Below are 106279 nucleotides of genomic sequence, written 5' to 3' on the forward strand. Positions count from 1 at the left end.
CGGCTGCTAATCCGCCTGTTCGAACCTACCTGTTTTGCCGACATTCCAGTCAGCATACAGATCGCGGCAACAACGAGCGTGGCGACGCCAAACCCGATCCATACAGGATCGAATCGGCCACGGAGCGTACCATTTGCGAAAGAATCAGAGACAGCACCGGACAGGACGAACGCAACGGGAAAAATCGAAATCAGGCCGAAGAACAGGATGTACGTGATTACCGACCGGATTTTCATTTCCTATTTCTCCAAGGATCGTAAGCGTCGCAGAGTAGCGCCGGCGCCGATGCGGACGGATTGAAAATCATCTAGCGGACCTCCTGCCGCCGCCCTGCCGGGCGACGGGGTTAAAGTGAGTTTGCCAAAACCGCTTTAACCGGAAGGAGGTCATCATGAACTATAGCGGCATTGACCTGCATTCGAACAACAGCGTGGTGAGCGTGATCGACGAAACGGACCGCGTGGTCGCCGAAAAGCGGCTGCCGAACGACCTGGCAAGGATTCTGGCGTTCCTTGCCCCGTGGCGAGCCGAACTGGCAGGCGTCGTGGTCGAATCCACGTACAACTGGTACTGGCTTGTCGACGGCCTGCAGGCGGCCGGCTTCGTGGTCCATCTGGCCAACACCACGGCAATAAAAAAATATGATGGGCTCAAGCACAGCGGTGACGAAACCGACGCGCGCTACCTGGCCCACCTGCTGCGCCTGGGCATCCTGCCTACCGGCACCATTCTGCCGACGAAGCACCGTGAGGTGCGCGACCTGGCCCGCAAACGCATGCAACTGGTGCGCAGCCGCACCAGCCACATCCTCGCCGTCGAGAACACAACGGCGCGTCAGTACGGCACGCGAATCACGAGCAATCAGGTCAAGAAACTCGACCAGGCCGCTGTCGACCAGCTGCATCTCCCAGACGACGTGGCGCTCGCGGTCCGCGCGAACGTCGCGGTCATCACGACGCTCTCCGCACAGATCGCCATCGTCGAAAAGCGTCTTCAGGAAAAGGTCGCGCCACACGCGGACTACGCCCTGCTGACCACGGTGCCCGGCATCGGCCAGACGCTCGCCACCGTGATCCTGCTGGAAACCGGAACCATCGAACGTTTCGCCAGCGCTGGCAACTTCGCCTCCTACGCACGGTGCGTGGACAGCCAGCGCATGAGCAACGGCAAGAAGAAAGGCGAAGGCAATACCAGGAACGGAAATCCATACCTGAGCTGGGCATTCATCGAGGCGGCCAACTTCGCGATGCACTTTAGCGCCGAAGCCAGGCAGTTCTACGAGCGCAAGAAAGCCAGGACGAATTCAGTGATCGCACGCAAGGCCCTGGCCCACAAGCTCGCCCGTGCGTGCTTCCACATGCTGAAGGAGCGAAAGCCATTTGATGTGACCCGCTGCTTCGCCTAAAAGTTACGACGGCGACCGGCAAGCCCTGATCGTTGACTGGCGAAAAGCCACCCAATTGAATGGGATGTTGTGCCGCCGTCCCCGATGTGCAGCAACGCGGATCGCCTGCAACGCGAGCCAGCTCTGGATTGGTGCCGGCCTTCTGGCAACCACGACTATTGTGCGAGCCCATTGGACGCGTTGCGGCACCAAAGTTCTTCTGGGGTGGCAGAGCCACGAGGGCGACAGGCAATCGATGTACGCCGATCGCTTGAGCCTGATGGGTGTCTGGCGCGATCCGTCGCAGCCATGAATCGAAGAAACGGGTGCGCTCGGCTACTGCATTCGGTCAGTGCAATCGAAATCGGCTGCTCAGGCAGTCGAGGGTGTTGTTTGCTCACTTGACACCGGGCCCGCTAATGGGTGTCAACGATCCGTGCGGCGGTGTCGACTGTCCGAAAGTGGCCGAATTCTGCCCGATGATCGTGACTGGTTTCGGCTGGCCGATTGTTGCAATAGGGCCGGCCGTCATTTCGCTACAGCGTTGTAGCATTTCGCAACGGTCAACGATACACGGCTAGGCTTGGTTCTGAGTATGGCGCGACGGTTTAGCCAAATGCAACAGCGACAGAGCAGTGGCTAGCGGATAATCGAGGCTTTCATTGATACGGTGTTCCGCGATGCTTGAAATCACCGGTGCTCATATTGCCCAGCTTAATGACGAGGACCTGCGTGGACTCGTTGTACGCCTTTGTGAGGCCGAAGTGAGGGAAAATGCGTTGCCGCTCTCGTCAGTGACCGCGGGCGGACACCAGAACGCGCCGGATGGAGGCATAGACGTTCGCGTCGAATTGCCCGATAACGCCCCCAGCGTCGACTTTGTGCCGCGAAGGCAAACGGGGTTTCAGGTCAAATGCACTGATATGCCGGCCTCCGAAATCGCGAGGGAAATGCGGCCCGACGGTGAGTTGCGCTCATCTATTGCCGCGCTCGCCGCGTCGGAAGGCGCATACATCATCGTCAGCTCTCAGGGCTCGGTTGCGGACTCGGTTTTGTCAGATAGACGTAACGCAATGCGAAATGCCCTGCACGACTGTCCCTACGCGGAATCCCTGCTCGTGGATTTTTACGATAGGGACCGTTTGGCGCGATGGGTTCGATGCTTCCCCGGCGTCGAGATGTGGCTGCGCGAGCGGACTGGAAATTCGCTGAGTGGGTGGCGCGGATATGGCAACTGGGCGTACAGGGACTCGCCGGGCTCCACGTACTTCCTGGATGACGGATGTCATATTTTTTCTAGCGATCCAAACCTCAGCGATCCGATGACGGCTGCGGCCGCCATCGCTGAAATGCGGAGAATTCTAGCCTCGCCGCGCCGCATCGTCCGGCTAGTTGGACTCTCTGGATTAGGGAAAACGCGCCTCGTTCAGGCTTTGTTTGACGACCGCATAGGCTCGGACACCCTTGACCCATCTATGGTCCTGTACACCGATTTGGGGCTTAACCCAAATCCGACGCCGTTGGACATGCTGCAACGGCTCTCGGCTAATCGATTGCGCGCGATCGTGGTCGTTGACAACTGTAATCCAGGCACGCACCGAGTGCTTACCGAGATCGTTACTCAAGCCGACGGGAGATTGGGCCTGGTAACTGTTGAGTATGACGTTGCCGATGATGAGCCTGAGGAGACACACGTATTTCGGCTACAAGCGATGTCCGATGCGACGATAGTTAACATATTGCAACGGACTACCCCGCACGTTTCGGAGGAGGATAGGCGGCGCATTGCCGAGTTTTCCGGAGGGAATGCGCGTATTGCACTTGCTTTGGCCAGCACGATATCTCGCCGGGATAGCGTGGGCGTTCTGACAGATTCAGAGCTGTTTCGGCGGCTTTTTCACCAGAATCAAGGTGCTGATGACTCGCTGATGTCGACAGCGGAGGCTTTCTCGCTTGTCTATTCATTTGACATCGGAAGTCCAGAGGGAAGCGGTGACGAATTGTCGACTTTGGCCAGCTTGGCTGGTACATCGACGCTCGGTGCCTATCGGCACATTATGCAACTCCAAGAACGTGATCTCGTGCAGAAGAGGGGGCGATGGCGTGCGATATTGCCCCATGCGATTGCAAATCGCCTTGCAGCGCAGGCACTTGCGAGAATACCTGCTCATTTGTTGATATCCGAGTTTCAACAAGACGGCAGGGTACGATTGCTGAGGTCTTTCACGAGGCGGTTATGTTATCTCCACGACAGCGAGACAGCTTGCCGAATCGCTCAAGAGTGGTTCACGGTTCCCAACCGACTGTCGAACCCGACGACAATGGATGCATTGGACGTATCGCTGTTCGAAAATCTGGCTCCGCTTTGCCCACGACTGGCGGTCGAGCGTATACAGGCAGCGATACAGAGCGGCGAGCGCGATGAGTTCCTTTCAACCGTCTCGTCGGAACGTCGCAACTGGATTTCTTTGTTGCGGAAACTGGCATACGACTCTCAGCTATTTGAGCGAGCTGCGCTGCTCCTTGCCGAATTCCGCTCCGCAGAACCTGAGAACTACCGCGTGGATTCCGCCAAGGGCGGGTTCGTAGGGTTGTTCCATATTTTGTTGTCGGGTACACATGCGACAGTGGAGCAGCGACTTGGTGTGGGTCGTCAATTGTTGGAAGACGCGGACGTACGCTTGCAGCATTGTGGACTCGAAGCGCTGGATGGCATGCTGGAGGCATGGCATTTCAACTCTAGCCACGATCCGAGTTTTGGAGCGAGGTCACGTGATCACGGCTGGTCGCCGCGGACATCCGACGAGCAGGCACATTGGTACCGTTCCGTTCTTGTAATGCTTCGCGGTTTGCTTTTTCCGGAGTCCCCTCATCGACGTGCCGCCAGTGAAATGCTGGCGCAACGTTTCCGCGCTCTTTGGGTTACAGGACTGGTCAGTGATGAACTAGAGCAACTTGTAGTGTCACTGGCCTCATTAGATGGTTGGCGCACAGGATGGATTGCGATCCGACAAACGTTGAATTTTGATTCTGATCGGATGCAGCCTCTCCTCGCAGAGAAGCTAAGGCAACTGGACGAACAACTTCGTCCACGTGACCTGGAGGATCGAGTTCGAGCATACGTCCTCGTCGATGGCACTTCGCACATTGATATCGGCGAGTCTCCCTCTGCCGGCGGTACAAATGTTCACTCCCTTGATGCTGCCTTCGGCGTCGTGGAGGTAATCGGGCGTGAATTGGCGTCGAGTCCAGAGCTATTGACCAGGCTATTGCCGGATCTTCTCCGGAACGGGTCGGGTAACCAGTGGTCTTGCGGGCGGGGTCTTGCCGAGTCCACGTGCGAGCCGATTGCATTCTGGAAGCAGTGCGTAGAGGTACTTGCCACGCTTCCTGATGAAGAACGAAGCGTATGGTTAATGCGCGGGTTTATCGAAAGGCTACAGACTAACGATCCCACAACAGCAGGCCGTTTGCTGGACGAAGCGGTAAACGACAATATCCTTGCACCTTCCTTTCCGATCTTGCAAGCATCGTTTCAGATCGACGAAAGTGGTGCGCAGCGTTTGCTTGAATCTCTCCGCCGTCAGCGCGCTTCTGCTGGGACCTACGCTTACCTCAAGTTTGGACGGGTCGCCGACCTGATAGAACCTGAAGTGTTTCGGGACATCGTGCTTGGCATATCGAAGTTAGCGCAAGGCTACCGTGTCGCTGTTGAAGTCTTTTCCATGCGACTACACACGCATGCTCATGGTGACAAGGCAGTTGGACCTATTCTTTTGGCGACGGGGTGCTTGTTGCTTGAAGGCCTTAGCGCTGGCTTTGACGATGCAAACGGAAATATCGCTTACGCAATTAATGAACTGGCGGAAGTGTGCCTTGCCGGGAACGAAGGAGACAAAACTGCCTATGTGCTTTGCCGGATCATTGTGAACGCGTGGGCAGGCGGTCGACATGAACATACCTACTTCGGAGATCTCGTTAGTACCCTGTTTCGTATTCACCCTTTAGTCGCTCTGGGCGTATTTTTCGATGGTCGCGAAAACAACCGCTACTCGAATCTTGAGCGCGAGTTTGGCGTGAGGTCGGGAAGCCCCGTGAATTCCATTGATGCTGATACGCTGATCGGATGGGCCGACGCGAATGCTTCCGTTCGGTATGCCCAGCTTGCATGGGAGATTCGATTGATCGACGCCAATGGGGAGTTTGCGTCATGGTCCTCGCTGGCTGAGCGGTTACTGAACGGCGCTGTCGATCGTGAGGTGATCTTGACTATTTTCGGGGAGCGATTGATACCGACGTCATGGTCGGGTTCGAAGGCGCACGCAATGGCTCCGCAAATCGCCCTCGTCGAACAGTTGGTCGATTCTCCCGACAGCGAGATTGCGCACTGGGCTAGAAGGCAAAGGGACGTGATGAATCGCGAGATTGAGGAGGATCTTCAACGGGAACGCGCGTCGTCTGAACGGTTCGAGTGATGATTGTCTGCTGCCAAGCGGTAACCGATACAGACAAGCCGACAGCGGTGCGGGGGTGACTCGTACTCATCGCAAGGGTCGTGCTCCGGTCGGGACGCTCACGGGTCAATACGACACATTAAAGGTCGGCGAATCTTCGGGGCGGCTTTTGCGCCGGTCGTAGAGGCGGGTCGTCGCGATGTTCGCGTGGCCGAGCCATTCCTGCACCTTGGCGATGTCGGCCTCATGGTCGAGCGCGTTCGTCGCCGCTGTCGCACGCAGGCTATGCACGCCGAAGCCTTCGACGGCGATCTTTGCGTGTGCGGCCCACGCCAGCACGCATTTGTAGACGCCATCGGCCGTGATCGCGGTGCCAGTCTTGCGAATGGGCTGAAAGAGCGGCGCCTCCGGCACCGTGCCGTGCCCTGCCGCTTCGAGGTAGGCATGAATGCGTTCGGCGCTCGCCGGATGCATCGGGACGTAGCGGAGTTTGTTGCCCTTGCCGTGCACGCGCAGGTGCGGCACGCCACGCCGGTCGTGAATGTCGCGAACTTTGAGCAAACACAGCTCTTCGCGGCGCAGGCCGTGGTATAGCAGCACGGCGAACATGGCGCGGTCGCGCTTGCCCTTCAGCGTGGCCGGGTCCGGTGCGTCGAGCAGCGCGCGCGCCTGGTGATCGCCGAGTGCGGGCGTCTTACCCTCGTTGCTGTTGCCTTTGGGCCGTTTGACGCCCGCGACCGGGTTCAGCGAAACGGCGTTACGTTCGCACAGGTAGTCGAACAGCGAAGACAGCGCGGCGAGCTTGCGCCGGATCGTGGCCCCCGATAATCGACGACCTTCAAGGTTCTTGCGCCACGCGAGGAGATGCGCGCGGGTGACAGTGCGGAATTCGTCCGGCTGTGCGATACCCACAAAGCCCATGAAGTCGCGCAGATCAACCTGGTAGGCGCGTCGGGTGCGGGGATTGTCGAGGTTGGTAAACCATTCGGCTTCTGGCGGTACGTTCGACAACTGATGGAATTCGGCGGCGGTGAGAGCGCGCGACGGCTCGTGATATGCGGGAATTATTCTGGTCGACACGGGTTTTCCTTTTTCTCCGTGCCGTGCGCAATTCGATGGATTAAAATGAATGCTATTCTGCGGTTATTCGTCAAAGTTGGTGATATTAACGGCGGCGCACGGCGTATTGATAATGTATTTTATCAATAGTTATTGCGTGATGATTTAATGGCTAACTTTGACTATATGGTGGCTATTAATCTGTTGTCGGTATTCGGATTGCCGGATTGCGTGATTGTGCAAACGCAGGTTCTGCACCGCTTGTGTGATAGCAGCCGTACGCCGGGGCCGATTGCATGATTGCACGATTGCACGGCAGGGTGTTTTGCCGGAGGTGCGGAGCAAGACTTCATGAACGCCCGTTTGCGCCCGCCAGAGCGTATCCCGGCGCAGACAATCTGCAATTGCACAATTGTGGATAGCGGGTAGTTTAGTTGGGCAGGCGAGCAGGCCAGTCGCAGGTCGTGTGGCTGCCGCCGTAGCTATAGTAGTTGATATTCGTTTAATTTCCGCGGTGAAACTTGACCAGTTGGAATGCTGAAGCCTTCTGGTTTGCTGCTATAACCCGACCAGCCTGAAGCTGGGACATGTAAGCTCAACACCTGGGGCAGGTTTGTCTATGGTAGATGCCACCAGTTCCGATTTTCGAGCTGCGTGCGCAATGTGCAATCATGCAATTCGCAGCAGCTCCCTGAGGTTGCCGCCAAATAGAAGTGCGGTCTGCCGGGTACGTCGTAGCGGCCTTCGAGAACGCCGCCAAGGCGGTCAGGCACAGACATATTGCCGGTCCTCAGCTCGCGCAGGAACTAGGCCGCGGACGCGGTCGTTCGGAACAGCATGATCGAGTGAGGCGTTCTGTCGTAGCATATGGACGGCTCTGATACGAAAAACGACCCGAAAAACGACCCGAAAAACAGCATGGCAAGCAGACCTCCACTTACCGATGCAATCATCGTTGCGCTCTCCCGTCTTGTTGATGACTCGCAAAGCGATAAGCGGGAGCCGAGCCATTCGGACATTGAATTCCAGATCGATCGAGCGCAACTTTCTGCTGCCGATCCGGGCAGGCAAGGAAAGCCGGTTGGAAAGTCCAAGCGCGTGCGCGGTACGCTGAGCTGGGCCTTGTCGAACGATCTGACGGCAGGTGAAACCCTCGTAGTCGGATTAGTCGCAACCGTTCAGGGCTACGGTGGATTTCGCCCCAAATCCGCGAACTATTGCGGCGCTGATGCAATCGCGAATCTGGCTGCGGCCCTGGCGTTGCAGGGTTGGGAACTGACGTCGGACGGTAGCATGCAGCCGCGTGTTCTCGCTTCACTTTCCGGTAGGGAGTTGACGTCCGCACTGCGCACATATGCGCGGCGCGCGCAGCAGGGCTCCCTGGATAGCCCGTTGCTTGCTGGGACAGCAAAAGACCTCCTTGAAGGTACCGCCGCTCATGTGTTGATGCAAAAGTGGGGGAGCGGCACGACCAACTCCAACTTTCCGACGTTGCTTGGGCAGGCTTTCACGGCGCTTGGGTTTGCGACTCCTAGCGACCCCGTCGCGCCGGGAGAGCCGGCGAACAAGCGCGTTGAGCGGGAAGCATACGCTCTTGGCTGCGCTTTGAACGCTCTGCGCAACAAGGAGGGGACGGGGCATGGCCGCCCTTGGGACAGCAGCATTACTCCGTCGCAGGCGCGCTTTGCAATCGAATCCATGGGGAGTATCGCGCGGCTTATGCTGGATATGCTGCCATAGAAGTAAGTTCATCGGTTCGGTCGACGCTCGGGGCGACAATGACATACCAACTCACGCGCGAATCTCTGATTGAGAGCCTCGCGGACGAAACAACGACTCTCTGTATGGTGGAGGTACGAGGGGCCGAACCGGTATTTCACTTCTACACGGGCATAGTGAAACAACTTGCCTTTGACGCTCTTCCGATGCTGGGCATCTACAAAACTGTTTGGAGCCGATTCTTGTCGCGCGATCTGCAAACAAATCGTCGCTCCGTGCGAGAATCTATAAGTGCAGCGCCGGATAGCGATGTGAGGTAAGTCGATGATTGCCGTGGTGGATATTTCTGATCTGAACGACGAGGATCGCGACACTGCTGACGCTTTGCGCCAGCTCCTGGGGCAAACTTTCGCGGATCGGTATATTGATTTTTGCCGGCTTACGAACGGAGCTCTCCCTCTTCGCGTGACAAGGCCGCTGGCGGCACACGCGATACGTGAGTTCGAGTCTTCACTGCGAAGTGCACTAATAGTGCATGGCGAGCGTGCCACTGAAGAAACCGTCGACCAATTGACATTGCAGCAAGTGAGCGAATATCTGTCGACGTTGAATTTCAATCGATCGGCAATCGACCGCGCGCTGAAGGCACTACGTCCCCAGGACACTCATAAGACGTCGATAGTTCGAGTGCTGTCTTGGCTAGGATTCGAGGCTGGCGGTGTTGTGGCGAAGGCTTGGATGTCACTGGTGCAGGTTTTTGGTAGAGCCCACGAGCGGTCTTTCCACCACCTATTGGAGATAGACGACGAATTTCGGAGCGAGTTACAGCAGCCGTTCCAACTAGTCGTTCGTGAGGTTGTTCGGGCGCTTAGGGCCAAATACTCTGCTCTTATGCTTCGAGTGGAGGAACTCACCGCAATGAGTGACAAGGGGCACGCGGTCGCACTGTTTGAAGATGAAATTCCAGGGGCTCCCCCGCTTCAGTGGCACTTTTTTCAGCGCCTGGATGGCGACCAGTGGCTACCTCATCTTGCCAACAAGAGGCTGTTGCGTCCGCCATCGGTTCATGCCATTTCGACATTTCCATTTGGACCGTGGCCGGCCGGTGGATATCTGCTCCGAATCACAACGTCAGCTGACCCTGATACGAGGCAAGGAGTAGTGCAGGCGCTGCGCGAATCGGTCGACGCCTTTCGGCCAGACGTCAGGTCGATGGCGATAGAAATCTTGGCGAAATTGCCTGCCGACGAAGCAACTCGGTTCTCCTCTATAGTCGCAGCGTGGCTTGATCGAGATGCCCGTTACCTTCCGTTGCATGGAGTGGAGAAGCTGGTAACGCAATTGGCGGACTCAGGGGAGATCGACGCCGCACTGGAAATCGCCGGGCGTCTACTACAGCTATTCGAAGATAAAGGTGGCATCGGAACGTTGTACGCTCGGAGCATGTATGAGTACACGGTGCCTAGGTTAGCCCAAGCACTTGCTCCTACGTGCGGCACCAATGTGTTATCCCTATTCATTTCATTGCTTAGGCAGGCGGCGCTTATAACAGGGAAATTCGTAGATAGTCCGCGTATTGATCACACACGCTATACCGTGGGCGACATCACGGACGATCAGTTCGCTCCTCATGACGTGTATAGCGCGTTGACCTCGACAGTCCGCAACGTAGGCGAAATCCTGGTCGATTGCGATGCAACACTGATGACGCCCGTACTGGAGGCGCTGACGAGTGCGGACATGGATATTTGTCGCCGTCTTGCTCTGCATCTGCTTGCAAGAAGTCCGGAGGCTGCACCACAACTCGCGGAAGCATGGCTGATGGATGTGGAACTGATGGAGGCGGAGACCGACGAATATGCAAGATTGGCTATTGCATGGTATCCGAAGCTCGAATCAGGAAATCAGGAACTCCTGATAAATGCTGTTCGGGCGATACCGAGCCGGTACCATGACGCTTGGAAGGCGCGCCGAGGTGGCAAGGTAAGCGAGGAAGATGAGGAAGCGTTCGATCTGCTCACAGTTCGAGATGCGGTATGGAAGTGGCGCTCGGTATTGCCGTTCGCATTACGCGAAGAGGTAGAGAAAACGACGAGTAGATTTAACGAGATGGAGGCCTCGCGACGCATTGCAGGTCATGAGAGGCCGGAGGCCCCATGGCGGGCAACTGACTACTCATCTAGGAGCACCAACGAAACGGTAGATTTCATCGTCGGTTTGAGGGGTTCCCGTCACCACGACCAGCCAACGTTGGACGCCTTGGCGCAAGAATGGCGTATCGCCGTTTTTCAACAGCCGGCGAAATTCGCGCTGGTTGCGGCACAACTGACGAGAGCCCCTGCGATGTTCGTTACGCCGCTGCTCGAAGGCCTCAGTGGCGCGGTAAAGAACAAGATATCGATTTCGTGGAAGGCGCCGCTCGAACTTATCGACGGGATCCTGCAGTCTGATCAGCGAGCAGACGCAAGCGCGGTAGACACAGGTTGGATCGAAATGGCTAAGGCGTCGATCGAGCTTGTGAAGTCGTTTTTACTGCCTGACGCAGTGTCGTCTGATCCCATAGACATTGCGACGCTCCGGAAAGTCGTGCTGACGTCGCTCGACCGAATTCCTCGGGAAGCTGACGCTGTGGAAGAGCGAGAGCGCTTTCGACGCGATTCCTTCCTAACTGCTAAGGAAACGTATTGTGGCGGCGCAATCGAACTGGCGATCTGGTGGGTACTCTGGATAAGCGCACGCGAATCATCAGATGCCGAACAATCGAACACTCAGGCTCTGGCACCGTTCGACGACGTGGAATCTGCCGTTAATCGGGAAATCGCAGACTCGTCAGTAAATGGGGAGTTTGCTCGCGCGATCGTCGGCCGGTACTTGCCGAACCTCTATCACTATACTCCCGGTTGGGTGCGGGAAAACCTTAACCAGATATTTGGCCCGGCGCACGGTGATGTGCAGGAGGCCGCATGGTCGGCTTATATTCTTCACGCGTGGCCGCACATTGACCTGTACCAGAATCTGCAGTGTCTATACGAGGTTGAGGTATCTAAGGTCGATTTGTATCGAGAGGTTGACGGAGGGTATCGAGTTAAACGGCTTGGGGAGCACCTGCTGCTGCTCTACTTGTATGGATCCACGCCGTTGGCAGATCTTCCGCTTGAGGAATTTTTGGCGAAGGCAACGGACGAATTGCGGCGACATTTGATGTTGACAGTCGATCAGCACTTACGGCTTGACCTCGCCAGATTTCCGACGTCGGCGCGGAAGCGCGCACTTCGTTACTGGGAAAACCGCCTTGAAATCGCGTCAAAATCAACATCGCCAGACGATTTCGAATCCGAACTCGGAACGATCGGATGCTGGGTGGGAAACTCCAATGTCGAGACATCGTGGTTGTTAGATCAACTCTCACAGATGCTGTACGCTGGCTTTGGGCCGAGCATGGCATTTAACGTGGTCAGCTGGCTAGCCAAGGTCTGCGAGCAGGATATCGATAAATCTTCACAGATTCTCGAGAGGCTCATCGATCATAGGGTGGTAGGGCACGACACACTCCTCACGCAACGCGAAGCAATACGTTGCATTCTTTCAGGTGCGCTGGCTTGTGGTCGATTGGACGTTATAGAGCGAGCCAACCGTATCATTAGCGTGTTGGCAACGAAAGGGGAAACCGATTATCTCGACCTCGCGCGTAGCGCTGCGTCGTTAGGGCCAAAGAGCCGATGATGCGTTTGAACCGCCCCGGATTTGATGGAGGCTAATTGGAAGGAGCGCGTCTGCGTTCGTCACGGAGCACCGCGGTTGCTTGCGGAGGTTGCTTTGTCTGGGTGGTCATCCCCGGTTCGATTGCATGATTGCACGATTGCATGTTCGTAACCGCAAGCGAAGCTTGTCGGGCGAAGTAGGGTGTCTGCGAGGCGTTCGATACGCCGCGGACGCAATCATGCAATTGTGGAGCGCAAGCATTTGCGGCAGCAGCTTGATTTTATAGTAGCTAACACGCGTTCACTTTCACGGCACCAGCTCGAACAGCTCAAGTTGTAGGCATATCCAGCTATTCGTTAAAGGCTCTACTCAGCCACTATTGGAAGGGTAGAACCTATGAAACAATCCACCGCAACACTTGGACAGTCGCTGCTTGCGCAGCCGATGTCCGCCCATGCAACCTGCAATCAGCAATCGGGGGTGTTCATCGACGGTATTCGGATCTTGGCACCGTGCCTGCATCGCCCGCAGGGCAAGCACGGGCAGATTCTCGATCCAGATACCGGCGAGATCACATATGGGGCGACCGCAATCCAGCAATCGCTGGAGGAAGGGCATGGCAAGGTCTATATCCATTCGAAGCAGATCGACCGACGGCTGGGTGCAGCTCGGGCCATTCTCATCGACTGCTGCCCACCGAAGGTGCTGCAAGGGCACAACGTATTCGGGCATGCCGTGTTGCAGGACTACGTGTACGAGATTCTGGATCGCGTTACATGTGCGCTGGTGATTGACGTTCGCCCCGAAGACCGGGCAATGTGGCGGGCGGGGATCGTGCAGCTTACGGGCATCCACCTGACGGCGAATTTCACCTGCCGCCGAGAGCAAATCGTGCCGATCATAGATGCTATCGATCTCAGCAACCGGCGGGGCAAGCAGCGGATTTTGCCGACATGGATTGCGCTGGGGCTCACGCCGAATGGCCGCTCGAAGTACCACACCCTGACGCTCTACGACAAGCTGGAGGAAATGGGCCGCTTTCCCTGGCCAACCCCTCGGCTCCAGCGGTTGCTGATGGCGGAGGCCGAGCGGGGCATCCGAGTCGAAGTGAAGCTGTTCGCGCAAGGGCTCGATTCGCTGTCGGGTAGCAAAAGTGTGGGCGGGCGCAACTTGAAGCAAGTCGCCGGATGGGCAGCACTCGATGTCGCTGCGCTGTTCTTTCGGGTGTTCGATAAGTATCAGGTCGTGCACGCGGTTCAGCCTGTTCCGACACTCGCCGAACTCAGGATCCTGGCGCCTAAGGAACTCAACGCCTACCTTCTCTGGGAGAAAGGGTACAGCCTGAAGGAGCAGTTTCCCAACAGGGGGACCGCGGGCCGGTACGCGGCGGTGATCGAGCAGAAGCTTGGCGTGAATATCCGTGTTGACCGCCGAGCTGAGGAACAGCCCGCGATCGATCTGAAGGAGCTGTTTGCGCCGGATAACGTTCGCCCCGTGCCGGATTGGGCGGTCGGAACTAGACTCTATTCGCCACCTGCGACGGTTTCCGATCGCGAGGGCGGATGTGTTGATACCAGCGAGTGAAGGGAAATGAGAAATGGCCGCTGAAGCGATGCACAATCACGCAATCGCACGAGTAACGATGTGCAGTCGCGCAATCATGCAATCGCTTCGGCGGACAGAGGCTAATCCCACAACTCTCCTTGAGCCGCGTCGGCGGAGTCGTCCTCATCGTCGGCGGGGACCGAGCCGGGTAGCGAGAGTTTCTTCGTCGTCGGGTGCATAACTACCTCGCCGTGTTTGAACAACTTCCGAATGTCGCGATTGACGGTTGCCGGATCACAATCAAGGCGTTCGGCCAATTCTTTTTGCGTCGTGACGCCCGCCGCGATCAACGTTTTGATCCGCTCGCGTCGTTCGTCTTGGACTTCCCGCACGGGCGACCTTTGGTCGTCGAAATGTTCCTCCCTGCAACTGAATTCGAAATTTCCCGCTTCGATTTTCGACCACCATACAAATTTCCGTGGGACCGAGCTGCCATCATGCGATGCTTCACGGGAGATAAGCAGTCGCAGACCGCCTGTCATTGGGTGATTCTTGTCCTCCTTAATGGAGACTCTGTTGCCAGGCAGCGAGCCCAGCAACGTGGGAATGGCCTTTCTTCCCTTCGCCCCCGACGTGAAAATTAGGACACTAACCCCTTGACTCGTCAATTCTTCGAGCAATTCACTGAAAGAGGCCGAAGCGTACTCCGCCGTTTCTTTGCCCGCCACTAATGTCCAATCTTCCTCGCAATCGATGATGAGCAGGCGGATACTGTAACGCTGCACTTGTTCCAATAGACGCCGCTGACCGCCGTGTGTCAGTAGTGACTGCTCGTACCGTGACTTCTGTTCGAGCTCAAGCCAGTAGAACAGCAGGTTTTCGTTTGCTAGGTCGCGAGTACGCTGGCATGGATCGCGGTTCGTCACACGCTCCTTGCGCTGATCAAGCTCAGCTTCGTAAAACAGATCACAGCAATACAGCGTTTTCAGCCCCCCGCCGATGCCGAAGGGCAGCAGCTTCTTGCCACCAGCGCCAGCATACGCACACAGGAAGCGGAACATCGTAGCCTCATGTTTCCCTTCTTGGTCAACGATCGTTACCTGGCCGGAGAAGGCCAGCACACCGAGCGTCATTTCACGTTGGTGTTGCGTCGCACGGGTTCCCGCGTGCGAGTTAGAGAATTTGTTTCTTAATCGCATAGTAATAAGTAATCCTTATTTATATGTATAAATGTTTCGATAAATGCCGTGGACTGAGGGTAATCAGCCGATCGAATCCGAACAGTGAGTTGAGGCTTCGATCAACGCGGAGACAAAATCGCGTAGATCGATCTTCTGACCGGACACGCGCGACATGAGGTGCTTTGCTTCCAAAATCGCATCTACTTCGTGAGCGAGCCAGGCGACTCGACGTTCCGAGAGTCGGATCGGCGGAACAAATCTTTTAAGAGCCACTTCACGCCAAAGCGTGCTGACTCCAATGCCGGCTTTCTCTGCTGTTTTCGGAGCGTCGATCGCAGACCGCTCATCGCGGCGGCTATGCCTTCGGATGACATCCTGATAGATCGGCGGCAGTTTGCGAAAGCTGTCCGACAGCAGTTTATGTTCGATCTTGCCCGCTTCGGCTGCGACATTGTTAACTGTTACCGCGGATACGGAACGGGTGGGGTGTTGCATGAAGTCCTCCGTGTGACGTGAGTGTTGGTAGACGCATTAAGCCACACGGGGATTTGTTGGTAAATAATTGATTATTAAGGATAAAATATTTATTAGAAACTCTATATCGGGGATTTCTCCAGTATGGAATTTGTATATCGGGGAATTTCCGAATATGTGAATATCCATATCGGGGAATATCCTGTGATGTGCTTGGTATAACCGATGAGAGGGGTAATGTGAGGCGTCGCGAAAAAGAGACAGAGAGGGGCGCAGGCTTGACCGTGCCAAAATTCCCAGACTGGACGGATGCCGGTGCTTATGGAAAATATGGCGCGTGGACATACCGCCGTTGGGCATGGGAGTTTCTTCGGCGGAACATCCGATACATCGATGCATGTCATCGCCTCAATCCTCGAGGGCTGTCTAAGGCTCCGCGTAGTGACGAGGTATCAAGGGAGGCTGCCAGGTTTGGCCGACACGACTTGACGCACTTCAACGCTCCTTATGATGAGAAAGAGCGGCATTGGCTGTCGGAACGTGTCCTCGACCATGCATGGGTGGAGCACAAGGGGACCGTGTCGAAGACGTTTGATCTTGTTCCTGGGCAGGTGGCAATCCTATTTGACGTGATGCCCATCAAAACGGCGGGCCCGGCGGCACTGGCGGCCATGCTTGATCACGCAAAAGAGTTGCTGATAGGAGAATACCGGGCGGTCGTAGATCCAAACGACAAGTACGGGCACGAAGCTTCCTTCGGAAAAGTCGCGCGAATTCGAAGGCCGCGGTTGAACCCTGAGGATCTACTGGAAAAGTTGCGCATCTACGATGCCGTCATCCATCAGCGGGCGTCTATCAGCGACGTTGCTGAGCTTCTTTTCGCTGATGCCAGCCCGGATCAGTCGGTGCGAAAGAGAGCGGCATACAAACGCTTGGATAAGGCGCGGGAGATGGTCGAAGACTTGAAATTATTGGAGTTGGTGCCTCGCGACCATGCACCAGAAAAACAACGTGTGAACTCTACAGAGGTCTCGTAACTATAAGTAGCTAGCTGAGTAGCTGGCGAGAATAATCCGGGTCTAATGCTTATAATATTTTGATTTTAAATAGAAAAATTCCTACATCAGCACGATATCGTACTGCTCCTGGCTCAAATTCGACTCCACCTGCAACGACACCGGCTTGCCGATGAAATCCATCAGCATCGCCAGATGCTGCGACTCTTCCTCAAGAAACAGGTCGATCACCTGCTGCGACGCCACCACGCGAAACTCGCGCGGATTGAACTGCCGCGACTCCCGCAGAATCTCGCGCAGGACGTCATAGCACACCGTACGCGACGTCTTGACCTGCCCCTTGCCCTGGCACACCGGGCAGGGCTCGCACAGCACATGCGCCAACGACTCGCGCGTACGCTTGCGCGTCATCTCCACGAGCCCAAGCTGCGAGAAACCATTTACGGTCACGCGTGTGCGATCGCGCGACAACGCCTTCTTCAACTCGCCCAGCACTTGATCGCGATGCTCGACGTTCTCCATATCGATGAAGTCGATGATGATCACGCCGCCCAGATTGCGCAGCCGCAATTGCCGCGCGATCGTGTGCGCGGCTTCGAGGTTGGTCTTGAAGATCGTATCGTCGAAGTTGCGCGCGCCGACGTAGCCGCCGGTGTTGACGTCGATCGTCGTCATCGCTTCGGTCTGGTCGATCACCAGATACCCGCCCGACTTCAGATCGACCCGGCGTGACAATGCGCGCTGGATCTCCGCCTCGATGTTGTACAGATCGAAGAGCGGCCGCTCGCCGGTGTAGTGATGCAGTTTCGACGACACCGCCGGCGTGAACTCCGCCGCGAAGTCGGCGAGCATCTGATAGGTCTCGCGCGAGTCAACCTGAATGCGCGAGGTCTCGTCATTCACGAAATCGCGCAGCACCCGTTGCGAGAGATTCAGGTCCTGATACAGCAGGCTGGTCGGCGGCATGCGCTGACCTTGCGAGATGATCGTCGCCCACGTCTTGCGCAGATACGCGACGTCTCCGGCCAATTCTTCGCTGGTCGCATCTTCAGCGATGGTGCGTACGATGTAACCGCCTTTTTCATCAGCGGGCAGCACAGCCGTCAAACGCGCGCGCACGGCTTCGCGTTCGGCTTCGCTCTCGATCTTCTGCGAGATGCCGATGTGCGGCTCCTGCGGCAGATACACGAGCGTGCGCCCGGCGATACTCACTTGCGTGGACAGCCTTGCACCCTTGGTGCCGATCGGATCCTTCACGACCTGCACCATCAGCGTCTGACCTTCGAAGACGATCTTCTCGATCGGCTGATGCGGCGCCTGATGCTGCGGTTCGCCCGCAATGCGCGGATGCCAGATATCCGCTACGTGCAGGAACGCGGCGCGTTCCAGACCGATGTCGATGAAGGCGGATTGCATGCCCGGCAACACGCGGACGACTTTGCCGAGATAGACATTGCCGACGCGTCCCCGCGACAGCGTTCGTTCGACGTGAAGTTCCTGGACGGCGCCTTGCTGGACGAGCGCGACGCGCGTTTCCTGCGGCGTGACATTGATCAGGATTTCTTCATTCATGGTGTTATTTTAGAAGTCGATGCGCGCTGCACGCAGGAGGGCAGCGGTTTCAAAAAGCGGCAAACCCATGATACCTGAATAGGACCCGTCGATATGTTCGATAAACTCCGCGGCGCGTCCCTGCACACCATACGCGCCCGCCTTGCCGAGCGGCTCGCCGCTAGTGGCATAGCGGCGGATCGCGTCCGCGTGCAGTGCAGCAAAACGCACCTTCGATACCGATAGCGCAGCAGGCAGCAATGTGCCTTCGGCATCGACCACCGCGACAGCCGTCAACACTTCGTGATCGCGACCCGCGAGGCGCGTGAGCATTGCGACGGCATCGTCGGCGTCGACGGGCTTGCCGAGGATCGCGTCGTCGATCGTGACGGTTGTGTCGGCAACCAGGATTGGCCGTGCGGCATGCCCGCCTGCCACGAGACGCGCGCGCGCGGCGTGCGCCTTGGCGACGCACACGCGCTGCACGTAGTCGCGTGCACGCTCGCCCGGCAGCTCGACTTCGAGCGCTTCGGCATCTTCATCGGGACGCGGCAGGAGCAATTCGAAACGCACGCCGAGCTGTTGCAACAACTCCTGACGGCGTGGACTTTGCGATGCGAGGTAGACGAATGGATGCAGCGAAGCGGCGGGCGTTGGCATGAACAGGTCTCAGTGAGGCGGATTAAGTGGGCGCGGTGAGCGTGCCGATCGCAGCGTCGCGCGAGCATTGCTTCGCATTGCCGGCGACCCATCGCGCCGACACGCTCTCAGCATTGGGGCGCGCCCGATCATCATGCGCAATCCTGCGACTAATCGCGTGGATGAGCATGCGGACGCTCGCGCGGGCACGCAAGTCAGCAAGGCAGAGGGCAACGACGGGTAATGGGCAACGAGCGAGGAGCAATGGGACGGGAACGCGCGAAGCGTCCTCAGTCCTTCTCGCTCACGCGCGGTGATAGGGGTGATTTTGCGTGATGGTCCACGCGCGGTAAAGCTGTTCGGCGAGCAGCACGCGGACCATTGCGTGCGGCAGCGTCAGGCTGGAAACACGCAGCAGCATATCGGCGCGTGCTTTCAGATCGGGATCGAGCCCGTCGGCGCCGCCGATCAGAAACGCCACGTCGCGGCCGTCCTGCTGCCAGCCGGGCAGGGCGCCGGCGAGCTGCATCGTGGTCCAATCCTTGCCGCGTTCATCGAGCGCAACAATGCGCGCGTTCTTCGGCAACGCGGCTTCGATTTTCTGCCGCTCGGCCGCCATCACGCTTTCGGCCGGCCGTCCCGACGAACGCTGCTCGGGCTTGATCTCGCGCAGCTCGATGCGCAGCTCGGGTGGCATGCGCTTCGCGTATTCGTCGAAGCCGGTGGCGATCCAGTCCGGCATCTTGTGGCCGACGGCGAGGATGTGCAGTTTCATGAGCGGTGTAATCGAGGACGCAATCGCTGCAATCGCGGGCGCAAGCGCTGACTATGCGTCGCGGACTTCAGCGGTTTGCCCGCCACGTACCTACTTGCGGCGCACCGGCGTCTTGCGTGCGGGCTTCTTCGCGGCCGGCGCTTCGTCCTCTTCGTCCTCGTCGTCCGGCTCGCTCGCGCTGGCGCCGCCGAACGGATTGGGCGTCGAGAGCTTGATGCGCACCGGCTTGTCGCCCCAGATTTCCTCGAGGTTGTAGTACTGGCGCAGCGCCGGTTGCAGGATGTGCACGACCGCGTCGCCGCAATCGACCAGCACCCATTCGCCGATGTCCTCGCCTTCGGTGCTGATGACGTCGCCGCCGTTTTCCTTGACGCTTTCGCGCACGCTCGAAGCAAGCGCCTTGGTCTGGCGGTTCGAGGTGCCGCTCGCGACGATCACGCGATCGAACAGCGAGGTCAGGTGGCTGGTGTTGAACACCTTGATGTCTTGCGCTTTGACGTCTTCGAGAGCGTCGACGATCACGCGTTGCAGTTTGCGAATATCCATGGGGTTACCGGTGGTACAGATGATGTTGAAGAATATAGTCCCACACCGCAGTGGGGACATGGCTTGCGGCCCGGGCCTGGCTCTTGTCTTGCGGTTCGCCGCCCGCGAGGGCAAGCCGCTGGGTCACCTGTTCGCGCAGATGCGCGCGAATGTCGGTGGCCGAGACGTTGAACGCAAGCGTCGTATCGATCAGCAAGTGGCCGCAGGGCGTAGCTTGCAGAACGTCGGCGCGGGCACGGCGCGCGTCGATTTCTCGGGCGACCACGGGCGGAATCGACGCAAGGTCGAAACCGGGGCGCGTGGCCGCGCAGATGTGAGCGAAGTCGAACAGGCGCCGCCAGTCGCGCCATGTGTCGAGATGCACCAGTTGATCCGCGCCGATCAGAAGCGCAATCGACGCATCCAGACCTTCGCGTTCACGCCAGCGTTGCAGCGTGTCGATCGTGTAAGTCGGTCCGTCGTGATCGATTTCGTCGGTCGCGACACGCACCTTGACGCCCGGCAGGACTAGCTCGCTGGCCGCCGCGCGCGTCATGGCCAGACGATGCACGGCCGGCGAGACGTCCGATTTCTGCCACGGCTGGCCGGCCGGCAGCAGCACCAGTTCGGTCAGGTTCAGCACGTCGGCGAAACGCCGCGCGAGCGCGAGGTGGCCGTCGTGGATCGGATCGAAAGTGCCGCCGAGCAATCCGATTCGACGAGGCAGGGCGACAGGATGAGCGTTCGGCTTCAGGTGAGGATCCTTTGTCGTGGTCACGTGCGGTGCGGGCTTAAAGCCTCACACCCACTCGCGCGGCACGAGAAAATCGCTGTAAAGACGCGCTTCCGGCGTGCCCGGTTCGGGCTGCCAGTTGTAGCGCCAGTTCACCACAGGCGGCATCGACATCAAAATCGATTCGGTGCGTCCACCGCTCTGCAGCCCAAACAGTGTGCCACGGTCGAAGACCAGATTGAACTCGACGTAGCGGCCGCGCCGGTATGCCTGGAAGTCCCGCTCGGCTTCGCCGTATGGAATGTTGCGGCGCTTTTCGATGATCGGCAGGTACGCTTTGAGGAATCCCTCGCCGACGCTTTTCAGCATCGCGAACGATTGATCGAAGCCCGGCGCCGAGAAATCGTCGAAGAAAATCCCGCCGATGCCACGCGGTTCATTGCGGTGCTTGAGGAAGAAATACTCGTCGCACCAGCGCTTGAAACTCGGGTAGAGGTCCGCGCCATAAGGCTGCAGCGCATCGCGGCACACACGATGGAAATGCTGCGCGTCTTCCTCGTAGCCGTAGTACGGCGTCAGATCCATGCCACCGCCGAACCAGAACACCGGCTCTTCGCCGGCTTTGGTCGCGATCAGCAGACGCACGTTCATATGCACGGTCGGGCAGTGCGGATTGTGCGGGTGCAGCACGAGCGAGACGCCCATTGCTTCGAAACCACGGCCGGCCAGTTGCGGGCGCGCGGCGCTCGCCGAACCCGGTAACGCGTCGCCCGCTACGTCCGAGAAGCCGATACCGGCCCGCTCGAAGAAGTTGCCGCCTTCCAGAATCCGCGTGCAGCCGCCGCCGCGCAGCTTTTCGCCGGGGGCGCGCTGCCATGCGTCGGTCGCGAACGGCGTACCGTCGAACGCGCCGAGCGTGTCCGCGATATGCGTTTGCAGGCCTTGCAGCCAGCTGCGCACGGCCTGTGCGTCATAGCTCGAATCGGTCATGAATGCAGATGCTGAGGGCGGCACGCTCGTCGTGCCGCGGGTGCTTCGTGAAGGGCGACGGCCGGGCCTTCGTCAGGATTTTCCTGCGACGGCCCGGCGGTACGTTCGTTCGCGCGGGTGAATGCCGCTCAACCCGGGTGCGCCCACATGGTGCGGTGGGCGCCGCAACGGCCGCGAAAACCCGCAGTGTAGCGCCGTTGGCGCCGCACGCGGGCGGGTGGGGCGGGCTTAGTGTTTGCCTTCGGTCTTGGCGTCGTGCTTGCGGTTCAATGCACGGTAGCCGATGTCGCGGCGATATTGCATGCCGTCGAACGAGATCTGATTGATCGTCTCATACGCGACCGATTGCGCGCTGCGTACCGAATCCGCCAGACCGACCACACACAACACGCGGCCGCCCGAGGTGGTCAGCTTGCCGTCCGCCAGCGTGGTGCCGGCGTGGAAAGTGACCGAATCATCGGTCTCAGCCGGAATATCACTGATCCGGTCGCCCTTGCGCGGCGTGTCCGGATAGTTGTGCGCCGCGAGCACGACACCCAGCGCGGTGCGGCGGTCCCATTCCAGTTCGACCGTATTGAGCGTGCCGGCAATCGCCTGCTCGACCACTTTCGAGAAGTCGCCTTTCAGGCGCGCCATGATCGGCTGCGTTTCCGGGTCGCCCATCCGGCAGTTGAATTCGAGCGTCTTCGGATTGCCTTGCGCGTCGATCATCAGGCCGGCGTACAGAAAGCCGGTGAAGCGGATGCCTTCTTTCTCCATGCCACGCACGGTCGGCTGGATGATCTCGCGCATCACGCGTGCATGCAGTTGCGGCGTGACGATCGGCGCGGGCGAGTAGGCGCCCATGCCGCCGGTGTTCGGACCCTGATCGGCATCGAGCAGACGCTTGTGGTCCTGGCTCGAGGCGAGCGCCAGCACGTGCTTGCCGTCCACCATGACGATGAAGCTGGCTTCTTCGCCGGCGAGGAATTCCTCGATCACGACGCGCGCGCCGGCATCGCCCAGCTTGTTGTCCGACAGCATCATGTCGACTGCGGCGTGCGCTTCTTCCAGCGTTTGCGCAACGACCACGCCCTTGCCGGCGGCGAGGCCGTCGGCCTTGATGACGATCGGCGCGCCCTTGGCGTCCAGATAAGCGTGCGCGGCGGCAACGTCGGCGAAGGTTTCGTATTCCGCGGTTGGGATCGCGTGGCGCTTCATGAACGCCTTGGCAAAATCTTTCGAGCTTTCGAGCTGCGCGGCTTCCTTGCTCGGCCCGAAAATCTTCAGACCGCGCGAGCGGAACAGATTGACGATACCGGCGGCGAGCGGCCCTTCCGGTCCGACCAGCGTGAAGGCGATCTGTTCTTTCTCGACGAAATCGGCGAGTTCGGCCGGATCGGTGATGTCGATGTTGCGCAGACGCTCGTCCTGGGCGGTGCCACCGTTGCCGGGAGCAACGTAGACGAGCTGGACCCGCGGCGATTGCGCGAGCTTCCATGCGAGCGCATGTTCGCGACCGCCGGAACCGACGACGAGTAACTTCATGTGAATCCCCGAGACTTAAAAACCATAAACGGCTGAAGCAGCACGCTCAGCCGTGGAATAACAGCGAGGTTTGCAATGAACCGCAGCCAGGCAGCGGCGCAGGATACATAGCGAACCCGGATGCAGGCGGTGTGGAAGGGCATCAACAAGCGCCCGCTCAGCAGCAACGCGAGGGCCAACCGGCGGCGCGGGCGTGGTTCGATGCAAATCCACGCACGAGGCGCCGCCGGGGCACGCTCATTCGTCGGCGATCGCGGCGTTTGTATAGACTTCCTGCACGTCGTCCAGACTCTCCAATGCGTCGAGCAGCTTCTGCATTTTCACCGCGTCGTCACCGGTGAACTCGACTTCCGTCTGAGGTTTCATCGTCACCTCGGCCAGTTCAGCCTTGAAGCCCGCGGCTTCGAGCGCGGTCTTCACCTTCGGGAAATCATTCGGCGGGCACAGCACTTCAATGCTGCCGTCTTCGTTCGTGACGACGTCGTCAGCGCCGGCCTCGAGCGCGGCGTCCATCAGCTTGTCTTCAGCCGTGCCGGGCGCGAACAGGAACTGGCCGACGTGATCGAACATGAACGACACCGAGCCGTCCGTGCCCATGTTGCCGCCGTTCTTCGAGAACGCGTGACGCACGTCCGCCACCGTACGGGTGCGGTTGTCGGTCATGGTGTCCACGATCACCGCCGCGCCGCCGATGCCATAGCCTTCGTAACGGATTTCTTCGTAGTTTGCGCCGTCGACACCGCCCACGCCGCGTTGGATCGCGCGGTTGACGTTATCTTTCGGCATGTTGGCGTCGTATGCCTTTTCGACGGCGAGCCGCAGACGCGGGTTCGAGTCGATGTCGCCGCCGCCCATGCGGGCTGCCACCTGAATTTCCTTGATGAGCCGCGTCCAGACCTTGCCGCGCTTGGCGTCGGCCGCTGCTTTCTTATGCTTGATGTTGGCCCATTTCGAATGACCCGCCATACTTTTCTCCATCGCGCGCGCCAGTGGGGCGCACGCATAGTGCAATTGTCGTTGCGATGTCGGGCGCTGGTGATTGCGATCTTGCGCCTCGATTCAGACGGTTTCAGCTTGATAACGCCCGGCTGCGTCCGGCTGCGCCGCGGCTAGCGGGACCGAAGTTGCAGCGCGGTTGGGGCGGAGCGGTGCGGCCAGCGGGCTGAAAACGCCGCGCCAGTCCCGGCAAGCCCCGCGGAAGGCGCGATGCGCCAGGCAGTTGTGCAAGTTGAGCCGCTCTTTGAGCGGATTCGAATTTTATCACGGCGCCGGGGGGCGGCAGTGGGGTATGAGGCGAAAGTGGGCATCAGGCGCCTCTTTCAGTCGCGCCAAATATCCCCCTTATCTTTAGTGACCATCATTACGGTTGAAAATATAAACATTTTTGTTTATATTTGCTCCTGTGTTCATGAACACAGGAGGGCCGGTGAAGCAAAGCGAGTTCAGACGTTGGCTCGCTGACCAAGGGGCGACTTTCGAACAAGGCAGCAAACATTTGAAGGTGTATCTGAACGGTCGGCAGACCACACTGCCGAGGCATCCCGCTCACGAGATTTCGGAGCCGCTTCGCAAAGCAATTCTTAAGCAACTGAAATGCAACTCGAGGCAAGCCCCGCAAGGGGCTTCATCACCGCCCAAGCTTTTCCCGTTAAGGGACCACGGAGAGTTACCTATGTTTCGCTATCCCGCCCGCATCGAAGCAGACGAAGCCGGCTTTACCGTTTCCTTTCGCGATATTCCGGAGGCACTGACCTCGGGCGCAACGCTCGAAGAAGCGCGCGAAATGGCGGCCGACGCGCTGGCGACGGCGATGGACTTCTACTTCGAAGACAAGCGGCAAGTTCCGTTGCCGTCAAAGGCACGGCGCGGCGAAGAGCTGGTCGAGCTGCCTGCCAGCCTGGCCGCCAAAGTACTGCTGCTCAACGAAATGCTCGCGCAAAAGGTGTCGCCTTCCGAATTGGCGAGACGTCTTCATACGCGTGCGCAGGACATCCAGCGCGTCATCGACCTTGGGCACGTCACGAAGATCGACACGATCGCGTCGGCGCTAGCCGCGCTCGGCAAGCGTCTCGAGTTGTCGATCGTGCCCGCATAGCCGGAAACCGCGCGGCGGCGTTTTTCGCGCCGCCGCTCCGTTTTTTCAGCCCGCTGTCAGTTTTTCGTGCCGAACAGGCGGTCGCCGGCGTCGCCGAGACCCGGCACGATATACGCATGCTCGTTCAGATGCGAATCGAGCGACGCCACGTACAGCTTGACGTCCGGATGCGCGTCCTGGAACACCTGCACGCCTTCCGGCGCGGCCACCAGCGCGAGGAACATGATGTTCTCGCCGGCCACGTTGCGGCGCTTGAGCACGTCCACCGCGTGCACGGCCGAATAGCCGGTCGCGACCATCGGATCGCACAGAATGAACACACGGTCTTCCAGATCCGGCAGGCGCACCAGATACTCGACCGGCCGATGGTCTTCGGCGCGATACACGCCGATGTGGCCCACGCGCGCGGACGGCACCAGCTCCAGCAGGCCGTCCGACATGCCGATGCCGGCACGCAGCACCGGCACGATCGCCAGTTTCTTGCCGGCGATCACCGGCGCGTCGATCTCCACCAGCGGCGTGGTGAGGCGGCGCGTGGTCATCGGCAGGTTGCGGGTGATCTCGTAGCCCATCAGCAGCGTGATCTCGCGCAGCAGTTCGCGGAACGTGCGGGTCGAGGTGTCCCGGTCGCGCATATGCGACAGCTTGTGCTGGATCAGCGGGTGATCGAGGATGAAAAGATTGGGAAAACGGCTGTCCTGAGTCATGGCGGGGGCGCAAGCGGCGGCTAGAGGGATCGGTTCGGCGCTCCGCACGGCCTTGAAACCGGCTGACGGACGCGCCACGGCGCAAGTTTACCGAAAGAGTGGCGCCGGAAGATACCGGAGATTGCAGTGGCCCGGCGCAGTCCTGCACCGATTCTTCTAGAATCGGGGGAATCTTTGCAACGATTGGGCAACCGCGGGGTCTCCCCCGCGCCACGAGGATACACACATGGACATGGGAATCGCAGGACGCACCGCGCTGGTTTGCGCGGCCAGCAAGGGACTGGGGCGCGGCTGCGCGGAAGCGCTGGCAGCCGAAGGCGTCAACCTGACGATCGTCGCGCGCACCGCCGAGACGCTGGAGGCGACCGCCGCCGAGATTCGCAAGCAGAGCGGCGTGGAAGTGAAGACCGTGGCGTGCGACATCACCACGCCTGAAGGGCGCGCCGCAGCGCTCGCCGCCTGCCCGCAGCCGGACATTCTGGTCAACAACGCGGGCGGCCCGCCGCCGGGCGACTTCCGCAACTTCACGCACGAAGACTGGATTCGCGCGCTGGAGAGCAACATGCTGACGCCGATCGAACTGATTCGCGCGACCATCGACGGAATGAGCGAGCGCGGCTATGGGCGCATCGTCAACATCACGAGCTCGGCGGTCAAAGCGCCGATCGACGTGCTTGGCCTGTCCAACGGTGCGCGCTCGGGGCTGACCGGCTTCGTGGCGGGACTGGCGCGCAGCAAGGTGGCCTCCACGGGCGTGACGATCAACAACCTGCTGCCGGGGCTGTTCGACACCGACCGCATCGCCACCACCTTTTCCGCGCAAGCCAAGGCGCAAAACATTTCCGTCGACGATGCGCGCAAGCAGCGCATGAAGACGATCCCCGCCGGCCGTTTCGGCAATCGCGATGAATTCGGCCGCGCCTGTGCATTCCTGTGCAGCGTGCATGCCGGCTACATCACCGGCCAGAACTGGCTGATCGACGGCGGCGCTTACCCCGGTACGTTCTGAACGGGCACGTTTTGAAGCACCGGCACCACCATCACTACAACAACGATAATCACAACGGTTTCAGGAGTCTTACGTCATGACAACCCGCATTGCGCTGATCGCGCACGATCACAAGAAAGACGACATCGTCAAACTGGCCGGCGAATACGTCGATACGCTCAGGCGCTGCGAGATCGTCGCGACCGGCACGACCGGCACGCGCATCGGTGAAGCGCATGGCCTCACGGTCGAACGCATGTTGTCCGGCCCGCATGGCGGCGACCTGCAGATCGGCGCACAGCTCGCGGAAGGGCGGGTGGACATGGTGATCTTCCTGCGCGACCCGATGACGCCGCAGCCGCACGAACCGGATATCAACGCGCTGGTGCGTGCCTGCGACGTTCACAACATCCCGTGCGCCACCAACATTTCAACCGCGCGAATGATTCTCGACGTGCTGACCTTGCGCCTTACGCAGCAGGTCTGAACGCGCGCGTGCGGTGCGACCGATCGACATCACAAACCAAGGAGACATGATGGTCAAAGCAATCCGATTCGATAAAACCGGCGGCCCCGAGGTGATGAAATGGGTGGACGTCGAAGTGGGCGAACCAGCTGCGGGTGAGATCCGCATCAAACAGAACGCGGTTGGGCTGAACTATATCGACGTGTATTTCCGCACGGGCTTGTACCCGTTGCCATTGCCCGGCGGTCTCGGCATGGAAGCGGCCGGTGAAGTGACGGCGGTCGGCACTGGCGTAACCGGTCTCAAAGTGGGCGATCGCGTGGCGTACGTAGCGCGTCCGCCTGGCGCATACACCCAGGAGCGTGTGTTGCCGGCGGTGCAAGTCGTCAAGGTGCCCGACGCATTGACCGACGAGCAGGCAGCGTCCGTCATGTTGCAAGGCTTGACCGCGCAATATCTGCTGCGCCGTACGTATCCGGTGAAAGCGGGCGACACGATCCTGATCCAGGCTGCGGCCGGCGGCGTCGGCTTGCTGGTTTGCCAGTGGGCGAAGGCGCTCGGCGCAACGGTGATCGGCACGGTCGGCTCCGACGAGAAAGCCGAGATCGCCAAAGCGCACGGCTGCGACCATGCGATTGTTTATACGCGCGAGAACTTCACCAAGCGCGTGCGCGAGATCACCAATGGTGCGGGTGTGCCGGTGGTGTACGACTCGATCGGTAAAGACACGTTTACGGGCTCGCTCGATTGCCTCGCGCCGCTCGGCTTGTTCGTGAGCTTCGGCAATGCCTCGGGGCCGTTGCCGCCGATCGATTCGTCGGAATTCGCCGGACGTGGTTCGCTGTTCTTTACGCGCCCGACGCTCTTCACTTATATGGCCAAACGCAGCGACTACGAGGCGATGTCCGCGGAACTGTTCGACGTGCTGGTATCGGGCAAGGTGAAGACGAGCATCAATCAACGCTACGCGCTGGCGGATGTCGGGAAGGCGCACGCGGATCTTGAAGGGCGCCGTACCACGGGCTCGACGGTTTTGCTGCCGTAAACGCGCATGCCATAAGCGCATGGCGGAGCACCGCGCGGGTGTAAAAACCCCAGCGCCATGACGCTTGCGGTGCATGGCAGCCAGGCCTGCGCGAAAGACCGCAAACCTATACCCATCGGCACAAGGCCGTTCCATCCCACGATGGAACGGCCTTTTCCGTTTACGCGATTTTTACATCCTATCTCGAATCTTTGACCAGGCCTTTACGCGCTTCGGCATAACGTTGCACCTATCCAAAGTCCGTGAATGGGGAATAAAAATGGATGTGCTGTATGTCGGGGGGATGGTGCTGTTTTTCGCGCTGACCTTTGCGTTGATTGCCGGCTGCGAGAAGTTGATGCAGTTCCGGCGTGGCCAGGGAGCTCGCTCATGACCTGGATTCTCTGGTTGTCGGGCGCGGCTACCGCGCTGCTGTTTGTGTACCTGGTCTATGCGCTGTTGCGCGCGGAGGACATTGAATGAACTCGAACAATGTCCTGCAAGCGGGCCTTTTCATCGTCGTGCTGCTGGCAGCCGCGGTGCCGATGGCCCGCTATCTGAGCAACGTGATGGACGGCACTTCGCGCGTGGTCCGCTTCGGCGGTCCGCTCGAACGTTTGCTGTATCGCATCGCGGGCGTCGATCCGTCGGCGGAAATGGGCTGGAAGCACTACGCCATCGCCACGATCGCGTTCAACGCGCTCGGCACGCTTTTCCTTTACGTGTTGCTGCGCGTACAAGGCTGGCTGCCGGGCAATCCGCAGCAGTTTGGCCCGATGACGGTCGACGGTGCATTCAACACGGCGGTCAGCTTCGTGACCAACACGAACTGGCAGGATTACACGCCTGAGCAAACCGTCGGTTATCTCGTGCAGATGCTCGGTCTGACCGTGCAGAACTTCTTCTCCGCTGCAACCGGGATCGTCGTGGTGATCGCGTTGATTCGTGGTTTTGCTCGTCATACGGCGCAAACCATCGGCAACTTCTGGGTCGACCTCACGCGTGTGACGCTCTACGTGTTGCTGCCGATGTCGGCGATCGTGGCTGCGATCCTGATGAGCCAGGGCGTGATCCAGAACTTCAAGTCGTATCAGGATGTGCCCACGCTGCAAACCACCACGTATGCGGCACCGAAGCTCGATGCACAGGGCAATCCGGTGAAGGACGCCAAGGGCAATCCGGTCACGGTCGATACGCCGGTGAAGACGCAGACCATCGCGATGGGCCCGGTCGCATCACAGGAAGCGATCAAGATGCTCGGCACCAACGGTGGCGGCTTCTTTAACGGCAACTCGGCGCATCCGTACGAAAACCCGACGCCGTTCTCGAACTTCCTGCAGATCTTCTCGATCCTGATCATTCCCGCAGCCTTGGCACTCGTGTTCGGTCGGATGATCATGGACCGCAAGCAGGGCGTGGCCGTGCTCGCGGCGATGACGATCGCGTTCGGCGTATGCGTGTTCGGCGAAATCAGCGCCGAGCAATCGGGTAATCCGGCGTTCACCGCATTGCACATCGATCAATCGGCGAGCGCGTTGCAGTCGGGCGGTAATGCGGAAGGCAAGGAAACGCGCTTCGGTATCGCGCAGTCGGGCATCTTCACGGTGGCGACCACGGCGGCTTCGTGCGGCGCGGTAGCCAACACGCACGACTCGCTGACACCGATCGGCGGCCTCTATCCGATGCTGCTGATGCAACTCGGCGAAGTGATCTTCGGCGGGGTGGGCTCCGGTATGTACGGCATGCTCGTGTTCGCACTGCTGGCCGTGTTCGTGGCAGGCCTGATGATCGGCCGCACGCCTGAATACGTCGGCAAGAAGATTGAAGCGTACGAGATGAAGATGGTGTCGATCGTGGTGCTGTTGACGCCGCTGCTGGTGCTGGTGGGCACGTCGATCGCGGTGCTGACCGATGCGGGCAAAGCGGGTATCGCGAACCCCGGCGCGCACGGCTTCTCCGAAATCCTTTACGCGTTCAGCTCGGCCGCGAATAACAACGGCAGCGCGTTTGCCGGCTTGACGGTGAGCACACCGTTCTACAACTGGCTCACGGCCATTGCGATGTGGTTCGGCCGCTTCGGCACGATCATCCCGGTGCTGGCGATTGCTGGTTCGTTGGCATCGAAGAAGCGCATCGGCGTGACCGGCGGCACGCTGCCGACTCACGGCCCGCTGTTCGTCGTGCTGCTGCTCGGCACGGTGTTGCTGGTTGGCGCGCTGACTTATGTGCCCGCGCTCGCGCTCGGACCTGGTGTCGAACATCTGATGATGATGGGCGCCCATTGAGGCAGCCCTTGCGAACCAACACGAGTGAACAGGCGCAAACGGGAAATTCGAGGATTCAATGACTGAACATAATGCAACCAGGTCCATGTTCGACCCGGCGCTGCTGCGCCCGGCGATCGTGGACTCCTTCAAAAAGCTCACGCCGCGCACGCAGTTCCGTAACCCGGTGATGTTCTGCGTGTACGTCGGCAGCATTCTGACGACCATTCTGTGGGTCGCCGCGCTCGGCGGTCAGGCCGAGGCGCCCGCGGGCTTTATTCTCGCGGTCACCTTGTGGCTGTGGTTCACGGTGCTGTTCGCGAACTTCGCGGAAGCGCTCGCCGAAGGCCGTTCCAAGGCTCAGGCAGCGTCGCTGCGCAGCGCGAAGAAAGACGTGATGGCCAAGAAGCTCAACGAGCCGCATCCGAAGTCGCCGATCCGCATTCTGACGGCGTCCGATCTGCGTAAAGGCGACGTCGTGCTGGTCGAAACCGGCGACGTGATTCCGGCTGACGGCGAAGTGATCGACGGTGTCGCGTCGGTCGACGAATCGGCGATCACCGGTGAATCGGCACCGGTGATCCGCGAGTCGGGCGGTGACTTCTCGTCGGTGACGGGCGGCACGCGCGTGCTGTCGGACTGGATCGTCGTGCGTGTGACGGCCAATCCGGGCGAAGCCTTCCTCGACCGCATGATCGCGATGGTCGAAGGCGCCAAGCGTCAGAAGACGCCGAACGAAATCGCACTGACGATTCTGCTGGTCGCGCTGACCATCGTGATGTTGCTGGCTACCGCCACGCTGCTGCCGTTCTCGATGTTTTCGGTCGAAGCTGCAAAAGCCGGTCACGTGGTCACGATTACCGCGCTGGTCGCGCTACTGGTGTGTCTGATTCCGACCACCATTGGCGGGCTGTTGTCGGCGATCGGTGTGGCCGGTATGAGCCGGATGATGCAGGCCAACGTGATCGCCACCTCGGGCCGTGCGGTGGAAGCGGCCGGTGACGTCGACGTGCTGTTGCTCGACAAGACCGGCACGATCACGCTCGGTAACCGTCAGGCATCGCAGTTCGTGCCGGCGCCGGGTTTGACCGAAGAAGCACTGGCCGACGCCGCCCAGCTTTCGTCGCTCGCCGACGAAACGCCGGAAGGCCGCAGCATCGTTGTGCTGGCCAAGCAGCGCTTCAATATCCGTCAACGCGATATGGCCACGTTGAAGGCGGAATTCCTCGCCTTCACGGCACAAACGCGGATGAGCGGTGTGGATCTGCCGGGCCGTGAAATCCGCAAGGGCGCAGCCGACGCAGTGAAGAACTACGTCGAAGCGAACGGCGGCCGTTTCCCGAACGAAGTCAGCACCGCAGTTGCTGAAGTCGCACGTCGCGGCAGCACGCCGTTGGTGGTCGCCGAGAAAGGCGAGCAGGGCGCACGCGTGCTCGGCGTGATCGAACTGAAGGACGTGGTGAAGGGCGGCATCAAGGAGCGCTTCGCCGAGCTGCGCAAGATGGGTATCAAGACCATCATGGTGACGGGCGACAACCGGCTCACGGCAGCAGCGATTGCAGCAGAGGCAGGCGTCGACGATTTCCTCGCCGAAGCCACGCCGGAAGCGAAGCTCGCCACGATCCGCGCTCACCAGGCTGAAGGCCGGCTCGTGGCGATGACCGGCGACGGCACCAACGACGCCCCGGCACTCGCCCAGGCCGACGTCGCGGTGGCGATGAACACCGGCACGCAGGCGGCCAAGGAAGCCGGCAACATGGTCGACCTCGATTCGAATCCGACCAAGCTGATCGAGATCGTCGAGATCGGCAAGCAGATGCTGATGACACGCGGCTCGCTCACCACGTTCTCGATTGCCAACGATGTCGCCAAGTACTTCGCGATCATCCCGGCAGCGTTCGCCACGACCTATCCGGCACTGAACGCGCTGAACGTGATGCATCTGGCCACGCCGGCCTCAGCGATCATGTCGGCGGTGATTTTCAACGCGCTGATCATCGTGCTGCTGATTCCGCTGGCGCTCAAGGGCGTGAAGTACCGGGCGCTGGGCGCGGCGATCCTGCTGCGCCGCAATCTGCTGGTCTACGGTTTGGGCGGGATCATCGTGCCGTTCATCGGCATCAAGCTGATCGATATGGTGCTGGCCGCGTTCGGCTGGGTTTGAGAAGCGGCTGTTTAAGAGGAATTACACATCATGAAAAATCTGTTCCGTCCGCTGATCGTGATCTTCGCGGCACTGACCGCCGTCACCGGACTCGCTTATCCCGCTGTGATGACCGCAGTCGGTCAGGCGGCCTTCAACAACCAGGCTAACGGCAGCATGCTCGAGCAGGACGGCAAGGTGGTCGGCTCGAAGCTGATCGGCCAGCAGTTCGACGCGCCGCAGTACTTCTGGGGCCGCCTGTCGGCCACCAGCCCGATGCCGTATAACGCGACCAACTCGGGCGGTTCGAACCTCGGCCCGACCAACCCGGCGCTGCTCGATGAAGTCAAAGGCCGCATCGACGCGTTGAAGGCCGCTGGCACGGATATGTCGCAGCCGGTGCCGGTCGATCTGGTGACGTCTTCGGGCAGCGGTCTCGATCCCGAGATCAGCCCGGCGGCCGCCGCGTATCAGATCGAACGCGTCGCCAAAGCGCGTAAGCTCGCCGCGAACGATGTGCAGGCGCTGGTCGATCGTTATACGAGTGGCCGCCAGTTCGGCATTCTCGGTGAGCCGCGCGTGAACGTGCTGCAACTGAATCTGGCACTGGATGAGATGAAACACGGTTGAGCGTCGATAAGCGCCGGTGATGGCTGTGGTTCGAGGAGGCGGCGTCCATGCGGTGCCGCCTTCGCCATTTGCGGCGCGGCCGCTGCCGTGCCACCATGCATGCACTATCGCTCGCCTTACTATGAAAACCATTGAGCATGAACCGCCCCGATCCTGATGAACTGCTCGACAAGCTGCAACGTGACGAAGAAAAGCGTCAACGGGGCAGGCTGAAGATTTTCTTCGGCGCGTCGGCGGGCGTCGGCAAGACCTATGCGATGTTGCAAGCCGCGCGGCGCCGTGCCGATGAAGGCGCGGACGTGGTGGTCGGCATCGCCGAAACGCATGGCCGCAGCGAAACCGCTGCACTGCTCGAAGGCCTCGACGTGCTGCCGCTCGCGCATATCGAGTATCGCGGCCGCAAGCTCGGCGAGTTCGATCTCGACGCTGCGCTCGCCCGCAAGCCTCAGCTGATCCTCGTCGACGAACTCGCGCATTCGAACGTGCAGGGCGCACGGCATCTGAAGCGCTGGCAGGACGTCTACGAACTCCTCGACGCGGGCATCGACGTCTACACCACGGTCAACGTTCAGCACCTCGAAAGCCTGAACGACGTGGTCGGCCAGATCACCGGCATCCGCGTCTGGGAGACGGTGCCCGACCGCGTGTTCGATCGCGCCGACGAAGTCACGCTGGTCGACCTGCCCGCCGAAGAACTGCTCGATCGGATGCGTGACGGCAAGGTGTATTTGCCGCAGCAGGCCGAGCGCGCGGTGCGCAACTTCTTTCGCAAGGGCAACCTGATCGCGCTGCGCGAGCTGGCATTGCGCCGTACCGCGGACCGTGTCGATGCGCAGATGCGGGAATATCGCGCCGATCGTTCGATCCAGCGGATCTGGCAGGCGCGTGAGCGCTTGCTGGTGTGCGTGGGTCCCGGCCCGGAAGCGCCGATGCTGGTGCGCGCGGCGGCGCGTCTCGCCGCCAGCCTGAAGGCCGACTGGATCGCCGTCTATGTGGAAACGCCCGCGCTGCAGCGTTTGCCTGACGCACGCCGCGAACGCACGCTGAACGCCTTGAAGCTCGCCGCCGAACTCGGCGCTGAAACCGCGACGCTGGCGGGCACCGATGCGGTCGCCGCACTGATCGGCTACGCGCAGGCTCGCAACGTCTCCAAGCTGGTGGCCGGCGCTTCGGCCCGCAGCGGTCTCAAGCGCTGGCTGCGCCGGCCGCTCGGCGAGCGCATCGCCGAACGCGCGGGCGATCTCGATCTCACGCTGATTCGCGCGTCGTCGGAACGCGACGGCGCCGAGCATCGCCGCTTGCTGAATACCACCGCGAATGCGTGGCGCGAGGCGCTGAGCACGGCACGCGAACGCCGTTCGCCACCGCGCGCCTATGGTTTCGCGCTGGCGATTTGCGCAGCCATTACGATGCTGTCGAGTCAGCTGATCGACCATATCGATCTGACCAACCTCGTGATGCTGTACCTGCTCGGCGTGATCTTCACGGCCGTGAAGTTGGGGCGCGGGCCGGGTGTCGTGCTGTCGTTCATGAGCGTGGCCGCGTTCGATTTCTTCTTCGTGCCGCCGCGCATGTCGCTGTCGGTGTCCGACACGCAGTACCTGCTGACCTTCTTCGGCATGCTGCTGACGTCGCTCGTCATCAGCCATCTCACCTCGAGCTTGCGCCGCGAAGCGAGTGTCGCGCGGCGTCGGGAGCAACGCACCGGCGCGATGTACGCGATGGCGCGTGAACTGGCGGCGGCGCTCACCACCGAGCAGATCGTCGGCATCGGCAGCCGGCATGTGAGCGAAGTGTTCGGCGCACGTGTCGCGATCCTGCTGCCCGACAGCGCCGATCAGGTGAAGCAGAAGATCGAAGACCCCGACGCGACGATCACGCTCGAAGGCGAGATGCTCGATATCGACGTCGGCCAATGGGTCTACGATCAGCAGAAGCCTGCCGGGCAAGGCACTGATACGTTGCCGGCTGCCGCCGCGCTGTATCTGCCGCTGAAGGCGCCGATGCGTACGCGCGGCGTGCTCGCGGTCGTGATGCGCGACGAGCGCGAGCTGGATGTGCCCGAGCAGCAACGCATGCTCGACGCGTTCGCCGCGCAAATCGCGCTAGCGCTGGAGCGGGTGCATTACGTCGACATCGCGCGCGACGCGCTCGTCAATATGGAATCGGAGCGTTTGCGCAATTCGCTGCTGTCGGCGATTTCGCACGACCTGCGTACGCCGTTGACCACGATCGTCGGCTTCTCGTCGATGCTGGCGCAATCGCGCGAGGCGCATCCCGGTGCGCAACCCGGCGACGATCTGGTCGAAGCGATCCACGAAGAAGCGCTGCGCATGACCGGCATCGTCACCAATCTGCTCGACATGGCGCGCTTGCAGGCAGGCAGCCTGCAACTGAACCAGCAGTGGACGCTCCTCGAAGAAACGGTGGGCGCCGCGCTGCGGGCGTGCAAACGGGTGCTGGCAAATCATCCGGTGCAGGTGAAGCTGCCCGCGGATTTGCCGCTGCTGCACCTCGATGCCGTTCTGATGGAGCGGCTCTTCTCGAACCTGTTTGAGAACGCGGCCAAGTACACGCCGCCGGATGCGCCATTGACGATCGGCGCGCAACGTCTTGACGCGGATGGCAAGTCGTTCGTACGCGTCGCGGTCGACGATAACGGGCCGGGTCTGCCAGCCGGCATGGAAGCGCGTGTGTTCGAGAAATTCACGCGTGGCGAGAAGGAGTCGGCCAAGCCGGGCATCGGCCTCGGCCTTGCGATCTGCCGCGCGATCGTGGAAGCGCACGGCGGTACAATCGGCGCGCTCAATCGGATGTCCGCGGACGGTCGCGTCGAAGGCGCGCGCTTCTGGTTCACGCTGCCGGTGGAAACACCGCCCGAAGCACCGGATGCGCTGGAAGACGAAGGCGCCGACGTTTTGCCCGACCTTGATTCAACTCTTAACCCGCTTTCCAAGCCTAGCCATGAGTGACCCGAGCATCACCGTCGTCCTGATTGAAGACGAAAAGCAGATTCGCCGTTTCGTGCGAACCGCGCTGGAAGGCGAGGGCATCGTCGTGCACGACGCCGAGACCGGCAAGCAAGGTCTCGTCGAAGCCGCGACGCGCAAACCCGATCTCGTCATTGTCGATCTCGGTTTGCCCGACACCGATGGTCTCGACGTGATTCGCGAACTGCGTGGCTGGAGCGAGTTGCCGATCATCGTGCTGTCGGCGCGCACCCAGGAAACCGAGAAAGTCGCCGCGCTCGACGCCGGTGCGGACGATTACCTTACCAAGCCGTTTGGCGTCTCCGAACTGCTGGCGCGAATCCGCGCGCATATGCGGCGCCGCAATCAGGGCGGCGCGAATGAATCGCCGCTGGTGCGCTTCGGCGCGGTGACGGTCGATCTGGCCTTGCGTCAGGTGAGCCGCGACGGCGTCGCCGTCCATCTCACGCCGATCGAATACCGCCTGCTCGCGACGCTGGTGCGCCACGCCGGCCGCGTGCTGACGCACCGGCAATTGCTGCGCGACGTGTGGGGGCCGTCGCATGTCGAGAGCCATCACTATCTGCGTATCTATATGGCGCATCTGCGCGGGAAACTCGAGCGCGATCCGGCGCAACCGGAGCATATCGTCACGGAAACGGGCGTGGGATACCGGCTGGTGGGCGCGGTTTGAGTCTGCCCGAGGCGTCCGCCGCGCCCTTGCGCGCCTTTTCGGCTTGTCGCTGCAGCAAGGCGGCGTGCTATTTTGATATAATTTACAGATCGTAAGGACGACCTTGCGCATCCGCTACGAACGGGGACGGCCCCATCTGACCATGGAGCTGTCTCATGTCCTGGATTCTTCTGCTGATTGCCGGTTTGCTCGAAGTCGCATGGGCGGCCGGTCTCAAAACCTCCGAAGGTTTCACCCGCCTGTGGCCATCCGTATTCACGGTGGTGACCGCGCTCAGCAGCTTTGTCCTGCTCGCGATGGCGATGCGCCAGTTGCCGCTCGGCACGGCCTACGCCGTGTGGACGGGGATCGGCGCGGTCGGCGCGTTTATCTTCGGCATCGTCATGATGGGTGAGGCACTGACGGCCGCGCGGGTGGCGAGCGCGGCGCTGATCGTGATCGGATTGATCGGGTTGAAGCTGTCGTCGGGGCATTGAGCCCTTGTTGTTCAGCCAGATTGTCGTGTCCGCGTGTGCCCGAGCCGGGTGCAAACTGGACGCCATTAGAGCCCGCCATTTGTTCGCCGCTCTGCGTTCTGCGAATTAACGTGGCTATAATGAGATTGAATCCAACCTGAAATTGCCCGCGGCCCATTTGGCGCGGCCGGCTTGGCGCGGGTCTGACGACTTCGGTGCGGCGGCTCCCTTTCTTTTGCCCGTCGAAGCGCCCGGCACGCACAGCGCGCCTGGAGGCGGCCATGCTTGAATCACTTTCGCTCGCTGCGGGCCTCTCATGGGGCAGCGGTCTGCGCCTCTATCTGACAGTCCTGCTGGCCGGCGTGTTCGCACGTCTGGGCTTCATCCATCTCCCCGATACGCTGTCCGCCCTGTCCTCGCCGTGGGTAATCGGCGTTGCCGGCGTGCTGACGGTCACGGAATTTCTCGCCGACAAAATCCCAGCGTTCGATTCCTTATGGGACGCGGTCCATACCTTTATCCGCATTCCCGCCGGCGCGGTACTGGCGGCCGGCGCGCTCGGCCATGCCGATCCCGCGCTGCTGACGGTCGCGGCACTTGCGGGCGGCACGCTGGCGGGCACCGCGCATCTGGCGAAAGCGGGCACGCGCGCGCTGATCAATCTGTCACCGGAACCGGTGTCGAATGTCGTGACCTCGACCGCTGAAGATGGTCTCGTGTTCGGCGGCATGCTGCTCGCGCTGTTCGTGCCGGTTCTGTTCCTGGTATTGATGGTGGGCTTCCTGATGCTGGCAGGCTGGGCGTTGCCGCGGCTGTGGCGCGGGGTGCAGGGCGGTTTTCGCGGGATGGCGACGCACATGGTGTCGCGCTTTGCCAGGAGTCGGCACGATTGAGCGATACGGTAAGGGGTGCTGCGGCGCGGTCGGCCTCACGGCCAACACGCCGGCTGGGCGGCGCGGATGTGCTGCGCCAGGCCATCCGCATGACGGCGCGCGACTGGCGCGCGGGCGAATTGACGATGCTGCTGCTGGCACTGGTGCTGGCCGTCGCGGCGTTGTCGAGTGTCGGTTTTCTGGCTGACCGCTTGCATCAGGGGCTCGAGCGTGATGCGCGGCGCATGATCGCCGCCGATTTCATCGTCCGTGCCGATCATCCGGTCGATCCGCAGTTCGCGCAGCAAGCGGGCGCGCTCGGTCTGAATACCGCCAGCACGGCGATCTTCCCCAGCATGATCAATTCGACCGCTGCGCAGCCGGTCTCGCGGCTGGCCGCCATCAAGGCGGTGTCGCCGGGTTATCCGTTGCGCGGCGCGTTGCGGATCGCGCCGGCGCCTGGCGCGGCAGACCATCCCACACAGTCGATTCCGGCGCCGGGTACGGTATGGGTCGATCAGGCACTCCTCGACGCATTGAAGCTGCATGTCGGCGACGCCGTGAAGGTCGGGTCTCGCAGCTTCACGATCGGCGCGGTGATTACCCGCGAACTCGACCGTGGCTTTTCGTTCGTCAATTTTTCGCCGCGTTTGATGCTGCGTGCCGACGAGGTCCAATCGACCGGCCTCATCACCTTCGGTAGCCGCGTGACTTACCGGTTGCTGGTGGCGGGACCGGATGCGTCGGTAGCGCGCTTCGCGCAGTTCGCGCATGACAAGGTGGACGGCGGCAAGATGCGCGGCGTCGCGCTCGAGTCGTTGCAGGATGGCCAGCCGCAGGTGCGTCAGACGCTCGACCGCGCGGGTCACTTCCTCACGCTCGTCTCGCTGCTCACCGCGTTGCTCGCGGCGGTGGCGATCGCGATGGCCGCCCATCGGTATATGCGCCGGCATCTGGACGGCTGCGCGGCGATGCGCTGCCTCGGCGTCAGTCAGGCCACACTGCGCACGCTGTTCACACTTGAATTCGTCGGGCTGGGTTTGATCGGCGGTGCGCTCGGCGTGGCGCTCGGTTACCTGGGGCACATGGCATTGCTAACGTGGCTCGGCAGTCTGATCGACGTCGCGTTGCCGTACCCAACCGCGTGGCCGGCGCTCGAAGGTATCGCGGCGGGTCTCGTACTGCTGCTCGGCTTCGCGTTGCCGCCGCTGTTGCCACTGACGCGCGTGCCGCCGGTGCGCGTGCTGCGTCGCGAATGGGGTGAAGCGGGGCGCACTGCCTGGGCCGCCTATGCGCTCGGCATCGTGTTGTTCGCGGCACTCCTGATCGTCGCGGCGGGCGAGTTGAAGCTCGGTGGCATCGTCGCGGGCGGCTTTGCCGGCGGAATGCTGGCGTTCGCGTGCATCGCGCGGCTGGCGTTGTGGGGCGCGTCGCGTGTCGTGCGCAGCGAGCGCGTGAACGCCGGAATCGGCTGGCGCTACGCGCTGGCGTCGCTAGAGCGGCGCAGCGGCGCGAGCGCGTTACAGATCACCGCGCTCGGCATCGGTTTGATGTGCCTGTTGCTGATCGCGATGACGCGTAACGACCTCGTGGCCGGTTGGCGCAAATCGACGCCGCCCGACGCGCCGAACGAATTCATCATCGACATCCAGCCCGACCAGCGCGACGCTGTCACGCAATATCTGAGCACGCACGGTGTGCCCGGCACGGTGCTCTCGCCGATGGTGCGCGGGCGGCTGATCGCGATCAACGGCAAGCCGGTCAATCCGGATTCGTTCAAGGGCGACGATGCCAGGCGTCTCGTCGACCGCGAATTCAATCTGTCGTACACGACCGAGCTACCCGACGACAACCGTCTCTCTGCCGGCACATGGTATGGCGACACGAAGACGCCGCAGATTTCGATTGAGCAGGGGCTTGCGAAGCTGATCAACGTAAAGCCTGGCGACACGCTGCGCTTCGACGTGACGGGTTTGCAGATCGATGCGCCGGTAACGAGTGTGCGCAAGCTCGACTGGGGCTCGTTCAAGGTCAACTTTTTCGTGCTGATGCCGCCGGCCGCCTTGCAGGATTTCCCGGCGACGTTCATCACGAGCTTCCATTTGCCGCCCGAAAAGCAATCGACCATCGACGGGCTGATCGCCGCCTATCCGAACCTCACGGCAATCGATACCGGCCCGATTCTGGCGCAGGTGCAGCGTGTCTTGCAGCAGGTAATCGGCGCGGTGCAGTTTCTGTTTGCGTTCACACTCGCGGCCGGCGTGCTGGTGCTCTACGCAGCGCTTGCCGGCACGCGTGATGAGCGTATGCGAGAATCCGCGCTGCTGCGCGCGCTGGGCGCGTCGCATCGTCAGGTGCGGGCGGTGCAGGTCGCCGAGTTTGTGGCGGTGGGGGCGCTGGCGGGTTTGATGGCGGCGGTCGGCGCGCAAGTGGTCGGCTGGGTGCTGGCGACGCGCGTGTTCGAGTTTTATCTGACCTTCGATCCGTGGCTGTTGCCTGCGGGTGTTGCAGCCGGGATTGCCTGCGCGGGCGTGGGTGGCTGGCTCAGCTTGCGGCATGTGCTGGCGCGGCCCGCGCTGCAATCGCTGCGGGATGCGTGATTTTTCTATTTTGGTTTTTGTGATTGGGTATGAGCGATCTTAACGACGAAGTGTCCGCCGCACAGCCGACGGCCTTCGAACTGGTGGGCGGTGAAGCGCGCGTGCGCGAACTGGTCGACCGGTTTTATGACTTGATGGATCTCGAAGCGGAATTCGTGGGGATCCGGGCGTTGCATCCGGAATCGCTCGATGGCTCGCGCGACAAGTTTTTCTGGTTCTTGTGCGGGTGGATGGGCGGACCCGATCATTACATCAGCCGGTTTGGCCATCCCAGGTTGAAGGCGAGGCATATGCCGTTTCCGATCGCGTCCAGCGAGCGGGATCAGTGGCTTCGCTGCATGGCGTGGGCGATGGAAGACGTCGGGCTTTCCGAGCCCTTGAGGGAGCGGTTGCTGGCGTCGTTCTTCGAGACCGCGGACTGGATGCGTAATCGCAATGGTTGATGGCGGGGCAGCGCTGCCGGAAGCGGAGGAGGCGCGCGCAGTCCTGGACTGCTGGTTTGGCGCTCCAAATACACCCACCTTCGGCCAGGCACGCAAGCTCTGGTTCTCCCGCGATCAGGCCTTCGATGCGATGCTGCTGGAACGTTTCGCGGCACTGATCGATGCGGCGCGCGAAGGGTCTCTCGACAGCTGGACGGAAACACCGCTCGGCGCGTTAGCACTGGTCATCGTGCTGGATCAGTTTTCCCGCAATTGCCACCGCAATACGCCGCGCGCCTTCGCTGCCGACCATCAAGCGTTGCGCATCGCGCAACAGATGATCGCAAGCGGCGCCGATCTGTTGTTGCCGACCGCGCATCACCGCGCGTTCGCGTATTTGCCGTTCGAACACGACGAAACGCTCGCCAGCCAGCACGAATCGCTGCGCCTGTTCAAACAGCTGAAGGCCGAGCCGGACGGTGCGTCCTACTACTCGTCCGCGGTCGGGCACGCCAGAATCATCGAGCGTTTCGGACGCTTTCCACATCGCAATGCGCTGCTCGGGCGCCAGTCGACGGATGAAGAAACGGCTTTCCTGAAAGGACCCGGCTCGTCGTTCTAGGCGCAAGGGAAACGCGCAAGCGCAGGCCAGGCGCTAACTGGCGTTGCGTGCTACTCGCCGTGCGTGGGCGTCGCCGGCGTCCGCACGAACACTCGCAACAGCTCGTCGGTGTCGCCCGGGCGCGCGCCGGACCAGAATAGTTGCCAATCGCCAGCCGGCGCGCGCGCATTGTCGCGGCGGCTCTCGGCGATCAGCCACGTGCATTCGGTCGTCGCGGTGTCAGTTGTCGGCTGATGCTCGATGCCGGTGTAGTAGTACAGCATCGGCGCTTCGGATTCGCCGAGGTCCGTGCTGGCCATGCAATCGCCATCGTTCCATTCGATATTCATGCGGGCGCTGAGGTTTTCGAACACGGAGCGGTAACTCTTCGCATAGTCGAGCCATGGCATCAGCAGCGTGCTCACCAGTCCCCACGCGAGAATCGCGCCGGTGCACCAGCTCAGCGCGCCGCGCCATTTGCCGGTGTGCCTGAAGACAGGCAGCAACCACAGCCAGCCGAGCGTCAGCAGCAGCGCGGCGGCGATCAGCCCGGGTTTGACCGGCAGCACCCAGTCGAGCGGCAACCAGCGGCCGAGCCGGTGCAGCGACGCATGCGTGTTGGCCGGACCGCTCATGATCGACCAGATGATCCACGCGAGCGCGGCCGCGCTGCCAAACAGCACGCGGCTCGCCATGTCCCAGCTTGCGTGCAGGCGCCGCGGCAGCTTTTCGATGCCTTGCATTGCCACCAGTGCGAGCGGGGCGATGAACGGCAGAATGTACAGTTCGCGAACTGTGGCCGAGGTTTGCAGTACGGCAAAGCCGGTGCCCGCGAAGATCACCGGCAGGGCCACGCGCGGATCGCGCCAGCGGCGCCACCCGCCGCCGGCGAGCGCGGCCAACGCAAGCGGCACCACCGGAAAGCCGACGCTTAGCACGGTGCGCAGCACGAATAGACGGCTTTCATTTTCAGAGCCGAGTTCCGCCACCGAAAAGCCAAAGAAGCGGCCGATGTTGTTGTCCCACAGCCAGACCTTGAAGAGCGCTTCGGAGCGCAGATAGAAAAAAATCGGCCAGATCAGCGCGAAGGGCGCGCAGACCAGCGCGGCGATGCCGAGCGCCGCTGCAAAGCTGCGAGTACGGCAGCCGGGATACAGCACCAGCACCGCGACGGTGGTCGCGCCGAACACGAGCGGCACGAACAGGCCCTTGGCCAGCAACGACACGCCGACGCCTGCGCCGAACATCGCCGCGCCGCTCAGAATCGCGTGGCGCCGACGGCGTGCGTCGACCGGCAGCAGGCGCGCTTCGTCGCGCAGATGGACCAGCACTAGCTCGAACAGTCCGCAGAAACCGAGCGCGGCACCGGCCATTAGCGCGACGTCGGTCATCATGTCGTGCACGTGCTTGACGACGACGAGCGTGCCGGCGAACAGCGCAAGCGTGCCGATTACGCGGATATCGAGCCAACTCGACGCGGCCACCGCGCGGCGGGCGACGCGTGCCGTGTAGTAGACGGTCAGTCCGGCGAAGAGCGCGCTCGCGAGGCGTGCGGCGTCATGCAAAGGCAGGTAGCGGCCGAACATCCACGCGAGGCCGGCGGCGACCCAGTCATAGATAGGCGGCTTTTCCACAAAGGGCTGACCAGCGTTGGTCGGCACGACCAGATCGCCGGTGTCGAGCATGTGCTGGATGATGCCGAACGTATAGGTCTCGTCCTGCTTCCATGGCTCGTGCCCCAAGGTGCCGGGCAGGAGCCATGCGCAGAGGATCGCAAACGCGACCAGCCACATCAGCGGGCGGGCAGCCGTGAGCGCGCGCAAGCGCCGGGCGCCACGCGAAGCGGTGGGCGCCGAGGGACCGGCAGGGGCGGCAGGCCTTGCGGGCGCCGCGGCTTCGGCAGCGGCAGTGTGACCGTCTGGCAAGGCCGCGCCGGATTCGGCAATGTGTGCCGAGCCGGGGCGCGTGTTCGCCGCACCGTCGGCAGGGCCGGCCGGCGCAGGCGTCGCAATCGCGACGTTCCCCGTGCGCCAGGGCGCGGATCGGTTTTCGACCATGAGAATCTCTGATTGCCCAACGCGGCGACGTGGGCCGCGGGCTTATGCAATGGCTGTGCATCGCATGCGGGGTGCATGCGAATGCTGCGATTGTAGTCCCAGATTATTACGGCTGATTACATAAAAAACCGGGAAGATTGTGATCAGCCGAACGGATTGAGCCGATTCCTCGTCAAATGGGAGGGAATCGGGAATCGGGAATCGGGAATCGCGAATGGAGAAGGCAGAAGTGGTCGGGGAAGCCGCTGGTCGCTTAGAAGACGCGGGGCGCTAACCAGTAAAACGGCCGCTCAGCGTCCGCCGGTGACGTCAAGCAGCGCGCCCGTCACGTACGAGGCGGCGTCGCTCAACAACCAGACGATCGATTCGGCGACCTCGTCGGCGCTGCCGGGGCGGCCCAGCGGCGTGGTCGCGCCGAGCTGGGCGGCGCGCTCGGGCTTGCCGCCGCTGGCGTGGATTTCGGTATCGATCAGGCCGGGACGCACCGCGTTCACGCGCACACCTTGCGGGCCGAGTTCCTTGGCGAGGCCGATCGTCATGGTGTCGACGGCGCCTTTCGAGCCGGCATAGTCGACGTATTCGTTCGGCGAACCCAAACGCGCAGCCGCCGACGAGATATTCACGATCACGCCCCCCGCGCCGCCACGGGTTGTCGACATCCGGCGCGCGGCTTCGCGTGCGCACAGGTACGCGCCGAGCACGTTCACGTCAAACATGCGCTTCAGACGCGCGAGGTCCATATCCGCAAGCTGGCTCGACGGCGCGACGATCCCGGCATTGTTGACGAGCGCATCGAGCCGGCCGAACTTCTGCTGGAGCGCGTCGAACATTGCGATCACGTCGGCTTCGCTGGCGACGTCTCCGGCAATCGGCAACGCATGGCCGCCGGCGCGTTCCACTTCAGCCACGGTTTCCTGCGCGGCCGCGAGGTTGCGCGCATAGTTCACGCCGACCGACCAGCCGCGTGCGCCCAGCAAACGCGCGGTTGCGCGGCCAATGCCGCGGCTGCCACCGGTGATCAGAACGGCTTTCGTCATCACAACCTCATCGTTCGGGTGGGGGCCGCAGGCGCGTGCGGCCGGTGTTCATTCAGATGGTCGAAGAAGCGCAGCAGGCGGCGATCAAACGGCGTCGCGTTTGATGGCCCATTTGTCGTTGGCAGGCGGCTTATAGCGTTGCAGCTTGTCGATCAGCGCGACGGGATCGGCATCCCTTTGCAGGATGTCGAAATAGGTTTGCCGCATGAAGCCTTCGTCTACCGTGTGTTTGAGGAGCGCGATCAGCGGATCGTAGAAGCCGTCGATATTCAGCAGTGCCACCGGTTTCTGGTGATAGCCGAGTTGCGCCCACGTATAGACCTCGAACAGCTCTTCTAGCGTGCCCGCGCCGCCCGGCATCGCGACGAACGCGTCGGACAGGTCGGCCATCATCTTCTTGCGATGATGCATGTCGGGCACCACATGCAATTCGGTCAAGCCGTTATGGCCGACTTCCTTGTTGACCAGCAACTCGGGAATCACGCCGATTGCGCGGCCGCCTTCGGCCATCACCGTATCGGCGATCACGCCCATCAGGCCAACCTTGCCGCCGCCATAGACCAGCGCGAGATCAGCCTGCACCAGCGCGCGGCCGAAGGCACGCGCGGCTTCGGCGTACAACGGTCTGGCTCCGTCGGAGGAGCCGCAATACACACACACCGACTTCATGCTCAAACGTCCTTCGGTTCGTTGCGGGGCGCGGCGCCCTCTTTCGGCGGCAGGAAGTCGTAGAACTCGCGCTTGGGCAGCTTGCCGGATACGAGGTCGTCGAAAATCTGCCGCGAGCGGCCGCGCAGATAAGGCGCCATTAGCGAAATGATCTGTACGCTCACCTGATGCAGTTCAGCGCGAATGGTTTCCTGCTCGTTGTACTTGCGCGGGTTCATCACGAACTGATACGACAGCCAGTAAGTCGCGATCACACCGATGTTGGTCGCGATCACTTGCAGCTCTTCCGGCGTGGCGACCATTTCGCCGTCCGCCACGAGTTGCTCGCAGAACTGGCTCGCAAAGCGCACCTTGTGGCTGATGATCTGCTTGAAGTGCGTTTCGAGCGTGCGATTGCGCGCGAGCAGATCGTTCAGATCGCGATACAGGAAGCGATAGCGCCAGGTGAAATCGATCATGTACTGCAGGTACGACCACATTTCTTCAATGGTCGCGCGGTGATCGTCGGGAAAGCGCAGACGCTTTTCGATCTCCTGCTCGAACTGGCTGAAGATGCTGTTGATGATGTCGTCTTTGTTGCGGAAGTGGTAGTACAGGTTGCCTGGACTGATTTCCATTTCCTCGGCGATCGTCGTTGTTGTGACGTTCGGCTCGCCGATCTCGTTGAACAGCTTCAACGACAGTTCGAGGATCCGTTCGCGGGTGCGGCGGGGAGGTTTGGCTTCCATGTAGTCCGGCCCTGGTTACGCCGGGCTGGACGCGTGGCGGCATGCCGCTACTGCGTGATCCACCCGGACGCGGTTGGTATAGTCGAGCGCCCCCAAACCTGCCGCTGAGCGACAGGCCCCCCGAGGGGGCAATCCCCCAAGGGGACTTCCTGCGGGGCGGAAAACCTGGGGCGACCCAGCGCTTTCTTGTGAGACTATCGGCCGATTATAAACCGACCGTTCTTATACCAAGCGGATACTCAGGGTTTTCATTCTTTGGGACGTTCTTAGGATCTTTGATAGCGACGTAACGCAAGTTTTACAACCACGCTTTGACCCAACGCACGACGAGCGGTCCGACGATCAGCCCCCACGTCATCAGACACATGCCGAGCGCGACCATGACCGCCGCGCTGCCGAGGTCCTTGGCACGGCGCGACAACTCATGACGTTCGAGCGAAATCCGGTCGATGGCCGCCTCGACGCTCGAATTCAGCAACTCGACGATCAGCACCAGCAGTACCGAGCCGAGCAGCAACACGCGCGACACGGGATCGACCGGCACCAGCACGCCGCACGGAATCAGGATCGCGGCGAGCGTGAGCTCCTGGCGGAACGCGCTTTCCTCGCGGATCGCCACACGAAACCCGGCAAGCGAATTTTTCATCGCGTGCCATGCGCGGGTCAGGCCGCGATTGCCCTTGTACGGATTGAAGGGAAGCGGTGCGAGCGGATCGTCGGGGCTAAGCGGTTCGTGGGCCTCGTCGGCATCGGCTGAAGCACGCGCGCCGCTCATGCCGTTCATGCCGCTCACGCCGTTTAAACCATGCGCGTGATTGGCATGATCAGGCGAACTGGTCTCGTTCACATCGTCGAACGGTTCGACGCTGCTTGCGTCGTCGGCAGCGACGGCGTTGACGGCGCGCAGCGCGCCGTTCGCCGTGCGTGCCACGGTAGCGTTTCTCTCTCGCATGGGCGGCTCGGCGCGTCGCGTCATGCGGCGGCGCTTTCCTCGCTGTACGAGGTGCGCGGCAGCGGCTTCAGATGTGCCGCGAACTGCTCGGACGCCGCTGCCCACGAGAAACGTTCGGCCCACGCGCGTGCATGGCTGCGTTCGATCTTCAATGCTTCGAGGCAGGCCTCGCGCAAGTCTTCGTGCATGGCGCCCGCGCCGCCATCGCCAAGCACGTCAATCGGGCCGGTCACCGGATACGCCGCGACCGGCGTGCCGCAGGCCAGCGCTTCTAGCAGCACGAGCCCGAAGGTATCGGTGCGGCTCGGAAACACGAATACGTCGGCGGCGGCATAGACCTTGGCCAGTTCGGCTTGCGTCAGCACGCCCAGGTAATTCGCTTGCGGATAGCGCGACTTCAGTTCGGCCAGCGCCGGGCCTTCGCCTGCGACCCACTTCGAGCCGGGCAGATCGAGCTTGAGAAACGCCTCGACGTTCTTTTCGACCGCTACACGTCCCACGTACAGAAAGATCGGCCGCGCGGTGTTGAGGACCTTCGAGTCCATCTGGTGAAAGATCTCCAGATCGACGCCGCGGGTCCACAACACCACATTGGTGAAGCCGAATTTTTCGAGGTCGGTCTTGACCACCGGCGTAGGCGCCATCACGGCCAGCGACGCCTTGTGGAACCAGTGCAGAAACTTGTAGGTGGCCGCGAGCGGAATGCCGAAACGCGCCTGCACGTATTCGGGAAAGCGCGTGTGATAAGCGGTCGTGAACGGCAGCTTGTGCTGGATCGCATAGGCCCGCGCGGCCATGCCGAGCGGGCCTTCGGTGGCGATGTGCAGCGCGTCGGGCGCGAATTCGTCAATGCGCTGACGCAGCTTGCGGCGCGGCAGCAGCGACAGGCGAATCTCAGGATAGGTCGGGCACGGTATCGTCTTGAACTCGAGCGGCGTCAGCAAGTCGACGTGGTGGCCGAGTGCGGTCAACTCTCGCGTGGTGTTTTTCAGCGTGCGCACGACGCCATTGACCTGCGGTTCCCATGCGTCGGTGACGATCATGATCTTCATCGGTTTCGGCCCAATAGAGGTGGAGAGGGACTACGCGGTCGCCCGGGCCTTTTGCACGCCGACTTCCGGGGCGCGCATCACGGTCCAGTAGATCACCTTGAGTTCGCCTTCGTACGTCTCGACGAGTGCCGACAGGCTTTCGACCCAATCGCCGTCGTTGCAATACAGCACCCCGTCGATGTCGCGAATCTCGGCTTTGTGAATGTGCCCGCAGACCACGCCGTCGCAACCGCGGCGGCGCGCTTCGTCAGTCATGACCCGCTCGAACGACGAGATGAAATTCACCGCGTTCTTCACCTGATGTTTCAGGTATTGCGACAGCGACCAGTATGGAAAGCCGAGCCGGCTGCGGATCCGGTTGAACCAGCGGTTCAGGATCAGGATCATCGTGTAGAGCGTGTCGCCGAGATAGGCGAGCCACTTCGCGTGCTGGATCACGCCATCGAACAGATCGCCGTGCACGATCCATAGGCGCTTGCCGGCGAGCGTCGTATGGAACGCTTCGCCGCGCACGTGGATGTCGCCGAACGCGAGGTCGCAGAACTGACGCGCGGCTTCGTCGTGATTGCCCGGGACGTAGATGACCTGGGTGCCTTTGCGCGCTTTGCGCAGCACCTTCTGCACGACGTCGTTGTGCGCCTGCGGCCAGTACCAGCCTTTTTTCAACTGCCAGCCGTCGATGATGTCGCCCACGAGGTACAGGTATTCCGACTCGTTGTGCCGCAGGAAGTCGAGCAGGTACGGTGCCTGACAACCGCTCGAGCCTAGGTGGATGTCGGATAGCCAGATGGTGCGATAGCGGTGCGGCTCGGCGTGCTCGTCGTCGTGATGGCCGGCGTGCGCGTCGAGTGGCAATGACGGCACAGGCAGCGGCAAGCCGTGACTAGGATTGGGTTCCGGGCGGAACGCGACAGGGTCGACGCTCGGGCCGGTCTGGCGGAACAGGGAAGTCGCGGACGTTTTGGGGTCCATGGCTCACGCGTCGAGTTGCGGTGCCCGTATTGCGCCAGCCGCGCGTGACCCTGCCGTGACAGTCACGAGAAGTTCTTATTACTATGCGGGCGGAGGGGGACGGCGGTAGGGGCGCGGCGAGGTGCAAAGAAGGGCTGTGGTGACAGGCAACCGCAGTAAAGCGAACGCAAACCACGGACGCGGCAGCGTGAATTGCAAGGCGGCCCGTTTGCTCAGCCCGCGACGCTGATCACGCGCGTACCAGCGAGACGGTCGTGCAGGAATTGACGCTGCGAATCGAAGCGGCCGGTGGCGGCCCACAGCACGAACCAGATCGCTGCGATCACCAGCGTCTGCGGCACGGTGAGACCCAGCAGCGGATGCAGCGCGAGCGGCGGCAAAAACCACAGCCAGGCCAGCACGTAACGAACAATCGCGCGGCCCGTGGACAGCGGCGCGCCGTTGGCGGCGACGACGCGCAGGCGCCACGTTTTCATCGGCAGCGTCTGACCGCTGTGGGTCCAGAACCAGACGAAATACAGACCGACCACGAGGCCGATCCACGCTGCGAGCATGTTGTGATGGGTGAGACCATTGCGCTGCTGCGACAACGTGCTGAACAGATAGCCCGCGATGAACACGACGCCAAACAGGATCACGGCTTCGTAGAGCAGCGTGGCAAGGCGCCGGCGGACGGAGGGTGCGGCGCCGGATGAATCGGCGGGCAGTGTCGAGGTGGAGAGCGGTTGGGACACGGTCGGGCGCCGATCAGGAGCCGTTGAAGATCGACGGCGCCTCGGACGGCGAAACCGGCAGCGGCGTGGCGGGCACGAAGCTGCCCGCAGCCGGAATCGCCGGCGTGGCGGCTGGGCTCGGCAATGGAGCGGCCGCCGCGGCACTCGCTGCTGCGGCACCGCTCGCGCCGTGTTCCCGGGCATTGACCAGCCGGTCCAGACCCTTGATCTCGGTCTTGCCGGACGGCGGCGCACTCACAACGCTCGGGCGCCGTTTGCGCTCGCTCGCGGCGAGCCGCTCCTTCTGCTCTTCCGGCAATTGCTGATAAGCCTTCCACGCATTCTGGCGGGTCTCGCGCGGCAACTCTTTCGACACCTGGTAGTTTTCGCGTGCAACGCGCCGCTGATCGGGTGTCATGCGCACCCATTCAGTCATTCGGTCATGCAGGCGTTTTTGTGCATCAGGTGATAACTTCGGGTAACGCGACGCGATTTTGATCCATTTTCGCTTGCGTTCGTCGCTGAAGGAATCCCATTCGCCGGCGAACGGCGCGAGCGCAAGGTGCTCGGCCGCGCTCAGGCGCGCCCATGCCAGCGGGCTATTGCTGTCGGATAGGCTCGGCAGATCGACGGCGAGAGTTGGGGCGGGCGCCTTGGCGGTCGCGTTGCCGCCTGCAGCAGGCGCGCTGACGGTCGACGGGCTCGGATAAAAGCGCGGATACGTCGCGGCAAACGACACCAGAGCCGCGATCGCGCATCCGAAAACAACGGCCAAGCCGCGCTTGTAACTCACCCGAAGAATCTCCCGCTCAGTGGGCGCGTGATAGGTACGCGTTGAAACCGTGGTCGAGATAGGCATTGAGCGGCAGGTCGTCGCTTAGCATGGCTGCATCGATATCGGCGAGTTCGGCCGTGCGTTGCTGGTCTTCCCAATAGGCGATGCCCACGAGGCTGACGACCAGCGCGACCAGCGGCCAGGCGAGCGCAAAGCGGCGCAGCGGCGAACGGCGGCGCTGCGGCATGTCGACTTGCGGCATACCAGCCGGCATGCCGGCACCGGCGAAGGCGGGCACGAACACTGGTGCGCTCACGGTTTCGGGCTTCTTGCGAGCAAGTGCGGCGCGGCGCGCCACGGCGAGCCGGTCGACGGTGGCGGACGGAATACTGGCGGCGTTCTCGTCGAGCGCGCGGCGCACCTGGCGGGCGAACTCGAGTTCTCTGGTTTCTAGGGAGCTCATAGCGTAATTCCTTTAGCCTTGAGCGCTTGCGCCAGCGTGTGGGTGGCCCGCGAGCAGTGCGTTTTCACGCTACCCTCGGAGCAGCCCATCGCGGCGGCAGTCTCGGCGACATCCATATCTTCCCAATAACGCATGAGAAACGCCTCCCGTTGACGTGCCGGTAACTTTTGGATCTCGTCGTCGATTAACTGTAAGACCTGTTCGCGTTCGAGTTTCTGTTCGTTGCTTTCTGAGCCCGCTGAACCTTGCTGCGCCTCGAATGTTTCGAGGGGGTCGAATTCGTCGTCGTCGGCGTTGCCGAGCGAGGAAAACAGACTAACCCAAGTATTGCGTACTTTGGCACGACGGAAATAGTCGTGCATCGCATTCTGGAGAATACGCTGAAACAGGAGCGGAAGTTCGGCGGGTGGACGATCGCCGTATTTTTCGGCGAGCTTGATCATCGCGTCCTGCACGATATCGAGCGAGGCGTCGTCGTCCCGCACGGCGTAGACCGTCTGCTTGAATGCGCGCCTTTCGACGCCCGCCAGAAAATCGGCGAGTTCCTTGTCTGATGCCATCCGTTTGGGGGTCGGCGCAGCGTGCGTGCGCGTAATCGGTCGAAAAATGTCGTAAAACTCGCGGATGCTAACAAACTTTCGCTCCGCTGGGGCGAAACATGGCCCGTCCTGCGTCCCAATAACTCGCTTTCGGTCAATATCGAGATTGAGGGGCAGGCGCCACGGCAATATTTGCTTGACCGCGCGGACATCTGCAGATATCGTCGCTGGTTCGCAACATAAGTGAGTTGTCTCAATTGAGGTGTGGCCCAAGAAGCTCGCCTGTCAACTGGACGCGCCGCTTGAACCCGAGCCACAAGCCCGGCAGAGAGCACCCGATCAATTTTTTGCCGAAAATTCGAAAGGTGAATAAATGAATATGCCCAGCGCGGAATTCTCCACGTCGGATACGACCCCCCATCCCGAAGCTGACTCTATCGGCGCCACCGTGCTCATGCGCGCTTTGGCCGACGAAGACGTCGAGTTTGTGTGGGGCTATCCTGGCGGCTCGGTACTCTACATTTACGACGAGCTGTATAAGCAGGACAAATTCCAGCACGTCCTCGTGCGCCACGAACAAGCCGCAGTCCACGCCGCCGACGCCTATGCGCGTTCCACCGGCAAAGTGGGTGTGTGCCTCGTGACCTCCGGCCCCGGCGTCACCAATGCGGTGACCGGCATCGCCACCGCCTACATGGATTCGATTCCGATGGTGGTGATCAGCGGTCAGGTGCCTACCGCCGCGATCGGCCAGGATGCGTTCCAGGAGTGCGATACGGTCGGCATCACGCGTCCTTGCGTGAAGCACAACTTCCTCGTGAAGGACGTGCGCGACCTCGCCGCTACCGTCAAGAAAGCTTTCTATATCGCCCGTACCGGCCGTCCCGGCCCGGTGTTGATCGACATTCCGAAAGACGTGTCGAAGACGCCGTGTCAGTACGAACCGCTGAAGACCGTTTCGCTGCGCTCGTACAACCCGGTTACGAAAGGTCACTCCGGCCAGATTCGCAAGGCCGTGGCCTTGCTGCTGTCGGCCAAGCGTCCGTACATCTACACCGGCGGCGGCATCATTCTCGCGGATGCATCGCGTGAGCTGAACCAGTTTGCCGACCTGCTCGGCTATCCCGTCACCAACACGTTGATGGGTCTGGGCGGCTACCGCGCGAGCGACAAGAAATTCCTCGGCATGCTCGGCATGCACGGTACGTACGAAGCCAACATGGCGATGCAGCACTGCGACGTGCTGATCGCGATTGGCGCGCGCTTCGACGACCGTGTGATCGGCGACCCGGCGCACTTCGCGTCCCGTCCGCGCAAGATCATCCATATCGATATCGATCCTTCCTCCATCTCCAAGCGCGTCAAGGTCGACATTCCAATTGTCGGCGACGTGAAGGAAGTGCTAAAGGAGCTGATCGAGCAGTTGCAAACGGCCGAGCATGGCCCCGACACCGCGGCGCTCGCCGACTGGTGGAAGGACATCGAAGCCTGGCGCGCGAAAGACTGCCTGAAGTTCGACCGCAAGAGCGACATCATCAAGCCGCAGTACGTGGTGGAAAAGGCGTGGGAACTGACCGACGGCAATGCCTTCGTGTGTTCCGACGTTGGCCAGCATCAGATGTGGGCGGCGCAGTTCTATCGCTTCAACAAGCCGCGTCGCTGGATCAACTCCGGCGGCCTCGGCACGATGGGCTTCGGCCTGCCGGCGGCGATGGGCGTGAAGATGGCGCACCCGGACGACGACGTGCTCTGTATCACGGGCGAAGGCTCGATCCAGATGTGTATCCAGGAACTCTCGACCTGCAAGCAGTACGAGACTCCGGTGAAGATCATTTCGCTGAACAACCGCTATCTGGGCATGGTGCGCCAGTGGCAGCAGATCGAATACAGCAAGCGCTATTCGCATTCGTACATGGATGCGCTGCCGGACTTCGTGAAGCTCGCTGAAGCGTACGGTCACGTCGGCATGCGTATCGAACGCACGGCCGATGTGGAGCCGGCGCTGAAGGAAGCGCTGCGCCTGAAAGATCGCACGGTGTTTCTCGATTTCCAGACCGATCCGACCGAAAACGTCTGGCCGATGGTTCAGGCCGGCAAGGGCATCACTGAGATGCTCATGGGTTCGGAAGATCTATAACGACGGTTTCTGACGTTGGCTTCGTCATGCGCGCCTTCAAAAAGGGCGAGGGCGGACGAAGCGGCGCGAACCCGCTCGCATACATCGACAAAACATCTGGAAGAAGCGAAACATGAGACACATTATTTCTGTCCTGCTGGAAAACGAACCGGGCGCGTTATCACGCGTGGTGGGGCTGTTCTCCGCACGCGGCTACAACATTGAAACCTTGACGGTGGCTCCGACCGAAGACCGTTCGCTGTCGCGCATGACCATCGTCTCCATTGGCTCGGACGACGTGATCGAACAGATCACGAAGCATCTGAACCGCCTGATCGAGGTGGTGAAAGTGGTCGACCTTACCGAGGGCGCCCACATCGAGCGTGAGCTGATGTTGATCAAGGTGAGGGCGGTCGGCAAGGAACGTGAGGAGATGAAACGGATGTCGGATATTTTCCGCGGCCGGATCATCGACGTCACCGAAAAGACCTACACGATCGAACTGACGGGCGCGAGCGACAAGCTCGATGCCTTCATCGAAGGGATCGATGCGACTGCGATTCTCGAAACCGTCCGTACGGGCAGTTCGGGCATCGGCCGCGGCGAGCGCATTCTGAAGGTTTGACGCGCGAGCTGAGCTGCGGTTCTAGATTGCGTAATCAACCGTCTCGATCGAAGCCGGGCAGTGCCTGTACCAGCACCTGTCCGGCGAGCAACACAACATTCGCAGTATTTGTATTTCACTGATTTCACCGAATTTAGCCAAGGAACCGACATGAAAGTTTTCTACGACAAGGACGCCGACCTCTCCCTCATCAAGGGCAAGCAAGTCACCATCATCGGCTATGGCTCGCAAGGCCATGCTCACGCGCTGAACCTGAAGGAAAGCGGCGTGAACATCACGGTCGGTCTGCGCAAGGGCGGCGCATCGTGGAGCAAGGCTGAGAACGCCGGCCTGCAAGTCAAGGAAGTGGCGGAAGCCGTCAAGGGTGCAGACGTCGTCATGATGCTGCTGCCGGACGAGCAGATCGCTGAAGTCTACGCGAAGGAAGTGCACGCCAACATCAAGCAAGGCGCAGCGCTGGCCTTCGCACATGGCTTCAACGTGCACTACGGTCAAGTGATCCCGCGTGCGGATCTGGACGTCATCATGATCGCGCCGAAGGCGCCGGGCCACACGGTTCGCGGTACGTACTCGCAAGGTGGCGGCGTGCCCCACCTGATCGCCGTTGCGCAAGACAAGTCGGGCGCAGCACGTGACATCGCTTTGTCGTACGCAGCAGCGAACGGCGGCGGCCGTGCCGGTATCATCGAAACGAACTTCCGCGAAGAAACGGAAACCGACCTGTTCGGCGAACAAGCCGTGCTGTGCGGTGGTACGGTCGACCTGATCAAGGCCGGCTTCGAAACGTTGGTGGAAGCGGGCTACGCGCCGGAAATGGCGTACTTCGAGTGCCTGCACGAACTGAAGCTGATCGTCGACCTGATCTACGAAGGCGGCATCGCGAACATGAACTACTCGATCTCGAACAACGCCGAATACGGCGAGTACGTGACGGGTCCGCGTATCGTGACGGCTGAAACGAAGAAGGCGATGAAGGCAGTGCTGACGGACATTCAAACCGGCGAGTACGCAAAGAGCTTCATCATCGAAAACAAGGCCGGCGCACCGACGTTGCAATCGCGCCGCCGTCTGACGGCTGAGCACCAGATCGAAACGGTCGGTGCCAAGCTGCGTTCGATGATGCCGTGGATCGCTGCGAACAAGTTGGTCGACCAGTCGAAGAACTAAGAAGCCAGCTTTACCGCATCTGACCGGCGCGGCGCATCGTCGCGGCAGCCGGTAATGCAAAAAGCCGTCCAAGGGTGCTGAACCCTGGGCGGCTTTTGCTATCCTACGGTTTTACAAAAATACAGAAGCCATCCATGAATTACCCTCATCCGATCATCGCGCGAGAAGGCTGGCCGTTCATCGCCATCGCGGCCGTTGTTGCATTACTGGTTCATGCCTTCGCGGGATTCGGCTTTGCATGGCTGTTCTGGCTGATCCTGATCTTCGTCGTGCAGTTCTTCCGCGATCCGGCACGCCCGATTCCGACTCAGGCGAACGCCGTACTGTGCCCGGCTGACGGCCGTATCGTCGCCGTCGAGACAGCGCATGATCCGTACGCCAACCGTGAAGCGCTGAAGATCAGCGTGTTCATGAACGTTTTCAATGTCCACTCGCAACGCTCGCCGGTGGATGGTGCGATCTCCAAGGTCGAATATTTCCCGGGCGCGTATCTGAATGCCGCCGTGGATAAGGCTTCGACCGAGAACGAGCGTAATGCGATTGTGATCGAAACGGCCAGTGGCCAGACGGTGACCTCGGTGCAGATCGCCGGTCTGATTGCACGGCGCATTCTTTGCTACGTGCGATCAGGTGAGCCGCTCACGCGTGGTCAACGTTATGGATTTATCCGGTTTGGCTCGCGCGTCGACGTGTATCTGCCGGTTGGCAGCCGTCCGCGTGTGTCGATCGGCGAGAAGGTTTCCGCGTCGTCCACGATCCTCGCTGAACTATAAAGCGGCACCAAGGAGGTTTTCCGAATGGCCGCATTCAAACCGCGTCGACCCCGCAACAGCGGACCGCTGCCGCGTCCGTTCCGCCGCAACAAGCCGATCGTGGCGGAGTCGCCGGTAGTCGAGAGCCGGCGCGCTCAGCGTCAGCAGTTCCTGAGGAAGCGTGGCATTTACCTGCTGCCGAACGCGTTTACCACCGCCGCGCTCTTTTGCGGCTTCTTCGCCGTGGTACAAGCGATGAACGTACGCTTCGAAATTGCGGCGATTGCGATCTTCGTGGCGATGGTGCTGGACGGCATGGACGGCCGCGTCGCCCGTATGACCCATACGCAAAGTGCGTTCGGCGAACAGTTCGACAGTCTCTCGGACATGGTGTCGTTCGGTGTGGCGCCGGCGCTCGTGATGTACGAGTGGATTCTGAAGGATCTCGGCCGCTGGGGCTGGCTCGCCGCGTTCGTCTACTGTTCGGGTGCGGCGTTGCGTCTCGCTCGCTTCAACGCGAACATCGGCGTGGTCGATAAGCGTTTCTTCCAGGGCATGCCGAGCCCGGCGGCCGCGGCGCTGATCGCCGGTTTCGTGTGGCTCGCCACCGATAATCGCGTGCCGCTCAAGCTGGTGTGGCTGCCGTGGGTCGCCTTCGTGCTGACCATCTACGCCGGTGTGACGATGGTGTCGAACGCGCCGTTCTACAGCGGCAAGGCGCTCGACGTGCGGCACCGCGTGCCGTTCGGCGTGATTCTGCTGGTGGTGGTGGCGTTCGTGCTGGTGTCGTCAGATCCGCCGCTGATGCTGTTCGGCCTGTTCGTGCTGTACGGTCTGTCGGGCTATGTGTTCTGGGGCTATCAGGCATTGCGGGGCAGGGCGAATCCGGCTCGGTCCGTGGCGCGGGACAGGTAAAGCGCACCTTCGTTGCATGACCGTGACATGAGAAAACGGCAGCCTTCGTAGGCTGCCGTTTTTCGTTGCCGGGCCCGTCCGGCGGCGCGCGGCAGGCAGGTCTGACGCCAATTGCACGGCGACGGGAATGTCGCTATAGTCGTTGGATTAATGCGTTCAGGTTCCCATTTGAGCTGCAGCACGAGCCTCAACAAGTTGGTGCGCCGCGGGTGCGCTAGTGCTGGCGCGTCTAGCGCGCTGATCGCTTATCGTTTTCTGCCCTCCGTCTGCCTCGTCTGTGGTTTATAGCGTCGCCAACGGTGGCGCAGACACCCGAATTCCAATATCCGATCCCCACAATTGACCGACTCCTCAGGAGACCCGACATGGCCGACAAACTGATCATATTCGACACCACGTTGCGCGACGGCGAGCAATCTCCCGGCGCGTCGATGACGAAGGAAGAAAAAATCCGTATCGCAAAGCAGCTCGAACGGATGAAGGTGGACGTGATCGAAGCGGGCTTCGCGGCAAGCTCGAACGGCGACTTCGATTCGATCCACACGATCGCGGGCCTGATCAAGGACAGCACGATCTGCTCGCTGGCCCGTGCAAACGACAAAGACATTCAACGCGCTGCTGACGCACTCAAGCCGGCCGATCATTTCCGCATCCACACGTTCATCGCAACGTCGCCGCTGCATATGGAAAAGAAGCTGCGCATGACGCCGGATCAGGTGTTCGAACAGGCGAAACTGGCGGTGCGTTTCGCCCGCAAGTTCACGGACGACGTCGAGTTCTCGCCGGAAGACGGCAGCCGCTCGGACATGGATTTCCTGTGCCGCGTGCTGGAAGCGGTGATCGCAGAAGGCGCGACCACCATCAACATCGCGGATACGGTCGGCTACGGCGTGCCGGAGTTGTATGGCCAGCTCGTGAAGACGTTGCGCGAACGCATTCCGAACTCGCATAAGGCTGTGTTCTCCGTGCATTGCCATAACGACCTCGGCATGGCCGTCGCTAACTCGCTGGCCGGCGTGAAAATCGGCGGCGCGCGTCAGGTCGAGTGCACGATCAACGGTCTCGGCGAGCGCGCGGGTAATACGTCGCTCGAAGAAATCGTGATGGCGGTGAAGACCCGCAAGGATTACTTCGGCCTCGATATCGGTCTCGATACCACGCAAATCGTGCCGGCTTCGAAGCTGGTGTCGCAAATCACCGGTTTCGTCGTGCAGCCGAACAAGGCGGTGGTCGGCGCGAACGCATTTGCGCACGCATCCGGCATTCACCAGGACGGCGTGCTGAAAGCGCGCGACACTTACGAAATCATGCGTGCCGAAGATGTGGGCTGGAGCGCGAACAAGATCGTGCTTGGCAAGTTGTCGGGCCGCAATGCGTTCAAGCAGCGTCTGCAGGAATTGGGCATCGCGCTCGATAGTGAAGGCGAGTTGAATACCGCGTTCGCACGCTTCAAGGAACTGGCCGACCGCAAGTCGGAAATCTTCGACGAAGACATTATCGCGATCGTCACGGAGGAATCGGCTGAAGCGCAGGAGCGGGAGCACTACAAGTTCCTGTCGTTGTCGCAGCATTCGGAAACCGGCGAGCAGCCGCACGCGAAGATCGTGTTCTCGGTCGAAGGCAAGGAAGTGACTGGGGAAGCGCGCGGCAACGGTCCGGTGGATGCCACGCTCAATGCGATCGAAACGGAAGTGGGAAGCGGGTCGGAATTGCTGCTGTACTCGGTCAACGCCATTACAACGGGTACGCAGGCGCAGGGCGAGGTGACCGTGCGGCTGTCCAGGAGCGGGCGCATCGTCAACGGCGTGGGCACCGATCCGGATATCGTCGCGGCTTCCGCGAAGGCGTATATCTCGGCGCTCAACAAACTGCATTCGAACTTTGACAAGTTGAATCCGCAACGTTCGGAGTAACGGGGCGGCAGGGCGCTAGTGGAGTGTCTGCTGAGCCGGAGTGACAAAAAGAAGCCCCGTGCGCTGCCGAGCACGGGGCTTCTTGTTTCCGATGCCTTCCTTTTGCGTGCTTCGTGCCTTGAAGCGCGCAGGCTTGGCGTGTCAGATGTGCGGTAGTTCCTCTGTCGCCGTGCGCCGCATCGACGGCTGTGCGACGACGCGGTACGCGCGATCGACACCGAATGAATTATTACCAAAACCTTCCAATAAGAAATAAATCCGCCGTGTGCGAAATAAAACTCGTCCGCGTGCGCAATAAATAAAAAAAGCCGCCTGAAGCGGCGGCTTTGTCGATCCATGCGCAATGGGTTCGATCAGGTGCTCAGAACAGGCTGCGCCGATCCGGATCGTGCAGCGGATCAGGCGTTTTCTGTGTGAGCCGCACAATGCCCTGATCGTCGAAATAAAAGCTGTACATCATGTACCAGACGTTGTCTTCCAAGTAGCGATACGTCCAGACCTCGCGCTTCATCAACGGGAAGTACGACGTTTCGACCGGGCGGCCGAAGTTCACCAGCACGTCGCTCTTCGTCCATTTGCCGATTTCGGCACGGTAGAACTCGTTGGGTTGAAGCACCTGGCGTACGGTGACGATCTTGCCGGATGCGTCGATGTCGGCTGCGGTAGTGGTTTCACCCATTGGCTGGGTCGGCCACATTAGCCGTTTGCCGCCGTTAGGCAGGTCGTAGCTTTCGCGCGGTGCGCCGAGGCGGGCGACGATGGTCGATTCGTCCGCGCCTTGGCTGTATTGCTGCCATGGCTGCACACAGCCGGCGAGCGTAACCGTGAGCGTGAGCGCGCTCAGGCAGACGAGCGCAGCGCGGCGCAGGCGTGCTGCGGGCGGCGCTTCGAGCGAGGCCGCCGTGGATGGGTGGCGGTTGAACATGAATTCCTCCGATGGCATTTGAGTAGCGGTTTTTATCATCGAGACGCATTATTTTGACACGGGCGGCAGCAAAAGATTTGCGCGTCGTACGACGCGTCCCTGGATGCACAGTAACGAATTTGCCGGCTTGCTTATTCCGTCTGGAACGCCCTATGATCCGCGCTTCGACGAATCAAGCGGGGCAATCACGATGGCGAAGTGGCAACGGGCGGCAGCAGCGGCAGTCGTCGCGCTGGCGGCGATTTCGATGGCCGCGGCGGCTCACGCCGCGGGAGACACGGCGTCGGGTGCGGCAAGCAAGTCAGTCAATCAGCCCACGGGCACGCCGATCCAGCTGGCGCTGATCGAAGGCATGTCCGGCCCATTCGCGAACGCGGGCGCGGCGGTGGAGCGCAATCTGCGCTTCGGCGTCGAACAGGTGAATGCAGAAGGCGGCGTGAAGCTCGCCGACGGCGCGCATCCGCTCGAACTGGTCGTGCTCGACAGCAAGGGCAGTGCTGAAGAGGCGCTGGTGCAACTGCGCGCCGCCGCGGACCGGCACATCGGTTACATCATGCAGGGCAACAGCTCGGCAGTGGCCGCCGCGCTGATCGGCGCGATCGACAAACAGAACAGCCGCGAGCCGGGCAACCGCGAACTGTTCCTCAATTATTCCGCCGACGATCCCACCCTGACCAACGCCAATTGCAGTTTCTGGCACTTCCGCTTCGACGCACACGCGGGTATGCGCATGGATGCGCTGGCCGACGTGATCCAGCGCGACAAGGCGGTGAAGAAGGTCTATCTCCTGAACCAGGACTACAGCTTTGGCCACGATGTCAGCAGTCTCGCGCGCTCGACGCTGGCCGCGAAGCGGCCGGATATCGCGGTCGTCGGTGACGAATTTCATCCGATCGGCCGCGTGAAGGACTTCGCGCCGTACATCGCGAAGATCCGCGCGAGCGGCGCGGACGCGGTTATCACCGGCAACTGGGGCAACGATCTGACGCTGCTAGTCAAAGCGGCGCGGGAGCAGGGGCTGGACACCAGGTTCTACACGTTCTATGGCAATAGTCTTGGCGCGCCGGCCGCGTTGGGCGATGCCGGCGTCAAGCATGTGATCGCGGTGGCCGACTGGCACCCGAACGCTGGCGGTGCGGCATCCGACGCGTGGTATGCAGCATTTCGCGCCCGTTTCCCGGCCGCGCAGGATGACTACCCGGTGCTGCGCATGCCGTTGATGATCGAAACCCTCGCCGCGGCGATGAACCGCGCCGGCAGCGCCGACCCGACGGCTGTCGCCCGGGCCCTTGAGGGGATCAAGTTCGACAACGGCTTTCACGCCTCGTGGATGCGGGCCGATGACCACCAGCTGATCCAGCCCCTTTACGTGATGCAGATGGACAAGGCTGGCACGCCGGGCGTCAAGTTCGACAACGAAGGTTCAGGCTACGGTTTCCGCACGGTGCTGGCTTTGCCGTCCGAGCGCACGGTGCCGACGACCGTGTGCAAGATGAAACGGCCGTAAACGGCCCCCAAGCAAACCCAGGCCGCCCACGATCCCGCCCAGCACAGCAGGGTTCGCGGCCGGATTGGGCTGTGCTACAATACGCGTCCCGTTGTGAGGCATGCTGCATGTTTGCAATGCGAATGCGCACACGGGTAACCCACGGCACGGCCTTTCTTCCGTGACCGCCTGTCTAGTTCTCAAGGAAATCGACATGTCCGCAGTTGAAGCAAGCAAGAAGTCCGAAGTCGTTGCGCAATTCGCACGCGCAGCTAACGACACCGGCTCCCCCGAAGTTCAGGTCGCGCTGCTCACGACCCGCATCAACGAACTGACCGTTCACTTCAAGGCACACACGAAGGATCACCACAGCCGCCGCGGTCTGCTGCGCATGGTGAGCCGCCGTCGTAAGCTGCTCGACTACCTGAAGGGTAAGGACGCGGATCGTTACCGCGCACTGATCGAGAAGCTGGGTCTGCGTAAGTAATCGGCCAGTCGTTCAGCAAGATGCCTGTGTCAGTTCCACTGATACAGGCATTTTGTTTTTGCACGGTGCGCTTCATGTGATGCGCACCGCCTGCCGGTCGCGGTAGCGTGACGATTCATGCGGCGGCTAGCAGGAAAGCAGTAAAAAAGCAGAAATACGGCCGGGCTTCAGGGCAGAGCCTTGTGTCATTCCAGCGGTTCGCGCGCGTAGAGCGTGGTTCTCTGGAATGGCATAACACTACTCTTCCCATGTGGCGCCGGTCCTGGCGTTGCCGCGCCGCTTCTGGTCCGCGCGGCATAACGAAGAGGAAAAGCAATGACTATGTTCAACAAGATCGTCAAAGAATTTAAGTGGGGACAACACAACGTTCGCCTCGAAACGGGCGAAATCGCTCGTCAGGCAGGCGGTGCGGTGATCGTCGACGTCGAAGACACCGTTGTGCTGGCTACTGTGGTCGGCGCCAAGACCGCCAAGCCGGGTCAGGACTTCTTCCCGCTGACCGTCGATTACCTCGAAAAGACCTACGCTGCAGGCAAGATCCCCGGTGGTTTCTTCCGCCGTGAAGGCCGTCCGTCGGAAGGCGAAACGCTGATCTCGCGCCTGATCGACCGTCCGTTGCGCCCGCTGTTCCCTGAAGGCTTCTACAACGAAGTCCAGGTCGTGATCCACGTCCTGTCGCTGAACCCCGAAATTCCCGCTGACATCCCCGCGCTGATCGGCGCGTCGGCGGCGCTCGCTGTTTCCGGTCTGCCGTTCAACGGCCCGGTCGGCGCAGCACGCGTGGCCTACATCAACAACGAATACGTGTTGAATCCGACGCGTCCGCAGATGAAGGAATCGGCGCTCGACCTGATCGTCGCCGGTACGGAACGCGCGGTGCTGATGGTGGAATCGGAAGCGCAACAACTGAGCGAAGAAGTGATGCTCGGCGGTGTGGTGTTCGGCCATGAGCAAATGCAGATCGCGATCAACGCGATCCATGACCTGGTTCGCGAAGGCGGCAAGCCGGAATGGGATTGGCAACCGGCAGCGAAGAACGAGCCGCTGATCGCGCGTGTGACGGAACTGGCGCAAGCTGAGCTGCTCGCCGCTTACCAGATCCGCGACAAGCAAGCCCGTTCGACCAAGCTGAAGGAAGTCTACGCAGCCACGTCGAAGAAGCTGGAAGAAGATGCCGCTGCAGCGGGTACTGTCGCTGCCGACAAGGCTACGGTCGGTAACGTACTGTTCGACATTGAAGCGAAGATCGTCCGTACGCAGATCCTGAACGGCGAGCCGCGTATCGACGGCCGCGACACGCGCACCGTGCGCCCGATCGAAATCCGTACCGGCGTGCTGCCGCGTACGCACGGCTCAGCCTTGTTCACGCGTGGCGAAACGCAGGCCATGGTGGTCGCAACGCTGGGCACGAAGGGTGACGAGCAGAACATCGACGCGCTCGAAGGCGAGTACCGCGAACGCTTCATGCTTCACTACAACATGCCTCCGTTCGCGACCGGCGAAACGGGCCGCGTCGGTTCGCCGAAGCGTCGTGAAATCGGTCACGGCCGTCTGGCCAAGCGCGCGCTGGCTGCGTGCCTGCCGAGCGCTGACGAATTCGGCTACTCGATCCGCGTCGTTTCGGAAATCACCGAGTCGAATGGTTCGTCGTCGATGGCTTCGGTGTGCGGCGGCTGCCTCGCACTGATGGACGCTGGCGTGCCGATGAAGGCGCACGTCGCCGGCATCGCAATGGGCCTGATCCTCGAAGGCAACAAGTTTGCCGTCCTGACCGACATCCTCGGCGACGAAGATCACCTCGGCGACATGGACTTCAAGGTCGCGGGTACCGAGCAAGGCGTGACCGCGCTGCAGATGGACATCAAGATCCAGGGCATCACCAAGGAAATCATGCAGGTCGCTCTCGCGCAAGCGAAGGAAGGCCGTATGCACATCCTCGGCAAGATGACCTCGGCTGTGTCGGGCGCGAACACGGTGCTGTCGGACTACGCGCCGCGCATGATCACCATCAAGATCAATCCGGAAAAGATCCGCGACGTGATCGGCAAGGGTGGTTCGGTGATCCGCGCGCTGACCGAAGAAACCGGCACGACGATCGATATTTCGGACGACGGCGTCGTCACCATCGCCAGCACCAGCAGCGAAGGTATGGCCGAAGCGAAGAAGCGTATCGAGAACATCACGTTGGAAGTCGAAGTGGGCCAAGTGTACGAAGGTACCGTGCTCAAGCTGCTCGATTTCGGCGCGATCGTGAACATCCTGCCGGGCAAGGACGGTCTGCTGCACATTTCCGAAATCGCCAACGAGCGTATCAAGGACATCAACGACTACCTGAAGGACGGCCAGCAAGTGAAGGTCAAGGTCATCCAGACGGACGAAAAGGGCCGCGTGCGTTTGTCGGCCAAGGCGTTGCTGAACGACGCCCCGAACGGCGCGCCGCAAGGCGAACCGACGCCGCAGTAATGCGGTAGCAGGGCGACGGCCGGCAGCGCGAATGCGCGCCGGCCGTTTTTCATGAAGGGTGCAGGGTGGATTGCGTTGCAGGCCGATGCAAACGGACATAAGCGGGTACTCTGTTTGCGTGGGGTGTTTCGTCGGAATCGGGCGATTCGTGTGTCCCAGTTCCCGAGGGGACTTCCTGCGGGTGCCGGTAGGCAACGCAATCCAATCTTGGAGTTGACGCAGATGAAAGCGATCGAAATCACCGAATTCGGTGCGCCGGAAGTCCTCAAACTGGCAGAGAGGCCCATGCCGCAGCCGAAAGCGGGCGAGGTGCTGATCAAGGTGGCGGCTTCGGGCATCAACCGGCCTGATGTGTTCCAGCGCAAAGGCGGTTATGCACCGCCGCCGGGCGCGTCAGATCTGCCGGGGCTGGAAGTGGCGGGCGAGATCGTCGGCGGCACCATCGACGAGAAGAACAATCCGTTCGGTCTGAAAGTGGGTGACCGCGTGTGTGCATTGCTCGCAGGTGGTGGTTACGCGGAATACGCGACCGCGCCGCTGTTGCAATGCTTGCCGGTGCCCGCTGGTTTGTCGGATGTCGAGGCGGCTTCGCTGCCGGAAACATTCTTCACGGTGTGGAGCAATGTGTTCGACCGTGCGCAACTTGGTAAGGGTGAAGGCGCGCCGAACGAGACGTTGCTGGTGCAGGGCGGCTCGAGCGGCATCGGTGTGACGGCGATCCAGATTGCGCATGCGCTGGGTTTTCGCGTGTTCGCGACGGCTGGATCGGACGAAAAGTGCCGCGCGTGTGAAGCGCTTGGCGCGGAGCGTGCGATCAACTACAAGACTGAGGATTTCGTCGAGGTCATCAAGTCGCTAACGAACGATCGTGGTGTCGACGTCATTCTCGACATGGTGGCGGGCAGCTATGTGCCCCGTGAGCTGACCGCGCTGGCCGACGGCGGCCGCATCGTGCTGATCGCGTTGCTGGGCGGCGCGAAAGCGGAGCTGAATCTGAACGAAGTGCTGCGCCGCCGTTTGACGGTGACGGGTTCGACGTTGCGTCCGCGGCCGATCGAGTTTAAGGCGAAGATCGCCGCGAAATTGAAAGAGCATGTGTGGCCGCACCTTGACGATGGCCGCATCAAGCCGGTGGTGCACCGTGTGTTTCCGGCCGCGCGGGCCGCTGAAGCGCACGCGCTGATGGAAAGCAGCACGCACGTCGGCAAGATCGTGCTGACTTGGGGTCAGGACGCTTGACAGGGTCGGTTTGACACGGTCAGTTTGACCCGATCCACCCCACGCAGTAAAATTGCGCGTTTTGCGCACGCCGCACGAATCCGAAAGGCGGGCTGTAAGCGCAAACCAAGTCCGCCGCCAATACAAGACGAGACGATGTCGAAACAACGAGCCAAGCTGGTAGTCGGTAACTGGAAGATGCACGGGCGCCTCGCCGAAAATGCGACGCTGTTGCAGGCAGTGGCGCAAGGCGCGGGCGAATTGCCGGCGGATGTGCGCGTCGGTGTCTGCGTGCCGTGCCCTTATCTCGGGCAGACTCAATCGTTGCTGGAAGGCAGCAAGGTCGTGTGGGGTGTGCAGGACGTCTCCGCGTTCACGCATGGGGCCTATACCGGCGAAGTGGCTGCGCAGATGGCAGTCGATTTCGCTGCCACGCTGGCGATCGTCGGACACTCGGAGCGCCGTGCTTACCATCGTGAAAGCTCAGAGCTGGTTGCGGTGAAGACGCAGCGCGCGCTGGAAGTGGGACTGACGCCGATCGTATGCGTCGGCGAAACGCTCGAGGAGCGCGAGGCCGGTTCCACTGAGCAAGTGGTTGGCGCGCAACTGGATGAAGTGCTGGCGAAATTGTCGGCGGAAGATGCGGCGCGCATCGTTGTCGCATATGAGCCGGTCTGGGCGATCGGCACAGGTAAGAGCGCCACGTCGGACGAGGCGCAAGCAGTGCATGCTTTCCTGCGTTCGCGTCTGGCGGCAAAGGGCGCGGCGGTGGCGGATGTGCCGGTGTTGTATGGCGGCAGTGTGAAGCCGGAGAACGCGGAAGAATTGTTCCGTGAGCCGGATATCGACGGTGGCCTGATCGGCGGCGCGTCGTTGAAAGACCAGGATTTCCTGGCGATCTGCAGAGCGGCGGCCGCGACGAGCGTCGCCGGTTAAGCAGGGCGCCTTGGCGAGGATGACCCAATCCCGCGCGGCACACTTTGTGTGGCGCGGTTAAATAAAGACTCAGGTGAGTGTGATGCTGTATTTGAAAACATTGATTATCGTCGTTCAGCTGTTGTCGGCACTTGGGGTCATCGGCCTTGTCTTGCTGCAACACGGCAAAGGCGCCGATATGGGTGCTGCTTTCGGCAGCGGCGCATCGGGCAGTCTGTTCGGCGCGACCGGTTCGGCAAACTTTTTGTCGCGTACCACGGCCGTCCTCGCCGCCGTGTTTTTTGTAACGACGTTGACGCTCACCTACCTTGGTGCGTATCGTGCGAAACCGTCCGCAGGCTTGCTGGGCACGGCTGTGACTGCGCCTGTCGCGGCTTCCGCTGCGTCCGCGCCGGCTGGCGGCTCGGCAGTATTGCCGGCATCGGCCGCATCCGTCCCCGCTACGGACGTGCCGAAATAAATTTTCGTTCAAAGTGCTTTTGTGCGTTGAACAAACTGTTTAGACCAGTTACAATCTAAGTCTTGAAGCGATTCGCGGGTTTTATAAGTTGTTTTCCCGGATTGCAGTTAGTGCCGACGTGGTGAAATTGGTAGACACGCTATCTTGAGGGGGTAGTGGCGAAAGCTGTGCGAGTTCGAGTCTCGCCGTCGGCACCAAATGTTATCTAAATGCCAGCCGCTTGCTTCGCTTCGGCTGGCATTTTCACTTCTGATGCGCGGTTCGCGTTGGGCTTGCGGCATGTGCGTTGTCAAAGTGATTTCGCGTCAGGAGTGCTATGCTCTTGGCGGCATTCAGAACCAACCGATAGAGGATAGTCTTGAACCTCGCAGCCTATTTCCCCGTCTTGTTGTTCCTCATTGTGGGCACCGGTTTAGGCGTAGCACTGGTCAGCATCGGCAAGATCCTCGGTCCCAACAAGCCCGATACCGAGAAAAACGCACCGTACGAGTGCGGCTTCGAAGCATTCGAAGATGCGCGCATGAAGTTCGATGTGCGTTACTACCTCGTCGCCATTCTCTTCATCATTTTCGACCTTGAAACCGCGTTCCTGTTCCCGTGGGGTGTGGCCCTGCGCGACATCGGCTGGCCTGGCTTCATGGCGATGATGATTTTCCTGCTCGAATTCCTGTTGGGCTTTGCCTATATCTGGAAGAAGGGCGGCCTCGACTGGGAATGATGGATTAATCGCCGGTTTGCGTGGGTGGCCAGGCTTGCCGCCCCGTCTGGAGTGGAAAGCAAATGAGTATCGAAGGGGTCTTGAAGGAAGGGTTTGTCACCACTACGGCAGACAAACTGATCAACTGGACGCGCACCGGCTCGTTGTGGCCGATGACGTTTGGTCTCGCGTGCTGTGCGGTCGAGATGATGCATGCGGGCGCTGCCCGTTATGACCTTGACCGTTTCGGCGTGGTGTTTCGTCCGAGTCCGCGTCAGTCGGACGTGATGATCGTCGCCGGCACGCTGTGCAACAAGATGGCGCCGGCTTTGCGCAAGGTCTACGACCAGATGGCCGAGCCGCGCTGGGTGATTTCGATGGGCTCGTGCGCAAACGGCGGCGGCTACTACCACTATTCCTATTCGGTAGTGCGCGGCTGCGATCGGATTGTGCCGGTCGACGTCTACGTGCCGGGTTGCCCGCCTACAGCGGAAGCGCTGGTGTACGGCGTGATCCAGCTGCAGGCCAAGATCCGTCGCACCAACACAATCGCCCGTCAATAAGGCCAACGCCTCCCCCACAATATGGCAAGCAAACTCGAGACCCTGAAAGCGAACCTCGAGGCGGCCTTTGGCGGCCTCCTGTTGAGCACCACCGAGGCAATCGGTGAGTTGACGATCGTCGTGAAGGCGAGCGACTACATCAATGTGGCAACGCGTCTGCGCGACGACCGCTCGCTCGGTTTCGAGCAACTGGTCGATCTGTGCGGCGTCGACTATCAGACCTACGCCGATGGCGCATATGACGGTCCGCGTTTCGCGGCCGTTCTGCATTTGTTGTCGGTGCAGAACAACTGGCGTCTGCGTCTGCGTGTATTCGCACCGGACGACGAAGTGCCGATCGTCGCCTCAGTCGTCGATATCTGGAATTCGGCCAACTGGTATGAGCGCGAAGCATTCGATCTGTACGGCATCGTCTTCGAAGGCCACCCGGACTTGCGCCGCATCCTGACCGACTACGGTTTCATTGGTCACCCGTTCCGTAAAGATTTCCCTGTCTCCGGCTACGTCGAAATGCGTTACGACCCGGAAGAGAAGCGCGTCGTCTATCAGCCTGTGACGATCGAGCCGCGGGAAATCACGCCGCGCGTGATCCGCGAGGATCGCTATGGCGGTCTGAAACACTAAGAGAACGCCATGGCAGAGATCAAGAACTACACGCTCAACTTCGGTCCTCAGCACCCGGCCGCGCACGGTGTGCTGCGCCTCGTGCTCGAACTCGACGGCGAAGTTATTCAGCGCGCCGATCCGCACATCGGTCTGCTGCATCGCGCGACCGAAAAGCTCGCGGAAACCAAGACCTTCATCCAGTCCGTGCCGTACATGGACCGTCTCGACTATGTGTCGATGATGGTCAACGAGCACGGCTACGTGATGGCGATCGAAAAGCTGCTCGGCATCGAAGTGCCGATTCGCGCCCAGTACATCCGTGTGATGTTCGACGAAGTCACGCGGGTGCTGAACCACTTGATGTGGATTGGCGCACACGCGCTCGACGTCGGCGCGATGGCGGTGTTCCTGTACGCGTTTCGTGAGCGCGAAGACCTGATGGACGTGTACGAAGCAGTGTCCGGCGCCCGGATGCACGCGGCTTACTACCGTCCGGGCGGCGTGTATCGCGATCTGCCTGACGCAATGCCGCAGTACAAGGCATCGAAGATTCGCAATGCGAAGGCATTGTCGAGGATGAACGAGAACCGTCAAGGCTCGCTGCTCGACTTCATCGACGATTTCTTTACGCGTTTCCCGAAGTGCGTCGACGAATACGAAACGCTGCTCACGGACAACCGGATCTGGAAGCAACGTCTGGTCGGTATCGGTGTGGTCAGCCCGGAGCGCGCGCTGAACCTCGGTATGACCGGCGCGATGTTGCGCGGCTCGGGTATCGAGTGGGATCTGCGCAAGAAACAGCCGTACGAAGTTTACGACAAGATGGATTTCGACATTCCGGTCGGCGTTAATGGCGATTGTTATGACCGATATCTGGTTCGCGTCGAAGAAATGCGCCAATCCACGCGAATTGTGAAACAGTGCATTGAGTGGCTGCGTAAGAATCCGGGGCCGGTGATGGTCGACAATCACAAGGTTGCGCCGCCGTCGCGGGTCGGCATGAAGTCGAACATGGAAGAGCTGATTCACCACTTCAAGCTCTTCACGGAAGGCTTCCATGTGCCGGAAGGCGAGGCATACGCCGCAGTCGAACATCCGAAGGGCGAGTTCGGTATCTACCTGATCTCGGACGGCGCGAACAAGCCGTATCGCCTGAAGATTCGCGCGCCGGGCTATGCGCACCTGTCCACGCTCGATGAAATGGCGCGCGGTCACATGATCGCCGACGCCGTGACAATCATCGGTACGCAGGACATCGTGTTCGGCGAAGTGGATCGCTAGGACTATTCATCGGCGCGCGTCTTCAGATTGCACCGAAGCACGCGTCAAGCAAAGGAACGCCGGGTCTGTCGCAGCATGATGTGAGCGACGGGTTTTCGTTCGGTAGGAATTGAAAGAGTCGTGTCTGAAAATGATCTCAGCTGAAGGCCTGAAAGAAATCGATCGTGCGATCGCGAAGTATCCCGCCGATCAGAAACAGTCCGCCGTGATGTCGGCGTTGGCTACTGCTCAGGAAGAGCATGGCTGGCTGTCACCCGAACTCATGCAGTTCGTCGCGGACTATCTCGGCATGCCGGCAGTCGCCGTGCAGGAGGTGGCTACCTTCTACACGATGTATGAGACCTCGCCGGTCGGTAAGTACAAGATCACCCTCTGCACGAACCTGCCGTGCCAGCTCGGCCCGGACGGTGGCTCCGACAGCACCGCTGAATATCTGAAGCAGAAGCTCGGCATCGACTTCGGCGAAACCACGGCTGACGGCAAGTTCACCCTGAAAGAAGGTGAATGCATGGGAGCGTGCGGCGATGCGCCGGTGATGCTGGTGAACAACCATCGCATGTGCAGCTTCATGAGCCGCGCGAAGATCGACCAGCTGCTCGAGGAACTTTCGAAATGACGTCTTTACACGATCGTCACATCAAACCGCTGATTCTCGCCGGCCTGAACGGCGACAACTGGCATCTCGAAGACTATGTGGCGCGCGGCGGTTACGCCCAGCTGCGCCGCATTCTGGAAGAAAAGATTCCGCCCGAGCAGGTGATCGCCGACGTCAAGGCGTCGGGTCTGCGCGGCCGCGGCGGTGCGGGCTTTCCGACCGGTTTGAAGTGGAGCTTCATGCCGCGTCAGTTCCCGGGTCAGAAGTACCTCGTCTGCAATTCGGACGAAGGCGAACCGGGCACGTTCAAAGATCGCGACATCCTGCGTTTCAATCCGCATTCGCTGATTGAAGGCATGGCCATCGGCGCGTACGCGATGGGCATCACGGTCGGTTACAACTATATTCACGGCGAAATCTGGGAAGTCTACAAGCGCTTTGAACAAGCGTTGGACGAAGCTCGCCGCGCCGGCTTCCTTGGCGACAACATCATGGGTTCGGGCTTCTCGTTCGAACTGCATGCGCACCACGGCTACGGCGCCTACATTTGCGGCGAAGAAACCGCGCTGCTCGAATCGCTCGAAGGCAAGAAAGGCCAGCCGCGCTTCAAGCCGCCGTTCCCGGCGAGCTTCGGCGTCTATGGCAAGCCGACCACGATCAACAACACAGAGACGTTCGCTGCGGTGCCGTTCCTGCTCGCGATCGGTCCGCAGAATTACCTCGAAATCGGCAAGCCGAACAACGGCGGCACGAAGATTTTCTCGGTCGCAGGCGACGTCGAGCGTCCTGGCAACTATGAGGTTCCGCTCGGCACGCCGTTCGCGACGCTGATGGAACTGGCCGGCGGCATGCGCGGCGGCAAGAAGATCAAGGCTGTGATTCCTGGTGGCTCGTCGGCACCGGTGATCCCGGGCGAAATGATGATGCAGACCGACATGGACTACGACTCGATCGCCAAGGCTGGCTCGATGCTCGGTTCCGGTGCGGTCATCGTGATGGATGAAACGCGTTGCATGGTGCGTTCGCTGTTGCGTCTGTCGTATTTCTATTACGAAGAGTCGTGCGGTCAGTGCACGCCGTGCCGCGAAGGCACCGGCTGGCTGTATCGCGTCGTGCATCGTATCGAACACGGGCTAGGTCGTCCGGAAGATCTGGATCTGCTGAACTCGGTTGCTGAAAACATCATGGGCCGCACAATTTGCGCGCTCGGCGATGCAGCGGCCATGCCGGTTCGCGGCATGCTCAAGCACTACTGGGACGAATTCGAATACCACGTTGCCCACAAGCATTGCCTCGTCGGCGGTCACGCCGGTGCGGCAGCGGCGTCGGAAACAGTGGCTGCTTGAGTGCCCAGATAAGTACGCTAAATAGCGCACCAGAACACATCATCCGCGGGATTCATCGCCTGAAACGGGCGTTGAACAGGGCGAACGATTGAGCGGTAACAGGTTAAGGAAGATTGACCATCATGGTTGAACTTGAAATAGACGGCAAGAAAGTAGAGGTGCCTGAAGGCAGCATGGTGATCCAGGCTGCGCATAAGGTCGACACGTACATTCCTCACTTCTGCTATCACAAGAAGCTGTCGATTGCGGCCAACTGCCGGATGTGTCTGGTCGATGTCGAAAAGATGCCGAAGGCCGTGCCTGCATGCGCCACGCCGGTGTCAGCGGGCATGATCGTGCGCACCAAGTCCGACAAGGCGGTGAAGGGCCAGCAAGCCGTGATGGAATTCCTGCTGATCAACCACCCGCTGGATTGCCCGATCTGCGATCAGGGCGGTGAGTGTCAGTTGCAGGATCTGGCCGTGGGCTACGGCAAGTCGTCGTCGCGCTATAGCGAAGAAAAGCGCGTGGTGTTCCACAAGAACGTCGGCCCGCTGATCTCGATGGAAGAAATGTCGCGTTGCATTCACTGCACGCGTTGCGTCCGTTTCGGCCAGGAAGTGGCCGGCGTGATGGAACTTGGCATGCTGGGTCGCGGCGAACATTCGGAAATCACGTCGTTCGTTGGCAAGACCGTCGACTCCGAACTGTCGGGCAACATGATCGATCTGTGCCCGGTCGGCGCGCTGACCAGCAAGCCGTTCCGCTACAGCGCCCGTACGTGGGAACTGTCGCGCCGCAAGTCGGTGAGCCCGCACGATTCCGTCGGTGCAAACCTCGTGGTGCAAGTTAAGAACAACCGCGTGATGCGTGTTCTGCCGTTCGAAAACGAATCCATCAACGAATGCTGGATTTCGGACAAGGACCGCTTCTCGTACGAAGCCCTGAATAGCCCGGAACGTCTCACGCAGCCGATGCTCAAGCAAGGTGGCAAGTGGGTTGAGACCGACTGGCAAACCGCGCTCGAATATGTGGTCAAGGGTCTGAAGGGCATCAAGGGCGACCACGGCGCGAACGCGCTGGCCGCTCTCGGTAGCGCCCATAGCACCGTCGAAGAACTGTTCCTGTTGAAGCAGTTGGCGCAAGCGGTCGGCACGCCTAACGTCGACTTCCGTCTGCGTCAGTCGGATTTCTCCGCAGTCGTCAACGGTGCGCCGTGGCTCGGCACGACGATCGCCGATCTTTCGAACGTGGATTCGGCGCTCGTGATCGGTTCGGATCTGCGCCGCGATCATCCGCTGTTCGCCGCGCGTCTGCGTCAAGCCGCCAAGAGCGGTACGAAGCTGACGCTCGTGCAGGCCACCAACGACGACGCGCTGATTCCGCAGGCACAGCGCGTGGTTGCCGCACCGTCGGCATGGCTCGACGCACTGGCTGGCATCGCCGGCGCGGTCTCGGAAGCAAACGGCGTTGCACTGCCGGAAGCCTTCGCCGGCACGCAGCCGACGGACGCCAACAAACAGGTCGCGAAGTCGCTCGCCACCGGCGAACACCGCGTGGTGCTGCTCGGCAACGGCGCGGTCCGTCATCCGGACTTCGCCGCGATTCACGCTGCGGCGCAATGGATCGCAGACGCGACCGGCGCAACGCTGGGTTTCCTCACGGAATCCGCCAACACGGTCGGCGCGCATCTCGTGAAGGCATTGCCGGGCGAGGGTGGTTTGAACGCACGCGAAGTGTTCGAGCAACCGCGCAAGGGTTATCTGCTGCTGAACGTCGAACCGGAGTTCGATACGGCCAATCCGGCGCAGGCTTTGGCCGCGCTGAACCAGGCTGAAATGGTCGTCGTGATGTCGCCGTTCCAGATTGGCGCTGAATACGCTGATGTCCTGCTGCCGATCGCTCCGTTCACGGAAACGGCGGGCACCTTCGTCAACGCTGAAGGTACGGTGCAGACGTTCAACGGCGTTGTGCGTCCGCTCGGCGACACGCGTCCGGCATGGAAGGTTCTGCGCGTCCTGGGCAGCCTGCTGGGCGTACCGGGCTTCGAATTCGACACCTCGGAAGAAGTGCGTACAGCAGCCCTCGGCGATGGCGAGATCAAGTCGCGTCTGTCGAACAAGACGGGCGTGACGGTTGCACGCGGCAAGGCAGTGAAGGCAGCAGAAGGCAAGTTCGAGCGTATCGCCGACGTGCCGATTTACCACGCCGACTCGCTGGTGCGTCGCGCCGAATCGCTGCATCTGACAGCAGCGGCGCGCGCAGCGAATTCGGTCGGTCTGCCGGCTGCGCTGTTCGACAAACTGGGTTTGAAGGAAGGCGACGCAGTGCGCGTGCGCCAGGGCGAGCAATCGGTGCAGTTGCCGGCCGTGCGCGACGCGAATCTTGCGGAGACGGTCGTCCGCGTATCGGCAGCTACACCTGCCGGTGCAGCGCTGGGCAGCCTGTTCGGTGAACTGGTGGTGGAGAAGGCGTAAATGAGCTTGTTCGATACGATCAACTCGGGCGGCACCCAGCTTCTCGGTGTGGCATGGCCCACGGTGTGGGCACTGGTGCGCATCCTGGTGGTGGCCGTCGTGATCCTGCTGTGCGTGGCTTACCTGATTCTGTGGGAGCGTAAGCTGATCGGCTGGATGCACGTGCGTCTCGGCCCGAACCGCGTGGGCCCTGCAGGTTTGCTGCAGCCGATCGCCGACGTGCTGAAGCTGTTGCTGAAAGAAGTGATTCAGCCGGCCCAGGCTAGTCGCTGGATCTACCTGATCGCGCCGATCATGGTGGTGGTGCCGGCCTTCGCGGTCTGGGCGGTGATTCCGTTCCAGGCGGGCGCGGTGCTCGGTGACATCAACGCGGGGCTGTTGTACGCGATCGCGATTTCGTCGATCGGCGTGTACGGCGTGATTCTGGCCGGCTGGGCGTCGAACTCGAAGTACGCGTTCCTCGGCGCGATGCGCGCTGCAGCTCAGATGGTCTCGTACGAAATTTCTATGGGCTTCGCGCTGGTCGTCGTGCTGATGACCTCGGGCAGCCTGAATCTGTCGGACATCGTCGGTTCGCAGGAACGCGGGATTTTCGCTGGCTACGGCTTGAACTTCCTGTCGTGGAACTGGCTGCCGCTGTTGCCGATGTTCGTCGTGTACTTCATCTCGGGCATCGCCGAAACGAACCGTCACCCGTTCGACGTGGTGGAAGGGGAGTCGGAAATCGTCGCGGGCCACATGATCGATTACTCGGGGATGGCGTTTGCGCTGTTCTTCCTCGCCGAGTACATCAACATGATCGTGATCTCGGCATTGGCTGCAACACTGTTCCTCGGCGGCTGGAGCGCACCTTTCGGCTTCCTGTCGTTTATCCCGGGCATCTTCTGGCTGGTGCTGAAGGTTTTCTTCCTGTTGTCGGTATTCATCTGGGCGCGTGCCACGTTCCCGCGCTATCGCTATGACCAGATCATGCGTCTGGGCTGGAAGATTTTCATTCCGGTCTGCGTGGTGTGGCTGGTGGTGGTCGGCTTCTGGATCATGTCGCCGTTGAATATCTGGAAATAAAGGGCGGATGAACCCATGACCGCAATCCAAAACTTTTTCAAGACCTTCTTCCTGACGGAGCTGCTCAAAGGCCTCGCGCTGACCGGACGTTATACGTTCCAGCGCAAGGTGACCGTGCAATTCCCGGAAGAGAAGACCCCGATCTCGCCGCGTTTCCGCGGCCTGCATGCGCTGCGCCGCTATGAAAACGGCGAAGAACGCTGCATCGCCTGCAAGCTGTGCGAAGCGGTGTGCCCGGCGCTCGCCATCACGATCGAATCGGAAACTCGTGCGGATAACACGCGCCGCACGACGCGTTACGACATCGACCTGACCAAGTGCATCTTCTGCGGTTTCTGCGAAGAGAGCTGCCCGGTCGATTCGATTGTCGAGACGCACATTCTCGAATATCACGGCGAAAAACGCGGCGACCTGTATTTCACGAAGGATATGCTGCTGGCCGTGGGCGATCGCTACGAAGCGGAGATCGCTGCGAGCAAGGCAGCCGACGCACCGTATCGTTGAAGCACTTCTGTTAAAGCGGTAAATGCAGCAGTAACACGGCCTGTTGTCGGGCCGAGCGCCGCGGCCTGAGCGCCGCGGCACGGCGCACTTGTGCGGCTGTTCGGGCGGTTTCGGCCGCTTTTACCCGCCACACGTGCCAAAGAACAATGCCTGACGATGGCCTAACGATGAACCGGTAATCATGGAATTCACGACCGTACTGTTCTACATCTTCGCGCTGCTCCTGGTTGTATCAGGGCTGAAGGTGATCACCTCGCGCAACCCGGTTTCGTCCGCACTGTTTCTGGTGCTGGCGTTCTTCAACGCAGCCGCGATCTGGATGCTGCTGCAGGCCGAGTTCCTCGCGATCCTGCTGGTGCTGGTGTATGTCGGCGCGGTGATGGTGCTGTTCCTGTTCGTCGTGATGATGCTGGACATCAACATCGACGTGCTGCGAAAAGACTTCAAACGCTTCGTGCCAATGGCGACGCTGGTGGGCGCGATCATCGTGATCGAGACCGCGCTGATTTTGTGGCACGGCTACGGTGCGACCGCCACGGCGCTGCGCGACACCACGGCTGCCGCGAACGGTATGGCCGATTGGTCGAACACCCGCATCATCGGCAAGGTCATCTACACCGACTACATCTTCGCGTTCGAAGTTGCCGGTCTCGTGCTGCTGGTGGCGATCATCGCGGCGATTGCGTTGACCACGAGTCACAAGAAAGATAGCAAGCGCCAGAACGTCAGCGAGCAGGTCAAGGTGCGCGCTCAGGACCGCGTGCGTATCGTGAAGATGGCATCTGAAAAGACCGCGGCAACTGTCGCGGCGGAAGAAGCCGCCGCCGCAGCGGCAGCAGCGGCCGACTCGGCACCCGCTAAAAACAGCTGAGCGGACAGGAGATAGAAATTATGTTGACCCTTGCTCATTACCTTGTCCTCGGCGCGATCCTGTTTGCGATCAGTGTCGTGGGCATTTTCCTGAACCGTCGCAACGTCATCATCATCCTGATGGCGATCGAACTGATGCTGCTGGCGGTGAACACCAATTTCGTCGCGTTTTCGCATTACCTCGGCGACATCCATGGTCAGATCTTCGTCTTCTTCGTGCTGACGGTTGCAGCAGCGGAAGCGGCGATCGGCTTGGCGATTCTGGTGACCCTGTTCCGTAGCCTCGACACGATCAATGTCGAGGACCTCGATCAGCTCAAAGGTTAATTTCAGGTAAAGCGGTTATGTCAACGACACTCAATGAAAACCTGCTGCTGGCGATCCCGCTGGCACCGCTGGCCGGCTCCCTGATTGCGGGGCTGTTTGGGAAAGCGGTAGGGCGAGCCGGTGCACACTCGGTTACGATCCTCGGCGTCGCGATCTCGTTCATCCTCTCGGCCATCGTCTTCTTCCAGGTGATGGACGGCGCGAGCTTTAACGCGACCGTCTATGACTGGATGCAGATCGGCAAGACGAAGTTCGAGATCGGCTTCCTGGTCGATTCGCTGACGGCGATGATGATGTGCGTGGTGACCTTCGTGTCGCTGATGGTGCACATCTACACGATCGGCTACATGGCCGACGACGACGGCTACCAGCGCTTCTTCTCGTACATCTCGCTGTTCACGTTCTCGATGTTGATGCTCGTGATGAGCAACAACTTCCTGCAACTGTTCTTCGGCTGGGAAGCGGTGGGTCTGGTGTCGTACCTGCTGATCGGTTTCTACTTCACGCGTCCGACGGCGATCTACGCGAACATGAAGGCGTTCATCGTGAACCGCATCGGCGACTTCGGGTTCCTGCTCGGTATCGGCCTGCTGTTCGCGTTCGCCGGTTCGATGAACTACGGCGACGTCTTCGCGAAGCGCACCGAACTCGCGGCATTGAGCTTCCCGGGTACGGACTGGGGTTTGCTGACGGTTGCCTGCATTTGCCTCTTCATCGGCGCGATGGGTAAGTCGGCGCAATTCCCGCTGCACGTCTGGCTGCCGGATTCGATGGAAGGTCCGACGCCGATTTCCGCGCTGATTCACGCGGCAACCATGGTGACCGCCGGTATCTTCATGGTCACGCGCATGTCGCCGCTGTTCGAACTGTCGGATACGGCGCTGTCGTTCGTGATGGTGATCGGTGCAATCACAGCGCTGTTCATGGGCTTCCTCGGTATCGTCCAGAACGACATCAAGCGCGTGGTGGCTTACTCGACGCTGTCGCAGCTCGGCTACATGACGGTCGCGCTCGGCGCATCGGCTTATTCGGTCGCCGTGTTCCACCTGATGACGCACGCCTTCTTTAAGGCGCTGCTGTTCCTCGGCGCGGGTTCTGTGATTATCGGCATGCACCACGATCAGGACATCCGCAACATGGGCGGCCTGCGCAAGTACATGCCGATCACATGGATTACGTCGCTGGTGGGTTCGCTGGCGCTGATCGGTACGCCGTTCTTCTCGGGCTTCTACTCGAAAGACTCGATCATCGACGCAGTGAAGCTGTCGCATCTGCCGGGGTCGGGTTTCGCATACTTCGCGGTCGTGGCGAGCGTATTCGTTACTGCGCTGTACTCGTTCCGTATGTACTTCCTGGTGTTCCACGGCAAGGAGCGCTTCCGCGATCCGAAGCATCCGGAATCGCCGATGGGCATCGAGGCCGCAGCCCATGCACACGACGGTCACAGCCATGACGCGCACGGTCACGGCCATGGTCACGACGACCACGCGCACGAACCGCATGAGACGCCGTGGGTGGTGTGGCTGCCGCTGGTGTTGCTGGCAATTCCGTCGGTGGTGATCGGCGCGATCGGTGTCGGCCCGATGCTGTTCGGCGACTTCTTCCAGCACGGCGTGGCGTTCGACAAGGTGATCTTCATCGGTGAAAATCACCCGGCGCTGCATGAGATGGCTGAAGAATTCCAGGGCTGGGCGTCGATGGGTCTGCATTCGGTCTCAGGTCTGCCGGTGTGGCTGGCGCTCGCGGGTGTGGTGACCGCGTGGTTCCTGTACCTGGTTCGTCCTGATCTGCCGGCTGTCATCAAGCGCGCGTTCGGTCCGATCTACACGCTGCTCGACAACAAGTACTACATGGACAAGATCAACGAAGTCGTGTTCGCGCGGGGCGCCGTGGCAATTGGCCGTGGTCTCTGGAAGGAAGGCGACGTCGTGGTGATCGACGGCATCGTCAATGGCAGCGCACGCTTTATCGGCTGGTTCGCCGGCGTGATCCGCTTCCTCCAATCCGGCTACATCTACCACTACGCGTTTGCCATGATTATCGGCATGTTGGGGCTCCTGACCCTGTTTGTAACGCTCGGCGGCAAATAAGGCGAGGGACACTAATGCACGCTTATCCGATTCTCAGTATTGCGATCTGGTTACCGATCCTCGTAGGTCTCCTCGTCCTGGCTATTGGTTCCGACCGGAACCCGGCTCCGGCGCGCTGGATTGCGCTGATCGGCTCGGTCGTCAGCTTCATCGTGACGATCCCGCTGATTACTGGTTTTGATTCGAGCACCGCCGATCTGCAGTTCGTCGAAAAGGCGAACTGGATCGAGCGCTTCAACATCACGTACCACCTGGGTGTCGACGGCATCTCGATGTGGTTCGTCGTGTTGACCGCATTGATTACGGTGATCGTCGTGATCGCCGCGTGGCAAGTCATCACGAAGAACGTGGGCCAGTACCTTGCTTCGTTTCTGATCCTGTCCGGCATCATGGTCGGCGTGTTCAGCGCAGCGGACGGCATGCTGTTCTACGTGTTCTTCGAAGCAACGCTGATCCCGATGTACATCATCATCGGCGTGTGGGGTGGGGCGAACCGCGTGTATGCGGCGTTCAAGTTCTTCCTGTACACGCTGATGGGCTCGCTGCTGATGCTGGTTGCGTTGTTGTACTTGTACGTCGAGACCGGCACGTTCGATCTGGCTACGTGGCAGAACGCGCAGATCAGCATGACCCCGCAGATATTGTTATTCATAGCGTTCTTCCTGGCCTTTGCCGTGAAGGTACCGATGTGGCCGGTGCATACGTGGTTGCCTGACGCCCACGTGGAAGCGCCGACCGGCGGCTCGGTCGTGCTGGCCGCGATCATGCTGAAGCTGGGCGCATACGGTTTCCTGCGCTTCTCGCTGCCGATCACGCCAGATGCGAGCCACTTCCTCGCGCCGGTCGTCGTCACGCTGTCGCTGATCGCGGTGATCTACATCGGTCTGGTCGCGATGGTCCAGTCCGACATGAAGAAGCTGGTCGCGTATTCGTCGATCGCTCACATGGGCTTTGTGACGCTCGGGTTTTTCATCTTCAATCAGCTCGGTATGGAAGGCGCGATCGTGCAGATGATCTCGCACGGCTTCGTGTCGGGCGCGATGTTCCTGAGCATCGGCGTGCTGTATGACCGTATGCACTCGCGCCAGATCGCCGATTACGGCGGCGTCGTCAACGTGATGCCGAAATTCGCGGCGTTCGTCATGCTGTTCTCGATGGCCAATTGCGGCTTGCCGGGTACTTCCGGTTTCGTCGGCGAATTCATGGTGATTCTGGCTGCTGTCCAGTACAACTTCTGGATTGCAGGCGGTGCGGCTGTCACGCTGATTCTCGGTGCGGCCTACACGCTGTGGATGTATAAGCGCGTGTACTTCGGCGCGATCGCTAACGATCACGTGAAGGGCCTCGTGGACATCGACCGCCGCGAATTTTTCATGCTGGCAGTGCTCGCCGCACTGACGTTGTTCATGGGCCTGTATCCGAAGCCCTTTACCGATGTGATGCACGTATCCGTGGAAAACCTCCTCTCCCACGTCGCGCAGTCCAAGCTGCCGTTGCCACAGTAATGCAGAGCGGAGGAATTTAAAGATCATGCAAAACGCCCCTATGACTGCCCTGTTGCCCGACGCACTGGTGATGCTCGCCGTTGTGCTCGCGTGGCTCAACGACACGTTCGTCGGCCAGGCCGGTCGCCGTACCACGTATTTCCTCGCGTTCTTTTCGACGCTGATTGCCGGCATCTGGTTCGCCGTGAACGCGTTCGACCCGCAAGTGCACTATTTCTTCGGTCACATGTATGTGGTGGATTCGTTCGCCAATGTGATGAAAGCGGTGGTGACGCTCGGTTATGCCGTGTCGATCGTTTATTCGCGTCGGTACCTCGAGGATCGCGGGCTGTTCCGCGGTGAGTTCTTCCTCTTTGGGATGTTCTCGTTGCTCGGTCAGCTCGTGATGATTTCCGGCAACAACTTCCTGACGCTGTACCTCGGTCTGGAACTGATGTCGCTGTCGCTGTACGGCGCGATCGCACTGCGTCGTGACGCGGCGCCTTCGAACGAAGCTGCAATGAAGTACTACGTGCTCGGCGCGTTGGCATCCGGCTTCCTGTTGTACGGCATTTCGATGCTGTACGGCGCGACCGGTTCGCTCGACCTGAACGAAGTGTTCAAGGCGATCGGCACGAGCCACTACGACCCGAGCGTACTGCTGTTCGGCGTGATCTTTATCGTGGCGGGCGTGGCGTTCAAGATGGGCGCGGTGCCGTTCCACATGTGGGTGCCTGACGTGTATCAGGGTGCTCCGACGGCCATGACGCTGATGGTCGGCGGCGGTCCAAAGGTGGCGGCATTCGCGTGGGGCCTGCGCTTCCTCGTGATGGGCCTGCTGCCGCTGGCGGTCGAATGGCAGGAAATGCTGGTGATCCTGGCGGCGCTGTCGTTGATCGTCGGCAACATCACCGGTATCGTGCAACGCAACGTCAAGCGGATGCTCGCGTATTCGGCGATCTCGAACATGGGCTTTGTGCTGCTGGGCCTGCTGGCCGGCGTGGTCGACCACAAGACCACGGGTGCTGCCAACGCGTACGGTTCGGCGATGTATTACAGCATCGTCTACCTGATTACGACGATGGGCACCTTCGGCATCATCATGCTGCTGGCACGCCGCGATTTTGAAGCTGATACGCTCGAAGACTTCAAGGGTCTGAATCAACGCAGCCCGGTGTTCGCTTTCGTCATGATGGTAATGATGTTCTCGCTCGCCGGCATCCCGCCTGCGGTCGGCTTCTACGCCAAGCTCGCGGTGCTGCAGGCAACCATGAATGCCGGGTTGACCTGGCTGACCGTGTTGGCTGTGATCACCTCGCTGTTCGGCGCGTTCTATTACCTGCGTATCGTCAAACTGATGTACTTCGACGAACCGCAAGACAAGTCGCCGATTCTCGCCGACACCAGCACGCGTGCTTTGCTCGCGCTCAATGGTGTTGCCGTGCTGGTGCTGGGTATCGTGCCGGATCCGCTGTTGAAGGCCTGCCTGCAGGCTATCCAGCACACGCTGTTGCTCTGATGTCGGCAGCGGGTTGGTTTATCGTGTTGTTGGCGCTGGTCGGCGCCAACCTGCCATTTCTGAATCAGCGTCTCTTCGCCGCCGTGCCGTTGAAAGCGGTGAAGAAGAGCGCCTGGATCCGGATTGCCGAATTGATCGTGCTGTACTTTGTGGTCGGCTCGCTCGGTTTTCTGCTGGAAGCGCGCGCGGGTAATCGCTTCGAACAGGGGTGGCAGTTCTACGCGATCACGTTCGCGTTGTTCATCGTGTTCGCATTTCCCGGCTTTACCTTCCAGTATCTCGTCAAACGTCGCTGACGGCGTCTCGCCGTCGCGCACCAAGCTGTCCTGAGGTCGCATATGGCTGAACTTCCCGATCACGACGCCGCGCTTACCGAGAGCTGTCTCGAGAGCAAAACGATCCATCAAGGGCCGTTCCTCACGCTCAAGTGCGATACGGTCCGCTTGCCCGACGGTAAGCAGGCCACTCGCGAGTACGTTCAGCATCCGGGCGCCGTGATGGTGATCCCACTATTCGACGACGGCCGCGTGTTGCTGGAAAGCCAGTACCGCTATCCAATGGGCAAGGTCATGGTCGAGTATCCGGCGGGCAAGCTCGACCCGAACGAAGGCGCGCTGGCCTGCGCGAAGCGTGAACTGCAGGAAGAGACCGGCTATACGGCGCGCGAGTATGTTTATCTGACGCGCATTCATCCGATTATTTCCTACTCGACCGAATTCATCGATATTTACCTGGCGCGTGGATTGACTGCCGGCGAGCGCAAACTCGACGACGGCGAATTCCTCGAACTGTTCACGGCGACGGTCGCCGAGGTGTCCGAGTGGGTGCGCACGGGCAAGATCACCGACGTGAAAACCGTCATCGGCACGTTCTGGCTCGAGAAGGTGTTGTCGGGTGTCTGGCCAATGGCCGCGCCGCAATAGCGCGCTCAGTTCAGCGCGCAGAACGGGCGCGAGTCACGCGCCGGTTGGATAGTCTGCAAAAAGCCCCTGTCGGTCTATGACCGGCAGGGGCTTTGTCATTGGGGACACGATATCGACTCAATGCGGTACCTCCGCGTCGGAAAAAAGGGTTCCTGTCCTATGCCATCCGACAGTCTCGCCTCATAGCCGTTGCCGCTCTAGTATCGATGCCTGGCAATGGTGTTTGTTATCACACTTAATTTGGATAACGAAGGGTGTGAAATGGATTCGAATACGGTCGCCTGCGTATCTGGTTGTCACTTGACAACCAGATGCGCAGGCGCTAAATTGGAGGGTATAGATGGCTCGTGGAATCCATTCCAAAAAAGAGGTCGAGGCCGCGCTGGGTACGCGGAAAGAAACGGCTGGCGTGTCCAGGGTGGTGGCAAAGGTCACGCCTGGGGAAAGATTTACTGTCCCTACAACGACGCGGAATGTCGTTGCGGCGAGTTCTGTATCTCGAGTGTGTGGAGTACGCCGAAGAATCCCGGCAACCACGCAAAGCACCTCAGGCGCATCGTCGACAACTGCACGGCGCGCCGGTAGTAACAGTGTTCGAAGGGCAAAAGCCCAAGGCTGAATGAAGGCAGGAGTAGCTTATGGAATATGTGTTCACCTTGAAGTACCGGCTCGCTGCGGAAGATTGCGATCTTGACGAGATCGTCGAGCGCCTGGGCGAGGCCGGATGCGACGACGCTACTATCGGCGTGGGGCAACCGGGGCGCATTGCGCTGTTTTTTGCTCGCGAAGGCGCGTCGGCGTTCGAAGCGCTTGTCAGCGCGCTCAAAGATATTAAGCAGACCGTGCCGTCTGCGCGCCTTGTCGAGGCAGGGCCGGATTTCGTCGGCCTCACGGATGTCGCTGAGGTCGCGGGCGTGTCACGGCAAAACATGCGTAAGCTGATGCTGAGCCACGCGATTGACTTCCCATCGCCGGTTCACGAAGGCAGTGCGTCGGTGTGGCATCTGTCGGATATCCTTGGTTGGCTGACCACGCGTGGGGGGTATGACATCAAGGCGGACGTATTCGACGTCGCGAAATCGGCCAAGCAAATCAACCTTGCCAAAGAAGCGCTTCAACTCGAACCGAGGCTTAGCCGCCGACTCGAATTCCTTGTGGCTTAAAAGGAGCGGAGCGGCAAGCGCGCGAATCCATGAGCGCCATACGTTCAGGGCGCTCTTTCACCTACGGGCTTTCGATATGCCGTTCACTGGTTGAGCCCTCTTCGGCAGCCCGTTGCGCAAAGCGTTAAAATCGCCCACCGCGTTCGATTTGTCAGCGACGCCTGGCGTCAATGCGTCGTCCGTAAAAATTTACGAACGACCGTTCACAAATTTCCATTTTGCGCTAAACTGGCACGCAAGCCCTGAGTCCACATGAAGGTCCTCGATTTACAGTGTCCGCATGGCCATCGGTTCGAAGGCTGGTTCGCTTCGGCTGATGACTTCGAGTCGCAGCAGTCCCGCAAGCTCGTCGAATGTCCGATCTGCGGTGCGAACGAAGTGAGCCGTCTGCCGTCGGCGCCGCGCCTGAATCTGTCGGGTGCGACCGAAGCGAAAGTCCCGGCGGATACGGGAGAAATGCAGGCGCGCGTAATGCGTGCCTTGCGCGAGGTACTGGAAAAGACTGAGAACGTGGGCGACCGCTTCGCCGAGGAAGCACGGCGCATTCACTACAACGAAGCGCCCGCACGCAATATTCGCGGTGTCACGACACCGGAAGACGCGAAAGCCTTGGTCGAAGAAGGCATCGAAGTGATGCCGCTGCCGGTCCCGGCTGCCTTGAAGGAACCGCTGCAATAGCGCAGTGGCTCACTGGCAGCGGGCGGTTGCGGCCAGGAGACACTACGCATGAATCTGGACTATTCCCCCGCTGACGACGCGTTCCGCGCCGACATCCGCGCTTGGCTCGAAGCGAATCTGCCTCGCGAGCTGAGCGACAAAGTACTCACCCACAAGCGTCTGAACCGCGAAGACTTCGCCGGCTGGCACAAGCTGCTCGGCACGCGCGGCTGGTCGGTCGTCGCGTGGCCGAAAGAATACGGCGGCCCAGGCTGGGACGCGACCCAACGGCATATCTGGGACGAAGAGTGCGCGCGTATCGGTGCGCCGTCCGTGCTGCCGTTCGGCGTCTCGATGGTGGCGCCCGTGCTGATGAAGTACGGCAATGAGGCGCAGAAGCGCCACTATCTGCCGCGCATTCTCGACGGTACCGACTGGTGGTGTCAGGGTTATTCCGAACCGGGGTCCGGTTCCGACCTGGCCTCGCTGCGCACGCGTGCCGAGCGCGTTGGCGATCACTATGTGGTCAACGGTCAGAAAACGTGGACCACGCTGGGTCAGTACGCCGACATGATGTTCTGCCTCGTGCGTACCGACAGCGGCGCGAAAAAGCAGGAGGGCATTTCGTTCCTGCTGATCGACATGAAAACGCCCGGTATTACCGTGCGCCCGATCATCACGCTTGACGAAGACCACGAAGTCAACGAAGTCTTTTTCGAAGACGTGAAGGTGCCGGTCGAAAATCTGGTCGGCGAAGAGAATCGTGGCTGGACCTACGCGAAGTACCTGCTCGGGCACGAACGCACCGGTATTGCGCGCGTCGGGCAATCGAAGCGCGAGCTCGTATTCCTGAAGCGCCTCGCGCTGGATCAGAAGAAGAACGGCAAGCCGTTGCTGCAAGATCCTGTGTTTGCCGCGAAAGTCGCGAGCCTCGAGATCGAACTGATGGCGCTCGAAGTCACCGTGCAACGTGTGGTCGCCAATGAAACAGGCGGACGTGGGCCGGGGCCGGAAGCCTCGATGCTCAAGATCAAGGGCACGGAAGTGCAGCAAGCGCTGACTGAACTGATGGTCGAAGCAATCGGACCGCTTGCCGCACCGTTCGACGTGCCATTCCTCGAAGGCGAACGCGAACATAGCCTCGCCGGGGACGACGACGCCGCGCCGCTGGCCGCGTACTACTTCAACTTCCGCAAGACGTCGATTTACGGCGGCTCGAACGAAATTCAAAAGAACATCATCGCGCAGATGATTCTGGGGCTTTGAGGAGCGGCGCATGGACTTCACTTTCAACGACGAACAACAGCAATTTGCTGACGCGCTGCGCCGCTATCTGGACAAGAGCTATGGGTTCGAAGCGCGCCAGGCGATCGTGCAATCGGCAAGCGGCGTGTCGGATACGCACTGGACAGCATTTACCGAACTGGGTCTGACCGCGTTGCCGGTGCCGGAAGCGCAGGGTGGCTTCAACGGCAGCCCGATCGACATGCTGGTGGTCATGCAGGAGCTCGGCCGTGCTTTGGTGGTCGAGCCGTATTGGGCGACCGCGGTGGGTGTCGAGGCGCTGCGGCTGGCGGGCACCTGGCAGGGCGAAGATGCATCGCTGCTCGAACGCGCGGCCCAGGGCGAGATCAAGCTCGCAGTAGCATTTCACGAGCCGCATGCACGCTACGACCTGTTCGAGGTCGAGACAGTTGCGAATGGGCAAGGCGATCAGCTGACGTTGACCGGCACGAAATCGGTTGTGCTGCACGGCGCGCAAGCAGATTACTGGATCGTGCCGGCTCGGCTGAATGGCGAGATCGCGCTCTTTGTCGTCGCCCGCGATGCGGCCGGTGTCGCAGTCACCGACTACCGCACAATCGACGGCCAGCGTGCTGCGACGCTCAAATTCAACGGCACGCCCGCACGTCAACTCACCGGCAGACACGCTGGTGCCGCGGCCTTGGAACGCATCGCAGACTACGGCACGGTATTGCTCTGTGCGGAAGCGGTCGGCGCGCTCGACGCACTGAACCATGCAACCGTCGAGTACAGCAAGACGCGCCAGCAGTTCGGTCAGCCGATCGCGCGTTTTCAGGCGTTGCAGCATCGCATGGTCGAAATGTTGATTCACGCCGAGCAGGCGCGTTCGGTCACTTATCTCGCCGCTGTGCGTTACACGAGCGCAGACGCCGACGAACGTCGCCGTGCGGTCTCCGCAGCGAAGGCGCGGGTCGGTCAGGCCGCCCGTTTCGTTGGTCAGCAGGCGGTCCAGTTGCACGGTGGCATGGGCGTCACGAATGAAGTCGCGGCGGCGCATCTGTTCAAACGTCTCGCTATCATCGAAACCACATTGGGCGATGTTGATCACCATCTCGCGCGGTTCGCCGCGCTGCCCGGCTTTGTCACCGCCGAAGCCTGATCAGCCGGTCGAATCGGATAAGAAAGAGGTGTGACGATGGGTCTGAGTTATGAAGACATGGTAGTCGGCACGACTACCGAAATCGGCAAGCATACTTTCACGCGCGAAGAGATTGTCGAGTTTGCGGAGAAGTTCGATCCGCAGCCGTTTCACCTGGACGAGGCGGCAGCCGCAGCGTCGCCGTTTCGCGGACTGGTCGCAAGCGGCTGGCACACCTGTTCGGTCATGATGGGCATGCTGGTGCGCAACGCGATCGCGGGTTCCACGTCAATGGGTTCGCCCGGTATCGACGAGATCCGCTGGTTGAAGCCCGTGCGCGTCGGCGACACGATCACGATGATGAACGCTGTACTCGACAAGCGCGTTTCGGAGAGTAAGCCGGATCGCGGCATCGTTTCGACGCAGTGGGAAGGCATTAACCAGCATGGCGAAACGGTGATCACTGTGCGCTCCAAGGGGTTGTTCGGACTGCGCAATCCGGGAGCCGCGTCATGACGGGCAGCAGCGTGGTGGCCGCCGCAACGTTTGGCGATGCAGCGGCGTTGCGTGCGCTGGTTGGCGCTGAACCGCTCGTTAGCGACTGGCTGACGGTCGATCAGGCGAGCGTCGATCGTTTTGCCGAAGCCACCGGCGATCATCAATGGATTCACGTTGATCCCGAGCGGGCGCGGCGTGAATCGCCGTTCGGTGGTCCGGTCGCGCATGGGTTCATGACGCTGTCGTTGATTCCGGCGTTGCTCGGCAAGACGGTGGCGCTTGAGCAGCGCATGGGCGTCAACTACGGATTGAATCGCGTGCGGTTCACATCGCCGGTGTTGGTCGGCTCGCAGTTGCGTGCACGGTTTGCGGTGCAATCCGTCACCGACGTCGACAACGCCGGTGTGCAGGTTGAATGGAATGTGACGTTGGAGCGGCAGGGCAGTGAGCGGCCGGTGTGTGTCGCCGAGTTCATCACGCGGCATTATTTCTAACCGCTCAAAGCCGACCGGTTACCAAAAAAGCGCGAGTGGCAGTGATGCCGTCTCGCGCTTTTTTATGCTGACCCTTCTACGGATGGCAATGCTGCGGTTGCAATCATTGTCAATGTGAACGAACGCCGATGCCACGGAGCAAGGGCACGACTACCGCCTGGCGTACTGCGTCGCACCGAACAGTATCTCTTTAGCCTTGTCGTCCATGAGCGGCTTGCGGGCCGACGCCAGCACTTCGACGCCGCGTACCACTGCCGGACGTGCGGCAATTTCTTCGTGCCACCGCTTCACATGCGCAAACGTATCCAGTTCGATACCCTGGTTCTGCCACGAGCGTGTCCACGGAAATGCGGCGATGTCAGCGATCGTGTAGTCATTGCCGGCCAGATACTGCGTCTTGCCGAGTTGCGCGTCCATCACGCCGTACAGACGCCGCGTTTCGTTCGTATAACGGTTGATCGCATACTCGATCGGCTCCGGCGCATAATTGCGGAAGTGATGTGTTTGCCCAAGCATCGGGCCGAGGCCGCCCATCTGGAACATTAGCCATTGCAGCGTCGCATAGCGTGCGGCCGGATCAGTCGGCAGGAATTTGCCGGTTTTCTCCGCGAGGTAAATTAGAATCGCGCCCGATTCGAACAGTGCGAACGGCTTGCCGCCGGCGTCTTTAGGACCTTCCGAATCGACGATTGCCGGAATCTTGTTGTTCGGGCTGATGGCAAGGAATTCGGGTTTGAACTGGTCGCCCGCACCGATATCGATGCCATGCACCGTGTACGCGAGGCCCGTTTCCTCGAGCATGATGTGAACCTTATGGCCGTTCGGGGTTGCCCAACTATAGACGTCGATCATCCTGGCTCCTTTGTTTCGTGAAAGCGGCGCCGCAAAGGGCGCCGCAGTTGACAAAAATTAGAGCACAGATCGAGCGATGCTGCTGGCCGCGCCAGCATGAGCCAAGTCTTGACTTCGCTGCGCAATCAACCGCCGCGAAGCTGCCTCGAACGCCTGCTTAAGCGATCAGACGCTCAAACGCTCAAACGCTCAAACGCTCAAACGATCAAACGCTCAAACCCGCGTAATCGGCGTCTCCACGCGAGCCGCAGCACCCGCATCCATATAGCGCGCCAGTTCGAGCTTTGCGATCGCGTTGCGGTGCACTTCGTCGGGGCCATCGGCGAAGCGTAACGTCCGCGCGGATGCATACGCATACGCCAGCGGAAAATCGTCGCTGACGCCGCCGCCGCCGTGCGCCTGGATCGCCCAGTCGATCACCTGGCAGGCCATATTCGGCGCGACCACCTTGATCATGGCGATCTCGCCGCGCGCGCCCTTGTTGCCGACCGTGTCCATCATGTACGCGGTCTTCAGTGTCAGCAGGCGCGCCTGTTCGATCATGCAACGCGCTTCGGCTATGCGCTCCTGTGTGACGCCTTGCGCGGCAACTGGCTTGCCGAAAGCGACGCGTTGCATGGAGCGTTTCGCCATGAGTTCGAGCGCGCGCTCGGCGAGGCCGATCAAACGCATGCAGTGGTGGATGCGTCCTGGTCCGAGGCGGCCTTGAGCGATTTCGAAGCCGCGTCCTTCGCCGAGCAGCATGTTGGTAGCCGGCACACGCACATTTTCGAGCGTGATTTCCATGTGGCCGTGCGGCGCGTCGTCGTAGCCGAATACGGTGAGAGGGCGGTGCACGATGATGCCGGTAGCATCGGCAGGGATCAGAATCATCGACTGCTGCGCATGGCGTGGCGCCTCAGGGTCGGTCTTGCCCATCACGATGTAGATCTTGCAGCGCGGGTCCCCCGCACCGGACGACCACCACTTGTGACCGTTGATCACGTAGGAGTCACCATCGCGCACGATGCTCGTCTGGATATTGGTCGCATCCGACGACGCCACTTCCGGCTCGGTCATCAGAAACGCCGAGCGGATGTGCCCTTGCAGCAGCGGTTCGAGCCATTCGCGCTTGTTGTCGTCGCTGCCGTAGCGCTCGATCGTTTCCATGTTGCCGGTGTCGGGCGCGTTGCAGTTGAACACTTCCGGAGCCCAGGGCACACGGCCCATGATTTCGCACAGCGGCGCGTATTCAAGATTCGTCAGACCGGCACCGCGTACCGATTCAGGCAGGAACAGGTTCCACAAGCCGGCGTCGCGCGCCTTCTGTTTCAGTTGCTCGATCAGTTCGGTCGGCAGCCATGCGTTGCCGTTCTGACGGTTCTGCGCGATCTCGGCATAGAACGCCTGCTCGTTCGGATAGATGTGCTCGTCGAAGAAGGCGAGCAGTTTCTCGCGTAGCGCCTGAACCTTCGGGGTGTAATCGAAATTCATGTATGACCTCGCGGATGACGAATGACGTTTGTTCGGGAGCGCAACCTGGTGTACCGATTTGCTTAACGCACCTTCTGTGCGTAGCGCCAGGCGAGTTCCGCCATCGGCTTCGCGCGGCGGCCGGCATCGAGGGCCTGAGCGCTCGCCGCCGTACCGTCGACGACGCGTTTCATGATCCCTTGCAGGATCGCGGCGATGCGGAACATGTTGTACGCCAGATAGAAATTCCAGTCGCCGTGGATCTCGAAGCCAGTGCGCTTGCAATAGCGCTCGACGTACTGCGCTTCATCAGGAATGCCGAGGGCCGCCCAGTCGAGACCCGCAATGCCGCGGAATTGCGCCGGATCGACGTGCCATGCCATGCAGTGATAGGCGAAGTCGGCGAGCGGGTCGCCGAGCGTCGACAGTTCCCAGTCGAGTACGGCCAGTACGCGCGGCTCGGTGGGATGGAAGATCAGATTGTCGAGCCGGTAGTCGCCATGCACGACCGAGGCGCGCTCGCCCGTTTCCGCCGGCATATGCTGCGGCAGCCATTCGATCAGGCGTTGCATCGCGTCGATCGGCTCGGTTTCGGACGCGAGGTACTGCTTGCTCCAACGGCCGATCTGGCGTGTGAAGTAGTTGCCCGGTTTGCCGTAGTCGGCAAGACCGATCGATGCGACGTCGACGCTGTGCAGCGCGGCGATCACGCGATTCATTTCGTCGTAAATCGCCGTGCGCTCCACAGGCGTCATGCCCGGCAAAGACTGGTCCCACAGCACGCGGCCTTCGACGAACTCCATCACGTAGAACGCCCGGCCGATCACGCTTTCGTCTTCGCACAAAGCGAGCATGTTCGCGACCGGCGCGTCGGTGCCGGCAAGCGCATGCATCACACGGTATTCGCGTTCGACGGCGTGCGCTGAGGGCAGTAACTTCGCGGCCGGTCCAGGCTTGGCGCGCATCACATACGAGCGCGACGGTGTGACGATTTTGAAGGTGGGATTGGACTGGCCACCCGCGAATTGCTCCAACGTGAGCGGTCCGGTAAACCCATCGACATGCTGGGTTAGCCACGCGGCGAGCGCGTCGCTGTCGAAGCGTTGCCGCTCATTGACCGGGCGCGTGCCCTCGAAGGCCGAATAATCCGGTTTGTGTTCTGGTTCGCCGGTCTGTGTGGCTTGCACCATATGTCTCCTCCAGTTCGGGTTCAGCTACGCTTGTATTGAATGAATTGTGCGTAGAGCATTTCCATCGTGGTATTGCGAACGTCGCGATAGAGCGGCGACGGCGGTGAATAGTTGATCGTGCGTAACACCCAGTCGCGCGGTTCGGCACCGACGTCGAGCGCGTTGATGCAACCGGTGGCCTGCGCCAGATGGCCGAAGAACGTGCGTCCGCCGGCTGTGAGCGCATGCGACAGAATCGCGCGATTCACGCCGCCGTGCAGCACCAGCAGCACTGTGTCCCATGACGTATCCTCGCGCAAAGCCGCCACCGCGGGCAACACGCGGTCGAACAACGCGCCGATGGTTTCGCCGTCGAGAAAGCGCGTGTTTTCCGGCACGATCCCGTCGAACACGCCGAGAAATGCCGCTTCGATATCCTGCGGCGGAATGTTGCCGAGCTTGCCACCGCGAATTTCCTGCCATGCAGGCTCGATGTCGAGGTCGATCTGCTGACCGGTCTCGGCCAGCACACGTTGCGCGGTTTCGACCGTGCGCGGCAGACCGCTCACGATCACCCGATCGAACCGGACTTCCTGCTCGGCGAACACGCGGCCTGCCGCGCTTGCCTGCTCGCGACCGTTCGCGTTCAACGGCACGGTTTCAGGATCGATCGCGCGGCCGGAGTCGTCGAAGTAGGTCACGTCGCCGTGACGCATCAGGAAGATCCGGCGGCGCTTGGGGAGTTGATAGTCAGGCATTGTCCCTTCGTTTACTGGTGTTCACTTGCGTTCATTTGTAGAGCGGAGCGCGTTTTTCGAGGAACGCGGAAATCCCTTCGAGCCCGTCACGATGGTGCAGTGAGGCGACGAAGCTGTCGCGTTCGGCGACCAGATGTTCAGCGAGCGGCTGTGCGCCGGCCGCGCCGATGAGCCCCTTGATACGCGCGACCGAATTCGGCGAAATCTTGCCGAGCTCGTCGGCCCAGGCGACAGCGGTGTCGCGCACAGTGCCGGTCTTAGCCAGTTTGTTGACGACGCCGAGATCGAAAAGACGCGTGGCGCCGATTGGTTTGCCTTCGATCAGCACTTCGGTCGCCAGCTGACGTGGCAAGGCTTGTGCAAGAAACCACGAGCCGCCGCCGTCCGGCGTGAGGCCGACACGCGCATACGACATCACAAATTTGGCGTCTTCCGCGGCGACGATCAGATCGCACGCGAGCGCGAGCGAAAACCCCGCACCGGCAGCGGCGCCATCAACGGCGGCGATCACCGGCTTCGACGACAAACGCAGCGCCGAAATCCATTCGCCGAGCAGATCGATGCTCTCCGCCTGCACCGACGGATCTTTCGCGCGGTTTTCCAGCAAGCGGTTCAGATTGCCGCCCGCGCAAAAGAAATTATCCGCGCCGGCGATCACGACGGCGCGTATGGAAGGATCGCGCTCGACCGATTCGAGCGCTTCGATGCCCGCGGCATACATGTCCGGATGCAGCGCGTTGCGTGCGCCGGGGTTCGATAGCGTGAGGACTAGCGTCGATTCGCTTTCGGTAGGGCGCGAGGTCAGCAGTTCGGCGCTCATTGTTGGGTCTCCGTTTGAGTGTCGGTAGTGTCGCGTTGCGTCAGCGACAGGCCAAGTTGTGCGCGCCGTGCAAGCCACGGCGACGGACGATAGCGCGGATCGCCGAGCACGCTGAGGATATTGCGCAAGATGGTGAGGATCGTTTTTGCGCCGAGTGCGTCGCCGAGTGCGAGCGGCCCGCGCGGGTAACCGAGGCCTAGCGTCACGGCGAGGTCGATATCGTCCGGCGTCGCGATCTGTTTTTGCGCGATGTCGCAGCCAATGTTGACGATGGTCGCCACGACGCGTTGCGCGACGAAGCCTGTCGAGTCACGGATCACGGTGACGGGAACGCCCTCGGCGGCAAATAGTGCGTGCGCGGTCTCGCGCGCCGTGCGGCTGGTGGCGGGTGTCGTCATCAGCGTGCGGCGCTGCGCGGCGGCCAGCGGGAATAGGGCATCGATAGCGACAACGCGAGTTGCATCGAGTGCTTCGTCGACGGCGGCGGTGGTCGCGTCATGACCGAACGGTGTCACGACGATCAGCGAGTTCAATGCGGGCGTGGTGCCTTCGTCGAGTTTTACGCCGGCTTTGGCGATGAGTTGCACGACGGCGGCATGCGCTTGTGGATAGCGCTTGCTGACCCACACGCTTTGCGGCAGTTCAGTCGGCGCGGGTGCTTCTGCGGGCACTTGCTGCTTGCCGTTTTCATAGCGGTAAAAGCCTTCACCCGTTTTGCGGCCGATCAGTCCACCCGCGAGCCGCGTGCCCGTGATCGGCGAGGGCGTGAAGCGCGGTTCTTCATAAAACTGGTGATAGATCGATTCCATCACCGGATGCGATACGTCGAGCGCGGTCAGGTCGAGCAGTTCGAACGGCCCGAGGCGAAAGCCCGCCTGCTCGCGCATGATGCGGTCGATGTCGGCGAAGCTTGCAACGCCTTCGCCCGCGACGCGCAGGCCTTCGGTATTCATGCCGCGACCGGCGTGATTGACAATGAAGCCGGGCATATCTTTCGCGCGCACCGGCGTGTGCCCCATGCGGCGCGCGAGATCCATCAGCGCGTCGCCAACTGCGGGATCGCTGCGCAGGCCGTCGATCACTTCGACGACCTTCATCAACGGAACCGGATTGAAGAAGTGATAGCCGGCCACTCGTGACGGATTCGTGCAGCCTGCTGCAATCGCAGTAATCGACAACGACGACGTGTTCGACGCCAGCACACAACGGCCACCCACGACCGTTTCGAGCTCGCGAAAGAGGGCTTGCTTCACATCGAGCTTTTCGACGATTGCCTCGACGACCAGATCGCAATCGGCCAGATCGCCGATGACCTGGGCGCCGCTCACATTTGCCAGCGCGGCGAGCGAGCGGGCCTGGTCGAGCTTGCCTTTGGCGGTCAATTTGGCGAAAGTCTCGGCAAGGTAGTCGCGCGCGGCGCCGATCGCGGCGGGATTCGTGTCGTAAAGACGCACGGTGAGGCCCGCCAACGCGGCAATCTGGGCGATGCCACGGCCCATTGCACCGGTTCCGACAATGCCGATGGTCTCGATACTGAAATTGCGAGAGTTCATTGTGATGCTCGACTCCATGGTTATTTTAGAATAGCACGATCGTGCAATTTACTGGATGATTGATCGAAGGCCGCCGCTTTGCTTTTGACGAGCGGTCACAAACAACCCGAAGAAAGGAGACACCCGATGATCAAGCTGTGCGGTTTCGCGCTCTCGAACTATTACAACAAGGTGAAGTTCGTGCTTCTCGAACACGGCATTCCGTTCGAGGAAGTGTTCGTGCTGCCGAGCCAGGAAGAGACGATGCTCGAGCATTCTCCGCTTGGCAAGGTGCCCTATATCCATACCGAACACGGCGATCTGTGCGAATCGCAATGCATCGTCGAATACCTTGCCGCGCAGTTTCCCGACAAGGCAATTTTCTCCGCTGACCCGTGGGAAGCGGCCAAGGAGCGCGAGTTGATCACGTTCGTGGATGTGCATCTCGAACTGACCGCGCGCAATCTCTACAAGGAAGCGTTCTTCGGTGGCACCGTGACTGACGCGACCAAGGGGCGTGTCGAGAAGCTGCTTGCGCATCACATCGTCGGCTTCAAGCGGATCGCGAAATTCGGGCCGTATTTGAGCGGCGAGCGTTTCAGTGTCGCCGACGCAGCAGGGTATGTGAGCTTGCCGCTGATCGGTATGGCGACGCAGACCATCTACGGCCGCGACTTGCTGCTCGAGGCCGGCGTGGACTGGAAAAGCTATATGAAGGCGATCAACGCCCGGCCGGCCGCACAGCGCGTGACCGAAGATCGTAAGGCGTATATCGCGGCCTCGCGTCCCGCCTGAGGGCCGGCGGTGCCGCGGGTGAAATGAAATCCGGCGTGCAACGCACGCGTGGGCCGCTGCGCGCGATGGCGAGGAACGTGGGTTCGTTCGCAGCATCGCGCGGGGCGTCCTAGAGCCGCGCCAGCCGGTCGAGCGCGGTGGCGAGTGTCGTTTCCTGCTTGGCAAAGCAAAAGCGCACTACGCCCGATTCATGCGCCTCGTGATAGAACGCCGACACCGGAATCGCCGCGACACCGATCTCGCCGGTCAGCCATTGCGCGAATTCGGCTTCGGGCAGATCGCTGATCGCCGAATAGTCGACGCACTGAAAGTACGTGCCCGTGCAAGGCAGCAGCTTGAAGCGTGAATTCGCGAGGCCGGCGCGGAAGAAGTCGCGCTTCTTTTGATAAAACGCGGGCAGATCCAGATAGGGTGCCGGATCCTTCATATATTCCGCGAGGCCGACCTGCATCGGCGTGTTGACCGTGAACACGTTGAACTGGTGCACCTTACGGAATTCGGCGGTGAGTGCGGCGGGTGCGGCTACGTAGCCAACTTTCCAGCCGGTGACGTGATAGGTCTTGCCGAAGCTCGACACCACGAAACTGCGCTGCGCCAGCTCCGGATAGCGCGCAACGCTTTCGTGCGGTGCGCCGTCGTACACCATGTGTTCGTACACTTCGTCCGACAAAATCAGCACGTTAGTGCCACGCACGATTTCTTCGAGCTTGCGCATGTCTTCCGCGCGCCAGACCGTACCGGTCGGGTTGTGCGGCGTGTTGATCAGCAGGAGCCGCGTTTTCGGCGTGATCGCAGCGGCAAGCTTGTCGAACGGGATCGTGTAGTCGGGTGCATCGAGCGTGATGAATACCGGCTTGCCGCCGGCCAGCTCGATCGACGGGAGATAGCTGTCGTAGGTTGGCTCGACCACGATCACTTCGTCGCCCGGATGCACGGTGCAGAGAATCGCGGTCAGCAGCGCCTGCGTGGCGCCTGCTGTCACGGTGATCTCGCTGGTGGCGTCGTAACGGCGGCCGTACAGGTTCGCGATCTTGTCCGAGATAGCCTGACGCAGCGGCGCGGCGCCGGCCATCGGTGGGTATTGATTGTGGCCGTCGCGCATTGCGTTCGTGACCGCGTCGACAATGCGGGCATCGCAGCCGAAGTCGGGAAAGCCCTGGCCGAGGTTCACTGCGCCTTTTTCGGCGGCAAGCGCGCTCATCACAGTAAAAATCGTCGTGCCGACGTCCGGCAGGCGAGACGGAAATGAGGGACTCATGGGCGTGTCGTGCGGTGCATTCATGGCGCTGTCCGTAGCGAGGTCGAGTGAGTTGGCGAAAGGCGTCGTTCGAAAAGGACGAAGCCCGATTGTAGGGAATCGCGGCGCTACGTGCGCACAGTTGGCCCGACGTTGGCCATCCGGCCAGGGGTCATACGGGCGTAGGCTCGTTTTCCGCGTTCATGCAGGCGCTGACGAACGGCGCCGGCTGTGCAATCTGGAAACCGAAGTCACGCGCAATCCGCTTGGCGAGTTTCAATACTGCGCGGTCTTTCGACACCAGCCAGTCGGCCTGCGCGGCGTGCGCGAGTTCGAGGAATTTCTGGTCGTCGCGGTCTTTGCATTTGGGCAACGGCCTGGCATCTTCCGCGGGTGCAGCGGGTTCGACCAAGTGCGCCAAGCGTGCGACGATGGCAAGCGCCGCTGCCTTGTCGACATTGCGATGCACGAATTGCGGATAGTCGAGCACGTACGTGAGTTCGGCGAGGCAGCGCGCGTCGATCAGCGCGGCCAGCGCGCCGCTTTCGAGCGCGGTGCGGATGGGCCGCGTGTGCGGATCGTCGAATACGAGAATATCGATCCAGACATTGGAATCGAGGACGACGCGCAAAGCGCCGTGTGCGGCATGGGAAGCGGGCATTCGTTACAATCTGGCTTTCGTCTCTGACTGCCAGGCACGGCGTGCCTGCAAGCCTCTATGATAATCGTTCTGTCGCCGGCGAAATCGCTTGACTACGAAACCCCTCCTCACGTTAAAAAGCACACGATCCCCGATTTCGTCGACGATGCGGCCGAATTGATCGGCGGATTGCGCCTTTTGTCGCCGCAGCAGATCGGTTCGTTGATGAGCATTTCCGATCAACTCGCACACCTCAATTTCCAGCGTTACGCGGATTGGTCGCCCAGCTTCGGCACGCACAACGCCAAGCAGGCGGTGCTCGCGTTCAACGGCGATGTGTACGAAGGCTTCAACGCCAGGACGTTGTCGTCGGCTGATCTGGATTACGCGCAGAATCACGTGCGAGTGCTTTCCGGCCTGTACGGATTGCTGCGCCCGCTCGATCTCCTGCAACCGTACCGCCTCGAAATGGGTACGCGCTTTGCCAATACGCGCGGCAAGGATCTGTACGCGTTCTGGGGCGAGCGGATCACGCAGGCTTTGAACGCGCAGTTAAAGAAAAACGCTGCCGCCTCGCGCGTGCTGGTCAATTGCGCTTCGAGTGAGTACTTCAAGTCAGTCAAGCCCAAGCTGCTTGACGCGCCGATCGTCACGCCGGTGTTTGAAGACTGGAAGGGCGGCCGCTACAAGATCATCAGTTTCCACGCAAAGCGCGCGCGCGGTTTGATGGCGCGATACGCGGTCGAAAACCGCCTCGACAAGCCCGAGCAGTTGAAGGACTTCGACTCCGAAGGCTACGCGTTCAACGCTGAGGCCTCGAACGATTCCACTTACGTATTCCGCCGCCGCATCGCTGACTAAGCGATTGCGGCGCACACAAGCAGGGAAGAACATCATGACGTTATCGATTACGAGCAACTTCGATGCGGGCGCGATCGAAGTGCTGGCCTGCGAAGACGCTGGCAACATCCGTCTGCGCGTGCGGCCCGACAGTCACGCCGAGTTCGCGCAGTGGTTCTATTTCGGATTGTCTGGCGCGGCCGGCGAGCGCTGCGTGATGACCTTCGAAAATGCCGCGGCGTGCGCATTCGCCGAAGGCTGGCGCGACTACCAGGCGGTGGCAAGCTATGATCGGGTGAATTGGTTCCGCGTGCCGACTTCGTACGACGGCCGTGTGTTGACGATCGACCACACGCCGGATTTCGACCGCATCTACTACGCGTATTTCGAGCCGTATAGCGAGGAACGTCACTCGGAGTTTCTCGGCGCGGTCCAGCAGATGCCGCAGGCCACGCTTACGGAGTTGGGCAAGACCGTCGAAGGTCGGCCGATGTCGCTGCTGACGCTGGGCACGCCGCAAACCGGTGACACGCCCAAGAAGAAGATCTGGTTGATCGCGCGCCAGCATCCTGGCGAGACGATGGCCGAATGGTTCATCGAAGGCCTCGTCAAGCGTCTCGCGGGCTGGGGCGATTGGGCGGGCGATCCGGTGGCGCGCAAGCTCTACGATCACGCGGTGTTCTACATCGTGCCGAACATGAATCCGGACGGCAGCGTGCACGGCAACCTGCGCACCAACGCGGCGGGCGCGAACCTGAACCGCGAGTGGATGGAGCCGGACGCCGCGCGCAGCCCTGAGGTGCTGGCCGTGCGGGACGCAATTCACGCAACCGGCTGTGACCTCTTTTTCGATATCCACGGCGACGAGGCGCTGCCGTACGTGTTCGTGGCCGGCTCCGAAATGCTGCCGGGTTTCACGGAGCGGCAGGCAGAGGAGCAGAAAGCGTTCATCGAAGCATTCAAGCATGCGAGTCCGGACTTCCAGGACAAGTACGGCTATGCCGCGAGCAAGTATCGTGAAGACGCGCTCAAGCTGGCTTCGAAGTACGTCGGTAACGAATTCGGCTGTCTGTCGTTGACGCTAGAGATGCCGTTCAAGGACAACGCCAATCTGCCGGACGAGCGGGTGGGTTGGAACGGCGAACGTAGCGCGTCGCTGGGCGCTGCCATGCTGCAAGCGATTTTGCGGCATGTGGAGACGTTCGCCTGACCGGACGCTGCACAAAAAAACGGGGCACACACTTTGGAAGTGTGTGCCCCGTTTTTTTTGGGGTGCCGGCATGACCCGCGGCGTGGGTCAGTTGAAACGGCCGCGGGTCATGCTCGTTATTGAGTCTTTTTCGCCGGGGACTTCTTCGCGGTCGATTTGCTCGAAGACTTGCTGGAAGTCGCTCGCGACGATGTCCCCGAGCTTGCCTTCGTGGACTTTCCGGTCGCTTTCTTCGTAGTTTTGCCGCTAGCCGAGTGCTTGCCCTTCACGCTCTTATGCTTGCCTGAGGACGCTCGCGATCCCGTAGAACCGGAGCTATGCGCGCGGGCAGGCGGCACCGGATCGTTCCAGCTGAACGCCAGCATCTGGGCGCCCACATAGCCGCAGCGGAATTTGAGATCGGCTGGATCTCCGTCGCCGCTCTGGCGGATGCCGAGGCCCTCGACGGTAACGATGTTATCCACCTTGACGCGCTGCTTGCCCTCGTCGAACGAATCGTTCCAGGGTGTGACCGACGCATGCGCGCTGTCGAAGGAGCTGGGTGGAAATTCGACATGGTCGAAGGCGGTCGATGTGCTTGCAACAAAATTGCCATGAGCGGCGCAGTCCGCGACTAGCGGGTCTGCATGCATGTCATTGACAAATTTGTTGACGAGATCGTTGTGCTGTTCGAGTTGATCGGCGTATGCGGGAGCAGTGCAAATGAGCGAGAGACCCGCTGCAAATGTTGCCAACCGGCCGACCAACCGCAGCAATCGGCGCGGTACGTTGGGGCGATCCATCTAGTTCGTTAGACGCTAATGAGACATGAGGCACGTAAGATGCCCGGCGAGAGGGATGAGTTCAATCCTGACACAAATATTTTGTCCTGTCGTGGTGCATGGACTCAGGCGCTTTATGTGCCGAGATGGCCGATTGTCGCGGATACGTGCTCGACGCTGCGCCCGTGTCAGGTGCGTGGCCCGCCCAATCGATATCGACGCACATCATAAGTGGTAACCCACGCCGGGCGATAGACCGCGATCAATGCCGTCGACATTCCCGTGAACCAGGCCTCGCCGGTGGCTAGCAGAAGCACGCTGAAGGCGTAGCCGACCGGCACCACGGTCATCGAACCGTCGGCGAGTGCGATGTGAACGCCGAGTGCCGCGGCCGCCGTGAGCGACACGGCAATGGCGGGTGAGACAAAACCCTGGCCGAAGATAAACATGAACAGGTTACGCGGCAGCCAGGCGATGCTGGCGCGCTGGATCAAGGTCGAGATGCCGACAGGCAGTGCACCGAACACGAGGAAAGTCAGCGCGATGCCCTGCCAGGGAGCGTCGAAGACGACCGCGGCAAGGCCGGTGACTATCGCCATGGCGATCAGCGCCAGCGCCCAATCAAATAGTGTGACGACCAGTGTGGCGCCGAGCAGATGCATGACAGTGCCGTCGTCGAGCCACGCGTTGCTCGCCCACAGCACTGACACCGCGACGATGATCGCGAGCCAGACATGCTGGAGTGTGCCGTCCTGAAGTCGTTTGAAAGGATTTTTCCACAGCGCGAGCGCGACCACTATCGCAGTGGCGATCCAGCCACCGACAGCGACCCAGAACGGAAGCGGTGTGTAGAGGAAACCCATGTATCTCATATTACTCGTTGGACGAGAAAAGGTGTGAGCGGATTCCATGCCAGCCGGCGCGAACGCTGCCAGAAAGTGCGCGTTCCGATTCTGGCGCGCGCGCCGGCTGACGCTATGCCGAACCTTGCGTGACCTGTTCCGCCGCCGGCCCGGCGGCTGCATCGCCGTATGGCGTGCTCGGTTCGGCCGCCATTGGCAGCGTGTCGGCCGTGTCGTTCGCGGGCAACGGATACTGGAAGCGCCGCAGCGCGCGGCGCCGCAATGGCACTACGCCGGCTTGCCCCATTGCCGGACGAACCGGACCTTCGTCATCGTTGCGCAGTACCTGCAAATGAGCCGACAGCCAACCGTTGTAGAGCGCGACCGCGGCGGCACGATTAGGCGCTCCGAGTTGCTGAAATATGCTGGTCAGGTGGATCTTGACGGTGCCTTCACTGATGCCGAGCGTGCGCGCGATCATCTTGTTAGTGCTACCCATGTGGACGCAGCGCATGATCTGCTCCTGTCGGGGCGACAGGCCGTTGGAAAGTTTGGTCCGGCGCGGTGGCGGACTCTTCTCGTCGAACAGCCGGATGGTGGCGTCCGGCGGTAGCGGAGGGTTGAGCGCCAACGCGCCGGGCGGCACATAGTGACCGCCCAGCAGAACCATCTCGAAAGCGCGCACGATCAGGCACGGGTCGGTTTCGCGCGGAACCACGCCGAGCACACCTTCGTCCATGAGGTCTCGCACGGCAGTTGGAGAGACCTCGTCGGTCAGCACTGCAATACGCAGGTCCGGGTAATGGCTGAGCAGATGACGGGTATCTTCAACCGACATCCAGTCCTGCCAATCGATCACGAGCAGGTCGGGCCGCAGGCGCTTGAGCGTACGTTCAACCTGACGCCAATCCTGTGCTTCGTTAAAGCGCGCTAGTCGGTCGATTTGCCGCAGCAGTGCTTTGAGTCCATCGCGTCGTTCCGCGTCTGAGTTGAGTATTGAGAATCGCATGCCATGTCTCCAGATGAATCGGGCGAGGTGGCGCGATGCGTGCGGACCGGCGAGGTTGCCGGGCGAATTACGATGCGCCACCGGCACTATGATGACAAATTCCTTCCATTTTGACCGCCTGTCCAAAAGGCATAGGAGGAATGACGTAAAAAAACCCCGCGCGCGGCGGGGCTTTCTGATGTCGACGGCACGGCGCAATGACGCCGGCACCGGTGGGTCAGTGGAAATGGGGTTGCGCGGGCTCCGCGTCCTCCGGCATTTCGGCGTGGACGATTTCGCCGAGCGGGTCCGCATAGAGCGGGACACCGCAGTCATCACAATATTCCGGCTCGAAGCGGCCCGCGTGGCGGCGCACGTCTGTCACGCCGGTTTCCTTGAGCAATGCGACGATTTCTTCTAGCGGGTCGTCTGACGCAGCGGTTTCTTGCGGTTCTTCATCGATGCCGGGCTCGCCGTTCTCGCGGCCGTAAAGTGGCCACACGACGCCGTAGATCACGTCATTGCTGCCCCGGCGCGTGAAGCCGACGCGGTATTCGTCAATACGGCGCTCGCCGAAGCCGGCGACAACCGCGCGCAACTCCTGTGGCGCCGCGCCGATTGTGTCGAACAGATAACGCACGGCGGTACGTACCGTGTGAGGGCGCACGCTTTCGTCGGCGTCGCGGCAGGCTGAATAATAGGCATCCGGCAGCAGGCACTCGAATTCACATCCGGGCAGCACCAGCGACAGATTGGCGCCGCCTTGCGTTGCCCATTGTTCGAGGCATTGGCCGCGCTCGATCCGGCTGCCATTCTCTTCTTCCTGCCAGCGAAACGCCGGTTCGCCCACCGGCGCCGCGACCACAGCAAGCAGAAAGCGCGGGTCGGCCAGGATTGGTGAAGTTTCCGGCAGTTCGCCAAAATTGAGTTTGACGTTGCCGCCAGCCATCGCTGTTTGAGCAAGTTGCTGGGCAATGCGCCAGGTTTCGACGTGGTGACGCGGCAGTTGGTCGATGCTGTAAAGGAACGGCACCATGGCGACACGCGTGTTGGCCGCGAGCACGTGCGCCTGCAGGTGCGCGCGCAGCGCGTCGGCCGCGTCCGCTTTGAGCGGGCCGGAAGGAATCATGTAGCGAGTCCAGGCCAGCACCGGCGCGGCAATCAGCAGCGCTTCATAAGGCACGCCTTCATGTTCGACGATGAACGACTCGCTGTGCGTTTCCGCCATGTCGGCGAGTGCACCGTAAGCATCAGGATGATTCTGCTGCAGATGATCGAGCGCGGCGTCCAGCGTTGTCTGGTTGGCGTTGCGGACGATCTTGGCCAGCAGCGCATCGAGCTTCGCTTCCCAGAAGCGGTCTTCGGTGCGGCTGCCTGACGCGAAAAGCGCGAGCGAAAGACCGACAAGTTTGTCGGCATCGGGGGGGAGACGTTTGGCGATTCGCGAGCGCATAAATCCGGAAATTGGGGGGTGCAGAACCTTATATTCTAGTCTTTCTATGCCGCCATATTATTTGGCTGACTATGCGGGATGGATTGGGACGTTTCCGCATTAAAAAATAAGCCTGTTGCGGGTGCCGTCACATGCGTTGCGTAGCGTCCTGGCCGGATGATATAAGACATGCCCGGGGGCATGACTCGCTTCTATACTGACTGCCTTCAGTGGGCGCCTGGCAAGCGTATGTCTATTCGTCGCTGTGGTCTGGCACAACAGGAGATTCATAGTGAAATCGGACCAACTGATTGAACGTCTCGCCGCAGTGTTCGCGTTGATCATATTGGTGGGTGGCTCCCTGCTGGTGCTTGCGCCTTTTACGACCGCGCTGCTGTGGGGCGCCATCCTAAGTTATAGCTCGTGGGGCTTGTACCGGCGGCTTACTACGGCAGTGGGGGGGCGGCGGAAGCTGGCCGCGACGTTGATCGTGCTCATCATTCTGGTTGTGGTGCTTGGCCCGTTCGTCTATGCGGGCTTTGCTTTCGGTGCGCACGTTCACGACATCGTCGCGTTGGTACAGAGACTCTTCGAGGCTGGCTTGCCGGATTTGCCGCCGTGGGTGGGGCGAATCCCGTTGATTGGTTCGAACATCGAGACGTTTTGGGCGAATGTAACGAGTAGCAACTCCGAACTGATCGCGCAAATGCGTGCGCTTGCGGCGCCGGCCGGCAAGTGGATTCTGGCGGCTGGGATCGCTGTTACGCACGGCCTGGGATTGTTGGCGCTGAGTATCGTGCTCGCGTTCTTCTTTTATACCGGAGGGGAGGGCGCGGCGGCCTGGCTGAGGGCGGGCATGCGGCGCATCGCCGGCGAACGCGCCGACTACTTGCTGACGCTGGCGGGCAGCACGGTGAAGGGGGTGGTCTACGGAATTCTCGGCACGGCGCTTGTGCAAGGCATTCTTGCCGGCTTCGGTTGCTGGATTGCGGGCGTCCCGGCGCCGGCGCTGCTTGGGCTAGCGACGTTCTTCCTGTCAGTTATACCGGGCGGCCCGGTTGTCGTCTGGCTGCCTGCGGCGATCTGGCTGTATCACGGCGGCGCAACGGGTTGGGCAATCTTTCTGGTTGTGTGGGGCGTGTTGGTCGTCGGCATGTCCGACAACGTCATCAAGCCGATCCTGATCGGCAAGAGTAGTGACATGCCGTTGATCCTGGTGATGCTGGGCATCCTGGGCGGTGCGTTTGCTTTCGGCTTCCTTGGTGTTTTCATTGGCCCAACTTTGCTGGCGGTTGCCTATACCGTGCTGCACGATTGGACGATCGGCGCCCCGGCAGCGCGCGCTCTGGCATCCGACGTGGAAGTGCCGGTTGCCGATGAGTCGGGGCGCATAGAAAAGGCGCCTTGAAATAAATTCCAGATAGCGCTTGCAAGGCGCGGTTCGGCTCGCTAGAATCTCGCTCTTTCGTGCTTCGGACACCGGGGCACGGGAGGCGGGAGAGCCAGTAGTGGCAAGGCTTTCAGCGAAGTGAGCGGGTTGAGAAAGTTAGAAAAACCTGTTGACGACGTAGCGAAAGTTCTTCATAATCTCGTTTCTCTGCTGCTGATGCAGCGACGCAGAACGAAGCGGTACCGGGTGGTTGCGAGGTGGGCGGTTGATGCCTGCAGCGCGCGGTGCGGTTTGGGTGGTGAATGCGTAATCGATCTTTAAAAATTAACAGCCGATAAGTGTGGGCGCTTGATGCGCGACGCGCAGTGGACTCTTCGGGGTCTGCTGGAAGCGAAAGTATCAAGTCTCACACTAGT

Annotated in this window: 97 protein-coding genes, 1 tRNA gene and 2 pseudogenes; 63 read left to right on the plus strand and 37 right to left on the minus strand. The window is 60.9% G+C overall.

Annotation, left to right across the window (positions count from 1 at the left end):
- A partial coding sequence (locus HHL24_RS43670; RefSeq protein WP_206002658.1) for a hypothetical protein occupies positions 1-236 on the minus strand: 236 nt, incomplete at its 3' end.
- Positions 237-391: 155 nt separating this feature from the next.
- Between HHL24_RS43670 and HHL24_RS31430 the strand changes: the two genes are divergently transcribed.
- The gene (locus HHL24_RS31430) at positions 392-1405 is read left to right on the plus strand and encodes an IS110 family RNA-guided transposase (RefSeq protein ID WP_169489215.1); all 1014 of its coding nucleotides are present in this window, start codon (positions 392-394) and stop codon (positions 1403-1405) included.
- A 659-nt stretch (positions 1406-2064) separates the two neighbouring features.
- A complete protein-coding gene (locus tag HHL24_RS31435; protein ID WP_169489216.1) occupies positions 2065-5859 on the plus strand; it encodes a hypothetical protein in 3795 nt (1264 codons plus the stop codon).
- 105 nt (positions 5860-5964) lie between these two features.
- Here HHL24_RS31435 and HHL24_RS31440 read toward each other — a convergent pair whose 3' ends face one another.
- The gene (locus HHL24_RS31440; protein ID WP_329606772.1) at positions 5965-6918 is read right to left on the minus strand and encodes a tyrosine-type recombinase/integrase; all 954 of its coding nucleotides are present in this window, start codon (positions 6916-6918) and stop codon (positions 5965-5967) included.
- 846 nt (positions 6919-7764) lie between these two features.
- Here HHL24_RS31440 and HHL24_RS31445 point away from each other — a divergent pair.
- From HHL24_RS31445 to HHL24_RS31455, 3 genes are all read left to right on the plus strand, one after another.
- Positions 7765-8637, plus strand: coding sequence for an abortive infection family protein (locus HHL24_RS31445; RefSeq protein ID WP_230417639.1), 873 nt, complete (start codon positions 7765-7767; stop codon positions 8635-8637).
- A 303-nt stretch (positions 8638-8940) separates the two neighbouring features.
- Positions 8941-12339: a hypothetical protein gene (locus tag HHL24_RS31450; RefSeq protein WP_169489217.1), complete on the plus strand. Its 3399-nt coding sequence runs from the start codon at positions 8941-8943 to the stop codon at positions 12337-12339.
- Positions 12340-12714: 375 nt separating this feature from the next.
- Positions 12715-13902 (plus strand): phage/plasmid replication protein, II/X family, encoded by a 1188-nt coding sequence (locus HHL24_RS31455; protein ID WP_169489218.1) that lies wholly within the window; start codon positions 12715-12717, stop codon positions 13900-13902.
- Positions 13903-14003: 101 nt separating this feature from the next.
- On the opposite strand, the gene HHL24_RS31460 is transcribed toward HHL24_RS31455, so the two are convergent.
- Entirely contained in the window at positions 14004-14996 is a 993-nt protein-coding gene (locus tag HHL24_RS31460) for an arginine repressor (RefSeq protein ID WP_169489219.1), read from the minus strand.
- Between the two features lie 129 nt (positions 14997-15125).
- Positions 15126-15539 (minus strand): helix-turn-helix transcriptional regulator, encoded by a 414-nt coding sequence (locus HHL24_RS31465; protein ID WP_169489220.1) that lies wholly within the window; start codon positions 15537-15539, stop codon positions 15126-15128.
- Between the two features lie 263 nt (positions 15540-15802).
- Between HHL24_RS31465 and HHL24_RS45150 the strand changes: the two are divergent.
- Both HHL24_RS45150 and HHL24_RS31470 read left to right on the plus strand, forming a co-directional pair.
- Positions 15803-15961: pseudogene (locus HHL24_RS45150) on the plus strand (transcriptional regulator domain-containing protein); the annotation flags it as partial.
- 42 nt (positions 15962-16003) lie between these two features.
- Positions 16004-16555, plus strand: a complete 552-nt coding sequence (locus HHL24_RS31470) for a hypothetical protein (RefSeq protein ID WP_169489221.1) — start codon at positions 16004-16006, stop codon at positions 16553-16555.
- Between the two features lie 81 nt (positions 16556-16636).
- On the opposite strand, the gene rng is transcribed toward HHL24_RS31470, so the two are convergent.
- The 8 genes from rng to HHL24_RS31510 form a co-directional block, all read right to left on the minus strand.
- Positions 16637-18106: a ribonuclease G gene (gene rng, locus HHL24_RS31475; protein ID WP_169489222.1), complete on the minus strand. Its 1470-nt coding sequence runs from the start codon at positions 18104-18106 to the stop codon at positions 16637-16639.
- A gap of 9 nt (positions 18107-18115) precedes the next feature.
- A complete protein-coding gene (locus tag HHL24_RS31480) occupies positions 18116-18745 on the minus strand; it encodes a Maf family protein (RefSeq protein WP_169489223.1) in 630 nt (209 codons plus the stop codon).
- A 283-nt stretch (positions 18746-19028) separates the two neighbouring features.
- A complete protein-coding gene (rlmH, locus tag HHL24_RS31485; RefSeq protein WP_063495252.1) occupies positions 19029-19499 on the minus strand; it encodes a 23S rRNA (pseudouridine(1915)-N(3))-methyltransferase RlmH in 471 nt (156 codons plus the stop codon).
- A 90-nt stretch (positions 19500-19589) separates the two neighbouring features.
- Positions 19590-20045, minus strand: coding sequence for a ribosome silencing factor (rsfS, locus tag HHL24_RS31490; RefSeq protein WP_169489224.1), 456 nt, complete (start codon positions 20043-20045; stop codon positions 19590-19592).
- A gap of 4 nt (positions 20046-20049) precedes the next feature.
- Complete coding sequence (locus HHL24_RS31495; RefSeq protein ID WP_169489225.1) at positions 20050-20802, minus strand: nicotinate-nucleotide adenylyltransferase; 753 nt, start codon at positions 20800-20802, stop codon at positions 20050-20052.
- 21 nt (positions 20803-20823) lie between these two features.
- On the minus strand, positions 20824-21747 hold the full coding sequence (gene hemF, locus HHL24_RS31500) for an oxygen-dependent coproporphyrinogen oxidase (RefSeq protein ID WP_169489226.1): 924 nt from the start codon (positions 21745-21747) through the stop codon (positions 20824-20826).
- A gap of 228 nt (positions 21748-21975) precedes the next feature.
- Positions 21976-23274 (minus strand): phosphoribosylamine--glycine ligase, encoded by a 1299-nt coding sequence (gene purD / locus HHL24_RS31505; protein WP_169489227.1) that lies wholly within the window; start codon positions 23272-23274, stop codon positions 21976-21978.
- Between the two features lie 237 nt (positions 23275-23511).
- A complete protein-coding gene (locus tag HHL24_RS31510) occupies positions 23512-24240 on the minus strand; it encodes a YebC/PmpR family DNA-binding transcriptional regulator (RefSeq protein WP_169489228.1) in 729 nt (242 codons plus the stop codon).
- Between the two features lie 706 nt (positions 24241-24946).
- Here HHL24_RS31510 and HHL24_RS31520 point away from each other — a divergent pair.
- A complete protein-coding gene (locus HHL24_RS31520; RefSeq protein WP_154562237.1) occupies positions 24947-25369 on the plus strand; it encodes a type II toxin-antitoxin system HicB family antitoxin in 423 nt (140 codons plus the stop codon).
- Positions 25370-25425: 56 nt separating this feature from the next.
- On the opposite strand, the gene upp is transcribed toward HHL24_RS31520, so the two are convergent.
- Entirely contained in the window at positions 25426-26076 is a 651-nt protein-coding gene (upp, locus tag HHL24_RS31525; RefSeq protein ID WP_012432337.1) for a uracil phosphoribosyltransferase, read from the minus strand.
- A gap of 226 nt (positions 26077-26302) precedes the next feature.
- On the opposite strand from upp, the gene HHL24_RS31530 reads away from it, so the two are divergent.
- The 15 genes from HHL24_RS31530 (at position 26303) to HHL24_RS31600 (ending at position 42225) form a co-directional block, all read left to right on the plus strand.
- Positions 26303-27085, plus strand: a complete 783-nt coding sequence (locus tag HHL24_RS31530) for an SDR family oxidoreductase (RefSeq protein WP_169489229.1) — start codon at positions 26303-26305, stop codon at positions 27083-27085.
- A 76-nt stretch (positions 27086-27161) separates the two neighbouring features.
- Positions 27162-27551: a methylglyoxal synthase gene (locus HHL24_RS31535; protein ID WP_169489230.1), complete on the plus strand. Its 390-nt coding sequence runs from the start codon at positions 27162-27164 to the stop codon at positions 27549-27551.
- Positions 27552-27600: 49 nt separating this feature from the next.
- Complete coding sequence (locus HHL24_RS31540; RefSeq protein WP_169489287.1) at positions 27601-28575, plus strand: quinone oxidoreductase family protein; 975 nt, start codon at positions 27601-27603, stop codon at positions 28573-28575.
- A gap of 259 nt (positions 28576-28834) precedes the next feature.
- Complete coding sequence (locus tag HHL24_RS31545) at positions 28835-28948, plus strand: hypothetical protein (RefSeq protein ID WP_054035137.1); 114 nt, start codon at positions 28835-28837, stop codon at positions 28946-28948.
- Positions 28945-29037 carry a K(+)-transporting ATPase subunit F gene (gene kdpF, locus HHL24_RS31550; protein ID WP_007175651.1) on the plus strand — a complete coding sequence of 31 codons (93 nt, stop codon included), beginning with the start codon at positions 28945-28947 and terminating at the stop codon, positions 29035-29037. Before HHL24_RS31545 ends, kdpF begins: the two co-directional genes overlap by 4 nt.
- Entirely contained in the window at positions 29034-30839 is a 1806-nt protein-coding gene (gene kdpA, locus HHL24_RS31555; RefSeq protein WP_169489231.1) for a potassium-transporting ATPase subunit KdpA, read from the plus strand. Before kdpF ends, kdpA begins: the two co-directional genes overlap by 4 nt.
- 58 nt (positions 30840-30897) lie before the next feature.
- Positions 30898-32982: a potassium-transporting ATPase subunit KdpB gene (kdpB, locus tag HHL24_RS31560; RefSeq protein ID WP_169489232.1), complete on the plus strand. Its 2085-nt coding sequence runs from the start codon at positions 30898-30900 to the stop codon at positions 32980-32982.
- Positions 32983-33012: 30 nt separating this feature from the next.
- Positions 33013-33591 (plus strand): potassium-transporting ATPase subunit KdpC, encoded by a 579-nt coding sequence (gene kdpC / locus HHL24_RS31565; protein ID WP_169489233.1) that lies wholly within the window; start codon positions 33013-33015, stop codon positions 33589-33591.
- A 137-nt stretch (positions 33592-33728) separates the two neighbouring features.
- The gene (locus tag HHL24_RS31570) at positions 33729-36563 is read left to right on the plus strand and encodes a DUF4118 domain-containing protein (RefSeq protein ID WP_169489234.1); all 2835 of its coding nucleotides are present in this window, start codon (positions 33729-33731) and stop codon (positions 36561-36563) included.
- Positions 36556-37254 (plus strand): two-component system response regulator KdpE, encoded by a 699-nt coding sequence (kdpE, locus tag HHL24_RS31575; protein WP_169489235.1) that lies wholly within the window; start codon positions 36556-36558, stop codon positions 37252-37254. The genes HHL24_RS31570 and kdpE overlap by 8 nt, the downstream gene beginning before the upstream one ends.
- 155 nt (positions 37255-37409) lie before the next feature.
- Positions 37410-37730 carry a quaternary ammonium compound efflux SMR transporter SugE gene (gene sugE / locus HHL24_RS31580; protein ID WP_169489236.1) on the plus strand — a complete coding sequence of 107 codons (321 nt, stop codon included), beginning with the start codon at positions 37410-37412 and terminating at the stop codon, positions 37728-37730.
- A 260-nt stretch (positions 37731-37990) separates the two neighbouring features.
- Positions 37991-38602 (plus strand): DUF4126 domain-containing protein, encoded by a 612-nt coding sequence (locus HHL24_RS31585; protein WP_169489237.1) that lies wholly within the window; start codon positions 37991-37993, stop codon positions 38600-38602.
- Positions 38599-41181, plus strand: coding sequence for an ABC transporter permease (locus HHL24_RS31590; protein ID WP_169489238.1), 2583 nt, complete (start codon positions 38599-38601; stop codon positions 41179-41181). Before HHL24_RS31585 ends, HHL24_RS31590 begins: the two co-directional genes overlap by 4 nt.
- A gap of 29 nt (positions 41182-41210) precedes the next feature.
- A complete protein-coding gene (locus HHL24_RS31595; protein WP_169489239.1) occupies positions 41211-41624 on the plus strand; it encodes a group II truncated hemoglobin in 414 nt (137 codons plus the stop codon).
- Complete coding sequence (locus HHL24_RS31600; protein ID WP_169489240.1) at positions 41617-42225, plus strand: DUF924 family protein; 609 nt, start codon at positions 41617-41619, stop codon at positions 42223-42225. The genes HHL24_RS31595 and HHL24_RS31600 overlap by 8 nt, the downstream gene beginning before the upstream one ends.
- 50 nt (positions 42226-42275) lie before the next feature.
- Here the strand turns inward: HHL24_RS31600 and HHL24_RS31605 are convergent, their stop codons facing one another.
- The 11 genes from HHL24_RS31605 to HHL24_RS31655 form a co-directional block, all read right to left on the minus strand.
- Positions 42276-44261, minus strand: a complete 1986-nt coding sequence (locus tag HHL24_RS31605) for an ArnT family glycosyltransferase (protein WP_169489241.1) — start codon at positions 44259-44261, stop codon at positions 42276-42278.
- A 290-nt stretch (positions 44262-44551) separates the two neighbouring features.
- Positions 44552-45298 (minus strand): SDR family oxidoreductase, encoded by a 747-nt coding sequence (locus HHL24_RS31610; RefSeq protein WP_169489242.1) that lies wholly within the window; start codon positions 45296-45298, stop codon positions 44552-44554.
- 84 nt (positions 45299-45382) lie between these two features.
- On the minus strand, positions 45383-45967 hold the full coding sequence (locus tag HHL24_RS31615; RefSeq protein WP_169489243.1) for an LOG family protein: 585 nt from the start codon (positions 45965-45967) through the stop codon (positions 45383-45385).
- A 2-nt stretch (positions 45968-45969) separates the two neighbouring features.
- Positions 45970-46695 (minus strand): TetR/AcrR family transcriptional regulator, encoded by a 726-nt coding sequence (locus HHL24_RS31620; protein ID WP_169489244.1) that lies wholly within the window; start codon positions 46693-46695, stop codon positions 45970-45972.
- 298 nt (positions 46696-46993) lie between these two features.
- Positions 46994-47647 (minus strand): diacylglycerol kinase, encoded by a 654-nt coding sequence (locus tag HHL24_RS31625; RefSeq protein ID WP_169489245.1) that lies wholly within the window; start codon positions 47645-47647, stop codon positions 46994-46996.
- A gap of 20 nt (positions 47648-47667) precedes the next feature.
- Positions 47668-48699: a glycosyltransferase family 4 protein gene (locus HHL24_RS31630; RefSeq protein ID WP_169489246.1), complete on the minus strand. Its 1032-nt coding sequence runs from the start codon at positions 48697-48699 to the stop codon at positions 47668-47670.
- A 30-nt stretch (positions 48700-48729) separates the two neighbouring features.
- Positions 48730-49671 (minus strand): UDP-2,3-diacylglucosamine diphosphatase, encoded by a 942-nt coding sequence (locus tag HHL24_RS31635; protein WP_074284929.1) that lies wholly within the window; start codon positions 49669-49671, stop codon positions 48730-48732.
- A 212-nt stretch (positions 49672-49883) separates the two neighbouring features.
- Positions 49884-50405, minus strand: coding sequence for an RDD family protein (locus tag HHL24_RS31640; protein ID WP_169489247.1), 522 nt, complete (start codon positions 50403-50405; stop codon positions 49884-49886).
- A 13-nt stretch (positions 50406-50418) separates the two neighbouring features.
- Positions 50419-51177, minus strand: coding sequence for a DUF3106 domain-containing protein (locus HHL24_RS31645; RefSeq protein WP_169489288.1), 759 nt, complete (start codon positions 51175-51177; stop codon positions 50419-50421).
- A gap of 16 nt (positions 51178-51193) precedes the next feature.
- On the minus strand, positions 51194-51622 hold the full coding sequence (locus HHL24_RS31650; RefSeq protein WP_169489248.1) for a DUF3619 family protein: 429 nt from the start codon (positions 51620-51622) through the stop codon (positions 51194-51196).
- Complete coding sequence (locus HHL24_RS31655) at positions 51619-52182, minus strand: RNA polymerase sigma factor (RefSeq protein ID WP_063495282.1); 564 nt, start codon at positions 52180-52182, stop codon at positions 51619-51621. Before HHL24_RS31655 ends, HHL24_RS31650 begins: the two co-directional genes overlap by 4 nt.
- Before the next feature lie 352 nt (positions 52183-52534).
- Here HHL24_RS31655 and HHL24_RS31660 point away from each other — a divergent pair, with 352 nt between their 5' ends.
- The 6 genes from HHL24_RS31660 (at position 52535) to HHL24_RS31685 (ending at position 59649) form a co-directional block, all read left to right on the plus strand.
- A complete protein-coding gene (locus tag HHL24_RS31660) occupies positions 52535-54298 on the plus strand; it encodes an acetolactate synthase 3 catalytic subunit (RefSeq protein WP_169489249.1) in 1764 nt (587 codons plus the stop codon).
- Between the two features lie 112 nt (positions 54299-54410).
- Positions 54411-54902, plus strand: a complete 492-nt coding sequence (ilvN, locus tag HHL24_RS31665; RefSeq protein ID WP_011487482.1) for an acetolactate synthase small subunit — start codon at positions 54411-54413, stop codon at positions 54900-54902.
- Between the two features lie 150 nt (positions 54903-55052).
- The gene (gene ilvC, locus HHL24_RS31670; RefSeq protein WP_012432364.1) at positions 55053-56069 is read left to right on the plus strand and encodes a ketol-acid reductoisomerase; all 1017 of its coding nucleotides are present in this window, start codon (positions 55053-55055) and stop codon (positions 56067-56069) included.
- 134 nt (positions 56070-56203) lie between these two features.
- A complete protein-coding gene (locus HHL24_RS31675) occupies positions 56204-56842 on the plus strand; it encodes a phosphatidylserine decarboxylase (RefSeq protein ID WP_169489250.1) in 639 nt (212 codons plus the stop codon).
- Between the two features lie 24 nt (positions 56843-56866).
- Positions 56867-57736, plus strand: a complete 870-nt coding sequence (gene pssA, locus HHL24_RS31680; protein WP_169489251.1) for a CDP-diacylglycerol--serine O-phosphatidyltransferase — start codon at positions 56867-56869, stop codon at positions 57734-57736.
- 365 nt (positions 57737-58101) lie between these two features.
- Positions 58102-59649 (plus strand): 2-isopropylmalate synthase, encoded by a 1548-nt coding sequence (locus HHL24_RS31685; protein WP_169489252.1) that lies wholly within the window; start codon positions 58102-58104, stop codon positions 59647-59649.
- Between the two features lie 361 nt (positions 59650-60010).
- Here the strand turns inward: HHL24_RS31685 and HHL24_RS31690 are convergent, their stop codons facing one another.
- Positions 60011-60574: a hypothetical protein gene (locus HHL24_RS31690; protein WP_169489253.1), complete on the minus strand. Its 564-nt coding sequence runs from the start codon at positions 60572-60574 to the stop codon at positions 60011-60013.
- Between the two features lie 190 nt (positions 60575-60764).
- Here HHL24_RS31690 and HHL24_RS31695 point away from each other — a divergent pair, with 190 nt between their 5' ends.
- From HHL24_RS31695 to HHL24_RS31835, 30 genes and pseudogenes are all read left to right on the plus strand, one after another.
- Positions 60765-62081 (plus strand): branched-chain amino acid ABC transporter substrate-binding protein, encoded by a 1317-nt coding sequence (locus HHL24_RS31695; protein ID WP_169489289.1) that lies wholly within the window; start codon positions 60765-60767, stop codon positions 62079-62081.
- 193 nt (positions 62082-62274) lie between these two features.
- A complete protein-coding gene (gene rpsO / locus HHL24_RS31700; protein WP_090688003.1) occupies positions 62275-62547 on the plus strand; it encodes a 30S ribosomal protein S15 in 273 nt (90 codons plus the stop codon).
- Positions 62548-62862: 315 nt separating this feature from the next.
- A complete protein-coding gene (gene pnp / locus HHL24_RS31705) occupies positions 62863-65010 on the plus strand; it encodes a polyribonucleotide nucleotidyltransferase (protein WP_206003103.1) in 2148 nt (715 codons plus the stop codon).
- Positions 65011-65232: 222 nt separating this feature from the next.
- Positions 65233-66249, plus strand: a complete 1017-nt coding sequence (locus HHL24_RS31710; protein WP_169489254.1) for an NAD(P)H-quinone oxidoreductase — start codon at positions 65233-65235, stop codon at positions 66247-66249.
- Between the two features lie 135 nt (positions 66250-66384).
- Positions 66385-67164: a triose-phosphate isomerase gene (tpiA, locus tag HHL24_RS31715; RefSeq protein ID WP_169489255.1), complete on the plus strand. Its 780-nt coding sequence runs from the start codon at positions 66385-66387 to the stop codon at positions 67162-67164.
- A gap of 82 nt (positions 67165-67246) precedes the next feature.
- Positions 67247-67624, plus strand: a complete 378-nt coding sequence (gene secG / locus HHL24_RS31720; RefSeq protein ID WP_025496077.1) for a preprotein translocase subunit SecG — start codon at positions 67247-67249, stop codon at positions 67622-67624.
- A 112-nt stretch (positions 67625-67736) separates the two neighbouring features.
- Positions 67737-67821, plus strand: a tRNA-Leu gene (locus HHL24_RS31725).
- Between the two features lie 161 nt (positions 67822-67982).
- Complete coding sequence (locus tag HHL24_RS31730; protein WP_007175615.1) at positions 67983-68342, plus strand: NADH-quinone oxidoreductase subunit A; 360 nt, start codon at positions 67983-67985, stop codon at positions 68340-68342.
- Positions 68343-68404: 62 nt separating this feature from the next.
- A complete protein-coding gene (locus tag HHL24_RS31735; RefSeq protein WP_006052903.1) occupies positions 68405-68884 on the plus strand; it encodes a NuoB/complex I 20 kDa subunit family protein in 480 nt (159 codons plus the stop codon).
- 21 nt (positions 68885-68905) lie between these two features.
- Positions 68906-69508 carry an NADH-quinone oxidoreductase subunit C gene (locus HHL24_RS31740; protein ID WP_169489256.1) on the plus strand — a complete coding sequence of 201 codons (603 nt, stop codon included), beginning with the start codon at positions 68906-68908 and terminating at the stop codon, positions 69506-69508.
- A gap of 9 nt (positions 69509-69517) precedes the next feature.
- Positions 69518-70771: an NADH-quinone oxidoreductase subunit D gene (locus HHL24_RS31745; protein WP_169489257.1), complete on the plus strand. Its 1254-nt coding sequence runs from the start codon at positions 69518-69520 to the stop codon at positions 70769-70771.
- A 130-nt stretch (positions 70772-70901) separates the two neighbouring features.
- Positions 70902-71387 (plus strand): NADH-quinone oxidoreductase subunit NuoE, encoded by a 486-nt coding sequence (gene nuoE / locus HHL24_RS31750; RefSeq protein ID WP_169489258.1) that lies wholly within the window; start codon positions 70902-70904, stop codon positions 71385-71387.
- Complete coding sequence (gene nuoF, locus HHL24_RS31755) at positions 71384-72712, plus strand: NADH-quinone oxidoreductase subunit NuoF (protein ID WP_169489259.1); 1329 nt, start codon at positions 71384-71386, stop codon at positions 72710-72712. Before nuoE ends, nuoF begins: the two co-directional genes overlap by 4 nt.
- 122 nt (positions 72713-72834) lie before the next feature.
- Complete coding sequence (gene nuoG, locus HHL24_RS31760; protein WP_169489260.1) at positions 72835-75168, plus strand: NADH-quinone oxidoreductase subunit NuoG; 2334 nt, start codon at positions 72835-72837, stop codon at positions 75166-75168.
- Positions 75169-76233 (plus strand): NADH-quinone oxidoreductase subunit NuoH, encoded by a 1065-nt coding sequence (nuoH, locus tag HHL24_RS31765; RefSeq protein WP_169489261.1) that lies wholly within the window; start codon positions 75169-75171, stop codon positions 76231-76233.
- A gap of 15 nt (positions 76234-76248) precedes the next feature.
- Positions 76249-76737 carry an NADH-quinone oxidoreductase subunit NuoI gene (gene nuoI, locus HHL24_RS31770; RefSeq protein WP_054034957.1) on the plus strand — a complete coding sequence of 163 codons (489 nt, stop codon included), beginning with the start codon at positions 76249-76251 and terminating at the stop codon, positions 76735-76737.
- A gap of 181 nt (positions 76738-76918) precedes the next feature.
- Entirely contained in the window at positions 76919-77608 is a 690-nt protein-coding gene (locus HHL24_RS31775) for an NADH-quinone oxidoreductase subunit J (protein WP_169489262.1), read from the plus strand.
- A 20-nt stretch (positions 77609-77628) separates the two neighbouring features.
- A complete protein-coding gene (nuoK, locus tag HHL24_RS31780) occupies positions 77629-77934 on the plus strand; it encodes an NADH-quinone oxidoreductase subunit NuoK (protein WP_028196948.1) in 306 nt (101 codons plus the stop codon).
- 17 nt (positions 77935-77951) lie between these two features.
- Positions 77952-80024 (plus strand): NADH-quinone oxidoreductase subunit L, encoded by a 2073-nt coding sequence (gene nuoL, locus HHL24_RS31785; RefSeq protein ID WP_169489263.1) that lies wholly within the window; start codon positions 77952-77954, stop codon positions 80022-80024.
- A gap of 14 nt (positions 80025-80038) precedes the next feature.
- Positions 80039-81529, plus strand: coding sequence for an NADH-quinone oxidoreductase subunit M (locus tag HHL24_RS31790; protein WP_169489264.1), 1491 nt, complete (start codon positions 80039-80041; stop codon positions 81527-81529).
- Between the two features lie 25 nt (positions 81530-81554).
- Positions 81555-83027: an NADH-quinone oxidoreductase subunit NuoN gene (nuoN, locus tag HHL24_RS31795; RefSeq protein WP_169489265.1), complete on the plus strand. Its 1473-nt coding sequence runs from the start codon at positions 81555-81557 to the stop codon at positions 83025-83027.
- On the plus strand, positions 83027-83323 hold the full coding sequence (locus tag HHL24_RS31800; RefSeq protein WP_169489266.1) for a DUF2818 family protein: 297 nt from the start codon (positions 83027-83029) through the stop codon (positions 83321-83323). Before nuoN ends, HHL24_RS31800 begins: the two co-directional genes overlap by 1 nt.
- A 42-nt stretch (positions 83324-83365) precedes the next feature.
- Complete coding sequence (locus tag HHL24_RS31805) at positions 83366-83950, plus strand: NUDIX domain-containing protein (RefSeq protein WP_169489267.1); 585 nt, start codon at positions 83366-83368, stop codon at positions 83948-83950.
- Between the two features lie 340 nt (positions 83951-84290).
- Positions 84291-84535: pseudogene (locus tag HHL24_RS44200) on the plus strand (hypothetical protein).
- 53 nt (positions 84536-84588) lie between these two features.
- Positions 84589-85113: a helix-turn-helix transcriptional regulator gene (locus HHL24_RS31810; RefSeq protein WP_169489268.1), complete on the plus strand. Its 525-nt coding sequence runs from the start codon at positions 84589-84591 to the stop codon at positions 85111-85113.
- A 252-nt stretch (positions 85114-85365) separates the two neighbouring features.
- A complete protein-coding gene (locus HHL24_RS31815) occupies positions 85366-85791 on the plus strand; it encodes a DUF1178 family protein (RefSeq protein WP_093639658.1) in 426 nt (141 codons plus the stop codon).
- A 48-nt stretch (positions 85792-85839) separates the two neighbouring features.
- Positions 85840-87036, plus strand: coding sequence for an acyl-CoA dehydrogenase family protein (locus tag HHL24_RS31820; protein ID WP_169489269.1), 1197 nt, complete (start codon positions 85840-85842; stop codon positions 87034-87036).
- A 10-nt stretch (positions 87037-87046) separates the two neighbouring features.
- Entirely contained in the window at positions 87047-88174 is a 1128-nt protein-coding gene (locus HHL24_RS31825) for an acyl-CoA dehydrogenase family protein (RefSeq protein ID WP_169489270.1), read from the plus strand.
- Between the two features lie 36 nt (positions 88175-88210).
- Positions 88211-88669: a MaoC family dehydratase gene (locus HHL24_RS31830; RefSeq protein WP_154567188.1), complete on the plus strand. Its 459-nt coding sequence runs from the start codon at positions 88211-88213 to the stop codon at positions 88667-88669.
- Entirely contained in the window at positions 88666-89145 is a 480-nt protein-coding gene (locus HHL24_RS31835) for a MaoC family dehydratase (protein ID WP_169489271.1), read from the plus strand. The genes HHL24_RS31830 and HHL24_RS31835 overlap by 4 nt, the downstream gene beginning before the upstream one ends.
- A gap of 150 nt (positions 89146-89295) precedes the next feature.
- Here HHL24_RS31835 and HHL24_RS31840 read toward each other — a convergent pair whose 3' ends face one another.
- The 6 genes from HHL24_RS31840 to HHL24_RS31865 all read right to left on the minus strand — a co-directional run bounded on the left by HHL24_RS31840 (position 89296) and on the right by HHL24_RS31865 (position 95749).
- Positions 89296-89997, minus strand: coding sequence for a glutathione binding-like protein (locus HHL24_RS31840; protein WP_169489272.1), 702 nt, complete (start codon positions 89995-89997; stop codon positions 89296-89298).
- A 213-nt stretch (positions 89998-90210) separates the two neighbouring features.
- Positions 90211-91470 carry an acyl-CoA dehydrogenase family protein gene (locus HHL24_RS31845; RefSeq protein WP_169489273.1) on the minus strand — a complete coding sequence of 420 codons (1260 nt, stop codon included), beginning with the start codon at positions 91468-91470 and terminating at the stop codon, positions 90211-90213.
- Between the two features lie 62 nt (positions 91471-91532).
- Positions 91533-92639, minus strand: coding sequence for a phosphotransferase (locus HHL24_RS31850; protein ID WP_169489274.1), 1107 nt, complete (start codon positions 92637-92639; stop codon positions 91533-91535).
- A 20-nt stretch (positions 92640-92659) separates the two neighbouring features.
- Positions 92660-93376 carry a histidine phosphatase family protein gene (locus HHL24_RS31855; protein WP_169489275.1) on the minus strand — a complete coding sequence of 239 codons (717 nt, stop codon included), beginning with the start codon at positions 93374-93376 and terminating at the stop codon, positions 92660-92662.
- 31 nt (positions 93377-93407) lie between these two features.
- The gene (locus HHL24_RS31860) at positions 93408-94196 is read right to left on the minus strand and encodes an oxepin-CoA hydrolase, alternative type (RefSeq protein ID WP_169489276.1); all 789 of its coding nucleotides are present in this window, start codon (positions 94194-94196) and stop codon (positions 93408-93410) included.
- Positions 94193-95749, minus strand: coding sequence for a 3-hydroxyacyl-CoA dehydrogenase (locus HHL24_RS31865; RefSeq protein ID WP_169489277.1), 1557 nt, complete (start codon positions 95747-95749; stop codon positions 94193-94195). The genes HHL24_RS31860 and HHL24_RS31865 overlap by 4 nt, the downstream gene beginning before the upstream one ends.
- Before the next feature lie 126 nt (positions 95750-95875).
- Here HHL24_RS31865 and HHL24_RS31870 point away from each other — a divergent pair, with 126 nt between their 5' ends.
- Positions 95876-96523: a glutathione S-transferase family protein gene (locus tag HHL24_RS31870; protein ID WP_169489278.1), complete on the plus strand. Its 648-nt coding sequence runs from the start codon at positions 95876-95878 to the stop codon at positions 96521-96523.
- 109 nt (positions 96524-96632) lie between these two features.
- Here the strand turns inward: HHL24_RS31870 and HHL24_RS31875 are convergent, their stop codons facing one another.
- Positions 96633-97805, minus strand: coding sequence for a pyridoxal phosphate-dependent aminotransferase (locus HHL24_RS31875; RefSeq protein WP_169489279.1), 1173 nt, complete (start codon positions 97803-97805; stop codon positions 96633-96635).
- 127 nt (positions 97806-97932) lie between these two features.
- Positions 97933-98421, minus strand: coding sequence for a putative toxin-antitoxin system toxin component, PIN family (locus HHL24_RS31880; protein WP_169489280.1), 489 nt, complete (start codon positions 98419-98421; stop codon positions 97933-97935).
- Positions 98422-98478: 57 nt separating this feature from the next.
- On the opposite strand from HHL24_RS31880, the gene yaaA reads away from it, so the two are divergent.
- Both yaaA and HHL24_RS31890 read left to right on the plus strand, forming a co-directional pair.
- Positions 98479-99261 (plus strand): peroxide stress protein YaaA, encoded by a 783-nt coding sequence (gene yaaA, locus HHL24_RS31885; RefSeq protein WP_169489281.1) that lies wholly within the window; start codon positions 98479-98481, stop codon positions 99259-99261.
- Between the two features lie 34 nt (positions 99262-99295).
- The gene (locus HHL24_RS31890; RefSeq protein WP_169489282.1) at positions 99296-100450 is read left to right on the plus strand and encodes a M14 family metallopeptidase; all 1155 of its coding nucleotides are present in this window, start codon (positions 99296-99298) and stop codon (positions 100448-100450) included.
- Positions 100451-100566: 116 nt separating this feature from the next.
- Here the strand turns inward: HHL24_RS31890 and HHL24_RS31895 are convergent, their stop codons facing one another.
- The 4 genes from HHL24_RS31895 to HHL24_RS31910 form a co-directional block, all read right to left on the minus strand.
- On the minus strand, positions 100567-101232 hold the full coding sequence (locus tag HHL24_RS31895) for a BspC domain-containing protein (protein ID WP_169489283.1): 666 nt from the start codon (positions 101230-101232) through the stop codon (positions 100567-100569).
- Between the two features lie 167 nt (positions 101233-101399).
- A complete protein-coding gene (locus HHL24_RS31900; protein ID WP_063495323.1) occupies positions 101400-102074 on the minus strand; it encodes an energy-coupling factor ABC transporter permease in 675 nt (224 codons plus the stop codon).
- Between the two features lie 112 nt (positions 102075-102186).
- Positions 102187-103062 carry a response regulator transcription factor gene (locus HHL24_RS31905; protein ID WP_169489291.1) on the minus strand — a complete coding sequence of 292 codons (876 nt, stop codon included), beginning with the start codon at positions 103060-103062 and terminating at the stop codon, positions 102187-102189.
- Between the two features lie 217 nt (positions 103063-103279).
- A complete protein-coding gene (locus HHL24_RS31910; protein ID WP_169489284.1) occupies positions 103280-104494 on the minus strand; it encodes a DUF2863 family protein in 1215 nt (404 codons plus the stop codon).
- A gap of 271 nt (positions 104495-104765) precedes the next feature.
- Between HHL24_RS31910 and HHL24_RS31915 the strand changes: the two genes are divergently transcribed.
- The gene (locus HHL24_RS31915; protein WP_329606773.1) at positions 104766-105881 is read left to right on the plus strand and encodes an AI-2E family transporter; all 1116 of its coding nucleotides are present in this window, start codon (positions 104766-104768) and stop codon (positions 105879-105881) included.
- Positions 105882-106279: the final 398 nt, after the last annotated feature.

Origin of the sequence: Paraburkholderia polaris (assembly GCF_012927345.1) — a bacterium.
Lineage (GTDB): Bacteria > Pseudomonadota > Gammaproteobacteria > Burkholderiales > Burkholderiaceae > Paraburkholderia > Paraburkholderia polaris.

What these genes read in the sequence shown, in the direction of transcription:
- pssA (WP_169489251.1), top strand. Translation starts at nt 56,867, where the DNA reads ATGGCCGCATTCAAACCGCGTCGACCCCGCAACAGCGGACCGCTGCCG.
- HHL24_RS31660 (WP_169489249.1), top strand. Translation starts at nt 52,535, where the DNA reads ATGAATATGCCCAGCGCGGAATTCTCCACGTCGGATACGACCCCCCAT.
- purD (WP_169489227.1), bottom strand. Translation starts at nt 23,274, where the DNA reads ATGAAGTTACTCGTCGTCGGTTCCGGCGGTCGCGAACATGCGCTCGCA.
- kdpA (WP_169489231.1), top strand. Translation starts at nt 29,034, where the DNA reads ATGAACTCGAACAATGTCCTGCAAGCGGGCCTTTTCATCGTCGTGCTG.
- HHL24_RS31650 (WP_169489248.1), bottom strand. Translation starts at nt 51,622, where the DNA reads ATGAGCTCCCTAGAAACCAGAGAACTCGAGTTCGCCCGCCAGGTGCGC.
- HHL24_RS31455 (WP_169489218.1), top strand. Translation starts at nt 12,715, where the DNA reads ATGAAACAATCCACCGCAACACTTGGACAGTCGCTGCTTGCGCAGCCG.
- HHL24_RS31900 (WP_063495323.1), bottom strand. Translation starts at nt 102,074, where the DNA reads ATGGGTTTCCTCTACACACCGCTTCCGTTCTGGGTCGCTGTCGGTGGC.
- HHL24_RS31880 (WP_169489280.1), bottom strand. Translation starts at nt 98,421, where the DNA reads ATGCCCGCTTCCCATGCCGCACACGGCGCTTTGCGCGTCGTCCTCGAT.
- HHL24_RS31635 (WP_074284929.1), bottom strand. Translation starts at nt 49,671, where the DNA reads ATGGACCCCAAAACGTCCGCGACTTCCCTGTTCCGCCAGACCGGCCCG.
- HHL24_RS31895 (WP_169489283.1), bottom strand. Translation starts at nt 101,232, where the DNA reads ATGGATCGCCCCAACGTACCGCGCCGATTGCTGCGGTTGGTCGGCCGG.
- HHL24_RS31545 (WP_054035137.1), top strand. Translation starts at nt 28,835, where the DNA reads ATGGATGTGCTGTATGTCGGGGGGATGGTGCTGTTTTTCGCGCTGACC.
- HHL24_RS31825 (WP_169489270.1), top strand. Translation starts at nt 87,047, where the DNA reads ATGGACTTCACTTTCAACGACGAACAACAGCAATTTGCTGACGCGCTG.
- HHL24_RS31615 (WP_169489243.1), bottom strand. Translation starts at nt 45,967, where the DNA reads ATGAAGTCGGTGTGTGTGTATTGCGGCTCCTCCGACGGAGCCAGACCG.
- HHL24_RS31835 (WP_169489271.1), top strand. Translation starts at nt 88,666, where the DNA reads ATGACGGGCAGCAGCGTGGTGGCCGCCGCAACGTTTGGCGATGCAGCG.
- HHL24_RS31625 (WP_169489245.1), bottom strand. Translation starts at nt 47,647, where the DNA reads ATGCGAGAGAGAAACGCTACCGTGGCACGCACGGCGAACGGCGCGCTG.
- HHL24_RS31570 (WP_169489234.1), top strand. Translation starts at nt 33,729, where the DNA reads ATGAACCGCCCCGATCCTGATGAACTGCTCGACAAGCTGCAACGTGAC.
- HHL24_RS31870 (WP_169489278.1), top strand. Translation starts at nt 95,876, where the DNA reads ATGATCAAGCTGTGCGGTTTCGCGCTCTCGAACTATTACAACAAGGTG.
- HHL24_RS31595 (WP_169489239.1), top strand. Translation starts at nt 41,211, where the DNA reads ATGAGCGATCTTAACGACGAAGTGTCCGCCGCACAGCCGACGGCCTTC.
- HHL24_RS31860 (WP_169489276.1), bottom strand. Translation starts at nt 94,196, where the DNA reads ATGAGCGCCGAACTGCTGACCTCGCGCCCTACCGAAAGCGAATCGACG.
- tpiA (WP_169489255.1), top strand. Translation starts at nt 66,385, where the DNA reads ATGTCGAAACAACGAGCCAAGCTGGTAGTCGGTAACTGGAAGATGCAC.
- HHL24_RS31845 (WP_169489273.1), bottom strand. Translation starts at nt 91,470, where the DNA reads ATGAATTTCGATTACACCCCGAAGGTTCAGGCGCTACGCGAGAAACTG.
- HHL24_RS31890 (WP_169489282.1), top strand. Translation starts at nt 99,296, where the DNA reads ATGACGTTATCGATTACGAGCAACTTCGATGCGGGCGCGATCGAAGTG.
- kdpC (WP_169489233.1), top strand. Translation starts at nt 33,013, where the DNA reads ATGAAAAATCTGTTCCGTCCGCTGATCGTGATCTTCGCGGCACTGACC.
- HHL24_RS31855 (WP_169489275.1), bottom strand. Translation starts at nt 93,376, where the DNA reads ATGCCTGACTATCAACTCCCCAAGCGCCGCCGGATCTTCCTGATGCGT.
- HHL24_RS31790 (WP_169489264.1), top strand. Translation starts at nt 80,039, where the DNA reads ATGCACGCTTATCCGATTCTCAGTATTGCGATCTGGTTACCGATCCTC.
- nuoE (WP_169489258.1), top strand. Translation starts at nt 70,902, where the DNA reads ATGATCTCAGCTGAAGGCCTGAAAGAAATCGATCGTGCGATCGCGAAG.
- nuoN (WP_169489265.1), top strand. Translation starts at nt 81,555, where the DNA reads ATGCAAAACGCCCCTATGACTGCCCTGTTGCCCGACGCACTGGTGATG.
- HHL24_RS31830 (WP_154567188.1), top strand. Translation starts at nt 88,211, where the DNA reads ATGGGTCTGAGTTATGAAGACATGGTAGTCGGCACGACTACCGAAATC.
- ilvN (WP_011487482.1), top strand. Translation starts at nt 54,411, where the DNA reads ATGAGACACATTATTTCTGTCCTGCTGGAAAACGAACCGGGCGCGTTA.
- pnp (WP_206003103.1), top strand. Translation starts at nt 62,863, where the DNA reads ATGACTATGTTCAACAAGATCGTCAAAGAATTTAAGTGGGGACAACAC.
- kdpE (WP_169489235.1), top strand. Translation starts at nt 36,556, where the DNA reads ATGAGTGACCCGAGCATCACCGTCGTCCTGATTGAAGACGAAAAGCAG.
- kdpB (WP_169489232.1), top strand. Translation starts at nt 30,898, where the DNA reads ATGACTGAACATAATGCAACCAGGTCCATGTTCGACCCGGCGCTGCTG.
- HHL24_RS31745 (WP_169489257.1), top strand. Translation starts at nt 69,518, where the DNA reads ATGGCAGAGATCAAGAACTACACGCTCAACTTCGGTCCTCAGCACCCG.
- HHL24_RS31480 (WP_169489223.1), bottom strand. Translation starts at nt 18,745, where the DNA reads ATGCCAACGCCCGCCGCTTCGCTGCATCCATTCGTCTACCTCGCATCG.
- HHL24_RS31510 (WP_169489228.1), bottom strand. Translation starts at nt 24,240, where the DNA reads ATGGCGGGTCATTCGAAATGGGCCAACATCAAGCATAAGAAAGCAGCG.
- HHL24_RS31600 (WP_169489240.1), top strand. Translation starts at nt 41,617, where the DNA reads ATGGTTGATGGCGGGGCAGCGCTGCCGGAAGCGGAGGAGGCGCGCGCA.
- HHL24_RS31675 (WP_169489250.1), top strand. Translation starts at nt 56,204, where the DNA reads ATGAATTACCCTCATCCGATCATCGCGCGAGAAGGCTGGCCGTTCATC.
- HHL24_RS31875 (WP_169489279.1), bottom strand. Translation starts at nt 97,805, where the DNA reads ATGAATGCACCGCACGACACGCCCATGAGTCCCTCATTTCCGTCTCGC.
- hemF (WP_169489226.1), bottom strand. Translation starts at nt 21,747, where the DNA reads ATGACCGATTCGAGCTATGACGCACAGGCCGTGCGCAGCTGGCTGCAA.
- nuoL (WP_169489263.1), top strand. Translation starts at nt 77,952, where the DNA reads ATGTCAACGACACTCAATGAAAACCTGCTGCTGGCGATCCCGCTGGCA.
- HHL24_RS31520 (WP_154562237.1), top strand. Translation starts at nt 24,947, where the DNA reads ATGTTTCGCTATCCCGCCCGCATCGAAGCAGACGAAGCCGGCTTTACC.
- sugE (WP_169489236.1), top strand. Translation starts at nt 37,410, where the DNA reads ATGTCCTGGATTCTTCTGCTGATTGCCGGTTTGCTCGAAGTCGCATGG.
- nuoF (WP_169489259.1), top strand. Translation starts at nt 71,384, where the DNA reads ATGACGTCTTTACACGATCGTCACATCAAACCGCTGATTCTCGCCGGC.
- HHL24_RS31820 (WP_169489269.1), top strand. Translation starts at nt 85,840, where the DNA reads ATGAATCTGGACTATTCCCCCGCTGACGACGCGTTCCGCGCCGACATC.
- HHL24_RS31690 (WP_169489253.1), bottom strand. Translation starts at nt 60,574, where the DNA reads ATGTTCAACCGCCACCCATCCACGGCGGCCTCGCTCGAAGCGCCGCCC.
- HHL24_RS31540 (WP_169489287.1), top strand. Translation starts at nt 27,601, where the DNA reads ATGGTCAAAGCAATCCGATTCGATAAAACCGGCGGCCCCGAGGTGATG.
- nuoI (WP_054034957.1), top strand. Translation starts at nt 76,249, where the DNA reads ATGACCGCAATCCAAAACTTTTTCAAGACCTTCTTCCTGACGGAGCTG.
- HHL24_RS31530 (WP_169489229.1), top strand. Translation starts at nt 26,303, where the DNA reads ATGGACATGGGAATCGCAGGACGCACCGCGCTGGTTTGCGCGGCCAGC.
- HHL24_RS31460 (WP_169489219.1), bottom strand. Translation starts at nt 14,996, where the DNA reads ATGACGCTCGGTGTGCTGGCCTTCTCCGGCCAGGTAACGATCGTTGAC.
- rng (WP_169489222.1), bottom strand. Translation starts at nt 18,106, where the DNA reads ATGAATGAAGAAATCCTGATCAATGTCACGCCGCAGGAAACGCGCGTC.
- HHL24_RS31850 (WP_169489274.1), bottom strand. Translation starts at nt 92,639, where the DNA reads ATGGTGCAAGCCACACAGACCGGCGAACCAGAACACAAACCGGATTAT.
- HHL24_RS31800 (WP_169489266.1), top strand. Translation starts at nt 83,027, where the DNA reads ATGTCGGCAGCGGGTTGGTTTATCGTGTTGTTGGCGCTGGTCGGCGCC.
- rlmH (WP_063495252.1), bottom strand. Translation starts at nt 19,499, where the DNA reads ATGAAACTGCACATCCTCGCCGTCGGCCACAAGATGCCGGACTGGATC.
- HHL24_RS31465 (WP_169489220.1), bottom strand. Translation starts at nt 15,539, where the DNA reads ATGCAACACCCCACCCGTTCCGTATCCGCGGTAACAGTTAACAATGTC.
- HHL24_RS31775 (WP_169489262.1), top strand. Translation starts at nt 76,919, where the DNA reads ATGGAATTCACGACCGTACTGTTCTACATCTTCGCGCTGCTCCTGGTT.
- HHL24_RS31735 (WP_006052903.1), top strand. Translation starts at nt 68,405, where the DNA reads ATGAGTATCGAAGGGGTCTTGAAGGAAGGGTTTGTCACCACTACGGCA.
- HHL24_RS31655 (WP_063495282.1), bottom strand. Translation starts at nt 52,182, where the DNA reads ATGGCATCAGACAAGGAACTCGCCGATTTTCTGGCGGGCGTCGAAAGG.
- HHL24_RS31585 (WP_169489237.1), top strand. Translation starts at nt 37,991, where the DNA reads ATGCTTGAATCACTTTCGCTCGCTGCGGGCCTCTCATGGGGCAGCGGT.
- HHL24_RS31610 (WP_169489242.1), bottom strand. Translation starts at nt 45,298, where the DNA reads ATGACGAAAGCCGTTCTGATCACCGGTGGCAGCCGCGGCATTGGCCGC.
- nuoK (WP_028196948.1), top strand. Translation starts at nt 77,629, where the DNA reads ATGTTGACCCTTGCTCATTACCTTGTCCTCGGCGCGATCCTGTTTGCG.
- HHL24_RS31695 (WP_169489289.1), top strand. Translation starts at nt 60,765, where the DNA reads ATGGCGAAGTGGCAACGGGCGGCAGCAGCGGCAGTCGTCGCGCTGGCG.
- HHL24_RS31740 (WP_169489256.1), top strand. Translation starts at nt 68,906, where the DNA reads ATGGCAAGCAAACTCGAGACCCTGAAAGCGAACCTCGAGGCGGCCTTT.
- HHL24_RS31430 (WP_169489215.1), top strand. Translation starts at nt 392, where the DNA reads ATGAACTATAGCGGCATTGACCTGCATTCGAACAACAGCGTGGTGAGC.
- yaaA (WP_169489281.1), top strand. Translation starts at nt 98,479, where the DNA reads ATGATAATCGTTCTGTCGCCGGCGAAATCGCTTGACTACGAAACCCCT.
- nuoH (WP_169489261.1), top strand. Translation starts at nt 75,169, where the DNA reads ATGAGCTTGTTCGATACGATCAACTCGGGCGGCACCCAGCTTCTCGGT.
- HHL24_RS31865 (WP_169489277.1), bottom strand. Translation starts at nt 95,749, where the DNA reads ATGAACTCTCGCAATTTCAGTATCGAGACCATCGGCATTGTCGGAACC.
- rsfS (WP_169489224.1), bottom strand. Translation starts at nt 20,045, where the DNA reads ATGGATATTCGCAAACTGCAACGCGTGATCGTCGACGCTCTCGAAGAC.
- HHL24_RS31905 (WP_169489291.1), bottom strand. Translation starts at nt 103,062, where the DNA reads ATGCGATTCTCAATACTCAACTCAGACGCGGAACGACGCGATGGACTC.
- ilvC (WP_012432364.1), top strand. Translation starts at nt 55,053, where the DNA reads ATGAAAGTTTTCTACGACAAGGACGCCGACCTCTCCCTCATCAAGGGC.
- HHL24_RS31815 (WP_093639658.1), top strand. Translation starts at nt 85,366, where the DNA reads ATGAAGGTCCTCGATTTACAGTGTCCGCATGGCCATCGGTTCGAAGGC.
- HHL24_RS31535 (WP_169489230.1), top strand. Translation starts at nt 27,162, where the DNA reads ATGACAACCCGCATTGCGCTGATCGCGCACGATCACAAGAAAGACGAC.
- HHL24_RS31840 (WP_169489272.1), bottom strand. Translation starts at nt 89,997, where the DNA reads ATGATCGACGTCTATAGTTGGGCAACCCCGAACGGCCATAAGGTTCAC.
- HHL24_RS31435 (WP_169489216.1), top strand. Translation starts at nt 2,065, where the DNA reads ATGCTTGAAATCACCGGTGCTCATATTGCCCAGCTTAATGACGAGGAC.
- HHL24_RS31620 (WP_169489244.1), bottom strand. Translation starts at nt 46,695, where the DNA reads ATGGAAGCCAAACCTCCCCGCCGCACCCGCGAACGGATCCTCGAACTG.
- HHL24_RS31605 (WP_169489241.1), bottom strand. Translation starts at nt 44,261, where the DNA reads ATGGTCGAAAACCGATCCGCGCCCTGGCGCACGGGGAACGTCGCGATT.
- HHL24_RS31805 (WP_169489267.1), top strand. Translation starts at nt 83,366, where the DNA reads ATGGCTGAACTTCCCGATCACGACGCCGCGCTTACCGAGAGCTGTCTC.
- secG (WP_025496077.1), top strand. Translation starts at nt 67,247, where the DNA reads ATGCTGTATTTGAAAACATTGATTATCGTCGTTCAGCTGTTGTCGGCA.
- HHL24_RS31450 (WP_169489217.1), top strand. Translation starts at nt 8,941, where the DNA reads ATGATTGCCGTGGTGGATATTTCTGATCTGAACGACGAGGATCGCGAC.
- HHL24_RS31710 (WP_169489254.1), top strand. Translation starts at nt 65,233, where the DNA reads ATGAAAGCGATCGAAATCACCGAATTCGGTGCGCCGGAAGTCCTCAAA.
- nuoG (WP_169489260.1), top strand. Translation starts at nt 72,835, where the DNA reads ATGGTTGAACTTGAAATAGACGGCAAGAAAGTAGAGGTGCCTGAAGGC.
- HHL24_RS31685 (WP_169489252.1), top strand. Translation starts at nt 58,102, where the DNA reads ATGGCCGACAAACTGATCATATTCGACACCACGTTGCGCGACGGCGAG.
- HHL24_RS31810 (WP_169489268.1), top strand. Translation starts at nt 84,589, where the DNA reads ATGGAATATGTGTTCACCTTGAAGTACCGGCTCGCTGCGGAAGATTGC.
- rpsO (WP_090688003.1), top strand. Translation starts at nt 62,275, where the DNA reads ATGTCCGCAGTTGAAGCAAGCAAGAAGTCCGAAGTCGTTGCGCAATTC.
- HHL24_RS31910 (WP_169489284.1), bottom strand. Translation starts at nt 104,494, where the DNA reads ATGCGCTCGCGAATCGCCAAACGTCTCCCCCCCGATGCCGACAAACTT.
- upp (WP_012432337.1), bottom strand. Translation starts at nt 26,076, where the DNA reads ATGACTCAGGACAGCCGTTTTCCCAATCTTTTCATCCTCGATCACCCG.
- HHL24_RS31445 (WP_230417639.1), top strand. Translation starts at nt 7,765, where the DNA reads ATGGACGGCTCTGATACGAAAAACGACCCGAAAAACGACCCGAAAAAC.
- HHL24_RS31630 (WP_169489246.1), bottom strand. Translation starts at nt 48,699, where the DNA reads ATGAAGATCATGATCGTCACCGACGCATGGGAACCGCAGGTCAATGGC.
- kdpF (WP_007175651.1), top strand. Translation starts at nt 28,945, where the DNA reads ATGACCTGGATTCTCTGGTTGTCGGGCGCGGCTACCGCGCTGCTGTTT.